Source organism: Shimia litoralis (genome assembly GCF_005518135.1).
GTDB lineage: Bacteria > Pseudomonadota > Alphaproteobacteria > Rhodobacterales > Rhodobacteraceae > Shimia_E > Shimia_E litoralis.
Map to the genome: position 1 here is coordinate 57,672 of NZ_SULI01000006.1, position 104,724 is coordinate 162,395.

Sequence of the window (104,724 nt, forward strand, 5' to 3'; positions counted from 1 at the left end):
CATAATACTTGAGCTCGATCAACACCCCTGCACGGCCTTTGGCCGCCAAGAGCACTTCGGATAACAACGGTGCTCGTTGATCTGCATATTCAGGATCAAACCAGCTCCCAATATCGATCTGCGCGACATCTTGCAGGGTGGCATCCCAAATCTTGAGGTTCACGCCAGCAATTTTCATGAAATCACTGTCGTGCAGGACGACGACTTCACCATCGGCTGTTTCCTGCACATCAATTTCGACCCAATCCGTTTGGTCATCTAGGGCTTTCTCAATCGACGCCATGGTGTTTTCAGGACGTGCCCCCGCAGCGCCTCGGTGTGCAATCACCTCGATCTGGTCGGTTGTCTTCAACGATTTCAAACCAAGCACGCCACTCACGCCGAATCCTGCACACACCAGCACCCCGACCACAAGAACGGGTTTCACCCACGTCAATGGACTTGTGGAACCTTCGCGGGCTTGCGCAGACATCGGCCATCCAGATTGATCCACCAAGAGTGCCGCCATCGCCCCCGTCGACAAAGTCGAGAACAGCAAATTCAGCAGCCCCCACACACCCGCATAAACAATAAGAACCCGCGATAAGCTCTTGAGATCATGCGCAAAGCGATCAATTGACATATCTGCAAGCATACCGACAAACCCCATCGCACCGCCAAACAGCCCCACGGTCACGACACCAATCCCCAACATCTTGAGACATAGCGCCAAGCGTTGATCCTGCATCGCGTCTTTGCTGGCTGCAAAGCTCTGTTTGGGAGACATGCCTTGGAACATGACCAAAGGCAGCGCGACAGCCCACCCCAAAAGGTACCAAGCCAATATGACACCCATCACGAGCAAAATGGCGCCAATGCATATGGCCGCCATGATGAACTCTGGCGGGTGCTCCTTGAGGTAATAGTTGATATCAAATTCGGTCAAGAGCCAGAGATAGATCGCGCCTGCGGCCAGCAAGAACGGCACTGCGATAGCCAATACACGCACCGCAAGTCTTCCCCCGAACTCGACCAATTGCGGCGCCCGTGGCATCACCATGGCAACCCCGTCCTGAAAACTGTGCGCCCCAGTGTGGCGATCCTTTAGTGCAATCGCCATCATGAACCCCGAGTTCATCACATAGAGCGCCAGCAAGAACCCAGCAGCCAGCAACATGGCCACGAATCCCAAAGGCGACAGCAAGAAGAACGCGATATCAAAATCCGACAACGCAGGTTTGCCAGATAACGCAATTGCACTACGCATGACAAATGCCACGAATGGGGCCAAGAATGCGGTGACAATGACATTAAATGCCAAATGAGACAGTAAAAACGGGCGTTTTAAAGTCCAGGCCAAAATAAAGGCGTCGAGAACACCAAGTGCCGCTTTTGAAATCATGCTATGCTCCTAATTGCGCACAGACTAGCGGCATTCCCCAGACCCGTCGACCACTCAGATTGTGAAGTTTCATATTTTGGTATACAATTGCATACAAAGGTTTCCACACGCCCAAAACTCCGCTATGCAGATCCTAGAACCGACTCAAGTTGGAGAGCACACGCTATGACCAAGATCAAAGTAGACAACCCCATCGTAGAGATGGATGGGGATGAAATGACCCGGATTATCTGGCAGTTTATCAAGGACAAATTGATCCTGCCTTATCTCGACCTCGACCTATTGTATTATGATTTGGGCATAGAAGAACGCGACAGAACCGAAGACCAGATTACCATTGATGCCGCCGAAAAAACCAAAGAGGTGGGCGTTGCCGTCAAATGTGCAACCATCACCCCAGACGAGGCGCGCGTCGAGGAATTTGGCCTCAAGAAAATGTGGCGCAGCCCGAACGGCACAATCCGCAATATTTTGGGCGGCGTTGTGTTTCGCCAACCCATTATCTGTAAGAACGTTCCACGTCTGGTGCCCGGATGGACCCAACCCATTGTGATTGGTCGCCACGCATTTGGCGATCAATACAAAGCCACGGACATGAAATTCCCCGGCCCCGGCCAGTTGACGATGAAATTTGTGGGCGAAGATGGCACCGAAATCGAACATGTTGTCTATGATGCGCCCTCGGCTGGGGTGTTTATGTCTATGTACAATCTGGATGACTCCATTCGTGACTTTGCACGCGCCTCGCTGAACTATGGCCTGAATTTGGGATGGCCCGTGTATCTTTCCACGAAAAACACCATTCTCAAGCAATACGACGGGCGCTTTCTCGAGCTGTTTCAAGAGATCTATGAGGCCGAGTTCAAAGAGCGCTTTGAAGAGGCGGGAATTTGGTACGAGCATCGCTTGATCGACGATATGGTTGCCTGCTGTATGAAATGGAACGGCAAGTTCGTCTGGGCCTGCAAAAACTATGATGGTGATGTGCAATCTGACACTGTCGCCCAAGGTTTTGGATCGTTGGGGCTGATGACGTCGCAACTGATGACGCCCGATGGAAAAATCGTCGAGGCCGAAGCCGCACACGGGACTGTGACACGCCATTATCGCCAGCACCAGAAAGGCGAACAGACGTCGACCAACTCGATTGCCTCGATTTACGCATGGACTGGCGGTCTCAAGCACCGCGCGACACTGGACAACAACGATGCGTTGATGACCTTTGCCGAGACGTTGGAACGCGTGATCGTCGACACGGTCGAAAGTGGTTTTATGACCAAAGACCTCGCGCTGTTGGTCGGTCCAGACCAAGGATGGCTGACCACTATGGGGTTCTTGGAGAAGATCGAAGAGAACCTGAACGCCGCTTTGGCGGGATAGGTACCTCAAGCTCTACGCGGCCTTGCGCTGCGTAGAGACACCTTTGCCACTGCCTTGTGTTGCGGCCTGCCCCTGATGGGCATGTCTATGCTTGGCTGACGATTTAGATTGCACCATCCTCGAATTTCTGGTCCGCATACTCCGAGACACAGGAGTACATCATGCCAACGGCCTATATCTATCTCATTGTCGCGGTGTTTGCCGAAACCATCGGCACTTCGGCCATGCAAGCCAGCCAACAGTTCACGCGACTGGGGCCAACGCTTGTGATGATTGCAGCATATGCAGTCTCGTTCTACTTACTGGGTCATACTCTCAAGTACCTGCCTGTCGGGATCACCTATGCCATCTGGTCGGGACTGGGCATCGTGTTTATTGCGGCGATCGGATATTTTGCCTTCAATCAACGGCTGGATTTGCCCGCAGTGCTTGGAATGGGGCTTATTCTTGTAGGGATTCTTGTGATCCACCTGTTTTCCAAGACCTCAACGCATTAAGGGGCTGGCCTTTTGGCTGTGCGCGCGATAGGGCGGGCGCGAACAGGAAAGGCTACTCCTCATGGACCTTCGCAATATCGCGATCATCGCACACGTTGACCACGGCAAAACGACTCTGGTCGATGAGCTGCTCAAGCAATCCGGCGCATTCCGGGAAAACCAAGATGTGGCCGAACGGGCCATGGATTCCAACGATCTGGAACGGGAACGCGGCATCACCATTTTTGCCAAACCCACGTCGGTCGAATGGAAAGGCACACGGATCAATATCGTGGACACGCCCGGCCACGCCGACTTTGGCGGCGAAGTTGAGCGGATTCTCAGCATGGTCGACGGTGTGGTTCTGTTGGTTGATGCGGCCGAAGGCCCGATGCCCCAGACAAAGTTTGTGACATCCAAGGCGCTGGCTCTGGGCCTGCGTCCGATTGTGGTGCTCAACAAAGTCGATAAACAAGACGCCGAACCTGACCGCGCTCTGGATGAATGCTTTGATTTGTTTGCATCCCTAGACGCCACCGAAGATCAGCTTGATTTCCCGCACATGTATGCGTCAGGTCGGTCCGGATGGGCAGATGCAGAGCTTGACGGCCCACGCAAAGATTTGCATGCGCTGTTCAACCTGATTGTGAACCACGTGCCAGAGCCAAAACAGCTCAAGCATCAAGCCGAAGACTTTCGCATGCTGGCCACGACCCTCGGCTCGGACCCTTTTGTGGGCCGTATCCTGACAGGTCGTGTTGAATCCGGCACCTTGCGTGTGGGGGCAACCGTTCAGGCGTTGACCCGCGTTGGCCAAAAGATTGAACAATTCCGCGTCACAAAAATTCAAGCGTTCCGCGGATTGGCCCAACAAGACATCGAAGAAGCCCAAGCTGGCGACATCGTTTCGCTCGCTGGTATGTCCAAAGCCACAGTTGCCGATACTATCTGTGCCTTGGCCGTTGACACGCCTCTTGAAGCTCAACCGATTGACCCGCCGACAATCACTGTGACCTTTGGCATCAACGACAGCCCGCTGGCTGGTCGCGATGGCAAAAAGGTGCAGTCACGTGTGATCCGTGACCGTTTGATGAAAGAAGCCGAGTCAAACGTTGCGATCAAAATCTCTGACACCCCTGGCGGCGAAGCCTTTGAAGTTGCCGGTCGTGGCGAACTTCAGATGGGTGTTCTTATCGAGAACATGCGCCGCGAAGGGTTCGAATTGTCGATCTCTCGCCCACAGGTTCTGATGCGCGAAGACGACGGGCAACGCATGGAGCCCATCGAAGAAGCCACCATCGACGTGGATGATGAATACTCTGGCGCGGTCATCGAAAAAATCACCGGTACCCGCAAAGGTGAATTGATCGAGATGCGCCCAGCAGGTGCTGGCAAAACCCGTATTATTGCACATGTCCCGTCTCGCGGATTGATCGGCTATCACGGTGAATTCCTGACAGACACGCGCGGCACTGGTGTTTTGAACCGTGTGTTCCACGGCTGGGCCCCTTACAAAGGTGCGATTCCTGGGCGTCGTTCGGGTGTTCTGATCTCTATGGAAGACGGTGTATCCGTCGCCTATGCGCTTTGGAACCTCGAAGATCGCGGAAAAATGATGATCGGGGCACAGGCCCAAGTCTATCAAGGGATGATCATCGGTGAACACAGCCGTGAAAATGACCTTGAAGTTAACCCGCTCAAAGGCAAAAAACTGACCAACGTACGGGCCTCGGGCACGGATGATGCGGTGCGTTTGACAACCCCGATGACGTTGTCGTTGGAAGAAGCCATCGCGTATATCAACGACGATGAACTGGTCGAAGTCACGCCCAACAATATTCGTCTGCGCAAGCGGTATCTTGATCCGCATGAACGCAAGCGCATGTCGCGCTCTAGCTAAGATAAGAACGGGCAGCTTTCGAGCTGCCCTTTTTCTTTACTGGCACAAGCTTGGTCTTGTTTCAGGCCCAATTCTGCATGATGGTGTGTCATAAGACCCGTTTGCAGAATGAACCTATATCTATGTCCCGATTATTCCACTTTTTTCTGATTCATCTCGGTATTCTCATACTCGGGTGTTTGGCTCTTTCGCAATCTGGCGTTGCCGAAGGGTTCGGCGATGAAACAATCGGCGAATTTCAGTCGCGCACCGACGTGCCACTTGAGGTCGGCGTTGGCATTCAGATCGAACAAATCACCTTTGTCGATCAGCAAGCCGAAAATTTCGGGGTTGTGGCGTCGATTGTGATGAAGATGCACATTCCCGAACTTGCCTTTGATGCCGAGGCCTATGGCAAACCATACCAAGTGCACTCTCCTGAAGACTTCATCAAACTGGCCCGCGAAAAGCTGGTCGTGTTGCCCGCCTTCATTATCGCCAACCAACAGGGACGCCGCTTTACACAACAGCATTTGGTTCTGCTCGAAGCGTCAGGAGACATAAAATACGTCGAGCGTTTTTCAACGACACTTCAAGCGCCTTACTTTAACTTCCGAAAGTATCCCTTTGATTCCCAAATATTTTATCTAGAGGTTTCTTCACTTTTCTCGGAATCATTTATCAAATTCACCCCCATAGATGATCTGTCAGGCTTGGGGGACTTATTGGGCGAAGAAGAATGGGTGCTTCACAGCCCAAAGATGGTCACCAAGACAATCGAAGGCATCACCGGTGAACCGACGTCGCAAGTTGCGCTTTCGTTTCAAGCACATCGCCATCTTCAATTCTATCTGCTCAGATTGCTGTTGCCGCTGCTGATGATCCTGTTTGTGTCATGGGCGACGTTTTTTCTTGAGGAATATCGCCGGCGCATCGATATGGCGAATGCCAACCTGCTTGTCTTTGTGGCCTTTAACTTCGCGATTTCAAGCACCCTGCCCCGACTTGGATATCTGACGTTTCTCGATTCCCTGTTGGCGGGTATGTTCGTCATCACCGGATCAATGGTCTTGGTAAACATTGCCCTGCGCCGCCTCAAAATCAAAGATCGTGAAGATTTGGCGCGCAAGATAGACCGCTATCTGGTCATCTGGGTGTACCCGTTGATGTATGTCGGATTTCTGCTCTGGGCAGCGCGCTATTTCTTGATCTGAACCCAGTTCAAATCAAAACGACCCCAAGCAATGCGATTGCGAGGGGCCGTCAAAGATGTAACGACTTTGCTTTGTCGGTTTGGTCAGATTGAAACCTTAGTCAGTGGTTTCGACGACCATCAATTCGCGTTCTGATGCGCCACGCGCATGGTTCAGGGCTTCTTGATATTCCGGGCTGTGATAACAGTCGACGGCGGCATCGACGCTTGGAAACTTGGCCACAACATTGCGTGGGCGCTCTTTGCCCTCAAGCTGTACAAATCGTCCACCACGGGCAATGAACGTGCCCCCGTGTTTGGCAATGGCAGGGCCAGCCAATTCTGCGTATTTTCCATAGGCATCTGCGTCAGTGACGGTCACATGGGCAATCCATAAGGCGGGCATGGGCTTCTCCGATTAATGTGTCTGTTCGACAGTTTAGACAAATTGCCGAACAGTCCAAGTGTTATATTTGACCATATGGTCAATAGGGTTCTAACCCTTGATCACGGCCTCTGCTGCCGAAATCGCTGCATCCGAGTTTGCAGCATCCTTGGCACCCCCTTGGGCCATATCAGGACGACCACCGCCGCCTTTACCCCCCAATTCGACCACGGCCGCCCGCACCAGATCAACCGCAGACACATTTTCAGTAAGGTCTTTGGTGACCCCAGCGGCAACAGCGACCTTGCCGTCAGCTTCGGCAATCAACAACACGGCGCCACTTTCAAGGCGGGCCTTATGTTCATCAATCAACGCCGGAAGATCGCGCCCGGACACACCGTTTACCACCTGCGCCAAGAATTTGATGCCTGCGACGTCTTTGGCTTCGGGGGCGTCCCCTTGTCCTGCTCCACCAGCCAAGGCCAGCTCGCGGCGCAGCTGCGCAACCTCGTTTTGCAGGGCTTTGCGATCATCCATCAATGCCTTAAGACGATCTGGCACATCAGCGGGTTGAGATTTAAGAGCCGCCGCCACATTCGCCATACGATTGGCTTCGCGTTCCAAATGCAAAAATGCATCATGCCCGGTCAGAGCCTCGATCCGGCGCACGCCCGAGGACGACGCGCTGTCGCCAAGCAATACAAACACACCGATATCACCGGTTTGTTTGACATGGGTGCCACCGCAAAGCTCTAGCGAATAGGTGTTCCCATCCTGACCTTTGCCGGTGCGCGCACGCCCCATCGAAACAACACGGACCTCGTCGCCGTATTTTTCCCCAAACAAGGCCTGTGCGCCCAGATCGCGCGCATCATCCGGCGTCATAATCCGTGTCTCTACGGTGGAGTTCTGGCGAATATAGGCGTTCACATCTGTCGCCACCTTGTGCAGCTCGTCCGCGCTTAGGGCCTTGCCGTGGCTAAAATCGAACCGCAACCGATCATGCGCATTCAACGATCCGCGCTGTGCAACATGATCACCAAGCGTTTCGCGCAACGCCTCGTGCAACAAATGCGTCGCAGAGTGATTTGCACGCACAGCCGTGCGTCGATCATGATCCACCTCCATCAAGACAGGGTCGCCAACCGACACAGTGCCACGATCAGATGTGAATTTGTGAGCGAACAACTTGCCATCCGCGAACTTCTGCACGTCCGTGACCGATCCAGTTTCATCGCGGTTTTCCAAACGGCTGATGTACCCATGGTCGGCCACCTGACCACCAGATTCCCCATAAAATGGGGTCTGGTTCAACACCAACCACCCACTTGTACCTTGCTCCAGGGTTGGCACCGATGCGCCATCGACAACGATGGCCAGCACTTGCCCTTCGGCGGATTCAGTATCATAGCCAAGAAAGTCCGTGGCACCGTGTTCTTCGACAATATCAAACCAGATTGCGTTGTCGGCTGCTTCGCCTGTACCTGACCACGCCGCACGCGCCTTGGCCTTTTGCTCTGCCATGGCCGCGTCAAACCCTTCTGTATCAACAGTGCGACCTTTTTCGCGCAAGGCGTCCTGTGTCAGATCAAGCGGAAACCCGAAGGTGTCATACAGTTTAAACGCCGCAGCACCTTCCAAAGGCGCGCCCTCGGCTAGACCGTCCAGCTCGTCATCCAACAGCTTGAGACCGCGTTCAAGCGTCTGCTTGAAACGGGTTTCCTCGAGGCGCAAGGTTTCCTCGATCAAGGCTTGGGCTTGGCCCAACTCAGGATAGGCGGCACCCATTTTGTTCACCAATGCAGGAACAAGGCGGTGCATCACCGGATCTTTTGCCCCCAACAAATGCGCATGACGCATCGCGCGGCGCATAATCCGGCGCAACACATATCCACGCCCATCATTCGACGGCATAACGCCATCAGCGATCAGGAATGATGTCGACCGCAGATGATCAGCGATCACACGATGATGGACGTTTTTATCCCCATACGGGTCAACCGATGTTTCGTTGGCAGAGGCCTCGATCAGCGATTTAAACAGATCAGTATCATAGTTGTCATGGCTGCCCTGAAGAAGCGCGCCGATCCGCTCGAGCCCCATGCCGGTATCAATGGACTGCATGTCCAATGCCTTCATCGAGCCATCTTCGAACTGTTCATTTTGCATGAACACGATGTTCCAGATTTCGATGAACCGATCGCCGTCCTCTTCGGGTGATCCCGGAGGGCCACCCCAAATGTGTTCGCCGTGGTCATAGAATATCTCGGTGCACGGACCACAGGGGCCTGTCGGACCCATTTGCCAGAAGTTGTCTGATGTCGCGATCCGGATGATATGATCTTCTGGAACACCGATTTTTTTCCAGATATAATAGGCTTCGTCATCCGTGTGATACACGGTCACGTACAAACGTTTGGCATCGATTCCGAAACCCTGCGTGATCAACTCCCACGCAAAGACGATGGCTTCGTCTTTGAAATAGTCCCCAAAACTAAAATTCCCGAGCATCTCAAAAAACGTGTGGTGGCGTGCGGTATATCCCACATTGTCCAGATCATTGTGTTTGCCGCCTGCGCGCACACATTTTTGCGCCGTGGTTGCACGCTGGTAATCACGGTGTTCAACACCTGTAAAAAGGTTTTTGAACTGTACCATTCCAGAATTCGCGAACATCAACGTCGGATCGTTGCGCGGCACCAAAGGGCTCGAGGCCACAATCTCGTGCCCCTGCTTGGAGAAGTAATTCAAAAATGTCGACCGGATGTCATTCAGGCTTTGCATGAGACAGGCTCTCTCGCGGCTATTTATAGGTTCCAAGCGGGTTTATCCGCCCTGCCCCTGCCTGTCCACATGTCAAAGCAACCAAGCGCGATCTGGACTCATTTTGCAGCGATTTTCGTAAGGAAATCTCCGGCTTTCAAGAGACCTGCGCGCTCCACACTGCACAGAACACCCCGCAACCGAAGTTTTGGATGGTCATCTGCCACAATCCAATCCTTGGCTGCAGCACCATAGCGGGCTTTCCACTTGACGCATCCGTCATTGAAGACATCCGAAACCTTTAAGATGGCGGTCCCCACCGATAGTAGCTGACCCACAGGGAGGTTGTCGTGGGACAAATCCATATCGACAACAAACGTATCACCTGGATGAGGCGTGTTTTCCCGATCTTGCCACACCAAATCCAATACGCGCTGTTGCAGGATACTAATTTGAATGCCGGGATGCGGGGCACCTTCTGGCGTTGTCAGCCAAGGCGACTCGAGCCACCTTTCTCCTGCGATACCCTTTTCTGGAGACACCTCAATCTGATCAACAAACTTGCGTTGATTGCGTTCTGGCCGCAGGCACAACATGCCAATGGCCGCCCTGTCTTTTGGGGCGGCCATCACATCAGGCAATGCCTGGTCCAGTTGTATTCTGGAAATTTCTGTCACGCATTATCCTTCGACAAGTGAATCGTCTTGATCAGGGTTGGGCGGCATATCGAAATCTAGTCCGTGGGCTGCGCGAATTTTATCTTCGATCTCGTATGAAATACGAGAGTTTTCTCGCAGGAAGGTTTTGGCATTTTCACGTCCCTGACCGATACGCTCATCTCCATAACTGAACCAACTGCCCGACTTAGCCACGACCCCGGCCTTAACACCCAGATCAAGCAGCTCTCCCATTTTTGAGATGCCTTCGCCATACATGATGTCAAATTCAACCTGCTTAAAGGGGGGTGCGACTTTGTTTTTGACAACTTTGACGCGGGTTGCGTTTCCAACAACCTCGTCACGATCTTTGATCGCGCCAATTCGGCGGATATCCAGACGCACAGAACTATAGAACTTCAGCGCATTACCACCTGTGGTGGTTTCTGGTGATCCAAACATGACGCCGATTTTCATCCGGATCTGGTTGATAAAGATGACCATACAGTTGCTGCGTGCAATCGATCCGGTCAGTTTGCGCATGGCTTGGCTCATCAGGCGGGCCTGAACACCCACACTGCTATCGCCCATCTCACCTTCAAGTTCTGATTTTGGAGTCAACGCGGCGACGGAATCCACCACAACCATATTCACAGCACCTGACCGCACCAATGTATCAACAATTTCAAGCGCCTGTTCACCAGTGTCGGGTTGTGAAATCAGCAGCTCGTCAAGGTCCACGCCAAGCTTCTTGGCATATTGTGGATCCAATGCATGCTCAGCATCCACAAACGCGCAAACACCACCCTTTTTTTGGGCTTCAGCCACACAGTGAAGCGTCAACGTTGTCTTGCCGGAACTCTCGGGTCCATAAATTTCTATGATACGCCCTTTTGGCAGACCACCGATGCCCAAGGCGATATCCAGCCCCAACGACCCTGTCGACACCGCTTCGATTTCCTGGATGGCGTTGCCATCACCCAGCTTCATAATCGATCCCTTGCCGAACTGACGTTCGATTTGGGCCAAAGCGCTATCGAGCGCCTTTTGTTTATCCGAGGATTTTTTGCTGCTCATTTCCAAAAGATCTGCCGTTGCCATTGTTCGGCTCCTTATTCCACACACCGTTACCGGCGGCAATGATTGCCTGTGTTCACCGCTTGTTCTCACCCCTTATGAGATCAAAACAAGAACATTTCAACATAAATTTCTCGTAACAAGTTTTTCCCAAAAGCGTTAAAGAGTAGTTTACAAAGATTTGACACGTATGACTAAAGTCACCTGAGGCCTCTAAATGCTTGTTTTCTGGAAACAAAGACTTGTCTTCCTCTCGGTTCCCAAAACAGGAACGACCGCAATCGAAACAGCGTTGGCACCGCATGCGGGCATTGTTATTTCCGATCCGCCAGAGCTTAAGCACGCCCCGCTATATAGGTATAATCGTTTTTTTCGCCCGATGTTCGAACGCGCGTGCAAAGAAGACAACATGGAAACACTGGCGGTCATGCGTGAACCCATAAGCTGGCTGGGCAGTTGGTATCGCTATCGCCAACGCGATTTCATCAAGGGACGACCAACTTCAACAAAGGGCATCACGTTTGACGAATTTGTCGATGCCTATACCCGCGGCGATCGTCCGGCCTATGCCAATGTCGGAAGCCAAGCCAAGTTTCTTGAACCACGCCCGAATGGCACGCAGATTACGCATCTCTTTCGATATGAAGACCAACCACCACTTTTGCAGTTTCTCAAGTCAAGACTGGGTGTCGACTTTGAACTCGAGCGCAAGAACGTGTCACCAACTGTGGCACTGTCTCTTTCACCAGATATCGAGGCAAAGCTCCGCCGAAAATGTGCCGCAGAGTTTGAGCTTTACGACACCATTTCGTGATCCAAAGTAAGTTGCGTTCTTACCGTTTCGGTCAAATCGACCAATGAAAATGGCTTGGGCAGGAAGACAGAGTTCGGGATACGGGCCTGTCGATCAGAAAAACTGTCTTCAGCGTACCCCGAAACAAATACGACCCGTACATCTGGCCGCTTTATACGCGCTTTGTTTACCCATGTGGGGCCATCCATGCCAGGCATCACAACATCAGTGACAAACAAGTCAATGGCCAAGCTTTCGTCCTCCAACAAATCAAGTGCTTCTTCGCCTGTGCTTGCTTCGTGCACGGTAAATCCACGCAACCGTAAAGCACGCGATGCAAATGATCTTACGGGCGCTTCGTCCTCGACCAAAAGAACGATACCAGACACGGAATCGGCGATTGCGAGAGGTTTCTCTACGACATCAACTGCCACCGGGCGTTCATCTTGTTCGTGCACGGGGAACATAAGTGTAAAACAGGTGCCCTGCCCGATTTTACTATCGACAAAGATATAGCCCCCAGTCTGCTTCACGATTCCATAGGCTGTCGATAACCCTAGGCCTGTGCCTTCTCCCAGGCGTTTTGTCGTATAAAACGGCTCGAACACTTTTTGCAGTTTATCGGCAGGAATACCTGTCCCTTGATCCAGAACGCGCACACACACATAGTGTCCAATTGGGACAATCACGCGGTCACGTGTCAAATTCTGCTTAAGATGGAGACTCTCTGTATGGATGGAAATTTCGCCTCCGTCCGGCATCGCATCGCGCGCATTGACCACCAAGTTCATAATCACCTGCTCAAGCTGGCGCTTGTCCGCGCGAACTGAGCGCAAAATAGGATCATGATTCAGCGAGAGCCTCACCTTTTCGCCGACAAGTCGATTCAACAGATGGGTCAAATCGGCCAGCGTATTGCGCAAATCCAGGACTTCTGGGCGCAGGTTTTGTTTGCGAGAGAAGGCCAGTAACTGCCCGACAAGAGCAGCGGCGCGATTGGCGTTCTGGTTGATTTGCACCAAATCTCCAAAATCGGGATCACCTTGATCATGGCGCAACAACAACAGATCGCAATGTCCTGAAATTGCAGTCAATAGATTGTTAAAATCATGCGCGATTCCACCCGCCAATTGACCGATAGCTTGCATCTTCTGACTTTGAACAAATTGTGCCTCAAGCGTTTTCAGCTCTGTGGCATCGCTCAAGACAGCGATCAAAGACACCTCATCGCCCTCAATGACCCGATTCAAGCTCACTTGCACAAAAACTTCGCGATCTTCTCTTTTTAACAGAAGGAACTCAGAATGTTTTGCGCATCTGCCCGCAGATGCCTCGGACAACCAGTCTTCGATAGAACGCCCCAAGCCTTCCATCAGATGTGTCATCTCGGTGTTGGCTGTCACCTCCAGTTTTACCAACTTTCGTGCGGCTTGATTGGCCATCAGCACCCGCCCCGTCGGAGACACTTTCAAAAGCGCGACTGGCAACCCTTCAAACTGGATCACGCCGCCTTGTGTACGGTTGGCTGAATCGTTGGCAGAAAATAGATCTCGCGACGTCCGCCGGCCACATCTACCTGCGCGACCATACATTGCTGCTGTCCAACTGCCGTTTCAATCGTGTTTGTTTGTCCAAGCTTGAAGCCCTGGTCACCAAAAATATCATCAAGCGAGGTTTTACGCTCGCCCAGCAGATCTCTGGCGGCGGCATTCATAAACAGCACTGTATTCGTGCGCCCCACAGTCAGCATCGGCAACCGTGGCATTCCACCTTGTGCCCCTCCTGCCGATGGCGCCAGACTGGGTTCTTGCTGCCACACATAGACAGACTCGCGCATACGACGGACTGTCAAGCGCACGCCGCCAGTGCGTGCAGGGAAGCTTTCTTGGACAAATCCATCAGTAAATGCACAAGCGAGCAATGACGCAATTTTGTCCTCGTGCTCTGCCTCGAACCTTCGGATCAGCTTCTCAACACCATCCCCGGAAATCGCGCGTGCGGCCGCATTTTGGGCAAGAACACGACCATGCCCATCAGTCGCCACTTCTGGAAATCCGGACGCGTCTAAATAGCTTTTCAGAGTATCTTGCTCAGAGCGTGACTTGCGTCGATGCCAAGTCGCATCCGCCACAACCACAAGCAATCCCAATCCGATAACACTTCCACAGATTGCAAAGAACAGCTTCGCCAATCCCGCTGGCGAAAGAACCGCCATGCCCCCAAAGCACACTGCCGCAAGAGACAAGATCAGCGTACGGCGACGCAGACCTGTTTCGACAGAGCCTTCATCTCTCGGTGAAAATGTTGCTGCGATCATGAAATTTTCGGCCTTTTGTGCAACCCAAAGAACAGTCCTTTGTCACACACCAACCATTAATTTCTGTTTAACCGCAAAAGACAACCTATAAGGGTAATAGCACTCAACTAAACTCGGGTAAATTGTGCAAAGAAAAATCCGTCTGATCCATCAGCCAGTGTTTTCTGCTGCCTATGCACCACCGACCACTCGGGGTTTTCTTGGACAAATTTGTCGACCTGATCCCCATTTTCCGCAGCCAAGAGGGAACAGGTTGCGTAAACCAGCATTCCGCCCTGAGCCACCAAGCCCGAGGCCTCTTGCAAAATTTGCGCCTGAACCGCGTTCAGATCATCCAACATCTCTGCGGTAAAGCGCCATTTCGCATCAGGTGTTCGGCGCCACGTGCCGGATCCAGAACAGGGTACATCGCAAAACACCACATCAAACGGTGCGTGTTGGCTGATACTGTCGGGCGCGACGATTTCAACGTCGACACCCGCGCGTGCAGCGCGCGCAGGTAAATCCTGCATTCGGTCAGGGTTCGCATCATGGGCAAAAAACGCACCCTCCATACGCCCGGCAATCGCCAGCAATTTGCCGCCGCCTCCCGCACAATAATCCAACACACGCTGTCCATCCGACCAAGGCAAAGCCGCGATCGCGGCTTGGCTGGACACATCTTGAAGCTCGACCAATCCCGTTTGATAGGCCTGACCCACGGCGACCTTGCGCGGCCCTTCCAGCACTTGCAAAGCGGTGTCAGCCTGTGACATCGGTGCGGTTGTGACACCATCGTCTTGCAAAACCAGTTGCGCAGCGTCGCGCGTTGTTTTCTTAAGGTTAACCCGCAAGCAGACGGGGGCCCGTTGCCGCAACGCATCTGCGTTTTCAGGAAACGCCGTGCCCAGATCAGTGCGCAACATGGGCACAATCCAGTCGGGCAAATCGACAGGCTCTGCCACCTTTGCCGCAACAGCCGCGACTTCGGCCTCGGTCATCGGAGCAGCGCCATAGCCATCCCCCGAGAAAAGCCGCTCAAGATCGGCCTCGTCTTGCGCCAGAACGCCAAGCATAATGCCGCGCCCATCGTCTGAACCGCCCTGAAGAGCCGCTGACGCCCGCCGACGCAGAGCATCAAACACATGATCGCGCACAGCCGCACGATCTTTGGACCCCGCAAAACGGGATTTTCGCGCCCATCCAGTGAGTGCTTTTTCCGCAGGGGTTCCAGACAAAATATCGTCTAGAATTTCAATTGCGGTCTGAATGCGCGCGCTGGGTGTCATTAACCAATCCTATAGTTCGGGCTTTCGCGGGTGATCTGAACGTCATGCACATGACTTTCTTTCAGGCCCGCACCAGTAATCTTGACGAAATTGCAGTTTTTGCGCATCTCATCCACGGTCGCACATCCGGTATAGCCCATCGCAGCCCGCAGACCACCCACAAGCTGGTGGATGACCGCGCCAGCGGAGCCTTTGTAAGGCACCTGACCTTCGATCCCTTCGGGAACAAGTTTGTCGCTGGCGGCATCTTTTTGGAAATACCGATCCGCAGAGCCACGTGCCATCGCACCCAAAGACCCCATGCCACGATAGCTCTTGAAGCTCCGGCCTTGATACAAAATCACTTCTCCGGGGCTTTCATCGGTGCCAGCAATCATCGACCCGACCATAGCACAGCTCGCGCCTGCTGCGATCGCCTTGGCAAAGTCACCCGAAAACTTGATGCCCCCATCCGCAATCACAGGAATCCCGTTGGCGCCATTGGCGCAATCCATAATCGCGGTCAACTGAGGGACGCCAACACCGGCAACCATACGTGTTGTACAAATTGAGCCCGGACCAATTCCGACTTTGACAGCGTCCGCGCCTGCATCAATCAAGGCCCGTGTGGCCGCAGCCGTGGCAACGTTGCCAGCGATCACCTGTACCGAGCTGGACAAGGCTTTGACGCGCTTGACGGCTTCGATCACCCCCTCGGAGTGGCCATGCGCAGTATCCACAACCACAATGTCGACGCCGGCGTCGATCAAGGCCTCGGAACGTTCAAACCCTGAATCACCAACCGAGCTGGCCGCTGCGACACGCAGTCTGCCAAGGTCGTCCTTACAGGCTGTTGGATTCAAAACTGCTTGTTCGGTGTCTTTCAGCGTCAACAACCCCGTGAGCTTGCCCTGACCGTCCGTCACCAAAAGCTTTTCGATCCGGCGCGCCTTCATCAAAGATTTGGCTTCTTCAAGTTCAGCCGGTTCTTGCAACATCGCCAGATTGTCAGAGGTCATCATCACTGACACTGGTGTTTTGTCATCCGAGGCGAACCGCATGTCGCGGTTTGTCACGATACCGACAACACGGCCATCGCCATCAACTACAGGAAACCCTGTGACGCGATACCGCTCCTGAAGCGCCTTGGCATCCGCCAGCGTTTGATCTGCGGTTAGTGTAATCGGATTATAAACAATCCCGGACTCAAAGCGCTTTACCCGCCGCACCTGAAGGGCTTGTTCTTGCAAATCGAGGTTCTTGTGAATGACTCCCATGCCGCCGGCTTGGGCGATGGCAATCGCCATGCGCGCCTCGGTCACGGTGTCCATTGCAGAACTCATCAGGGGAATATTCAACGCGATTGAGTTGGTCACATGTGTCCGCGTATCCGCAGTACTCGGCAGCACGCTGGACGCGGCTGGAACCAATAAAACATCGTCGAAAGTGAGCGCCTCACGAATCTCCATCACACATCTCCTTGAGTGGGGTCGTTTGACGCCTCCCTATTGCATGCCCGCCTCGCTCATTAAACCCCCATTTTCATCATACCACCGTCCCTAGGATCAAAATCTCGGCTTTTGCGAAGCATACCGACCCCACCGAACCAACACGATTCATCGAAATTTGTGCAGCGGCGCGTATATGCACGCCCCAATTCCCATCATAATTCCTGCCACATGACGCAGCTTTGCCATTTGATGCCGCTCCTTGCCTTTCACATGACTTATGGCCACATATGCTGAACGTGCGCGAACAAGACAACAGGACCAACTTTGATGAGCAACGACCCCCTCGTGATCTTTACGCCTTCGGGCAAACGCGGCCACTTTGCGGCAGGCACTCCTATTCTGACCGCCGCACGCCAATTGGGCGTCGATTTGGACTCGGTGTGTGGCGGACGTGGCATTTGTTCAAAATGTCAGATTACCCCATCTTATGGCGAGTTCTCGAAACATGGTGTGACCGTTGCCGAAGATGCGTTGTCAGAGTGGAACAGCGTCGAGCAGAGATACAAAGACAAACGCGGCCTGATCGACGGACGCCGCTTGGGATGTCAGGCCACCATACAAGGCGACATCGTTGTGGATGTGCCGCCAGAATCGCAAGTGCACCGACAAGTGGTGCGCAAGGCGGCGTCGAACCGCACAATTGTGATGGATCCAGCCACACATCTGTATTTTGTCGAGGTCGATGAACCCGATATGCACGAACCCACAGGCGATCTTGAACGTCTGGCGCGTGCGCTCAAGGATCAATGGGACATCGAGCACATCACCGCCGACCTGTCCATTATGACACGCCTGCAACCCGTGTTGCGCAAAGGAAAATGGCAAGTCACCGTTGCCTTGCACAAATCGCACACGGCAACCGCCCACAAAGTGCTCGAGATTTGGCCCGGCCTGACAGAAGACCGGATTTACGGGCTTGCAATTGATCTGGGGTCGACCACCATCGCCGCGCATCTCTGTGATCTGCGCAATGGCGAGGTCAAAGCGTCATCTGGTGTGATGAACCCGCAAATTCGTTTTGGCGAAGACCTTATGAGCCGCGTATCGTATTCCATGATGAATCCGGGCGGCGACAAGGAAATGACAAATGCCGTGCGCACAGCCATTAACGGCCTGACCGAAGCCATCGCCACCGAAGCCGACATCAGGCCGTTTCAAATTCTCGAAACCGTGTTTGTATGTAATCCAGTGATGCATCACCTCTTGCTCGGCATCGATCCTGTTGAACTGGGACAGGCTCCATTTGCGCTGGCAACCTCAGACTCCATGTCGCTGAATGCGCGTGACCTTGATCTGAGTGTGATGAATGAAAATGCACAGGTCTATATTTTGCCCTGTATTGCGGGTCACGTGGGTGCTGATGCTGCTGCGGTGGCCCTCTCAGAAGCGCCGAACACATCAGAAGACCTTGTTCTGGTGGTCGATGTCGGCACCAACGCCGAACTCTTGCTGGGCAACAAAGATCGGGTTCTGGCCTGTTCGTCGCCAACCGGCCCCGCATTTGAGGGCGCGCAGATTTCAAGTGGACAGCGCGCCGCCCCAGGTGCCATTGAACGCATCGAAATCAATCCCGACACCAAAGAACCTCGGTTTCGCGTGATCGGCTCTGATATCTGGTCTGACGAAGACGGATTTGACGTGGCCATTGCAACCACAGGCATTACCGGCATTTGCGGGTCTGGGATCATCGAAGCAGTCGCCGAGATGCGCATGGCCGGTCTTGTAGACTCGAAGGGGCTCATTGGCTCAAGCGCGCAAACCGGCACCGAGCGGTCTGTGGCCGAGGGCCGCACACACTCCTATCTTATTCATGATGCCTCTGACCAAGGTGGCCCCCGTATTAGTGTGACCCAAGGCGACATTCGGGCCATCCAGTTGGCCAAATCTGCCCTGTATGCAGGCGCCCGCTTGTTGATGGACGAAATGGGCGTCGACAAGGTGGATCGCGTCGTTCTTGCAGGCGCATTTGGGGCATATATTTCAACCAAACATGCGATGGTATTGGGCATGATCCCCGATGCACCTTTGGACAAGGTCAGCTCTGCGGGGAACGCCGCCGGCACAGGGGCCCGCATTGCACTGTCCAATCTTGCGGCACGTCGCGAGATTGAAAAAGTCGTGCGCGAAATTGTCAAAGTGGAAACAGCCATCGAACCCAAATTTCAGGAACATTTTGTCAATGCAAATGCGATCCCGCATGCCACTGATCCGTTCCTTGAACTGGCCAAAGTCACCAACCTGCCGGACAACAACTTTAATACAAAAAGCAACGACTCGGGTGACACAGGCGGTCGCCGCCGACGCCGTCGCAGCTAACCCGCGTACATGGCGGCATCTTTACCCGTTTGGATGCCGTCTTTTTCTTGTCGAAACTATTGCACGGGTTGTTGACCCCTGACGTGAGCTCAAGTACCTGTGCGTGGCGCGAAGCGGGTATGGTGAAATGGTATCATGCGAGCTTCCCAAGCTTAAGGTGCGGGTTCGATTCCCGCTACCCGCTCCAGCCTTCTAGTCGGCGGATTCGCGCGTCTCTTCACACTTCAAAACATACTCGAGAAGATGTGCGGTCGACGGATTTGCATCCTCAGGAAGCGCCCCACCTTCGAAAGCTGGCGCAAAAGCTCGTGCCAGCTCTTTGCCAAATTCGACACCCCATTGGTCAAAAGAGTTGATCCCAAGCGCCACCCCTTCGACAAACACACGATGTTCATACAACGCAATGATCTGACCCAGCACAAATGGTGTGAGTTTGGGATACACCAACGTCGTGGACGGGCGGTTGCCCGAAAATGTCTTTTGGCTGGCCAACAGACGCGCGTCTTCGGGCTCAATTCCTTGATCCAACAATTCGCGATAGGCAACTTCCAAGGTTTTGCCCCGCATCAGGGCTTCGGATTGCGCCAAGCAATTCCCAACCAACACTTTGTGATGGTGCCTCAAGTCAGGCTCGTGGCCATTCGCTCCAACCAGAAACTCACACGGGACAACTTGCTGACCCTGATGGATCAGTTGAAAGAATGCGTGTTGCCCATTTGTGCCGGGTTCACCCCAAACAACGGGACCGCCGCCATGCTCCAAGGGGTTGCCCTGCATGTCGACACCCTTGCCGTTGCTCTCCATTTCAAGCTGTTGAAGATACGCAGGCAAGCGCGCGAGCCGCTGTTCATATGGGATCACTGCACGGGTGCCATATCCACAAATTTGATGATGCCACAGGCCCACCAAGGCCAGCAAAACGGGCATATTCTCCAACGCAGGCGTGGTCAGGAAATGCTGATCCATATCGAGCCCGCCCTTCAGGAACTCCGAGAATGCCTCGGGGCCGATTGACACCATCAGCGACAGTCCGATCGGGCTCCAGACGGAGTACCTACCCCCAATATAGCTTCCGAACCCGAATACCTGTGAATCTGGGATTCCAATGGCGCTGGTCAGGCCCACTGCAGATGAAATTGCCACAAATCGCGATGGCGCATCCGGCACTGATTGTGACATCCATGCCAGTGCGGATCGCGCATTTTGCATAGTTTCTAAGGTCGTAAAGCTTTTTGACGCCACGATCACCATCGTTGTATGCGGATCAAGGTCAAACAATGTGTCATGCAAATCAGCACCATCTGCATTGGCAACAAAATGGCATTTCGGCCCATCGCCGTAAGGAGACAAGGCTTGGACCGCCATTGCAGGCCCGAGATCTGATCCACCAATTCCGATATTCACAACATCAGTGATTGTCACACCATCGCCCGGCCACGCACCGGAACGCACGTCATGCGCAAAAGACTCGAGCCGTGCGTGACCTGCGCGTGTATCCGCGAGGACATGCTCTCCGTCGACAACTATCTCAGGCCAATCCGCTGACTGGGCCACGCGCGGCGCGATATGCAAAACCGAACGCCCTTCGGTTTCGTTGATCGCAGCCCCCGAAAACATTGCCTCACGCTTGGCTTCAAAATCAACGTCATCAAGGAGTGCTTTGAAATCGTTCAGAATATCAAAATCAAGATTGGTTTTAGAGTAGTCAAACAGCAAGCCGTTGTGAGACATAGAAAAGCGAGACGCGCGCGCGCCCGAAGAGAACAGCGATGCTATTGATCTCGTTGCCACATCTTGGTGGCGGGTTTTAAGTGTTTCCCACATCGCTCAAACTGCCCAGTGAATCGTTGCGTCAGATAATACACTTTGTATCGGCGCTTCGATGTCAGGAAGGTGACGCGATTGTGTTAACGCTTCTTTTTTGGCCGCGCCTCTAAATACGACATGCTTGCAGGTCGCAGCCCGTAGCACGCGCGCAGACAAGGTTACTCTGGATTCGGGCAGATCTGGGCGGCGGATCGGCACCAAAATCGGCGCATGCGGATCAAGCGCTGCAGCAAGCCCATCGGAATCGGGAAATAGCGAGGCGGTATGCATATCTTCTCCCATTCCAATCAACGCCACATCAATTGGCAATGCAGGAGCAATCATGCTTTCCAGTTCGGGCAAGACATCTTCGGGACGCGTAGCGGGCATGAACAGCGGCAGAAAGCGCGCGGCACTGGCGCGATCAACCAACAATCGCTGCTTGATCAGCCCAGCATTCGAGCGCGCGTGATCTTCGGGCACCCAGCGCTCGTCGGTTGGCATGACATCGACACGCGTCCAATCCAGATCCGCAGCACAGAGCGCGTCAAATATCGGGCCGGGTGTCGTGCCTCCGGCAACGGCCAAACACACACGATCATTCTGGTGTAGAGCTTCTGTTAGTTCCGCGGCCACAATATTGGCCAGATCAATTGCCATCATTTCTGAATCGGCATACTCGACAAATTTCAACTTAAAAGTCCTCTCCACTCGCGACCGTCGCGACGCAGTAATTGCGCCGCCCCATCCGGACCGGTGGTAAATGAATCATAGGGTTTCGGGACATCGCCGCGCGACTCCCAGCCGCGAATAAGCGGGTCCGTCCATGCCCAAGCGGCTTCTACTTCGTCATTGCGCATGAACAGCGTTTGGTTGCCGCGAATAACATCCATAATCAAACGTTCATACGCGTCTGGGGCATGCGATCCCTCGCCCAGTGCCTCTGCAAAACTCATATCAAGCGGGACATCCATCAGGCGCATTCCACCCTGCCCCGGTTCTTTGATCGTCACGTCCAAGGTGATACCTTCGTTGGGCTGAAGCACAATTGTCAGTTCGTTATTATGCCGCCCGGCTTCGGGACCAAAAATGGAATGCGGGGCGTCTTTGAAAACCACAGTGATCTTTGAATTGCGCACTTCCATGCGCTTGCCCGTTCTCAGATAAAACGGTGTTCCGGCCCATCTCCAATTGCTCAGGTGGCACTTGAGCGCCATAAAGCTCTCGGTTTTAGAGCGATCATTCCCCACGTCTTCGCGGTAACTCGCCACGCCGTCCGCTGACGTATATTGCCCGCGAACGATATGGTGTGGCTCGACCGGATCCAATGCCCTGATGACTTTCAGTTTTTCATCGCGCACTGCATCCGGTTCGAACTTTGCTGGGGGTTCCATCGCGATCAGGCACAACAGCTGCATCAAATGGTTTTGCACCATGTCCCGCATGGCACCCGCACGTTCATAATAGACATCACGCCCGGCCACACCGACGGTTTCGGCCACCGTAATTTGAATATGGTCAATGTACTGCGAGTTCCACAGAGGTTCGAACAGCATATTGCCAAACCGTACCGCCATAAGGTTCTGAACAGTTTCTTTTCCAAGATAGTGATCGATCCGGTAAATCTGGCTTTCATGAAAGTGCGCCGCCAGAATCGCATTCAGCTCCTGAGCTGTTTCCAGATCACGCCCAAAGGGTTTTTCGACCACAATTCTGCTGTCATCCTCGGTCAGGTTCCATTGATGAAGTTTGCAGGCAAGGTCTTCAAAAAGCCCCGGACCAACTGAAAAGTAAAACGCGCGGACCCGATCCGGTGCCATCATGCCTTGCAGCGTCGCCCAGCCGGTGTCGCCACGCGCATCCAGCACCACGTATTCGAGTTGCGCCAAAAATGCCTCTAGCGCGGCATCGTCTCCGTCGGGAATATCCACAAATTCCTTGATCGCAATCCGAACAAACGCGCGATACGCCTCAGTATCCATATCGGTTCGCGCAGCACCAATCAGCCGCGACGGTTTTGGCATTTGCCCTGCACAAAACCGTTTGAACAGCGCAGGCAAAATTTTGCGCCGCGCCAGATCCCCAGTTCCGCCAAAGACCACAAGATCAAATATGCCCACCAAACCAATGCGGGACCCGAATGTTTCCCGCCTCCATGTTGTTACCACACCCCTAATATCAGGGCCGCTGTACGTTTCCCTAGTCTTACCACCCTCAGCGCGCTTCACAACTGTGTCAGATGCCACAATACGGGTTTTCTGTGTCAGCGCGGTAAGATAGCAATAGACAAACAAGGAATGCGCCCGTGAAAGACCAGCTTAGCACAGAAAAATTTGTCGATCCGCAGATCACCGCAACAGGTGAACCTCGGGCGCATGTGGCGCTGCGAAATGTCCAAACCCTTTGGTTCAACACCGGCACCTTATGCAATATTGAATGCGAAAACTGCTATATTCTAAGTTCGCCCACCAATGATGCGCTTGTATATTTGACCGCTGAGGACGTCACGACCTATCTGGATCAACTTGAGGATCGAAATTGGGGCGCGCAGGAAATCGGGTTCACAGGTGGTGAGCCGTTCATGAATCCACACATGATCGACATGACAAGGTGCGCACTTGAACGCGGATATGACGTGCTCATCTTGACCAACGCGATGCAGCCCATGATGCGAAAACGCGTGCAAGCCGGGTTGCTGGATCTTCACGCCACCTATGGCGACAAACTGACGTTACGCATTTCAGTCGATCATTGGGACAAAGGTCTTCATGATAAAGAACGCGGCGCTGGCAGCTTTCAACGCACGCTGGATGGAATGAACTGGCTGCGTGATCACAATATCCACATGACCGTTGCCGGACGGACTGTGTGGGGGGAAACAGACCCCCAAGCGCGCCAAGGATATGCCAAACTGTATGCTGCTCATGGGTTCGCCATTGATGCAGACAACCCCGCCGCAACGGTGCTGTTCCCCGAAATGGACGAAACCGTGGATGTGCCGGAAATCACCACTGCCTGCTGGGGCATTTTGAACAAGTCACCCGATGACGTGATGTGTGCCAGCTCGCGCATGGTGGTCAAACACAAAGGCGCGGCGTCACCTTCGGTGATTGCCTGTACCCTCTTGCCCTACAGTCCGGAATTCGATCTGGGCACAACATTGGAACAGGCCGAGCGCGACGTGCACCTGAACCATCCACATTGCGCCAAGTTCTGCGTCCTCGGCGGTGCAAGCTGTTCAGCATAGCAGGCGGCGTGTTTTGAATTGTGACCCCCAAAAAGCATTCGGCGCATATGTCGCCGGATATGTCATCTCGGGTCGCATAAAATCGTTGGTAATTTCTGAATTGAATCCCCTTGGAATTGGCCTCATTTTTCAATGACCATTGCGCCTTATGGACCGCCTCTGTTATAAAAGCTTCAATAAGATATAGACCGCCAGACAGAAGCGAGCCAACACGTGAGCGACACCCCAGAAACGCCTGAAAACGAAGAACAAAACGTCCCTGAACGTATGGTTCATGACGGGCCCTCTGTGTCCATCGAAGACGAGATGCGCACCTCATACCTTGATTATGCCATGAGCGTGATCGTCAGCCGTGCGATTCCCGACCTGCGAGATGGCCTGAAACCGGTGCACAGACGTATTCTTTACGCCATGCACGAGACTGGAAATACCCACGATAAATCTTATCGAAAGTCTGCCCGTCCGGTCGGCGATGTGATGGGTAAATATCACCCACATGGCGACAGCGCGATCTATGATGCGTTGGTGCGTATGGCCCAAGATTTCTCCATGTCGCTGCCTTTGTTGGATGGTCAGGGCAACTTTGGCTCCATGGATGGCGATAACCCCGCCGCGATGCGCTATACCGAAGTACGGATGGACAAACCTGCGGCTTTTGTTCTGGCCGACATCGAAAAAGACACTGTTGATTTCCAAGATAACTATGACGGCAAAGATCGCGAACCCACCGTTCTGCCGGCACGGTTTCCGAACATGCTGGTCAATGGGGCTGGCGGTATCGCGGTCGGTATGGCGACAAATATCCCGCCACATAACCTTGGCGAAGTTGTGGATGCCACGCTTGCCTTGATCGAAGATCCCGATTTGACCAGCGAGCAATTGATCGACTATGTGCCTGGCCCCGATTTCCCGACGGGTGGCATAATGCTGGGCCGGACTGGCGCACGCAAAGCCTATCTTGAAGGACGCGGCAGCGTCATTATTCGTTCGAAAACGCGCGTCGAAGAAATCCGCAAGGATCGCTATGCGATCGTCATTGATGAAATCCCCTATCAGGTGAACAAAGCATCGATGATCGAGAAAATCGCCGAACAGGTGCGCGACAAAAAGGTCGAAGGCGTCGCCCACGTTCAGGATGAATCTGATCGGAATGGTGTCCGTGTTGTTGTTGAACTCAAGCGAGATGCGACCGCAGAAGTCGTGCTGAACCAATTGTTCCGCTTCACCCCGATGCAGACCTATTTCGGGTGTAATATGCTTGCGCTGAACGGTGGGCGTCCGGAGCAATTGACTCTGCGCCGGTTCCTGACCTCGTTCATCGATTTCCGCGAAGACGTGGTGGCACGTCGTACGGCGTATGAACTGCGCAAGGCGCGGGAACGCAGCCATATCTTGTGCGGCCTTGCGGTGGCTGTGACAAACATTGATGAAATCGTCACAACAATCCGTCAATCGCAAGACGCGGCAGAAGCCCGCCAAAAGCTGATGACACGGCGCTGGCCTGCCCAGCCAATCTTGCAATACATCGCCTTGATCGATGATCCGACCCATACGGCAAACGACGATGGCACCTATAACCTGTCCGAAACTCAGGCCCGTGCAATTCTCGAACTGCGCCTTCAGCGTCTGACACAAATCGGTGTCAAAGAGGTCACCGACGAACTTGAAGAACTGGCAGGTAAGATCAAGGAATACCTCGAAATTTTGGGATCACGTGATCGCATTATGGGGATCATCACCGACGAATTGAACGAAGTCCGCGAAAAATTTGCTGTGCCACGGCGCACCGAAATCGTCGACTGGTCCGGTGATATGGACGACGAAGACCTGATCGAACGTGAAGACATGGTCGTGACCGTGACATCCGGTGGATATATCAAGCGCACGCCGCTTGCCGATTTCCGCGCGCAAAAGCGTGGCGGCAAAGGCATCAGCGGCATGCAGACCAAAGAAGAAGACGTCGTGACCACTTTGTTTGTGGCCAATACCCACACGCAACTGTTGTTCTTTACGACCGAAGGCATGGTCTACAAACTCAAGACATGGCGTTTGCCACTTGGGGGGCGCACAGCCAAAGGCAAGGCCATTGTTAATATCCTGCCTATTCCGACGGGTGTGTCGATTGCGGCCATCATGCCTGTGGATCGGGACGAAAAAGAGTGGAATGATCTTCAGGTTGTCTTTGCAACATCCGCAGGAACTGTGCGACGTAACCGTCTGTCAGACTTCACAAATGTGAAATCCAACGGCAAGATCGCCATGAAGTTCGAAGACGAGCACGCCAACACCACATTGATCAATGCACGGATTTGTTCGGAGGACGAAGACGTCATGCTTGTGACCAATTCCGGTCGTGCGATCCGCTTCCCAACGACCGAGGTGCGGGTCTTTAACAGCCGCTCTTCGGTTGGTGTTCGCGGTGTGAAGCTGTCCGGTGACGATCACGTGGTGTCTATGTCTGTGATCCGGCACTTTGATGCCTCGTCCGATGAACGTGCCGCATATCTTAAAATGCGCCGCGCAGTTGCTGGTGCCACCGACGACGATGTCGTGGCAGACGAAGACGCCGATGCCAACGCAACAATCAGCCAAGAGCGGTATGCCGAAATGTCCGCCGCCGAAAACCTGATCCTGACAATTACATCGGGCGGTGCTGGCAAGCTAAGTTCGAGCCATGATTACCCTGTGCGTGGTCGCGGTGGCATGGGTGTCGCCGCAATGGACAAGGCGATGCGTGGCGGACCGCTTGTGGCGTCATTCCCCGTCGAGATGGATGACCAAATCATGTTGGCCACCTCCAAAGGACAATCCATCCGGGTACCTGTGGATGGCATTTCCTTCCGCTCGCGCAGTGCGGGTGGCGTGAAAGTGTTCAACACCGGCAAAAACGAAGAGGTTGTGTCGGTGGCGTGGATTGCAGAACAGTCCGATGAGGAAGACGGCGAAGAATAAGATCGCCATCCGCCTTACAGCCAAATAATTGAAAACGCCGCCCATATTGAGGCGGCGTTTTTTATGGCTGGGTGATGAAAAAATATGGCGCCCACCACAGACATGGAAGGCGCCAAATCATGCAAAAATCGATGGCTTACAAATCGTAAAGCGCGCCGAACTTCTGCTCCAGATAGTCCAACAACGGGTCAGGCGACGGCTGCATGCGGCTGGCATGGGCAATCGTCGCCTGCGGGGCTCGCAAGCCTCCGTATTGTTGCAGATTTTCCTTGAGCCATGTTGTGGCAGACGATGTGTCTCCTTTGCCCAAATCATCATCAAGGTTTGGGATATCTTCGCGCAGTGTCTGATGCAGACAACCCGCATAGACATTCCCCAACGCATACGTCGGGAAATATCCAAACAGACCAACAGACCAATGCACGTCTTGCAAAACGCCATTCGACGGCTTGTCGACGGCATATCCGAAATCTGCCAGAAACCGGTCATTCCACGCGGCTTCCAAATCCCCAACCGCGAGATCCCCCGACATCAGGGCGCGTTCCAGATCAAAGCGCAGCATAATGTGCAGATTGTATTGCACTTCGTCGGCTTCGGTCCGGATATATCCGTTTTGCATACGATTCACGGTGCCATAAAACGCGTCCGCGCTTTCCGATCCAAAGTCGCCAAACATGTCGTTCATTTGGTCAAAAAGCCATCCGGTGAACGCCTTGGAACGGCCAAGCTGGTTTTCATAAATCCGGCTTTGGCTTTCGTGAACCCCCATGGAAACGCCTTGGCCAAGAGGTGTCAGCAAATACTCTGGGTTGATATTTTGCTCATAACACCCGTGGCCCACCTCGTGGATGGTCGAATAAAAACAGTTGAACGGATCGAAATCACTGGTGCGCGTGGTGATCCGTACATCTTGGCCCGACCCAGAGCTAAATGGATGAACCGCCTTGTCCACACGTCCACTGGCCATGTCATACCCAAATGTGCGGGCCAACTGTCGCGTTAGTTTCATCTGCTTGTCGGCAGGAAACTGACCCGTCAGCGCCGCCGGCGCTGTTGCCTCAAGAACGGCAGCACGCAATGCCACAAGCCGGGGTCTCATGGCTTGGAACATGTCCTGTAATTCGCCTGCGGTCATTTCCGGTTCATAGTCGTCAATCATGGCGTCATAGACATCGGCCCCTTGCGCAAGCGCCTGACCTTCTTGACGTTTTAGATCCACGACCTCTTGCAACACAGGCAAAAAAGACTCGACGTCTTCGTCTTCTCGCGCTTGTGCCCAAAGCCCTTGCGAACGGCTTGTCACTTTGGCAATTTGTGCGGCCAAATCTGACGGAACCTTGAGGCTGCGCGCATAACTCTTGCGGATATGACGCATCTGCGCCTGCCCGACCTCGTCCAAGGTCGTATCTTTGATTTGATCCAGCCAGTCTGCGATCTTTGGATCGGTGCGGCGCGCGTGTAAAACCGTTTCCATCGCGGCCATTTCTTCGGCGCGCTGGCTCGCGGCCCCGCGTGGCATCATGGTTTCCTGATCCCAGCCCAAACGGCCAGCCACCTGCCCCAACGCCTCAGTGGTATGCTGAAACGCCATAAGCTCTTTATAGGCTGTCATGTCTTATCCTTCTCGTATGGAACGGGTCACAGGGAACTGTGACAAAAAACGGGCCCGCAAGATCAACACCCAAACGACGATCGCGGCGAACTGATGTACAATCGCAATATGCACCGGCGCAGCATACAAAACTGTGACAATCCCTAACACGAGTTGTACGGCCACAATGGCCATTACGGAATTAAAGGCAAATTGTGTGCCTGTGTTGGCTGCCGCGCGCCCACGACGCCAGACGACCACGGCGAAAATCACAAACAAATATCCCCAAATCCGGTGCACAAACTGAACCAGCCCGGGGTTTTCAAAAAAGTTCCGCCAAACAGGTTCGATCATAAAGGCATCCGGTGGAAATATCTGCCCCGCCATCAACGGCCAATCGGTATAGGAACGCCCCGCATCTATGCCCGCCACCAAAGCGCCTAGCAAAATCTGGATAAAGGCCACATGCAAAAGCCCTGTGGAAAGCGAAAACAGCTTGGTGTCTTTACTACGACGGGCCTGCATCAGGTCACGTTCGGTACGGCCCAGCATAAAGATATACCAAGCAATAAAGCCCAAAATCACAAAGGCCAGCCCCAGATGGATGGCCAAACGATAAGACGCAACAGCCACCATACCTTCGCCAGATGTGACCCCCGAGGCCACCATCCACCAGCCGACAGCCCCTTGCACACCGCCAAGCGCGCCGATCCAAAGCAAACGCCCTGTCCAGCCCGTCGGAATTTGGCGTGCAGCCAGAAAGCCGAAAAACCCAAGCGCCCACACCAGACCAATCACGCGCCCGATTTGACGATGTCCCCATTCCCACCAGTAAATCTGTTTGAAGTCGGCCAGCGTCATCCAGCGATTTTCGATCTGCCACTGGTCAATCTGTTTGTATTTGTCGAACTCAGAGACCCAGTCCGCTTGGGACATCGGGGGGATTGCACCAGTAACCGGGCGCCATTCCGTGATGGACAACCCGCTGTCGGTCAGGCGCGTCAGCCCCCCCACGGCAATCATCACCACAACCATTGCAAACAGGACCATCAACCACAGAAGCACCCCGCGACGGGCGCCGCGCGTGCCTTTGTCAATCATTCCGGCGGTTGGCGCTGGCGCAGCGCTCTGTTCGCTCACGTCCTCAAAAATACTGCGCTTTTGGCTCATAGGACACCTTTTGCTGTTGATGAAAGATTAGGCCGCAGCGGCGGGCCCTTCAAGGACATGATGTCAAATTAGTCGTCGCGTTCTTTCCAACGCACCATCTGCCGCATCATTCCGTGCAACATTTGCACATCCGCGCGCGTAAAGGTCATACGTGACCACATATTGCGCAGGTTGATCTTCATGCTTTCGGCTTTGGCCTCGGGGAAAAAGAAACCCGCCGTTTCCAGACGTTGTTCGTAATGATCCGCAAGCTTTTCAACCTCAAGGTTGCTTGCCCATTCTGCTTTGGCCATTTCCACACGTTCTGGCACGACATCTGCGGCCCCGCGACGCCACTCATAGGCCGTCAGCAGCACACATTGCGCCAAATTGAGTGACGCATATTCCGGATTGACCGGCACATTGATAATCGCATTTGCCTTGGAAATATCGTCGTTTTCTAGTCCTGCACGTTCAGGGCCAAACATCACGGCGACTTTTTCCCCAGCGGCAATCTTTTCCCGCGCGACCTGCATCGCGCGCTCTGGTGTCATGACCGGCTTGGTCAGATCACGCGCCCGCGCCGTCGTGGCAAACACATAGGTGCAGTCGCTGAGCGCATCCGCCACAGAGCCACTGAGCTGTGCTTCATCCAAAAGCCGTCCCGCCCCAGAGGCCATCGCAACGGCCTTTTGGCTGGGCCACCCATCGCGGGGGCTGACAATCCGCATGCGATCCAACCCAAAGTTCCACATGGCACGGGCAGCCCCGCCAATGTTTTCCCCCATTTGCGGACGCACCAACACAAAAGACGGCTGTGGCATATGACTTGGCATGCGTGGCTCCTGTAAAATCTGATTGCTGATATCGTCGCAGGCGCTGTGAAACAACCCGCCCGCCACTGTCATTCTTCAAAAACTGACTGTTCCAGCCTAGAGTGGGTCAACATGATACGAAAGGACAGCACATTGGCCTATGATGAAGGGCTTGCGACCTTGATGCGCGACGACTTGGCCCAAACCCAAGGGATCATCGAAAAGAAGATGTTTGGCGGACTGTGTTTTATGCACTTTGGCAATATGTTGTGTGGGGTGCACAAGGGCGGCGGCATGTACCGCGTCGGCAAAGCCAACGAGACCGCGGCCCTTGCCGTTGACGGGGTCAGCCCCTTGGCATTCACCGGAAAGCGCATGGGTGGCATGCTGGATGTCGATGATGATCTGATGGGTGATGATGACAGACGCGCACAATTGTTGGAATTGGCGCTGGATTTTGTTGGCAGTCTGCCTGCAAAGTAGCCAAGCCCGTCAAACCACGTTATAGCGGCGCAAACCCTGAATCACGGAGCCCGAAGATGGCCGACACCGAGCACCCGCAAATCTATCTGATCACCCCGCCCGAGATCGAACTTAGCCGTTTTCCCGATCAATTGGCGGCCGTGCTGGATAGCACTGAAATTTCGTGTATCCGGCTTGCGCTGGCCACCCGCGACGAGGACCGGATTTCGCGCGCTGCAGATGCATTACGCGATGTGGCCCACACCCGCGATGTCGCGCTGGTGATTTCCGAACATCTTGTGCTGGCAGAACGTTTGGGGCTGGACGGCGTGCATTTGTTGGATGGATCGCGATCTGTGCGCAAAACCCGCAAAGATCTTGGGGATGACGCCATTGTCGGCGCCTTTTGCAATGCCTCGCGCCATGATGGTATTTCTGCTGGCGAAGCCGGTGCAGATTATGTCAGCTTTGGTCCGGTCGGCAGCACCCCTTTGGGGGATGGTACCCTTGCCGACGCAGAGTTGTTTCAGTGGTGGTCCGAGATGATCGAAGTGCCGGTTGTCGCCGAAGGCGCGCTTGATCTGGATATCGTGCGCAAACTGGCGCCAATCACCGACTTTTTCGGCATCGGCGATGAAATCTGGAATACCGAAGATCCAGTAGCCAAGTTGGCCGACTTTATGGCCGCCTCGCGCTAAAAAAACACACGCTCAAAAAACCAGTACGCGCCGACCATCGCAATCCCGGCTGACATCGGGATCGCGATACGCGCGCGATACCACGGCTTGGCCCCAAACCAGTATCCCACGGTGGCAAACGCCAGCACAATGACGGTGAGTTGACCCAACTCTACCCCAACATTGAACCCAATCAGGGCAGGTATGAACTGATCAGCAGGCAGACCAAACTCGCCCAGCACCGACGCAAATCCAAGACCGTGCAACAAGCCGAATCCAAACACGACAAACGGGCGCCAGCGGCTAAGCCCCTCGCCCAAAATATTTTCGACGGCGATATACACGATGGACGCCGCAATCAGAGGTTCCACAATGCTTGCGGGCACCGACACCCAGCCCAACGCCCCCATCGCCAGTGTCACCGTATGGGCCAAGGTAAAGGCCGAGACTTGCCACAACAACGTCCGCAGCTTGAGCGACAAAAAGAACAACCCCAACACGAACAGGATATGATCCAGTCCCTTGGGCAAGATATGGTCAAACCCCACAGGAACATAGCTTGCAAAGCTGGCCCAGGGCCCCAGCGCATCGCCGCCCTGTACGGTGATCGCAGGGCTTGAGTCCCCTCCGGCAAGATATCCGGTATACGGATCGTCAACACCTTGCTGGCGCAAAATCAGAGCACCAAAGCCCTTGGGCCAAGACACCATGATATCTCTTGAACCAGAAGGTATCTGCGACATCAGAGTGATCCGCGACAAACGGGGCAATTCAACATCCCCGGTCTCTGAAACAAGAATATCGCTGATTTCAAGCGCAAGCCTGCCGGATTGCGTCGAGATCACAATGCCATCTTCGAAAATCTGCCGCGCATCCCATAGTTGGCTTTTCAGCGCATCTTGGGACAAGGTACGCAATGTCACATAATCTGACGTGTCCGCCACCAGATCGGTATCGCTGACCTTATCCAGATCAATACCCGCCAAGAACACTTCGGCATTCACCCGAAGCTGGAGCGTGACCTGCCCGTCCACAACTGTCAGGTCCCCAATTGTCGGGTTGATCTCGTGGGCATTCGCGGGCACCGTGATCGCCATGCTCAGGCACGCAATCCAAAGCGCCAAACACCGCCTCAGCATAGTCCAAAAAGTGAGATGTGACATGACATTGCTCCGCCTGATGACCGTTTTGATAGCAGGCGCCTTTGCCGCGCCAGGTCTTGCGCACGAGTTTTGGATTGAACCACAAAATTTTCAAGTCGAAACCGGCGACCAGATCGTCGCAGACCTAAAAAACGGCCAGAATTTCAATGGATCGGCCTTTGCCTGGTTCGACAGTCGTAATCTGAGGTTTGACCAAATTCAGGCCGAGACAATCCGCCCCGTTAAGGGACGCGCAGGTGATATGCCCGCCGTTAAAATTGCGACTGACACGGCTGGATTGATGATTTTGGTGCATGAAACAACCTTGCGCAAAGTGACCTATCGCAGCTGGGACACATTCGCCAGCTTTGCGCATCACAAGGGATATCGTGACATCGCAGCCCGCCATGCCGCCCGCAACCTGCCTGATGCGCCTTTTGACGAAGGGTATCGTCGATTGGTAAAATCCCTGATTGGCGTTGGCCACAGCCGCGGTCAGGATCGCAATACCGGACTGGAGGTCGAGTTGATCGCGCTTGGCAATCCGTACACCGACTCCCTGCCCGACGGCTTGGACGTTCAGTTGCTGTATCAAAACAGCCCTCGCAGTGGCGCCCAGATCGAAATCTTTGACCAAGCTCCTGACGACACTGTTCAGACCAAAACCCTTATCACCAACTCGGATGGCATCGCCCGTATTCCCCTAAAACGCGGACATCGGTATCTGGTGGATTCGGTGGTTTTGCGTCCTCCATCTGCGGCATTGGCCCAAGAGCACGACATTGTGTGGGAATCTTTGTGGGCTGCGCTCACGTTTCAACGACCATAACGCGTCATTGTCTTGCCAAGGTGCACGAGAACGGTCAGAACTCGGCTATGACACACCATCCAGATATCTTGTGCATCGGGTCCGTTTTGTGGGACATCATCGGCCGCGCGCCAGTCCATATGCGCCATGGCTCCGACGTTCCGGGGCGCATTACGCGTTTGCCCGGTGGCGTTGCGTTGAATATTGCCATGACGCTCGCGCGCTTTGGAGTCCGCCCAGCATTGCTGAGTGCTGTGGGCCGAGATCCAGAGGGTGATGAACTGATCGGGGCATGTCAAAGCCTTGGGATGATCACCGACCATATCTATCGCTCAGAAGACTTGCCGACCGATCGCTATATGGCTGTTGAAGGCGCCAACGGCTTGATTGCAGCCATCGCTGACGCGCATTCGCTTGAAGCCGCAGACGAAAAAATTCTCCGCCCCATGGAAAACGGCACCTTGGGCGACCGTCTGGCCCCCTATCAGGGCCCCATCGCGCTGGATGGCAATCTGACCCAGAGATTGCTGGAAAAGATTGCCCATAGCCCGCTCTTTGAAAATGCCGACCTGCGTGTGGCCCCCGCGTCCCCCGGTAAGGCAGAACGCCTTGCTCCTTTTATGGCCCATGAGCGCGCCACGCTTTATGTGAACCTTGAAGAGGCCGGATTGCTGTGTCAGCGCACATTCGACACCTCGGCACAGGCGGCTGCAGGGTTGCTTGAACGCGGCGCACGCCGTGCCCTTGTGACGGACGGAGGGCAATCTGCTTCTGATGCCTCGCCCAAGGGCATCTTGACCCAAACCCCGCCGAATGTGCTGGTGACACGTGTCACGGGTGCGGGCGATACATTTATGGCCGCTCATATCGCGTCCGAGATTTCCGGTGCATCGCGAGACGACGCCTTATCTCGCGCGCTTCAGGCCGCGGCAAACTATGTCTCCGGAGGAGATGCGAAATGACAATGATTACCCTGTCCCCTGACGTAAAGTCCGCCCTCGAGTCCGGCGCGCCCGTCGTGGCCTTGGAAAGCACCATCATCACCCACGGGATGCCATATCCGCAAAACCTAGAGGTTGCGCGACAGGTCGAAGACACCATTCGGGCGCATGGGGCAACGCCAGCCACAATCGCTGTTATTGACGGCATCCTATACGCGGGCCTGACCGATCCTCAGTTGTCGGCACTCGCACAGGCCAAAGACGTAGCCAAGCTGTCGCGTGCCGATCTTGCGGTGTGCATGGCCCAAGGCCGCACCGGGGCCACAACCGTTGCCGCCACCATGATCGCCGCACATCTTGCCGGCATTCATGTGTTTGCAACAGGTGGGATCGGCGGTGTTCACAAAGGTGCAGAGACATCTTTTGACATCTCGGCTGATCTGACTGAATTGGCTGCAACACCTGTGACTGTCGTGGCCGCAGGCGCCAAGGCCATTCTGGATATTCCCAAAACCCTTGAGGTGTTGGAAACCAACGGTGTGCCCGTAATTGCCTATCAACAAGACAGCTTTCCGGCCTTCTGGTCAGCCAGATCTGATCTGGATGCCCCATTGCGTATGGACACCCCGACCCGCATTGCCCGCGCGCATATCATGCGCGGCCAACTGGGATTACCCGGAGGCCAATTGGTCGCCAACCCGATTCCGGTTCATGATGAAATCCCTGCTGACACGCTGGCGCCGATTATTGCCCAAGCCACGCAGGAGGCCGCAGACCAAGGCGTCTCTGGCAAAGGGGTCACACCATTCTTATTGGCACGCATTTTCGAGCTGACGCAGGGCCGGTCTTTGGAGGCCAATATCGCACTTGTGCTCAACAATGCGCGGCTCGCAGCACAGATCGCGACCGAAATCGGCACATTGCGTGTCTCAGGGCCCTAATATTCGACGTGAAACGTTGAACCCCGTTAGGGAAACGCTTACCTCTTTTTCAACCAGAATGCAGGATCACGATGACCACGCCATTTGATGAAGATCACACACCCTCTGCACGAAAGCCGCGCAAGCTTTCAGGACTGCGGGCGTCGTTTCTGACCGGTATCGTCGTGATAGCCCCAGTCAGCATGACCATTTGGCTGATCTGGACGCTGATCGGCTGGGTGGATGGTGTTGTGTTGCCGCTGGTCCCTGCCACGATTCAGCCCGAGAAATACATCGGCATCAACCTGCGTGGTGTCGGGGTGATCATTTTCCTGATTTTCACGATTCTTGTTGGCTGGGTTGCCAAAGGCTTGATTGGTCGCTCGATGATCAATTTTGCAGAAAGCCTTGTGGATCGGATGCCGGTTGTGCGGTCGATCTATTCCGGCGTCAAACAGATTGCCGAAACCGTCTTTGCCCAAGCTGACCGCAACTTTGAAAAAGCCTGCCTGATTGAATATCCACGACGCGGTATCTGGGCGGTGGGCTTTATTTCCACCGAAGCCAAAGGCGAAGTCGCAAAAGCCGCCCACACAGGCGACACCTTGATGAGCGTGTTTGTCCCGACAACACCAAACCCAACATCGGGCTTTCTGCTGTTTTTCCCGAAACAAGACATCATCGAGCTGGATATGAGCGTAGAAGACGCCGCAAAATTGGTGATTTCGGCAGGTCTTGTGTATCCAAATACAAAAGACCCCACAAAACCCGCAGCCTGATATTGTACTGTATCAGAACGCAAAAGACCCCCGTGGGGGTCTTTTCTCATTTTGAAGGCCTAAGCCCCTAAAGAGCGGTCCAGCCGCCGTCCACGCTGATGGTGGTTCCGGTGATCTGTGCCGCCGCATCCGAACACAAGAATACGGTTGTGCCGCCCAATTGCTCGACCGTTGCGAATTCTTTCGAGGGTTGGCGGGTCAACATGACGTTTTTCACCACATCTTCGCGGCTCATATTGTATTCGTGCATTGTGTCGGGGATTTGGGCCTCGACCAGCGGCGTCAACACATATCCGGGGCAAATCGCGTTACACGTGATGGGCTCTTGAGCCGTTTCAAGCGCAACCGTTTTGGACATGCCGACAACGCCATGCTTGGCGGCAATATAGGCGGCCTTGAAGGGCGATGCCGTCAGACCATGCGCCGATGCAATATTCACAATGCGACCCCAGCCCCGCTCGCGCATCCCTGGCAAGGCTGCCGCCATTGTGTGAAACGCTGAATTCATATTGATCGCGATGATCGCATCCCATTTTTCGACGGGGAACTCGTCGATCGGGGCAACGTGCTGAATCCCAGCGTTGTTCACCAAAATGTCACAGCCGCCAGCCTTGGAGATCAGGGCGCGGCATTCATCCCCCTTGGACATGTCGGCTTGGATGTATTTTGCATCCACATCAAACTCTTGGGCGATCGAGGCCGCCAGCGCATGATCATCATCGCTATCGGTGAAAGAGTTAAGCACCACATTCGCGCCAGAGCGCGCCAGTTCGCGGGCGATTCCCAGACCGATTCCCGAATTTGAGCCAGTGATGATGGCCGTTTTGCCTGACAACGTCATTGAAGATCCCTTCGTCCTAAGTTTGCAGCATCATATCATGCTGCACTCGCAAAATAAGGGGGTTTTGGTCGCACCACGTATTCTTACGTAAGACAAAACGCCAAAAAAAAACGCCCGCGCAAGGCGGGCGTAAAGTTATTGAGGCAGGTTTCATACAGGCAAGAAACCTATCGAGCAGTAAGTTCTTTATAAGCAATCCCACGCCGAGAGTCCAAGCTAAAAGTTTGATAAGGCCGCGAACCCGATGTACCTTTGTGTCAACAAAAACAAGGCAGAGCAGGATTGTTCCGATAATGCGACCAGTATGTTTCCGGCAATTTTGGCGGCCAATCGTCATTGCAGGCCTAATTTCTATGGGCACATTTGCGCAGTCCGACCCAAGCCATGGCATAGCTATGTATGGGCCCCCTGCTCTTCCACATGATTTTGTGTCCCTCCCCTATGCCAACCCCAACGCCCCCAAAGGTGGACGGCTGGTGACCGGCAACTCTGGTGGATTCGATTCGCTTAATCCGTTTTTGCGAAAAGGCACCGTCTCTTGGCAGCTTAGATTCTTTACCCACGAATCCCTGATGGGGCGAAATTGGGACGAACCGTTCTCACTTTATGGCCTTTTGGCCGAATCGGTTGAGACAGATCCAGACCGCACATGGGTCGAATTTGTGTTGCGCCCCGAGGCGAAATTTTCAGATGGCACCCCCGTGACGGTCCAAGATGTGATCTGGTCTTTTGAAACATTGGGCACCAAAGGCCACCCGAGGTACCTAGGGCTGTGGTCAAAAATCCAAAGCATTCAGGCAACGGGGCCGCGCAGCGTGCGCATCACGTTCAACACACCGGACCGCGAATTGGCCCTGATCGCCGGATTGCGCCCGATTTTACAAAAAGCCCAGTGGCAGGACGTCGAATTCTCGGATGCCACACTTGCCGATATACCGATCGGATCAGCTCCCTATCAGGTATCGTCGTTTGAACCGGGCCGTCACGTTACGCTGACCCGCAATGAGGATTACTGGGGCAAGAACTTGCCGCTTCGGCGCGGTGTTGGCAACTTTGACGAGGTCCGCATCGACTTTTATGGCGATGCAGACGTGATGTTCGAAGCCTTCAAAGCCGGCGAGCTGGACTTTGTGCGCGAATTTAACGCCGAAAACTGGGCCAGCCGCTATGGTTTTCCGGCCGTCGTTGCTGGGGATGTCGTGCAATCCGAAATTCCACATCAAAAACCATCCGGGATGACCGGCTTGGTCATGAATTCCAGACGCGCCCCGTTTGATGACATTCGGGTGCGCGATGCGATGCTGCATGCGTTTAACTTTGAATTCATCAATGACACCATGACTGGTGGACGACAGCCGCGCATTTCATCGTATTTCTCTGGGTCATATCTGGCAATGCAAGATGGCCCCGCAAAGGGTTCGGTCGCTGACATTCTAGAGCCGTATGTCGCAGATATCCCCACAGAGGCCCTCACCGGATACACACTGCCTGCCTCAAACGGAACTGCGCGCAATCGCAAAAACCTGCGCAAAGCGATGGCGTTGCTAACCGACGCCGGTTGGGTTGTGGAAAATGGCCAGCTCCAAGACCAGAATGGTGTGCCCTTTGCCTTTGAAATTTTGCTGCGCCAAGGCGACAGTCAGAACAAAGCCATCATAGACATATATCGTAAGTCTTTGGAAAAGCTTGGCATTCAAGTAACGGTCGCCGCAGTAGACAATGCCCAATATACCCAGCGCATTGCAGGTTTTGATTTTGACATGACCGACTATCGGCGTGCGTTGTCCCTGAGTCCAGGTAACGAACAATCCCTGTATTGGGGCAGCGAAAGCGCCGCACAAGATGGTTCACGCAACGTGATGGGCATACAATCCCCTGCTGTGGACGCTCTTATCCAAGCATTGCTGACATCTACATCTCAAGACCAGTTCCAATCGACCGCGCGGGCGCTGGATCGGGTTTTGACAACGGGTCGATACGTCATCCCGATCTGGACCTATTCGGTTGGCCGTATTGCACATATCAAACAGCTTAAGTATCCATCGAATTTGCCGATATACGGCGACGGAGTCGAATGGATGCCCGCCGTGTGGTGGTACGAGGAGACAGATAAATGAAAAACCTAATTGTTGTGACGCTGATCTGTAGCGCCCTTGCCGGATGCAACACAGTGGCCGGCGTTGGCGAAGACATCACGGATGGGGCCACCGCCGTTCAGGGCTGGTTCTAGGGCACCTAAAAGCTCCATCACTCTTAGGCTGAGGGATGCGCGCCCTGTTGTCGTGGCTCCAATCGAAGCCAGATGCCATCGCGTGACCGCACAGTCAGGTGCGCGACGGGCACCGGCGCCGCCCCTACCGCAGTCACCCGAAACGACTTGAGGATCATCGACAAGATCAGCGGGCCTTCGATCATCGCAAATCCAGCCCCTGTACACACGCGGCTTCCGGCGGAAAATGGCAGATACGCCTCTCGCTGACAGGTTTTGCCATTTTCGGTGCCCCATCGGTCAGGATCAAACCCGTCGGGGTTATCCCACAGGCGCTCGTGGCGATGCAGATGCCATGGCGACAGAACGATTTGGCTTTTCAGCGGAATATCACGATCCCGAAAATGCTCGGGGCACGTATTCTGACGTACCATCATCGGCACGGGCGGATACAGGCGCAACGACTCTCGAAAGACATCGCGGCTGGTGCGTAATTTGCTCATGACTGTGAAGTCACACGCAGACAGCACCTGCGCTTCTTCGGCGACCTTGTCCTGCCATTCGGGATAAAGCGCCATCAAATACAATGTCCATGCCAAGGCCGACGCGCTGGTTTCATGGCCCGCCAGAAAAAAGATCGCCACATGGTCCACCATCTCTTGGGTGGAAAAGGTGCGTCCGGTTTCCGGGTCTTGTGTCGACATGATCTTGGTCGCCAAATCGTCGGGCGCTGTGCCTGCCCGAATGTCGTGCATGCGCGCCTCGGTCAGTTGAGTGATCAGCGCCCGAATGGACTTGGCGGTTTGTTTGGTCCGTTTGTTAAAAAACCGCGGCATCCATTTGGGCAATGGCACCAAGGCCGCCAAATTCAAAATGGGCTGACTGCGCTGATAATCACGGAATTGGGCAAACACCTGTTGTGCGATCCCGTGTTCAATTGGAATGGAAAACAGGGTTCTGAAAATGACGTCTGCCGCAACATGGCTGGTTTCCGCCTCGATCTCGATTGGTATTCCGGTCTTGTCGTGCAAGCGTTGCGTCGCAGCCTCGGCGGCTTGCCACATCGCAGGAAATGTATCGCGAAGTCGCCCGCCCTCAAAGGCCGGATCAATGATCCGGCGCTGTTGCTTCCAGACCTCGCCATTTGTCAGAAACACGCAGTCGCCCAACAATGGGCGCAGGCCCTCGCTGATCCGGCTGGATTTTGGGAAATCATCGGGCCGATCCTTGAGCACGGTTTTCACAAGGTCCGGTTGGTTCACCATATAAGAGCGGAAAAACGGCGTGCGAAACTCGGCCATCCACGCCCGATACAAGCGCGCAGGCTGGGCCGACAGAATATCTTGTCGAAACAGCTTCACATATCGCAGCAAGGACACCTTGTCTGGGCGGGCTGCTGGTTTCGGGGGCACACGAGTCATACAGCAGTATCCGTAAATTTATTCACCGGCGTTTCGATCCGTGACTTGGATGGAGCCCGATTTTCATAACGATCCCCCAATGTCAGTGATCCCGCAGTGATGCGAAAGTAATCATACTCCCCAACCTGATCAAAGGCACACAGGTATTGAAAATGCAGTCTAAAGAACCGCCAGCGCAGCTCTTTCCACCGTTCTGGGCTTAGGGTTTGGGTAAACGCCGCAGACAGAACCAATGGCCATTTTTTCTGTGCCGGAGCGACACCGGACACACACACCGGATCACAAAGCGCAAAGGCACAGCCGTCTCCCGGGGCGGTCACATCCACCCATGTCAGATCATCACACGCGCTGAGAAACTTCAAATCTGCACGAAGCCGTTGCGCATCCGGCAAAAACGACACCATGGGCACGACTTGACCAAGCGATAGGAAGCTTAGGCGTGGTCCGTCGCTGGCGACCTGCCCCGACCGGATCAGATCGGCAAGAATAGACACCGCCAAATGGGCACCCGATGAATGCCCGACAACCAGAACTTCGTCTGTATCGTCCTGTAAGGCTTGGGAAATGCTGCTGGCAAATTCGGTCATGCGGGCTTCTAATGACGGTGGGTTTGCACCGCGCGACGCCGCAGAATACGCGTAATCATGCATCAGGTAATAGGCGAAAAATTTGCCGTCGTGTTTGCGAAACCATCCCAACAAGAACGGCACAATGCCCAGCCCCGCAATTGCTGTCCACGCGGGCAACACCATCGCGAGCAATGCTCCCAACCCATATGCGGCAAGTAATGAAACCACCAATTGCAGCAGCAGGAATAACACCGGATACAGCGCGGCAATCACGGGACCTTTGCGCAGCTTCATCAACCGCCACAACGCGCCAGTGCTGATATAGACCCACGCCGTGCGCACAAGTTGGCCATAGGTTGCAAATATCCGCTGATCCATGCTGTCGCGCACAATATCCGACCACACCAAAACCTCGAAATCGGCATGGGTTTCGACACCATCAATTCGTCCAGCAACGTGCCAACCATAGGCCCCGCCTGAGGGTTTTGCCGACAGATCAATGTCGTAGCCCGAAATCTTGGCCTGTGTACGGGATTCCTTGCGATACAGTTCTCGGTATCGACGTGGATGAATGGGATCATACCCGGGAATATAGAAAACCCGACGGCGGGTGACCAAGTTGTCCACGCTCTGGCTCATGCTTTGACCTCAATTCGAGATCAGACTATCCGGCTTTTTTGCGTGACGTAAGACCAAAGCGGTCTGCTGGTTGGCCGCACCTCAAAATTTCCCGCAAAGGTCGCAGGCTTAGCCCAACTCTGCCAACGCAGGGAAGGTTTCCAACAGCCACCAGCTTAGGGTGCTAAAGGCGCCGGTCACCAAGGCCACGCCGACAACCACCAACAAGATACCCATAATTTTCTCAATCATAGACATATGGCGTTTCAAACGGTTCATGACCCCCATGGCCCGTGACAAGAACATCGCCGACAACAAAAATGGAATACCAAGGCCCAACGCGTACACACCAAGCAAGAGTGTGCCACGTGCGATTGACGCCTCGCCCGCTGCCAGCGACAGGATCGCACCCAATTGAGGCCCAATGCAGGGCGTCCAACCAAAGGCAAACGCCAAGCCCAGCACATAAGCCCCAAACGCGGATCCGCCCGCATCACCCGTGTCCAGTCGCGCCTCGCGATCCAGAAACGGGATCCGGAATACATTCAGGAAATGAAGACCAAAAATGATCACCACCACGCCCGAAATTTTCGAGAAAAGATCCTGATTTTTCAGAAAAAATGCCCCAAACGCAGAGGCTGTGAACCCAAGGAACAAAAAGACCGTCGACAACCCCATCACAAAGAACAAGGCGGCCACTGTCGCCCGACGCCGCCCAGCGGCCTGGTCCGACATATCAGACATCGACACCCCGCTCATATATGCAAGATATGGCGGTACAATCGGAAGCACACAGGGGCTGAGGAAAGAGACAATCCCAGCCACGAGCGCGACGAGCATGGCAGGCAACAAACCTGCGTCGATGATTTCGATTCCAAACATGAGTCCCACATAATCCATCCATGCAGCAAGGTCACGCGCTGCAAAGTCACATCTCTGTGGACAGGTCCATAAATCGCGCATATTTGAACAATATGACTTTGGAAATTGATGCCATCGGCCTGTTGTGCCCCCTGCCCGTGTTGCGCTTGCGTAAACGACTGCAACCGCTTGCGTCAGGCGAGCGCATTCGCCTGTTGGCAGATGACCCGGCCGCCGTGATTGATGTGCCGCATTTTTGCAATGAATCCGGTCATATCCTGATCGATACGCAGGACAACAACGGAGTTCTGGTTTTCGAGGTTGAAAAGTCCGGCTGATATTCGAAGCAATTAAGTCGTGCGCTCCAGACAGCAAACCAGACGCCACCCCAACATGTGAAAAACGCCACAGATTTCTCTGCGGCGTTTTCTATTTTTCACATATCGCGGATACGGCGTTATCCGCCCATCGACCACCAGCCCTTGCGTTTGGGCTTGGCTGGGGCGGCAGGGGCTGTGGATGCAACGGGCGCAGGGGCTGGATCAGGTTGCACAACCTCGGCCTCGACTGGTGCTGCGACAACGTCCTCGACCGGAGCCGGCTCGTCTACAACAACCGGTTTCGCATCGGTTTTTTCAACCGGAGCATCACTCACTTCTGGTGCGGTTTCAACGGCTTGCGGCGCGGCGCTCACAGTTTCAGCACCATTGACCACAGGTGTTGCATCCTCCGACACATCGCGCACTTCAGTGGCAGCTTGCGGTGCCTCGGTCTCTACCGGTTTCGCATCTGACGTCGGCTCTGACGCATCAGAAGTAGCAGAAACATCCGCATCTTGCGTGTCTTCCGATTTCTTCGCCCGCGACCGATTGCGATTGCGAGAGCGTGAACGACGCGGCTTTTTCTCGGCCTCACCCTCAGAAGCTTGCTCTGGGGCCGCCTCATCGGTTGCGGCATTTTCCGACGCGTCGGCTGTGCCCGACTCGGCGGATGCGCCATCTTCAGTGGCAACAACATCCGAATTCTCGCCGCCTGATTTCCGACGACGACGACGACGACGGCGTTTTTTCGGCTTATCGTCCTGTTCTTCTTCAGATACAGCGGCCACTGGTGCGGTCTGATCCTGTGCCACATCTTCATCGATCTCATCCATTAGGGATGTATCAACAGACACGACCGGCGCGGCAACCTCTGCAACAATGCGTGTCGCGGTTTTAAGTTTTTCAATCGAAAAATCAGGCGAAACCAACATCGGATCACCTTCAACCCGTACCGAAAGACCATACCGGCCTTCGATCTGGGCAATGTGCTCGCGCTTTTGGTTCATCAAATAGTTGGCAATCGCAACCGGCGCTTTGACCAGAACTTCGCGCGACCGACGGCGGGTGCCTTCTTCTTCGATCTGACGCAAAATCGATAGCGCCAGATTGTCGTCCGACCGGATCAAACCTGTGCCATGGCAATGTGGGCATGGCTGGGTTGTGGCCTCGATCATACCGGGGCGCAACCGCTGGCGGCTCATTTCCATAAGACCAAAGCCCGAAATCCGGCCCACTTGAATGCGAGCACGATCTGTCTTGAGCTTGTCTTTCATCCGTTTTTCAACGGCGGTGTTGTTCTTGCGTTCATCCATGTCGATGAAATCGATCACGATCAAACCAGCCAAGTCACGCAGACGCAATTGGCGCGCAACCTCTTCTGCCGCTTCAAGGTTGGTCTTGAGCGCGGTTTCTTCGATCGAGTTCTCTTTGGTCGCACGACCAGAGTTCACATCGATGGCCACAAGCGCTTCGGTCACACCAATCACGATATAGCCGCCCGACTTGAGCTGAACAGTCGGGTTGAACATCGAAGACAAATAGCTTTCGACCTGATAGCGCGCGAACAGAGGCAAAGACTCTTCGTATTTCTTCACGTTCTTTGCGTGTGACGGCATAATCATCTTCATAAAGTCTTTGGCAATGCGGTATCCCCGCTCGCCTTCCACAAAGACTTCGTCGATTTCGCGGTTGTACAAATCGCGGATCGAGCGTTTGATCAGATCGCCTTCTTCATAGATCTTAGAAGGGGCAATTGACTTTAGTGTCAACTCGCGGATTTGCTCCCAAAGGCGCTGCAGATATTCATAGTCGCGCTTGATTTCAGCTTTGGTCCGTTTTGCTCCGGCGGTGCGCACGATCAGACCTGCGCCTTGTGGCACATCAATCTCGGCAGCAATTTCCTTGAGCTTTTTGCGGTCAACTGCGTTGGTGATTTTGCGAGAAATCCCACCACCGCGCGCGGTGTTCGGCATCAACACGCAATACCGTCCCGCCAACGACAGATAGGTCGTAAGGGCGGCGCCTTTGTTGCCACGTTCTTCTTTGACAACCTGAACCAAAAGAATTTGGCGGACCTTAATCACTTCTTGAATTTTGTAGCGACGTGGGCGCGGCTTGCGTGGCGGGCGAATGTCTTCGCTGTCATCTTCATCCGCTACGGACTCAATGCTGGCGTCCTTGGCGGTTGCGTCCGAGCCTTTGGCGGGCGCGTCGTCGTCATCCGCATCTGCAGCATCGGCTTGAACGCCCGCATCCTCGTCGGAATCAACAGTGTCTTCTTTAGCGTCGCTCGCAGGCGTGGCCGTCTCGACAGGTTCTGCGGCAACGATCTCGGGTGCCACAACAGGTTCAGCGGTGACTGCATCTTCCTGCACGGCAGCATCAGACGCTTTGGTCTCGGTGTCTTCACCTGTTTTGGGGTCGCGTGACACAACGGCGTCTTCACCGTCGGTGTCGGCAGCCATGTATTTGTCGCCGCCGTCTTTTGGTGTCTCGTCAGACGTGTCTTGCGATGTTGCAGCATCAGCGTCACCTGCATCAACCGCCACAACGGCCTCATCGACTTCCGCCTGCGCTTCAACAGCGTCTACGGGCGCGTCTGCCTCTGCGACATCTGCCGCAACGGGCTCTTCGTCTGCGACGACGTCAACCGCTTTGACCTCTTCTGCAACATCCTTGTCGATATCGGACGCTTCAGATTTCGGGCTTTCTTCGGGCTCTTGAACTGGTGTCTCATGCACCAATTCCATCGGCGACAAGCCTTCGGTGGTGTCATCCCCAAGATCAATTGTTTCCATACCATCGATCTGGGTCACATCTGTTGCTGTGTCAGTAGATGGAGCTTGATCAGCGGCGGCCTCTTCAACAACAGGCGCCTCTTTGGCTTTGCCACGCGAGCGAGAGCGTGCACGACGTGGCTTGGATTTGGGTTTTTCCTCGTCTTCGTCACGCGCTTTCAGGCTTTCGGCATAAGCGCGCTCTTCCTCAAGCAGCGCCTCACGGTCAGCCACTGGAATCTGGTAATAATCCGGATGAATCTCGGAAAATGCGAGAAACCCATGACGATTTCCACCATAGTCGACAAACGCCGCCTGAAGTGAGGGTTCAACCCGTGTGACCTTAGCAAGGTATATATTGCCAGCAAGCTGGCGTTTGTTTTCGGATTCAAAGTCGAATTCCTCAACTTTGTTTCCGTCGACCACTACGACGCGGGTTTCTTCCGCGTGGGTGGCATCGATAAGCATTTTCTTAGGCATGTTGTCCGTTTGCACCCGCGCAATCGCCTCCGTCCTGGCGGACCGTGGCGAAGGGGTTGCGGGGGGTGTCTTGTCAAGGCGAAGCTAGGCGCGCGACCAAGGGGGCCGCATGCGGCCTCTGCTCGGTGTCTCAATACGTACGCGCGCGTCATCGCGGTTTTTCTCCGACGCTGTGGGCGTTTTCACATCCCTGCGCCTGTTACAGGCCCGTCGCAGTAGCGGTCCGGGCGTCTCTCTGACCCATTTTCGGGGTCCAATCGGTCTGAAAGGAAGGTCGGGCTTTGGGCCATCGTACCTCGCCCTTCAGCGAAACTCATTATGATGGTCCAATACGGACCACCGCAGAACTACATAAGACCAGCGTCAGGCAAATTACAATGACAAAAGCAATCGTGACGACAAACCCTTTGCGTAAAATACACTTTTAGGTGCTTAACAGGTCAAATAGGCCTTAGAACTCTCTCTTATAGCTCACGCCAAATTGATCGCGCTGCCCATACGAGTTGTCGATATAAGAGCCAAAAATCCCCAAGCTGTCTCGATCTGTTAATGCATAGGTCAATCCGGCACCAATACTATATCCGGAATAGTTATTTGATCCGCGCGAGCCCACAAAACCCGTCTTGAATATCCAGTTATCGCTAAGAGACTTCAGGACCAGCGCGCCAATATACCCACCTTTGCTGGATGTAGAGGCCAACAGGCTGTCGTCCAAGTTCAGGTCGATATCCGCAAGCTGGCCATCGGTATAATTCACCCCGAACGCAGGAAAAATCTGCCAACCTGCGGGCTGAATGCCAAACGCGCCGAGCGGGACGAAGCTTCCGATCGAATATTGAGTCTGGCGAATGCCACTGGACAGTTCCTTGCGAGAGGCCGCGACATTTACGATCCCGAAGCCAAACAAATATGATCCGCCAAGCGACCATTCTTTGTTTTCAGTGATCGAGGCGTTGACCTTGGTCACAGGCCCAAAGGCCACCGATCCAGACAGAGTCGCAAAATCGGAATACCTCACTCCGAGCTTTGTAATCACTTTCGTTGGATCTTCAGACAGCTTTTGGGGGGACTCTGCTGACACCGATGCCGGTGCACATAGCAATAGCACCACCGCACTATACGCAAATTTCATAGAGTCCCCTTGCCGTTAGGTAAGATAGTCTGAACGTTGCAGACTATATTTCGCCATCTTTTCATTCAACGTGCGACGCGGCAAGCACAGTTCCTCCATCACGCTGGCAATTGATCCCCGATGACGGCGCATGGTATTGTCGATCAACATCCGCTCAAAGGCTTCGACGTATTCTTTCAACGGCTTACCTTCTGTGGTCATCACAGGTTGCATTTCGTCGTGGTCATTCATCAATAATGAGGCAATGGTCCCTTCCCCACGGCGCGATTGCAACACGGCCCGTTCCACAAGATTGATCAACTGACGCACATTGCCGGGCCAAGGGGCCTGCAGCAATTGCGCCGCCTCTTGGGCGCTGACTTTGGGGGCATCACAGCCGTATTCATCGGCGAACTGATCACTGAGACGCGTGAACAACGTCAGGATATCTTCGCCACGTTGACGCAACGGTGGCACCGTCAGTTTGAGCGCCGCCAGGCGGTAGAACAAATCCGAACGCAAGGCATCTTCGCAGGTCCGATCCTGTTCCTGCATGTTGGAGATCGCAATAATCCGCGTCTCGGCCGGCGTGCCCTGCTCGTTGATCACATTCAACAGGCGCGCCTGAAGCGTATCGCTCAGCGCTTCGATATCTTCGAGCACCAAAGTCCCGCCGCGCGCTTCTTCGATGGCAGGCAACTGGCTGTCTTCCGGCTGCATCGGCCCAAACAACCGCTTGGCCAAAGCGTCCTCTTCAAAGGCGGCACAGCTGACCAGAACAAACTTCTTGCCTGCACGGCTGCCGACAGCATGCAACGCATGGGCCACCAATGTTTTGCCGGTTCCGGTTTCACCATCGATCAGAACATGGCCATCCGCCTGCCCCAAATCCAAAATGTCTTCCTTAAGGCGCTCCATCACCGGACTTGAGCCAATCAATTTCTTGATCAACTGTCCACCGTCGCTCAGTTCACGCCGCAAGGCGCGGCTGTCCAATGTCAAACGCCGCGCTGACGTTGCCTTTTTGGCAAGCTGGCTCATGCGGTCAGGATTGAACGGTTTTTCAAGAAAGTCGAACGCACCAACGCGCATGGCCTCAACCGCCATCGGCACATCGCCATGGCCGGTGATCATAATAACAGGCAGGGCACTGTCCGCCCCCATCAGTTTCTTAAGGAACTGCATGCCATCCATGCCGGGCATTTTGATGTCGGAAATGACAATTCCCGGATATTCTGCGCCCAACGCCTTAAGCGCGTCTTCGGCGCTGGCAAAGGTTTCCGTGTCATAGCCGGACAACGCGAGCCATTGGCTGATTGATTGACGCATATCCTGTTCGTCATCAACAATCGCGATTTTCATACCTTGGGCCATTCGTTACTCCGCCGCTTCTATATCTTCACTTAAAATAGGAAGCTGAACTTCAAATACAGCCCCCCGTCCCTGTCCGTTTCGTGCCGTGAGACGCCCACCAAGATCGCTTACGATCCCCGATGAGATGGCAAGGCCCAGCCCAACCCCATCCCCGGGTTGTTTCGTGGTGAAAAACGGCTCGAACAAATTGTCCAAATCTTCGATACCCGGACCATTGTCACGCACCGTCAACGTCGCGGTTTCACCTGCAGCGAGCAACACCTCGATTTCGGGATCGACTTCGGCCTCGGTGGCATCAAGCGCGTTGCGCAGCAGATTGATAATCACCTGTTCAATCCGAACACGATCCGCCATCACCCGCACAGGAACATCCGGCACAATCCGGCTGATCCGTACGTGACGCTGGCGCAGTTGGGGTTCCATCATGGACAACGCCGAATTCAAGGCCGCACTCAGATCAACCGCAGCGAAATCATCGCCGCCTTTTCGGGCATACGATTTCAATTGTTTGGTGATGGACCCCATCCGCTCGATCAAATCATCAATGCGCTGAAAACTTGACAATGCCTCTTCGGGGCGATTGCGGCGCACCAAGAGACGCGCGCCCGCAAGATACGTCCGCATAGCGGCAAGGGGTTGATTCAATTCGTGACTAACGGCAGCTGACATTTCGCCCAATGCCGCAAGCTTAGAGCTTTGGGCCAGAGATTGTTCTGCGACCGCAAGACTTTCCTGCATGCGCTCGCGTTCGGCAATCTCGCGTTGCAACCGCAAATTCAACGCCCGCAGTCCCGCGGATTCCCGCTGAAACAGGGCCATCTGCAGGGTATTTTTCCGATTGAGAAAGTAAAACGCCAAAGCCAAAAGGATCGCAAAACCCATAATTTCAAGCGCGAGTACGGCGTTCACCCGCTCTCGTACGCTGTTGTACGTTGTAAATGACGTCATGCGCCAACCGCGAAACGGAATACGCACATCTTCGCGCATCACGCCCTCGCCTTGAAAATAGGCATCTGCGGGCACGGCGGTCCAATCTGAGGTGGCTTGAATGGCGCGCTCGATCGCCCCTTCGGCAGGTTGTCGCGCAAGGGCCGCCCCCTCGGTCAATCCACGCCAGCGCGGTTCTGACGTCAAGATAACGACGCCTTCGCTATCCGTCACGAAAACAGCGTCTGAAATTCCGGCCCACGCGCGTTCAAACTTTTGAAGATCCACTTCAACCGCGATCACGCCGATCACCTGACCTTGGCTGTCTAGGCGCCGTGCATAGGTGAAATGATACGCGCCGCTTTCCTGCTTCTCTACGGAAAACACCGTAGCATTAGAGTTCAGAGCGTTGATGAAATAGGGTTTTTCGAAATGGTTGGCCCCAATTCGTGTACGCTCTGTCGCCGCAACAGTGCGCCCCTCGGCATCAAGCATCATCAGTGAGGCTGCGCCAATTTCATCCACAAATGAAATCAAACGAGAGGTGGATTGCGAAAAATCGCTCGAGACCAAAGCCGCGATAAGCGCTGGATCTTTAGACAACAGTTGAGGAACAATCGCATTGCGCCGCAATTCGGATTGCAGGTTACCAGAATAGAGCGCCATGCGCAGCTCGGCCCGATTGCGGGTGTTCTGTGTAAAGCGGTCTGTCAGATAACTGTGCGTGACCCAGATCGTGGCACACGCGATGACACTCAGCCCCACAAGCGCAAGACGCACGCGCCAATTGGTTGGCGCGGCTTTGGTGGTGTCTTGATCCCGAAAAGGTAACTCTGTCATAAATGTCAGAGTACGCCGCGCGCGCGGCGTGCTCAAGTCATGCAGTCGCCAACTGGTCCATCAGCGAGCGGAACATTGCCACCCCGTCGGTCCCGCCGTGGCCTTCGTCGGCGGCGCGCTCTGGATGCGGCATCATTCCCAACACGCGACGGTTCTTGGACACAACGCCAGCGATGTCAGCAACAGATCCGTTCGGATTGTCGGCATATTTGAAAGCGATACGCCCTTCGTCCTGAAGCTGCGCCAGTTTGGCATCATCCACAAAATAATTGCCATCATGGTGCGCGATCGGAATGTGGATCGATTGCCCAACCGAATATCCTGACGTGAACGCGGTATCAGCAGTTTCGACAGTTAATTCAACCGTGCGGCAGATATACTTGAGACCTGCATTGCGGCGCAATGCACCGGGCAAAAGACCTGTTTCCGTCAAGATTTGAAATCCGTTGCAAATCCCCAGAACATAGCCGCCGCGCTCGGCATGGCTGACGACGGATTGGCAAATTGGAGAATTCGCAGCAATCGCGCCACAGCGCAGGTAATCGCCAAACGAAAAGCCGCCCGGCACGCCAACAATATCGACGTCCTGTGGCAAGGCCGTGTCTTTGTGCCAAACCATCGTGACATCCGCACCCGCACGTTCGAATGCAACGGCCATATCCCGATCACAGTTCGAACCGGGGAAAACAATGACGGCCGCCTTCATCCCATCAGCTCCACGCGATAGCTTTCGATCACCGTATTGGCCAAAAGTTTTTCACACATCTCGGTCACGGTGGACTCGGTCGACCCTTCGGCCAGATCCAGCTCGATCACTTTGCCTTGACGAACACCTTCTACGCCATCAAATCCGAGCGATCCCAATGCGTGGCGCACGGCCTCGCCTTGTGGATCCAGAACCCCGTTTTTCAGCATCACATAGACACGCGCTTTCATCTGCTTATTTCTCCGGTCTTGGCCTTAAGAAGCAAGTTCTGCTTCTTTCTTGCAAAAATACTCTGATCTATGCCGAACACGGCGATAGGATTAGTTGACGAGGGTCGGTTTTGGACCTGTGCCTTTGGGCAATACACCCAAACGGCGCGCGACTTCGGAATATGCATCGGTCAGGCTTCCTAGATCGCGACGGAACACATCTTTGTCCAGCTTCTGACCGGTTTCCAGATCCCACAGGCGACAACTGTCTGGGCTGATTTCATCCGCGACCACAAGACGCTGGAAATCACCATCATACACACGGCCAATTTCGATTTTGAAATCAATCAACTTGATTCCGACACCGAACATGACACCCGACAGGAAATCATTTACCCGAAGCGCGAGCCCAAGGATATCATCCATATCTTGCTGACCGGCCCATCCAAAGGCGGCGATATGCTCTTCGCTGACCAAAGGATCGCCCAGCGAGTCATCTTTATAGCAATATTCAACGATCGGGCGCGGCAATTGCGTACCTTCTTCGATCCCAAGGCGTTTGCTCATGGTGCCTGCGGCGAAATTGCGCACGATCACTTCCAACGGAATAATCTCGCAAGACCGCACGAGCTGTTCGCGCATATTCAAACGCTTGAGAAAATGCGTCGGAACACCAATCTGATTCAACCCAGTCATAAAATACTCGGAAAGACGGTTGTTGAGGGCACCCTTGCCATCGATCACGTCTTTCTTTTCCGCGTTAAACGCGGTCGCATCGTCTTTAAAATACTGGATAATTGTTCCCGGCTCTGGGCCTTCAAACAAAATCTTGGCTTTGCCTTCGTAAATCTTCTTGCCACGCGCCATGGAATCTCTTTCCTGTCCGGCGGGGATGAATCCCCAGTTCTTTGCGCCCTCTTAATCTATGGGCAGCATTGTCGCAAGCTCGCGCGCCCCCCTTGCGGCTTTGCGACCCAAAGGGCATAACAAGGTCAACACCAACGTATGCAGGGGAATCTCTAGATGACCACCTTTGACGACCGCGAAAACGCCTTTGAAGCCAAGTTTGCTCATGACGAAGAAATGAACTTCAAAGCAGAAGCACGCTGCAACAAGCTGCTTGGCCTTTGGGCAGCAGAGAAACTTGGCAAATCCGGTGATGACGCCGACACATATGCCAAAACCGTTGTGATTGCCGACTTTGAAGAAGCTGGCCACGAAGACGTGGTCCGCAAAGTTGTGGCCGACCTTGAAGGGCATACAACAGCCGAAGAAATTCGCGCAAAACGGTCCGAGCTTTTGGCTGTTGCCAGAAAACAGATCATGACCGAAACCTGATTATTCAGGGTTTACGGCGATAAGATTGTGAAACGCGTGTTGTGAGAACAACGCGCGTTTTTTACTTTGCACAGATGAGTTTACCGCTTGGGCGGTCCTCCGCCTCATGATTTGCATGAGAATTTTGCAATTGCCCCGCCCCCGACGGCATGACAAATGTGCGCCAAACGCCTTTTGCGAGTATAAGGAGAGACCGATGACCAATGCCCTATCCAAAATGCTGGAAACGCGGGACTGGATCATGGCTGACGGAGCGACCGGAACAAATCTGTTCAATATGGGTCTCAGCTCTGGCGATGCGCCTGAAATGTGGAACGAAGAACATCCGGATCGGATCAAGAAACTGTATAGCCTTGCCGTCGACAACGGCAGCGATCTGTTTTTGACCAACTCGTTTGGCGGGAATGCCTCGCGTCTTAAACTGCACAATGCAGGCCATCGGGCGCGCGAACTGTCGCGCATGTCGGCAGAAATTGGGCGTGAAGTCGCTGATGCCGCAGGTCGCCCCATCGTTGTGGCCGGATCTGTCGGCCCCACAGGCGATATCATGCAACCGGTTGGCACCCTAAGCCACGCCGACGCCGTCGAGATTTTCCACGAGCAGGCCGAAGGCCTCAAGGAAGGGGGCGCGGACGTTCTGTGGCTTGAAACCATTTCCGCCCCAGAGGAATATCGCGCTGCGGCCGAAGCCTTTGGATTGGCCGGAATGCCTTGGTGTGGCACCATGAGCTTTGACACCGCTGGGCGCACAATGATGGGCCTGACCAGTCAGGACATGGTGCAAATGGTGGAAACGCTGGACAACCCGCCCATCGGCTTTGGCGCGAACTGCGGCACAGGCGCATCAGATTTGTTGCGCACCGTGCTCGGCTTTGCGGCCCAAGGCAGCGAGCGGCCGATCATTGCCAAAGGCAACGCAGGTATTCCTAAGTATGTGGACGGCCACATTCATTACGATGGCACACCGGAATTGATGGGCGAATATGCCGTCATGGCGCGTAATTGTGGGGCGACGATTATTGGCGGCTGCTGTGGCACCATGCCAGAGCACCTTGCGGCCATGCGCAAAGCGCTTGAGGCTAACGACAAAGGGCCGCGTCCCACACTTGAGCAGATCACCGATGTGCTGGGTCCATTTTCGTCAGCCGGTGATGGCACAGGCGACGACGAAGCGCAGGCCCCTGCCCGTCGCAGATCGCGCCGCCGCACATAATTGCACATTTTTTATGCACCCATCAGGCCGGACCCCAGTTTCTGGCCTGATGCATGACAGAATGCCCCTCACTTTGACTTAGATCAGAGTGGCTCTGCGAAATGCTCTCTCAGACTGTGAGTGTCGGAATGGTTCCGGCTCTGCTGCTCTGTGTTTGGCAGGGCGCATTGATCCTGCAAAGGAGAAATTTATGAGCATTCTATTCACCAAGATGACCCCCACCGCTCGCGAAATCGCTGAAGCTGCGCTGAGGTCCCAAGGAATTCTGGCACCGGACGCGCCGCTTGAATATGCGTTCGAAGTTCACAGCAACGAGCGTGATGCGCTTGAAAAAGCGCGTGTGGCCTATGATCACAAAATTGATGCCTGTCCGCCCAATGATCACGACTGCATTGCCCGAATGGCCATTGCCAAGGCAAAATTCATCCGCAGCACGTTAGACGCGGCGCCGTCCTAAAACAGCGACAGCTGATCCCCGGCTTTTGGCGGCAGAGCAAACAAATCCGAGCGCAACGCCTTTTGCGCCCAGTTCAGCCCGTTGCGCTTCATGGCAAGCGCCATGCGGGCGGAAATGATTTTTGCGTAAGGCCCTGTGCCATGCATGCGTCGGCCCCAATCCGCGTCATAAGGTTTGCCGCCGTGCATATCGCGCACATGCCCCATCACGCGCGTCGCCCGATCCGGCACATGGGCCACAAGCCATTCCTGAAACAGGTCCGAGACCTCTCTGGGCAGGCGCAACATGATCCAACTGGCCGACGTCGCGCCTGCCTCGGCCCCAAGTTCCAAAATGCGCTCGGCCTCGTGATCGGTCAGACCCGGCACAACTGGCGACACCATAACCCGCGTCGGAATACCCTGACTTGCGAGGGTTTTGATAACTTTGAGCCGTCTTGCGGGTGACGGCACGCGCGGCTCCATCGCCCGGGCCAGCTTGTGATCCAAAGTGGTGATCGAAACCCCCACCTCAACCAGCCCCTTTTGCGCCATGTCACCCAAAATATCCGCGTCTCGCTCAATCAGCGTGCCCTTGGTCACAATCGTCACCGGATGATGAAACGCGTTCAGAACTTCGAGGCACTGACGCATGATGGTTTGGGCACCTTCAACAGGTTGATACGGGTCGGTGTTGGTGCCAATCGCAAGCGGTGCCACCCGATACGACGGGCGGCGCAACTCGGACTCGAGCACCTGCGCGGCGTTCGGGCGCGCGATCAACTGGGTTTCGAAATCCAATCCCGGTGACAACCCCAAATAGGCATGGGTCGGTCTGGCAAAACAATAGATGCACCCGTGTTCACACCCACGATACGGGTTAATCGATCGGTCAAACGGAATATCAGGCGAGGTATTGCGCACAATCATGCCGCGGGCATCTTGCAGATGCAGCACCGTTTCAAACGGCGTGCGCTCTTCTGGGATGTCCCACCCATCAGAAATGTCGACTCGTGCCACATCAAAACGCCCGGTCTGATTACTTTGCGCGCCGCGCGCTTTGCGGCGCCGGTCATCAATCATAAGTTGGTCCGTATCTGACATTGCTAGCTTTTAGAACATAAAGGGAACATTTGCAATCTACCCCATGATTCTCATGAATGTTTTTCACACCAAATGCGCAAAATCGTCGTTATAAGTCGGAAGCAGTGCAACCGATGTCGCAAATTTGACAGTCGAAAACGCAGAAAAAGAAGAACTCTGTTTGAAACACAACCTGGCGCGCGCGCCGATTATCAAGGATACGCCCATGTCTGAAGAAGACGATATCATTCTGGCGGAGCTGGATGACGAAGAATTAGTCCAGCAAATGTTTGACGATCTTTACGACGGTCTGAAAGAAGAGATCGAAGAAGGCGTCAACATTCTGATCGGTCGTGGCTGGATGCCATACTGCGTCCTGACCGAAGCGCTCGTGGGTGGCATGACCATTGTGGGTGCTGACTTCCGTGACGGTATCCTGTTTGTGCCAGAGGTTCTTTTGGCCGCCAACGCGATGAAAGGTGGCATGGCCATCCTCAAGCCGCTGTTGGCTGAAACCGGTGCCCCTCAGGTCGGTAAAATGGTGATTGGAACCGTCAAAGGTGACATTCACGACATTGGCAAAAACCTTGTGTCCATGATGATGGAAGGCGCTGGTTTCGAAGTTGTCGACCTTGGCATCAATAACGCCGTAGAGAGCTATCTTGAGGCGCTGGAAGCCGAAAAGCCGGACATTCTTGGCATGTCTGCACTTTTGACCACAACCATGCCTTACATGAAGGTGGTGATTGATACGCTGGTCGAGCAAGGCATTCGCGATGATTATACCGTTCTCGTGGGTGGTGCGCCGCTCAACGAAGAATTTGGCAAAGCCATCGGTGCAGACGCCTATTGCCGTGATGCTGCCGTTGCTGTGGAAACAGCCAAAGAATACATGTCGCGCAAGCACAACCGCATGAGCGCCTAAGGATCAACGATCTTTCCAATGAGATCCTTGTGGCCCCGCCTTCTCACCGGGGCCACATTTTTTCGCGCGGTCGCATGACGTCTGCATGGAAAACATGATGATGTCGCGTACGGGGCTTTGTGTATCTCGATTTTGCCCCTAGGCTTGGACAGATTGATTTGCAAAGGTACATGACATGACCCATCCCTCTGCACCGCCAGATGACGCCACGCTGTCCGACATCGGATTGCCCGTGACCCCATCCGAAAACCGGATTTTGCTGATTGCCTGCGGGGCTTTGGCGCGTGAAATTCTTGATATCACCAAACGCAACAATTGGTCTCACATGGACCTGACATGTTTGCCCGCAAATCTGCATTTGTATCCGGAAAAAATTGTACAGGCGGTGCGCGATGCGGTTGCCAAACACCGTGCGGCTTATGACAAGATATTTATTGTGTATGCGGATTGCGGCACTGGCGGGTTGCTAGAACAAGCCTGTGACGAGATGGGAGTGGACATGGTAAAAGGGCCACATTGTTACAGCTTTTTTGAGGGAAATCAAAAGTTTGAAGAGATAAGCGAAAGTGAATTCACGGCATTTTATCTCACGGATTTTCTTGTACGCCAATTTGATGCGTTCATTTGGAAACCCATGGGGCTGGATCGTCATCCAGACCTGAAAGACATGTATTTCGGGAACTATGAGAAACTGGTGTACCAAGCGCAAACCGATGATCCCGAGTTGACGCAAAAGGCAAAAGCCTGTGCAGACCGGTTAGGGCTGGCGTTCGAGCGGCGCTTTACCGGTTATGGTGATCTGCCTGCAACCTTGGGACAACTTTAGCAGGCCCAGCGGATTAGGTCAGCGACGTCACCCACAGGATCAAGGCATCTTCGTCTGACACCGATACCACATTGTGGCCCATGGTTCCGTCATAATACGCGCTGTCACCGCGACGCATTTCGACCGGTTCATAGAATTCGGTGTACAGACGCACGACACCTGTCAGGACATAGAGAAACTCTTCTCCGTCGTGGCGCACCCATCCGTCAAATTCGTCAATGGAACGCGCCCGTACGCGCGCACGATACGGCAACATGGCCTTTTTGCTCAGGGTTTCGGCCAAGAGCTCGTGCTCATAGGTGGTGGTCGCCTGATGAACACCTTCGCCGGATTTCACCACAGCCATACGACCGTTCACCTGATCTTGTTGCGGGGGTGTAAACAGCTGTGGCACCGATATCTCGAGCCCGACCGCCAGTTTCTTGAGCGCATCATAGGTCGGTGACATCTGACCATTTTCGATCTTGGACAATGTCGAGCGCGCAAGCCCCGCCTGCCCCGCAGCCTGTTCCAATGTCCAGCTTCGGGCTTTGCGCAATTCTCGCACCCGAAGACCCAAATCCAACGGCTCTACGTGGTGGTGTTCACCGTTTTCTCGGGCCACTTTGATCAGTGATTTGGGGTCTTTGTCTGTCATGAAACAGCTTCTACCCTGTCCACCTAGGCACTTGCAACTGCTGGCCCCTGAACATACCAAAGACCCATGCATTCCTTATTTGATCTTGGCGCATTCCCCTGTGCCCCCGCATCCTTCAATATGGCGGCTCATGTGTTGGCTCATGCCGACAAAACGCCAGATAAAGTTGCCCTATCGGTGATTTCGCTGACGGATGTTGACGACTGGACATATGGCGCACTTAAGTCTGCGGTTCTTGGCACGGGCGCGGGTTTGCTCAAGCACGGGCTGAAACCCGGTGACCGAGTGATTATGCGGCTGGGAAACACCGTTGAATTCCCAATTGCCTATCTGGCCTGTATCGCCGTTGGCCTGATCCCTGTGCCAACCTCGTCCCAGCTCACGGCTAGCGATGTGGAAAAGATGGTGGCAGAGCTGGCACCATCTGCCATTCTGCGCGCCCCGACGGTGGCTTGCCCCGAGACGCCGGGAATTGTGCAGATTGATCTTGAGGCCCTTGAAGACATGCGCGAATACCCCCCCGCGTCCTATGACATGGGGAATCCGGATCGGTTGGCGTATATTATTTACACGTCAGGCACGTCAGGCGTACCACGGGCAGTATGTCATGCGCATCGGGCCATTTGGGCACGCCAAATGATGCATGACGGGTGGTACGGGCTCCAGAGCAATGACCGTCTCATGCATGCCGGCGCATTTAACTGGACCTATACATTGGGCACCGGATTGATGGACCCTTGGTCGGTGGGGGCAACAGCGCTTATTCCCGCAAGTGCGGTTTCGATCACCGAATTGCCGACGTTGCTGGCCCAGCACAAAGCCAGTATTTTTGCCGCGGCCCCCGGCGTTTATCGAAAGATGCTATCGGATCATCCGGATTTGCATTTGCCAGATTTGCGCCACGGGCTTTCGGCTGGCGAAAAACTGTCCGAAACCATCCGCGAGGAATGGCTGAACGACACGGGGACCGCGCTCTATGAAGCGTACGGAATGTCAGAGTGTTCGACCTTTATCTCGGCCAGCCCAAGCGCCCCGGCTCATCCCGATACATTGGGCAAACCGCAAAATGGTCGCCGTATCGCAATCGTAGATTCCGCAGGCCCCGTGCCTGTTGGGTCCGAAGGCACCATTGCCATTGATCGGCGCGACCCCGGATTGATGTTGGGGTATTGGAATGCGCCAGAGGATACGGCCGCGCGTTTTCAAAACGATTGGTTTCTTACCGGGGATCAGGGGATCATGGATCGTGACGGCTATATCACCTATGCAGGCCGCGCAGACGACATGATGAACGCAGGTGGATATCGCGTGTCCCCCCTTGAGGTCGAAGCCGCCCTAAGCCGATACCCTGGTCTGCTTGCCGTAGGGGTGATCGACGTCGAGATCAAACAAGACGTCCGCGTAATCGCAGCGTTTTTCACAGCCTCCAAGGCAGTCGACATTGCGGATCTTGAGACATTTGCGACCCGCACACTTGCCCGTTATAAACAGCCCAGATTGTTCAAACAGCTGGACGCTCTTCCAACCAATCCCAACGGCAAACTAAGCCGACGCGCATTGCGTGAAAACTTTGAGGCACCAAAATGATCAAGCTCGACATCCTGTCCGACCCAATCTGTCCTTGGTGTCTTATTGGCAAAACCCAGCTGGAAACCGCTCTGGCGGCCGAGCCAGATCACCCGTTCACCGTAGAGTGGCACCCGTTCCAATTGAACCCCGACATGCCCAAAGACGGGATGGATCGCCGCCTGTATTTGGAAACAAAATTCGGCGGAAAAGACCAAGCGATCAAAGTCTATGCGCAAATCGCCCAGCACGCCGAAAAGATCGGACTTGAGATTGATTTCGGCGCCATCAAGCGCACGCCCAACACGGTTGATGCCCATCGCCTGATTCACTGGGCTGGCATAGAAGGCAAACAGAACGACGTTGTTGACGCCTTGTTCGCGGCCTATTTCAAAGAAGGTCGTGACATTGGCAATATCGAAGTCCTTGCGGATATCGCAGACAGTGCCGGATTGGACGCAGCAGTTGTGATCAAACTTTTGCAGTCTGATGCGGATATCGACAATATCCAGAAACGCGACACACATAGCCGCGAAATGGGTGTCACATCAGTGCCCACATTTATTGTGGATGGCAAGCATGCCGTCCCCGGTGCACAGGCCCCCGAACTTTGGCAAAAGGTGATCGCAGAACTGCGGGAAAGGGAAAACGCAACATGACACCTGGTGAACGTATTATCGCACTGTTGCTTTTGATTGCGCCGACCATCGGCAGCGGCACGGTATTTTTCCACTTTGTCGAAGGCTGGAGCTGGATCGACAGCTATTTCTTTTCGGTTGTCACCTTGTCCACCGTCGGCTACGGAAGCCTTGTGCCTGCCACAGCTCTTGGCAAGATCGGCACCACCGTATTTATTTTCACAGGCATCGGCATTTTCGCCTTTGTGATCCAGCAATTCTCGAAAATCACCGCAGAAAAACACGCGGCGCATTCTGAATGGCTTGTCGCACGGCTGGGACATCACAAGGCTCCAATCGAACCGCATGCCGACAATCAGGACGATCGACCCGTAGCATGACACAAAAACTCGCGATCTCGCGCACCGAGTTCGTTGCATTATGTGCGATGATGTTTGCCACCATTGCATTTTCGATAGATGCCATGTTGCCAGCTCTGCCCACAATTGGGCAGGAACTTAGCCCAAACGATTTGAACAAAGCCCAACTGATTGTCACAAGCTTTGTGCTTGGGATGGGACTTGGAACCTTTTTCACAGGCCCCCTGTCCGATCACTTTGGCCGGAAACCAGTGCTGATGGGCGGCGCGCTGGTGTATTCGATTTGTGCCTTTGTTGGATGGTTTAGCCAGTCGCTGGAAATGGTCCTATTGGCGCGATTTTTCCAAGGTGTTGGCGCGGCGGGCCCCCGTATTGTCACCATGGCCATGATCCGGGATTTGTTTTCTGGGCGCGAAATGGCGCGCATTGTGTCGTTTGCCATGATGATCTTTACCATCGTGCCAGCGATTGCCCCTTCGTTGGGGGCGGTGATCATTGCTTTTGCAGGATGGCGTGGGGTGTTTATTTCATTCATCGTGTTTTCGGTCATTTCAGTGCTGTGGATTGGTCTGCGCTTGCCCGAACCCTTGCCTGAAACGCAACGGCGCCGCTTTGGTCTGACCCAACTGACGGACGGGATCATCGAGATGTGGAGAATGCCCACGGTGCGCGTCACAGTGATCGTGCAAGCCCTTTGCTTTGCTGGGCTGTTCGGCATGATTTCGTCGGTTCAACAGGTCTATGACACAACATTCGGACGTGCGGAGACTTTCCCGCTTTGGTTTGGTGCGATTGCATTGGTATCTGGCAGCGCCAGTTTGCTGAATGCCAGCCTTGTCATGCGATTGGGCATGCGGTTCCTGATCACGTTTTCATTGGGCATGCAGATTGTATTCTGTGCGCTCATGTTGCTGTGCGCCCTGATCTTGCCGATGGGAAATCTGTTGTTTGCAGCTTTTGTCATCTGGCAGACATCCGTATTTTTTATGGTCGGGATGACCCTAGGCAACTTGAATTCAATCGCAATGGAACCCCTTGGGCATATGGCAGGCACCGCAGCCAGCGTGATGGGCGCATTCGCAACCATCCTTGGGGGCGCAATGGCAATCCCAATCGGGCTGGCCTTTGATGGCACTGTTGTACCATTGGCCTTTGGCATTGGCGCGGCGTGCACCATTGCGTTTGGGTTGATGCTCTACATGAAGCGCATTGAAGAGTTCGAGGGCCGCCCCTAGCACGGCTTTTGGGGTGCGAAATCTCGCATACCCGCCGCACACACGGATAAGCGCGCCGCCTATTTGGCCTTGGCGCGCTTTTTCTCAGCGACGACCTTGGTCGCCAAATCCCGTGCGATCGCAAAGGCCCCTTTGATTTTGTCGCTTTCTTTTTTCCAATCGCGACGCACAACGATTTTGTTGTCTTTGACCTTGGCCAGTCCGCGCTGATCCTGAATGAACTCGACCAGCCCCTGAGGGGAAGCGAATTTGTCGTTGTGGAACTGCAACGTGGCCCCTTTTGGACCTCCGTCCAGCTTGGCAATACCGGCCTTTTTGCACATTTCCTTGATCCGCACGATGAGCAAAAGCGTGTTCACTTCTTTGGGCAGTTTGCCAAAGCGGTCAATAAGTTCCGCTGCGAACCCTTCGAGTTCGACCTTGCTGTGCAATCCGCTTAGGCGGCGGTACAGTCCAAGACGCACATCCAGATCAGGTACATAATCCTCTGGGATCAGAACCGGCACGCCCAGATTGATCTGTGGCGCCCATTGATCATCCGCATCACTCAGCCCTTCAAGCTCGCCCGCCTTGATCTTGGCGATCGCCTCTTCAAGCATCGATTGATAGAGCTCATATCCCACATCCCGCATCTGGCCGGATTGCTCTTCGCCCAACAGGTTCCCTGCCCCGCGAATATCCAAATCCTGAGATGCCAGCGTAAAGCCCGCCCCCAATGTGTCCAGAGACCCCAAAACCCGGAGCCGCTTTTCCGCCGCAGCCGTGAGTTTCATGCGGGGCTTGGTGGTCAAATATGCGTATGCGCGGGTTTTTGAACGCCCAACCCGTCCACGAATTTGATACAGCTGTGACAGGCCAAACATATCTGCACGATGCACAACCATCGTGTTCGCCGTTGGGATATCCAACCCGGATTCCACAATCGTCGTCGCCAGAAGCACATCGAACTTGCCATCATAAAAGGCATTCATCCGGTCATCCAGCTCTCCGGCGGCCATCTGGCCATGGGCCGTCACCACACGCAATTCGGGCAGTTGCTCGCGCAGGAAGCTTTCGATATCCGGCAAATCACTGACGCGTGGCACCACGTAAAAGCTTTGCCCACCACGATAGTGTTCACGCAACAGGGCCTCGCGGATGGTGACCGCGTCAAATTCACTGACATAGGTCCGGATTGACAACCGATCGACTGGCGGCGTGCCGATAATCGACAGATCCCGGACACCCGACAATGACAACTGGAGCGTACGCGGAATTGGCGTCGCCGTCAGCGTCAGCACATGCACGTCAGAGCGCATTTGTTTGAGCCGTTCCTTGTGACTCACGCCAAAGTGCTGTTCTTCATCGATAATCAATAACCCAAGGTTCTTGAACCGCACAGATTTCGCCAACAACGCATGCGTACCGATGACGATATCAACCGTGCCGCGCGCCATGCCATCACGGGTTTTTTCGGCGTCTTTGGCAGACACAAACCGCGACAGACTTTGGACCTCAAGAGCAAAGCCGCGAAAACGCTCGGCAAACCCTTTGTAGTGCTGGCGCGCCAACAATGTGGTTGGAGCAATGATGGCCACCTGAACCCCAGACATCGCAGCCACAAACGCGGCGCGCATGGCGACTTCGGTTTTCCCGAATCCAACATCTCCACAGACCAGCCGATCCATGGGCTGGCCCGACGACATATCCGCCAACACATCTTCGATGGCACGCAGCTGGTCGTCGGTTTCCTGATACGGGAACCGTGCGCTAAAGGCCTCCCATGCATGATGTTCGGCTTCCATCACAGGGGCTGTGCGCAATGCCCGCTCTGCGGCGACACGGATCAAACGATCCGCCATCTCGCGGATACGCTCTTTGAGTTTTGCCTTTTTGGCCTGCCATGCCCCGCCGCCCAAACGATCAAGGATGGCCTCGTCATGGCCATATTTTGACAGCAGTTCAATATTTTCAACCGGCAGGTAAAGCCTTGAATTCTCGGCATACTCTAGGCTGATGCATTCATGCGCCGCCCCAGCCGCAGTGATCACCTCGAGACCGTGGTATCGCCCGATCCCGTGATCGACATGCACCACCAGATCTTTGGGAGATAGCGACTGTGTTTCGGTCAGAAAGTTCTCGGCGCGGCGACGTTTACGCGGAGCCCTGATCAAACGATCTCCGAGCACGTCTTGTTCTGAAATCACCGTCATGCCCGGCATTTCAAAACCGTGCTCTAGCGCCCAAACAGCCAGATACAATCCGGATTTGCCAATTCTCGAGGCGTCCGTGATCTGAATGGTTTCGGCCAGACCTTCGTCTTCGATCAATCCGCTCAGGCGTTCTCTTGCGCCCTCGGAATAGCTGGCGACAAGCACCGGACCGTTGGCCTGCTTTGATCTGATGTGCGCGGCCAGCGCGCCAAACAAACTAACGCTTTCTTGCTGACGCTCGGGGGCAAAATTGCGCCCGATGCGACCGCCCGCATCAATCGATCCCGGACCGCTGGCTTGCGGCAGTGGCTTGAAATGCAATACGCGGCGGCCAGAAACCGCCTCGGCCCATGCTGCATCATCCATATACAACAGCTCTGGCGGGACCGGCTTATATACCGTATCCAGCCGCGCTTTTTGGCTTAGGGCATGATGGCGTGTTTCATATTGATCTGCCACGGAATCCCAACGTGCAAGTCGGGTTGCATCCGATTGATCATCCAAGGAAATTGTTGCCTGAGGCAGATAGTCAAACAAGGTTTCCAAACGTTCATGAAAAAATGGAAGCCAGTGCTCGATGCCCTGATGTTTGCGCCCTGCACTGATGGCCTCATAGAGCGGATCATCGGTTCCGGCGGCGCCAAATTCGATCCGGTAAGACTGGCGAAACCGTGTGACGGCAGCCTCGTCCAGAATGACCTCTGACACAGGTGCCAGTTCGATCAAGTCAAGTTTTTCTGTCGTGCGCTGGGTCGCCGGATCAAAGCGGCGCGCCCCATCCAGCACATCCCCGAACAAATCAAGCCGCACCGGTCCGCTATCACCCGGAGGATAGATATCAATGATCCCTCCCCGCACGGCATAATCACCCGGCTCCATCACTGTTGGCGCTTGGCTAAATCCCATACGCACCAAAAATGCGCGCAGCGCCTTTTCGTCGATCTGATATCCCACTTGGGCCTTAAACGCCGCCTCGCGCAAAATTTCGCGCGCTGGCAGGCGTTGTGTGGCCGCGTTCAGCGTGGTCAACAACACAAACCGCTCGGGCATCCCATGCACAAGCCCAGCCAAGGCCGCCATACGCGCCGCAGAGATGTCTGCGTTCGGCGACACGCGATCATACGGCAAACAATCCCAGCCTGGAAACGTAATAACAGGCATATCCGGTTGAAAGAACGCCAGCCCCGCCTGCAGCGCCGCCAGCCGTTTGTCATCGCGCGCAATATGCAGCACCGGCCCCGATGATTTGGCAACCTCGTCAAGGATCAAGCGCGCATCAAGCCCTTCGGGTGCGCCACCTACGGTGATGTGTTTGGTATTTCCCATGGGTGTACTCTGCTTAGCCGATTGGCGAGCTGTTGAAATTCTGGAACATGCCCCAGAGCGAGGTCACAAAAATCGAGATCATCCCAATCACCTGTGTCCAAATGCGATGCCGGATCAAACGTTTGCACAACAGTTCGCCGCGCGCATCCTCTTCCTGAATACGGGCCGCTGTTGACAGGCTCATGAGACCAATCAAAGACATCGGAAACAACAACATGAACACCGCTTGGGCAAATTCAATGCCATAGACAAATCCGACAATGGCCAAGCCGGTCAAAACAAAGCACGCCAATGCCAAAAGCCAGAGACCAGACACACGCCCGATATATAGCAAACGGTTGGTATTGATCCGCATAAGATCCTCAAGGTCGATCTCGCTTTGGCCACCCACGCGCCGCGCGCGCAATATGGTATCAAACGGCACCCCGATCACCCAGTGGCTGGCCGACGACCACATTACCGCAAGCGCAATCCAAAACCAAAGGTTCGAGAAGCTTCGCATGTCGATGAGTTCAAAAACTGTTTGGTACCAATTCACGACAATGACCCTTGTAGAATAGAAATTCCACATAGCGCGCACAGAGGGCAATTCCTAGTCTTGTGATGCGGGAAAATCCGTGGCACCCCAAGGAAGCTGAAAAATGAGGACCGTCATGAGCCATTCTCCCGCTGCCTTTCCTGCCGCACGCTTGCGCCGCACCCGTCAATCACCGTCTGTGCGCAATCTTGTGCGCGAGCACACGTTGACGGTGGATGACCTGATTTGGCCCGTATTTGTGCGCGACGGCGAAGGTGTCGAGGAACCCATTGCGTCTATGCCGGGCGTCATGCGTCAATCCGTCGACAAGATCGTCGAAGCCGCGCGCGAGGCCGCTGATCTGGGCATTCCGGCAATCTGCCTGTTTCCCTATACCGATCCGGCGTTGAAATCCGAAGATTGCGCCGAGGCGTGGAATCCCGACAACCTGTCCAACCGTGCAACCCGTGCGATCCGATCCGCCGTGCCGGACATGACGATCATGACAGATGTTGCGTTGGACCCCTATAGCAGCAGCGGGCACGACGGGTTTGTTCAAGACGGCAAAATCCTAAACGATGAAACGATCGAAGCCTTGGTCAAACAGGCCCTTAGCCAAGCCGAGGCAGGATCAGACATTATCGGGCCATCCGATATGATGGACGGCCGCATTGGTGCCATCCGCACAGGACTGGAAAATACGGGCCACTCGGACGTAATGATCATGTCTTATGCGGCGAAATATGCCAGCGCCTTTTACGGACCGTTTCGTGATGCGGTGGGTGCCTCTGGCGCCCTGAAGGGTGACAAAAGCACCTATCAGATGGACCCCGGAAATACGCGCGAGGCCTTGCGTCTTGTGGCGCGCGATCTGGACGAAGGGGCCGACATGGTCATGGTCAAACCGGGCATGCCCTATCTGGACATCTGCAAACAGGTCAAAGACAAATTCGGCGCACCCACGTTTGCCTATCAGGTGTCGGGCGAATACGCGATGATCATGGGGGCTGCGCAAAACGGCTGGATTGATGGCGACAAAGCGATGATGGAAAGCCTGCTTGGGTTCAAGCGCGCCGGATGTGATGGCATATTGACGTATTTCGCGCCCGCTGTCGCGCGCAGGCTTGCGAAACCCTAAGAACAACAAAGCGGTGTGTGAATTGTCGTTGTTTCTAGTGACAGTGCATTGTGCTGTCTCTATAATCGCGCGCAACGACCGGTCAAAGCCGGCGGTATGAGCACAACAAAAATACAGGCATGTAAAAATGAACACTTTTTCCAGAAGAAGCTTTGCCCTGACAGGGCTGGCCTCGCTCGGGGTGACCGCCGCGTGCGGAAACGGCGTCGGCAGCAACGGTGCACAAGAGATTGATGCACGCGTCGACAACACTTTGGATTACCTCTATTCCAACCATCCCAATTCGGTTGATCTTGCAAATAAGGCCACAGGTATTCTGGTGATGCCCGTCGTCACCGAGGCCGGGTTTGGTTTTGGCGCTGGGTACGGTCGTGGCGCATTGCGCGTCAACGATGTCACTGTCGACTATTACTCTGCAACCAAAGGCAGCTTTGGTCTTCAGATCGGCGCCTCACAATATGCCCACGTTCTATTCTTTATGACACAGGGCGCACTGGAAGAATTCCGTCGCTCGCGCGGCTGGGCCGCCGGAGCCGACTTGAAATATGCTGTGATCGACGAGGGCCAAACGCTCGCCGCGGGCACAACAACCGTTTTGGCACCGGTAATTGCCGTGATCTTTGGGCAGGCTGGCCTGCAGGTCGGCGCGACCTTGGAAGGCGTGAAATACTCGCGCATCATCCCCTAACGGTCGGGCACTTGTTAGAAAACAACAAAGGCGTTCTGAGATATCTCAGAACGCCTTTTTACATTTATAACAGAACCTTATGAGATCAGCCTAAAGCACGAAGCCTTTTGAGCAAGCTGGATGTATCCCAGCGTCCGCCATCCATTTTCTGAACGTCTTTATAGAACTGATCCACAAGAGCCGTCACCGGCAGGCTGGCACCGGTTTCATCTGCAGTCGACAAGCAGATACCCAGATCTTTGCGCATCCAATCCACGGCGAACCCGTGCTCGAAATGATCGTCCAGCATCGTTTCGTAGCGGTTGGACATTTGCCAGCTGCCCGCAGCGCCCTGACTGATCACCTCAATCACGGCACGGCCATCAAGCCCCGCCTTTTCCGCAAAATGCACTGCTTCTGACAACCCTTGAACCAGACCGGCAATCGCAATTTGATTGCACATTTTGGTCATCTGACCGGCGCCACTTGCCCCGATGCGTCTGCAAATGCGCGCATAGGCATCCATCACAGGTTCTGCCGCGTCATAGGCCGCTTGGTCGCCACCGCACATAATGGACAGCACGCCGTTTTCAGCGCCCGCCTGACCACCCGATATCGGGGCGTCGACAAATGCCAGACCTGACGCCTTGGCAATCTCATAGAGTTCGGCAGTGACCTTGGCAGACACGGTCGTGTGATCCACAAAAATCGCGCCTTCTTTCATGGTCGAGAATGCGCCGTCAGCCCCTGTACAGACCTGACGCAAATCATCGTCATTGCCCACACATGCCATCACAAAGTCTGCATCTTGAACGGCATCGGCAGGAGTCCGCTTGCTTGTCCCGCCAAATTCCACAGCCCATTTTTCGGCTTTCTCTGTGGTCCGGTTGTACACCGTGACGTCATGCCCCGCATTTTGCAGGTGTCCCGCCATCGGATACCCCATGACTCCCAATCCTAGAAAGGCAATTTTTGCCATCTGCTTTCCCCTGTTTCTCTTTCGTCGTAATGTTTGTCCTGCCCCGCGCGGCAGATGGCAAGAGTTAATCCGGGATTCGGTATGCAGGTGTTTTTCCAATGGTTGTTCCGTCTCACAGGCGGGCTTGTTGTGCTGGCCGTTTTGACGGTGCTTGGCGTCTATTATCTCGCCTCTCGGTCTTTGCCCGAATATGACAAGCGCCTTGAAACAAACGGCGTGCACGCTCCTGTCGAAATCATTCGCGACAACGCCAATGTCCCGCATATTTTGGGTGACACTGATCAGGATGTATTTTTTGCCTTGGGATACGCCCATGCGCAGGACCGCCTTTGGCAAATGGTGATGTTGCGCCGCACGGTACAGGGGCGTCTTTCCGAAGTCTTCGGGACGTCGACCTTGGATATCGACACATTGATCCGGCGGTTGGATTTATATCCGCTGGCGGTGCAGTCGGTGCAATCTCAGGACCAGCGCACCGCATCGGCGCTGCGTGCCTATGCCAATGGGATCAACACGCGCATTGACGAAATCAATCGCGACTCGCTTGGCCGCGGTGCGCCAGAGATGTTCTTGTTTCCAAATGCCGTCGCCCCTTGGCAACCAGCAGATTCAATTGCCATTCAAAAGCTGATGGCGCTGCAAATGTCTGGTCATATACAGGCTGAAGTGCTGCGCGCACGCGTGTCGCTTTTGTTGCCGGACGCACGCCGGTTGCGCGACATCTTACCAGATGCGCCAGGCAGTGGTGTCGCCGCCCTGCCCGAATATGCGTCTCTTGTGCCAAACACACCAAGGTTTGCTGCCAGTACCGCCCGATCACAGCACCCGCTGTCACCGGTTCCGAAACGCAATCTCGCCGGAGCATCAAATGCTTGGGCCGCCGCGCCGAACCGCTCTGCATCGGGCGGCACATTGCTGGCAAATGACCCGCATCTCGGTCTCACGGCCCCCTCAGTCTGGTATCTCGCACGCCTCGAGTTGCAAGCAGGCGGCGTCATCGGTGGCACCATTCCGGGGATGCCATTGGTTTTGACAGGGCGCAGCGATGACTTGGGCTGGGGGCTGACCACGGCATACCTTGATGATCAAGACATCTATATCGAAGAGTTGAACCCTGAAAACGCGCAAGAATACCGCACGTCCGACGGATACAAACCATTTGTGACGCGCAAATCCATTATCGATATCAAAGATCAAGCCCCCGTGACGCTGACCCTGCGCTGGACAGAGAACGGCCCCGTGCTTCCACCCGGCCAGTTCGATCTGGGAACAATTACCCCGCCCGGACATGTTGCCGCGCTTGGCTGGACCGCCCTAAGTGCGCATGACACGTCCATGTCCGCAGCCATGGGTGTGATGCACGCCAAAACAGTGCAACAGGCCGTCGCCGCCGCCGAAGCGTATATCGCACCCGCACAAAATCTCATCTTGGCGGATAAAGACACTGTCGCGCTTAAGCTTATCGGGGCAATGCCCAAGCGCGCCGGGACCCATCAAAGTCGCGGCCGCTTGCCAAGTCTTGGCTGGAGACCCGAAAACCGCTGGCAAGGCCGCCTGTCCTATCAGGCCAATCCGGAATTCATGTCCCCCGTGGGGGGAATCGTCGGCAATACAAACAACAAGTCGGTTGAACGCCCCTTCCCGTTGCACGTGTCGTATGAATGGGGCGACAGCCAACGCATCCGCCGTTGGCAACGGTTGATGCAGGGACGTCAGGTGCATACACGCGACAGCTTTGTCGAAACCCAACTTGATACGGTGAGCTTTACCGCCCGATCCTTATTGCCCTTGATTGGTGCCGATCTCTGGTTCACCGGAAGCGCCGCCCCCGAAGGTAGCCAGTTACGCCAACGCCAACGTGCGTTGACTCTTTTGGCCGAATGGAACGGCGAAATGAGCGAGCATTTGCCAGAACCTCTGATTTATTCTGCGTGGTTGCGGGCGTTGCAAGCGCGGCTGATTCAAGACGAATTGGGGCCGTTGGCCACCGAATTCACCCATATTGAACCCCTCTTTATCGAACGGGTGTTTCGCGATGTCGAAGGCGCCGCAGTATGGTGTGATATTTTACAAAGCGCCCCAAAAGAAACCTGTACAGACATGGCAAGTTTGGCGCTGGATGATGCCTTGATCTGGATCGACGAACACTATGGCACGCAACTGGAATCGCTGCGCTGGGGCGATGCCCACCAAGCCACGCAAGACCATCAGGTTCTGGGGGATATCCCGCTGCTCCGGCATTTTGTGAATATTCGCCAATCCACCAGCGGCGGCGACAATACCCTCCAGCGTGGACAAACAAGCGGCACGGGAGACCGCCCGTTCGAAAATGTGCACGCGGCGGGCTTTCGTGGGGTCTATGATTTCGCCGACCCGGATAGTTCGATCTTCATCATCTCAACCGGCCAATCCGGGCACTTTTTGTCGCGCTTTTATGATGACATGTCCCAGCTTTGGCGCCGAGGTGAATATGTGCCGATGTCTTTGGATGTCAATTTGGCACGCGCCGCAGCCGTGGGCATCACATGGATTGTGCCCAAATAAGCGACGCGTGAAATTTAGAGAGACGTGAACTGTTTCGCTTGACGTTGGGTCCAGCGCACGGTGACATGGAACCCGGTTTCGTCCTGCTGTTCATCCTCGACCAGCCCTTCCTTGAAGAGCCAAGCGCGCTGTTTTCCTTGCGAAAACGCCAAATCCAGAACCTCGGTGGTTCTCTCGGATTCCAGCGCCACTGCGATGGCTGAAAACAAATCCTCGAGCCCTTCGCCCGTCACAGAAGAAATGGCATAGATATCATCATCCCGATTGGCACCAGCGCGCATCGCGTCCTGACGCTCGGGGTCTAACAAATCAACTTTGTTCCAGACTTCGATCTGTTTGGTGTTTTCGCCGACGCCAAGTGTTGTCAGGATATCTTGGACATCTTGCGCCTGAATATCGGTATCCGGATGCGCAATATCGCGCACGTGCAAGATCAAATCCGCGGCCAGCACCTCTTCCAGCGTGGCACGAAACGCCGCCACAAGTTCGGTTGGCAAATCGGAAATAAACCCAACCGTATCCGACAAGATAATCTCTGGTCCGTCCGGAAGTTCGACCGATCGCATCGTCGGGTCTAGCGTGGCAAACAGCATATCTTTGGCCATCACATCCGCACCGGTCACCCGGTTAAACAATGTGGATTTGCCAGCATTGGTGTACCCGACCAAAGCCACAATCGGGAACGGCACTTTGGCACGCGCTTTGCGGTGCAATTCGCGCGTTTTGACGACCTTGGTCAATTGCCGGCGCAGGCGCACCAGCTGTTCATCAATGGCGCGGCGATCCGATTCAATTTGTGTTTCGCCGGGACCACCCACAAATCCAAGCCCGCCGCGCTGACGCTCTAGGTGGGTCCATGCCCGCACCAATCGCGTGCGCTGATAGCTCAGGGCAGCCATTTCGACCTGAAGCACGCCTTCGCGCGTGCGCGCGCGATCCGAGAAAATCTCGAGGATCAGGCCTGTGCGATCCAAAAGCTTAACGCCCCATTCTTTTTCAAGGTTGCGCTGCTGAACCGGAGTCACCGACCCGTCAATTAACACCAGCTCAACCTCATGGGATTTGAACAGCTGCTTTAGCTCTTGGATCTTGCCTTTGCCGAATAACATACCCGCATGCGGTTTGGGCAACTTGACGATGGTTGATCCCACGACCTCAAGTTCAGGCAGAGCTGCTGCCAGAGAAATAGCCTCTTCCAATGCGAAAGAGGCCTCGCGCCGCTGATTGGCGCCATAAATGTCGGGATGCAGGACCCACGCAGAGGTCACATGCGTGTCATGCTCCATCAAGAGGCGTCTTCACCCTCATACAGGCTAATGGGTTGAGCAGGCATGATCGTCGAAATAGCGTGTTTATACACCAACTGACTTTGGCCGTCGCGGCGCAACAAGACACAGAAGTTGTCAAACCACGTAATCACGCCCTGAAGTTTGACGCCGTTGATCAAAAAGATCGTAACCGGAACCTTGGTTTTTCGTACATGGTTAAGAAATGCATCTTGAAGATTTTGTCGATCCGAAGCCATTGCGCGCGTGCCTTTTTTTGTTGTTGGTGCCACGGGAAAATATGTTTGTCGGCAAGAGTATGGAACGCACGCAACCGAGTTTCCACCCCAAAAAGCAATTTATAGACGTCGTGGCATGGCCAAGCGCATCATTTGTGCCACAACTCGGGGGATAACAGAGCGATAATTGCGAGTATTTCCAGGCGTCCCAGCACCATGGACACACACAACACCAACTTGACCCCGTCCCCCAAAGACACTAGATTAATTGGCACTTCGGACGCCACGGGGATCAATGGACCTGTTGTTGTCAGCGTGGCAATTGCCATCACAAGCGCCTGTTCAAATTCCACGCCAAGGCCCGCCAGAAGAACACAGATCAACGCAATCGACATCGCAAACAGCATGAAAAACACCCATGCAATCTGTGCGCCCTTGCGCCGTATCCTACGAGACTTGGCCCCACTCCCGACAATAATCGACGGGTGCACCAGCCGCTCCATTTCGCCCAAACCTTGAAGATACAGCACATAGACACGCAGCAATTTTACACCGCCAGCCGTTGTGGCCACACCGCCCCCGATGATCGCCAAGCCCATCAAGATCATGCCGGGTGTTCCCAATCCCGACCAACTCTGGGCCGTGTCCCAATCTGCGCTCTCAAAACCGGTGGTGGTCAAAAAGCTAAGCACCGTAAACATCGAGCCCCAGATGGCCTTGAACACATCCACAAATGTCTGCGTTTCGCTGAATTCATATGAGCCGATCCAGTGACGTAAAAACAAGATCAAAGGAACAACCGCGACGACCATAAGGCCCAAACGGAACTCAGGGTCTTCCCAAAGGCTGTCGCGGCGTACCGCCCCTGTGTCCGCCGAAAACGTCAACCGAGACAGAGCAAACAGCATAAACAGAAACAACACCATTTCCCCGCCAAGCCCGGCTTGGGCATTCGGCACCCCCCCGACTGGCGAAATCCCACTTGTCGACAGGACAGACATCGCATGCATCAGCCCTGTTAAAGAGGTCTCGCCAAGGATCATCAGCATAATCCACAGCGCCAGCGTCAACCCGCTATAGATCGGAACAAGCACAGCTGCACTGCGCTGCCAGCGTTTCATGGCATCCGCCTGTTGAATTTGCCCGCGCGAAGCATCAAGCCCGCCGCCCGTTTCCGACCGCGTCGTCACTTCGAAACCACCAAGACTTAGCGGTGCAAACACGGCTGTGGCGGCAATCCACATCATCAGGCCTCCCAACCACGCAACCAGCCCACGCCAAAGATGCAACGACGGTGACAACCGCCCCGGCGTGTCGAACAAGGTGGCCCCCGTCGTGGTGAACGACGACAGCATCTCAAAGTATGCATTGACATAGCTCGTGGTAATCAGGCCTTCGGCAAAGGGCACCGCCAAAATCAACGGCAACACCATAAACGCCAAAAACAGCGTAATCAGGTGATCAACCGTCCGTGCAGGGCGCCCCGTGTCGGAGATTGCCAACGCAATCAAACCGCTCACAAACAGCGTTAAAATCCCGCTGTACATAAAACTGCGTGCCTCGTGCAGGTCATGCAAGACGCCCGCATAGATCGCAGGAATGAACATAGCCAGACCAGACAATCCGACCAAGATCAGGAAAAGTGGTAACTTAGAGAGACGCGCTGCCATATCTTAGAAGAAATCAATCGAGACCTGGAACAGGCGCTCGACTTCGGGCACGTCCTTGGCCAGTGAAAACAGGGCGATTACATCCCCTTCTTCGATCCGAGTGCCCCCTTTGGGCTTCAGAACTTCTTCGCCTTTCATGATCGAGCCAATCAATACACCTTCTGGGAAATCGATGTCCCGGACCTGTTGACCGGCGATCGGTGACGTCGAAAGCACTTCGGCCTCGATAATTTCCGCCTCGGCATCCCCAATGGAATACACATTGCGCACGCGCCCATGCCGAATGTGACGCAAAATCGAACTCACGGTCGTGGCACGCGGATTGATATAGGCGTCGATCCCCAAGGGCCCCATCAACGGCACCAGTGTTGGGTCGTTCACCAGAGCGATCGCCATCGGGCAGCCTTTGGATTTAGCACGCACGGCCGCCAACAAGTTGACCTTGTCGTCATCCGTCACCGCCAACACCGCATCCGCGCGATCAATACCTGCTTCGTTCAACAATGCGGCATCAAGACCGTCGCCATGCAGAACAATTGTACGCTCCAGCGCGTCCGCAGATTTTTCTGCCACGGCACGGCTGTTTTCAATGATCTTGGTGCGCACGCGATCAGCACGTTTTTCCAGTTGCTGTGCAACCATCAAACCGACATTCCCGCCCCCGATCAGGATGACGCGATCTTGCTTTTGGTATTTCTTTCCAAACACTTCCATTGTGCGTTTAATGTCTTCTGTAAAGGTAAAGACATAAATTTCATCACCAATAAACAGCTGATCATTGGGTTCCGGCGCAAACAACGCACCTTCGCGACGCACGCCGACGACCACTGCGCTTAGCGTGGAAAACAGATCCGTCAACTGCCGAAGCGGCGTATTGATGACAGGGCATTCGTCATCAAGCGTCAGACCGACCATTTGAACGCGCCCATCCAGAAAATTCTCTGTGTCAAACGCATCAGGCGCTGACAGACGCTTGAGGGCTGCCTCGGCAACCTCGAGTTCTGGACTGATGACCACGTCAATTGGCATGTGATCGCGCCGATAAAGGTCAGAGTAGATGGCATCTAGATAGGACTGACCGCGCAAGCGCGCAATTTTGCGCGGAATCGCAAAGACCGAATGCGCCACCTGACAGGTGACCATGTTCACTTCGTCGGAATACGTCGCGGCAATAATCATGTCCGCATCTCTGGCCCCGGCTTTATCAAGCACATCCGGATAGCTGGCGAACCCTGCGATGCCTTGCACATCAAGTGTATCCGTTGCGCGGCGCACCAAATCGGGGTTGTTATCCACCACAGTTACATCGTTCTTTTCGCCGGACAAATGACGGGCAATTTGCCAACCGACCTGTCCAGCACCGCAGATAATAACCTTCATGACATACCTCTATGGGTTTCGATCTATTGGATGCCAGAACGCAGGAACAACGTCAAATACTACCATTGACCTTGGCGCTGCTCCTGAGGTTTGATGCGGTATCTGTTCAGAGTTGGTGACATGTTGAAAACACACGGTATTGTAGGTCTTTTGATTTCGGCAACCCTTGGCCTGAGCGGGTGTATGTCCAATAGTTATCAGGCATTTATCAAACCCGGCGCCAGTGTGGACCGCACAAACCAAGATCAGGTCGCCTGCAGCGTCGAAGCCAACAAGTTGTTTCCAGCAGCAAATTTCCCGCAGACCACGCCTTATGGGAATGTCGGGTATTATGGCGGCGGTTGGGGGTGGGGCGTTGGAATTGTCCACACGACTGACGTAAATTCCGGCATGCGCAACCAGCACCGCGCGCAATGTATGCAGCTCAAGGGCTATAAACCGGTCTCATTTCCAATTTGCACTCAACAACAGCTGGCTGGACGGTCATACGCCCCTCTGACACGCGCACCTGCGCAATCTGACAACATCTGTGCAATCAAGATCGACGGGGGCGGACGGGCTCTGGTGGATATCACCAAGCCGCTGTAATCTGACGGCACCTGCCCCTGCTTGTACTCAGCCCAGCCCAAGGACACAAAGATGAAACAAATTCTGATTGCCTGTTGCGCGCTGGTCGGGCTGAGCGGATGTCTTGAGTACACGCCTATGTACAAAGTCGGTGCGTCGACTCAGGAAAGCAACGTCACGCGGGCACAATGCAATACGTATGCCGCCCAAACCGTGCCGCCAATGATTATTCAGGATTGGATTCCAGTCTTTGGCGCCAACGGGCGCGTTGTTGGCCACCGCATTGAAACCTATGATGCAAATGAAGGCCGCCGAAACACCGCTGTCAAAACCTGCATGTCCCAGCAAGGCTTTGACCGGGTCTCGATCCCCTATTGCACCGAAGATCAGCTGGCTGGTAAATCCTATGCTCCGCTGAAAAACTCGCCGCCATTGACCGGATCGATATGTGCCATCCGCCAAAAAGATGGCGGACGGGTCCTGATTGATCTGTCAAAACCCAAATCGTGAGTTAAGTGTCCTCGGGCTCGGTTTCGGTCCCATCAAGATACGCCACACGGGCACCCGTCTTGTTTGATGTGACCACACCCAGTGACTTGAGCTTGCGGTGCAACGCACTGCGCTCCATGCCGACAAAGTTGGCGGTGCGGCTGATATTCCCGCCAAATCTGTTGATCTGGGTCAGCAGGTACTCACGCTCGAATGCTTCGCGGGCTTCGCGCAAAGGCAAGGTCGCCAATGCGCCAGACAACACCACCCGTCCCTCTTCATCTGGGGCGGCCGTATCGCCGGGTAGCTCACGCGCGCTGATTGGGCCTGTGTCATCGCCAAGAATAAGAACCCGCTCGATCAGATTCTTAAGCTGCCGCACGTTGCCGGGCCAGATCATCGTCTGCATCAAGGCCACTGCATCCTCGGACAATTCGCGCTGCGGCAATCCCTGCGACGCATTGAATTCTTCGATAAAGTGACCGGCCAGCATTGGAATATCTTCGCGCCGCTCTTCCAACGACGGCACCGCGATAGGCACCACATTCAGGCGGTGATACAGTTCTTGGCGAAACCGCTCTTCTGCAATTTCAATCTCAAGATTTTTGCTTGTTGATGAAATCACGCGCAAATCCACACGCACTTTGTCGGCGCCCCCTATCCGCTGGAACTGTTGATCGATCAGTACCCGCAGGACTTTGGATTGCGCCGCCAAAGGAAGATCCGCAACCTCGTCAAAATACACAACACCGCCGTTGGCCTGTTCCAGCAATCCCGGTTCAATTCCGCGCTCTGAACTTTCGCGCCCCAACAGCATCTCTTCAACGCGATCCATCTCCATGCCCGCACAACTGATGGTCACAAAAGGTAAATCCGCCCGATTGGAGTTGGCATGGATATAGCGCGCAGCAACTTCTTTCCCGACACCCGCAGGGCCGCTCAGCAACACCCGTCCATTGGACTTGGTCACCTTGTCCAGCTGGCTTTGAAGGGTGCGGAATGACGCGCTTTCTCCGACCATTTCGGCAAGATTGGTATCGCGGCGTTTTAATTCCTGATTTTCACGCCGAAGACGCGACGTTTCCATGGCACGGCGGATTACCACCAGAAGCTGGTCGATATTGAACGGTTTTTCGATGAAATCATATGCGCCCTGCTTGATCGCGGCCACAGAAATTTCAATATTCCCGTGGCCCGAGATGATCACAACCGGCACTTCAGGGTGGCTTCGCTTGACCTCTTTGAGGATATCAATGCCGTCCATCTGGCTGTCCTTGAGCCAGATATCTAGAATGAGCAACGCAGGCTGTTCCCCATTCACCTCGGCCATGGCCTCGTCAGAGGTTCCGGCCTTGCGCGTGGTATATCCCTCGTCCTCGAGAATATCCGATATCAGCTCTCTGATATCACGTTCGTCATCTACGATCAGAATATCACTCATGTGTGTCGTTCCACCCCCGTGTCACTTGTTACTGTGCCTGCATCCCGCTCGTCCTGCAGCGGGAGCCGAATAACAGCCATTGCGCCAAAGTGATGATTTCCATCAAATATTGGCGCATCTTCTAAAACAAGGCTACCGCCATGTTCTTCAATGATTTTTTTGACAATTGGCAAGCCAAGTCCAGTCCCTTTTTCACGTGTCGTAACGTAAGGTTCGAACAATCTGGCCCGATCAACGGGTAAACCGATCCCGTTGTCGCAAATGCGAATTTCCGCGCGTCGCTCGACTTTGGCGCAATAGATTTCGATCCTCGGGACAAACCCTTCGGGCGCACCTTTTTGCTGCAAGCTTTCTATGGCTTCACCGGCATTTTTGATAAGATTGGTCAGAGCTTGTGCAATCATGGCTTCGTCAAGCTCCGCCCACAAGGGATCATCCGTGATCTCGCCACCAAAGTCGACATCAGGTTGTCCCGTCTCTTGCAACAGAACACATCTCTTAAGGGTTGGAACCACATCAATCTCTCGGCGGTCCGGTTCTGGCATGCGCGCGAATTTTGAAAACTCGTCGACAATGCGCCGCAGATCATTGGTCTGGCGCACAATCACTTCGGTCATTTGCTCAAGCGCTTCACTGTCGTCCCCAACCTTGGAACTAAACTTGCGTTTGATGCGTTCGGCAGACAATTGAATAGGCGTCAGCGGGTTTTTGATTTCATGGGCAATGCGGCGCGCCACATCCCCCCACGCGGCCATCCGCTGAGCTGTGACAAGATCGGTGACATCGTCAAAAGCAACCACATATCCCTCGAGCCGTCCATCTTCGTTCCGGCGCGTCGACATGCGCACCAAGAGATTTTCCAGCCGTCCCGACCGGGTCACCTTGATTTCTTGCTTGGAAACCTCGTTTTCATTCTGGGCCATCTCATCAAACATCTGGCCAAATTCCGGTACGGCCACAGAAATCGCGACGTCTTGATGATCTTCTGACCAATCCAGCAACCGCTCGGCAGACCGGTTCACAAATGCGATTTTGCCTTCTGGGTCCAGCCCCACCACACCCGACGTGACGGAGCTGAGCACAGAATCAAACATGCGCCGACGGCGTTCGATCTGGCGCGTGTTATCAAGTAACGTCTGGCGCTGTCCCTTAAGTTGGCGCGTCATCTGGTTGAAATAGCGCCCCAACATCGCAATCTCGTCATCACCGTCTTCTTCGATGACTTGCACGTCAAGATCCCCTGCCCCAACACGTTGTGCAGCCCCCGTGAGACGTCCGACAGGACGCGACAAACGTTCAGCAAACCACATTCCCATCCAGATCGCAGCCAGGATCAGAATGACTGCAAATCCCAAATAAATCAGACTGAACTCGAACACGACTTTGCCGCGATCGCTTTCAAGTTGGTTATAAAGCTTGGCAGTTTCGCGCGTTTCATCCAGCAACGCAAAAATCTTTCCGTCGACTTCGCGACTGACAAAAAGAAATCTATCGGTAAACGCCTGCAACGGGACAATGGCGCGCAATTCACTGGCGTCCCAATCATGGATGATCAACGTCCCGTCGATACGGGACTCGTTGATTTCTTCAAGGCTGGGCCGCTCATAATCAAACATATATGAATGTTCACCACGCGCGCGGATGTCACCCGTGCCATCAATGATGAATGCTTCTTTCAGGCCGCGCTGGATTTGATTTTGCCCACTTGCCAGACGCACCCGCAATTCACCTTCGGAAATAAAGAAGGACGTCCGGCGGCTCGCATCCAAAAATTGGCCCAGAGCTTCTGCATCCGACATCAACGCATTGACGTGCTCGGCTTCATAGGCTTGCGCAGCCGAGACAGAGTTCCCGATAACCCTTTGAACACGTTCTGAAAACCAGCCTTCTAACCCGATATTCAGCGTCAAACCGGCAAAGATCGCCACCGAGACCGTCGGGATAAGCGCCAAAGCCGCAAACGCCCCAGTGAGGCGCATGTGCAGTCGTGACCCAGCCGAATGCGCCCGACGTGATGCTATCAGACGCGCAATCCGTTGAAGCACCAACGCCGCCACCGAAAGCACGTACACCAGATCGGCCAACAATACAGCGCGCAGCGCACTGGAAGAGACCCCTTGATCCAGCGGTCCCATGACCAAATATGTGGCAATCGCCAAAACTGGACCCAGGAACACCAACGCCCAGGTGGCCAAATTTTGAACACGCCGCTGCCTGCGCAACCGCTGAATTTTCGTCCAGTGACTCGTTTTGATCCGGGTGCTCACCCGATGACCTCAATTCTATTCGCCCTGAAATTCAGGGCGTACCGCCAGATTATTGGACAACCACACCGCTAAACTGCGACATGTTCGCCACGCTATTGTGGCAGTTTTACATCAATTTGCGACGCCGTGTCACCTGAATATCGAGGTCCGTGATTTTTTTCCGCAACGTATTTCTGTTGATCCCCAAAAGATCCGCACATTTCGCCTGATTTCCGCCCGTCGCATCCAACGCAATTTCAATGAGCGGCAGCTCTATCTCGCGCAAAATACGGTTATACAGGCCGTTCGGTGGCAACATATTTCCATGCAAATCAAAGTATCGCCGAAGGTGGCGCGCGACTGTCGCCGACAACTTTTCTGTGTCGGCACCCGAAATCAATGGACCGGCCTGAGGTTGAGCACCCAATACCGACTCGGCCTCGGGCAAAGAAATCTCTTCTGTCCGCGCAGTAAGAACAAGACGTTTGACCGCATTCTCCAACTGCCGCACATTCCCCGGCCAGGAGTAGGCTCGGAACAACTCTGTGGCCTCCTTAGAGAACACGCGCATTGGCGCGCCTTCCCGCTCGGATTTCGCCAAAAAGTGCTCCACAAGCAATGGGATATCATCCACCCGTTCGCGCAGTGACGGCACATGCAACGTTGCCCCGTTCAACCGATAGAACAAGTCTTGACGTATCTCGCCTTTTTCCATCGCGGCCGACAAATTGATCTGAGAAGTCGCCATAAACCGCGGTGCGTGGTCTCCTGGATTGTCGATCATGCGCACAATGCGGGCCTGACTTTCATCGTCAATATCGCCTATTTCATCGAATAAGACCGTGCCGCCTTTGGCTTTTGACAGCACCCGGATGGGACCTTCCAGATCGTTTAAATCAGACGCATTGACCACAATAAATGGCAACGCACGACGATCAGAAAAATCGTGCAACTCTTTGGCAATAAGAGACTTTCCTGTTCCGCTTTCACCAGAAATCAAAACGGGCAAATCGGTGTTCATGACTCGCGCGACCAAACGATACAAGGTTTGCATCGCCGGTGTGCGTCCGATTAGAGGCAACTCGTCGGGGCGTTCCGTGTCGGATTGAGAGGGCATCGGGGCACGACGCTTGAGTTCAAGCGCTTTGCCGGTACGCTTCATCAGATCCGGGAGATCAAACGGCTTGGGCAGGTAATCATACGCCTCGGCCTCGGCCGCTTGAATTGCGGTCATGATGGTATTTTGCGCAGAAATCACAATCACAGGCAGCCCCGGGCGGTCTTCGGCGATTTTCGGAAGCATCTCGAGCCCATTGCCATCCGGCATCATCACATCTGTGATCACCACATCGCCTTTGCCTTCACCGACCCATCGCATCAACGTGGTCAGCGACGATGTCGCATGCACTTTGCACCCCGCCCGCGTCAGCGCCTGCGTCAGAACAGTTCGGATTGTACGGTCGTCATCAGCAACAAGAACGGTTCCATCCATCACTTGGTCTCCTTTTGGGGTGAACGGGCAATTTTGGGGACACGCGGAAGCGAGACGCGAAACACGGTCCGCCCCGGCACGCTATCAACAGTGATCAATCCGTCGTGGTCTGAAATGATTTTGCTCACAAGGGCCAGCCCAAGGCCTGTGCCGTTTTCACGGCCTGACACAAACGGGTCAAACACATCCCCCTTAATGTCATTCGGCAAACCCGGCCCGTCGTCGGAAATTTCGAACTGAAGTGGCAGGGGCTGTCCTGATCCATCAGACCTCCGAAGACGGAACGAATGATCATAATAGGTCCGCAACCTGATAGTTCCTTTTTTATCAGCCGCTTCTGACGCATTCTTAAGTAAATTCAGAACCACTTGAAGAAGTTGGTCCGCATCCCCCAGAGCTAACGGAAGAGACGGGTCATATTCTTCGACAAAGGCCATATGCGCCCCAAATCCAACCTGCGCAGATCGGCGTGCACGGTCCAAGACGTCATGCAAATTGACGGGGGTGCTCTGAGGGGGGGACAGATTTCCAAACTGCTCGACCTGCTCCAAAAGCTTCACAATGCGGCGGCTTTCTTCAACGATCAAATCCGTGAGCTCCAGATCTTCAGGGGCAAGATTCATCGACAACAGCTGGGCGGCTCCGGTGATGCCTGCCAACGGGTTCTTGATTTCGTGCGCCAGCATTTCTGCCATCCCGATGGCCGATTTAACCGATGATTTTACGCCGTTTGGTCGTGTCATGCGTCCGGAAAGTTCACGCGGCGAAATCAGAAAAAGCATCTGCCCTGCGACGTTCGCCATGGGCGCAATCTGGAGATTGCATTGAACCGGGGGCATGTCACCTGTGCCCACATCAACATCGTTCACGAATAACGGTGTGCCATGATTTCTCGCCCGCAAAAAGGCATCTTCCAATGGGGCATCGACCATAATCTTGTCCCACACAGGCACCCCGCGCATGGATTTGGATGATGCATTCAGAAACCCTTCGGCAGCAGGATTAAGGCCCACAATTTCATCGTTGGCACCCACAAGCAGGGCCGGAACAGGCAGTGACGCCCAAATAGCTGGCTCAGTCGTCATGCGGCGTCTTTCTTTGTCGGGGTATCAAAGGCCTCGGGCAACAAGGCCAGCACTTGTTTTGGATCATGTGATGTCTGAATTTGACGGCGCAGGGCCGGATCTGTCTGGGCCACATCCATGTACCAGCCCAGATGTTTACGAGAGACTCTGACGCCAAGGTCGGCACCATAAAAATCAAGCATGGCCTCATAGTGCGCCCCAACCATATCCGCCATGGCCTTGTTCACAGGAATATCGGGCTCCGAAGAGCCATAAATATCCGCCGCAATTTGGGCCAACATCCATGGGCGTCCTTGCGCCCCGCGTCCAACCATCACACCGTCCGCACCGGATTGGCCCAAGGCTTGTCGGGCGTCTTGTGAATTCAGGATGTCACCATTCGCGATCACCGGAATGCCCACCGTCTCCTTGACGCTGGAAATCGCCTGCCAGTTGGCGTGCCCTTTATAAAACTGGCAGCGGGTTCTGCCATGGATTGTCACCATTTGTACCCCCGCATTTTCGGCGCGCTTGGCAAGCTCGGCGGCGTTCAACATGTTGTCGTCCCATCCAAGACGGGTCTTCAATGTGACGGGAATGGACACTGCGCCGACGACAGCCTCGATCAAAGTCAGCGCGTGATCCAGATCTTTCATCAATGCCGAGCCCGAAGCCCCTGCTCCACTCGAACTTGTGACTTTTTTGGCAGGGCACCCCATGTTGATATCAATCAAAACCGCCCCGTTTGCTTCGACGTGACGGGCGGCCTCGGCCATCCAATATGCGTCGCGCCCTGCAATCTGGACAGCCGTATTTTCGCGGCCAAACCCAAGTTCGGCCTTTTCCCGCACGCCCGGCTTGGACTGGACCATTTCTTGGCTCGCGATCATCTCGCTGACAACAAGGCCCGCGCCAAAGGACGACACAAGATTTCGGAACGGCAAATCCGTGATTCCAGCCAGCGGAGCCAAAAACACCGGAGGGGTCAACGAGAGATGTGCAACTTGAATGGTCACATGCTTAATCCTTGTGCAGCCCCCCTTGGCTAGCGCGGCATCACAACAATCTCAATGAAACAGCCTACAAATTTCGGGCAAAAATGTGCATGTGCCTATTTTTTAATCACCTACACAGGGTCGATTGCCAGTCTTGCTCGCAAGTTCTAGACAGGTGCCATGACAAATACACCTCATACACCGCCGCGTGGCACTGCTGCTCTGATTGTGGCGGCTGGGCGTGGAACCCGTGCTGGTGCGGGCCTGCCCAAACAATGGCGTCCATTGGCCGGACAGCGCGTCGCTGACTGGACCATTGCTGCATTTGTGGCGCACCCAGACATCGACCACGTTCTTGTGGTGACCCATCCAGAGGACGACGCCTTTGCCCAGAGCTTGGATGTACCCACTGTGCACGGCGGTGACACACGTGACGCATCTGTGCGCGCAGGTCTTGAAGCGTTGGCGCTGTCAGGATTCGATAAGGTGCTGATCCACGATGTGGCGCGCGCAGGCGTTTCCAAGCAAGTGATTTCCGATGTCATTGCGGCGCTGGATCACACCGACGGGGCGGCTCCGGCCCTCGCCGTCACCGATGCGCTTTGGCATGGCGCGGACCAACGCGTTACAGGCACGCAAGATCGCGAAGGTCTGTATCGGGCACAAACTCCTCAAGGGTTTTGTTTTGAGGCCATTCTGGTGGCACATCGCGCACACAAGGGCGGCGCTGCTGATGACGTGGCCGTGGCACGTGCGGCAAACCTTGCAGTTGCCATCGTTGACGGTCATGAAGACAACTTTAAAATTACCACTCCGGACGATTTCGCACGGATGGAGAAAGTGTTGAGACATCATATGGATATCAGATTGGGAAACGGGTTTGACGTACATGCATTCGAAGATGGTGACCACGTCACATTGTGCGGCGTCGACATCGCGCACACGCACGCACTAAAAGGCCATTCAGATGCAGACGTCGGGATGCATGCCGTGACTGATGCCATTTACGGGGCTTTGGCTGAGGGCGACATTGGCCGCCATTTTCCGCCATCCGAAATGGAATGGAAAGACGCGGACAGCGCAATTTTCTTGGAACATGCCGTGACGCTTGCGACCCAAAAGGGGTATCGCATTGGAAATGTCGATTGCACGCTGATTTGCGAACGCCCTAAAATCGGGCCACACGCCAGCGCGATGATGACCCGTATGTCCGAAATCATGGGACTTGAGACCAATCAGGTCTCGATCAAGGCGACAACAAGCGAACGCCTTGGCTTTACCGGACGCGAAGAAGGCATCGCAGCCCTGGCAACCGCAACACTCATTAAGGCATGAACATGGGAAATTTGATCGCGACAGTCTTTGGCGTTGGGTATATGCGCCCTGCCCCCGGAACATGGGGCTCTGCTGTGGGCACATTGGCGGCCTTGGGCCTGCATTATCTTGGCGGGTTTCCGCTTCTTGCTGCGGCAACGATTATTGTCTTTTTCGTGGGCTGGTGGGCCACAGCCGAGGCCACGCGCGGCAAAACCGATCACGACCCCAGCGAGATTGTCATCGACGAGGTCGCGGGTGTCTGGCTGACACTTTGGGTGGTGAGCTATGGCGCATGGCATGCGGGTCTTGATCCTCTGCGGCTTTACCCTGGTTGGATTGCCGGATTTGTCTTCTTTCGGGTGTTTGACATTCTCAAGCCCGGACCTGTGGGCTGGGCTGATCGGCGCGGCGATGCACTTGGCGTGATGCTGGATGATATGATCGCTGGCGTGTTTGCAGCCATCGCCGTCGGCGCCTCTGCGTATATTTTTCACGCGGTGCTGAGCTGATGACGTCGGCGCGCACTCTGCTTGCGACCTGTATCGCCAAAGGATTGCGCGTGACCGCCGCCGAGAGTTGTACAGGTGGCATGGTGATGGCGGCACTCACAGACATCGCCGGATCATCTGCAGTGGTGGATCGCGGATATGTGACCTATAGCAATCAAGCCAAAATAGAGATGCTTGGCGTGCAGCCGAGCACACTTGAGGCCGTAGGTGCCGTATCAGAAGAAGTCGCCCAAGAGATGGCACAGGGGGCACTGGATCACAGCGGGGCTGATCTGGCTGTTTCGGTAACAGGCATCGCAGGCCCCGGTGGGTCAGACTTCAAACCCGAAGGTCGCGTGTGTTTTGCCATCGCAACCCACCAAGGCTGCACAGCCGAAACCGTAGAGTTTGGGCCGTTGGGTCGAGAAAACGTACGTGAAGCGGCGCGGAATCATGGTTTGGCGCTTCTCAACAAGGCCGCATCCGCACATTGACGTCTTTTTAGACACATCGCGAAAATACCGCCCAATTATTAGACAAACTACAAATCGCCTATGATTGGGGCGCTTTGCGTTCATTTGCCTCTTTGTTTTGCAGGTGACTTCCGGTTTCTGACCGGAAACCACAAACAATACGGAAAGGAAGGACAATGAACGGAGCGGATACCGCCTGGATCATCGTGGCAACTGCCTTGGTCCTGTTCATGACACTGCCGGGCCTTGCCCTGTTTTACGGGGGCCTTGTACGCGCCCGCAACGTTCTCAGCGTCTTTATGCAAGTTTACTCAATCGCCTGTCTCATGAGCGTGCTTTGGCTGGCTTTTGGATATTCCATCGCGTTTGGCGACGGTGACAGCGGGTATTGGGGCGGCTTGGGCAAATCCTTTCTGTCTGGTGTGACCACAGACAGCCTGTCAGGCACAATTCCCGAAGTTCTGTTCTTTGCCTTTCAAATGACGTTCGCGATCATCACGCCTGCTCTAATTGTCGGGGCCTATGTCGAACGCATCGGGTATGGGTTTGTCTTGGTGTTCTCAGGCCTGTGGATGTTGCTGTGCTATGCCCCCGTGGTGCACTGGATTTGGGGCGGCGGATTTTTGGCGGATGGCGGCCTGTTTGGCGACATCGGTGTCAAAGACTTTGCCGGCGGTATTGTCGTGCACGAGACGGCGGGGATTGCTGCGCTGGTGATTGCTGTTGCTTTGGGGCCTCGCAGACACCGCACCACGCCACCGCACTCTCCGGGGTTTGTGATGATCGGCGCAGGAATGCTCTGGGTCGGCTGGTTCGGCTTTAACGGCGGCTCGCAATTGGCGGCCGACGGCGGCGCGGCAATGGCGCTGACAGTGACACATATTTCAGCCGCAACGGCATCTTTGACCTGGGCGCTTTGGGAAAAAATCAAATACGGCAAAGCCTCGTTGGTGGGCATCGTGACCGGCACGATTGCAGGGCTTGCATCCATTACGCCCGCCTCTGGGTTTGTCGGGCCAATCGAGGCACTGGTGATCGGCGCCATCGCCGGCATTTTGTGTCAAGAAATGGTCAATGTCATACGCAACACACTGAAAATCGACGATACGCTCGATGTCTTTGCAGTGCACGGTGTGGGCGGCATTTTCGGAATTATCATGATCGCGGTCTTTGGCGAGGGTACATGGCTCGCACAGTTGGGCGGTCTGGTTGTGGTCGGCGCCTTTACGTTTGTCGTATCTGTTGTGTTGCTCAAGGTGACTGCCTTGATCACGCCGCTGCGCGTCGATGCCGAAACCGAAGTCAACGGCCTGGACCTCAGTGTGCACGGGGAACGTGCGTATGACATGAATTCGTAAGACACAGTCCCACTCACGGACATGTCGAGATGGGCGGGCCGCATGGTCCGCCCGTTTCAATTTCTTACACTATATATGCGCACGGCGCTGCTCTGGCTAAGTATTCAGCGCCGCACCGAGGTCAGATGCAGAGGCATCATGCGTTAAGAGCGCCCAATTTCGATCCGTCGCCGATTGACTGATAAGCCCAACCGATTTTTGCGTCACGCGCACGGTGCGCGCACTTTGGGACATCGGCGCATCCAGATCATGAAAGACCGTATGGACGGTTCCATTCGTCAACGTGATCTCCAACTGTGCCTGCATTTCGGTCAGGGTCGGGGCAGTCACCACAGACACGCGGTCGCGCAGCGCCACAATCTCTGGGTCACGACACAGGGCATCCGCATAGCTGTCCAGCGCTGCAGTCGCATGCCCCATAAGCGCCATGGCCACCACCATGCGATATGAAAACTTGGCCTCAAGTCCCGTATCTGGCGCCTGTTGATTACACACGGTCATCCAACGCGGGTGCGTCTGAACCACGATGCTATCAATATTTTCGGGTGACATGTCGGGCACTTTGGCCAACGCTTCGAGCGTGGCATGCAGCCCATGACAACACGCATGAAACTTGTGGCTAATGCCATCAAACAACCAATCGGCCCCCAAACCATCCAGAGCCGACATATCGGCTTGACCAAAATGGGTGTCCCCAAACCCCTGAGCCGTATCAAGACCCAGTGCATTTGCCTGAAAACCACCCTGAACAAGCAACGCAGCTTCAACCCCGTTGGCCGCTGCAATTCCGGCGTTATACGGCTTACCCATAGTGCCAAATTGCGACTTCAGACCCGAGGCACGCGTGGCGACCAACCCCAAAGCCATGGCGGTGTGTTGCGTATCAAATCCCAAAATACGCGCCGCCGCTGCCGCCGCACCAAAGGCACCAGCTGTGCCTGTTTGGTGAAACCCTGCCTGATAATGGTCGCGCCCCAACCACATCCCGATGCGGATAGATGTCTCCATTCCGATCAGCGCCGCCACCTGAAGGTCACAGCCCGACGTGCTCTGGCGCTCTGCCATGGCGAGCGCCGCAGAGATCACAGCGACACTTGGATGACCTATATGGGCGAAATGCGTGTCGTCATAGTCAAGCGCGTGCGACGTCGCCCCGTTGACCAAAGCTGCGGCCCGCGCTGGCACACAGATATTGTCCCCAAACACATGCGACTGAGGGGTGCCCTGCTCTTGCAAGGCCAAGCCACGCGTGATTTGCGCCACGGGTTCTTGGGCGCCAGCCGTGCCAACAGCCATCCAATCCAGAAATGACAGGCGCAGCATATGTAGAGTCGCGCTTGGGATCGTCTCGGGCGGTGTTGTGGCCACAAATCCGGCGAGTGTCTGGGTGATCATGCCAAGCCTCCTATCAAGAGCCAATGGCCCTGTTTATGAACCGTAGAGCGCCTCTGCACGGGTTTCAAAGGCGCGGACAATGCGCTGCATGGCTTCGTTAAAGACAACGCCAATGATGCCCTGCAAGATCGCACTTTTGAATTCAAAGTCCACATAGAATGACACATCGCACCCACCGTCCACATCTTTGAAGTCCCACGTGGATTTCAAAAACTTAAACGGGCCATCAAGATATTCGGTGTTGATGCTTTTGGTCTCGGGATACAGCACAACGCGACTGCCAAAGCGCTCGCGGAAGACTTTGAAAGAAATCACAAGATCCGCCAGCATGACCAAGGATTGATCTTGGGGCGTGACAGATCGCACCCTCGCTGCCGAACACCAAGGCAGAAACTTGGGATAGTCAGCAACATCCGCCACCAGATCATACATCTGTTGGGCAGAATACGGCAGCGTGCGGGTTTCAGAATGGGTTGGCATTTTTTGGCGATTTCACATGACACTGGTGGCCCATTTCGTATGATGTGCACAGAAAATCAAGGGGGTCTTATGCCTGAGCGTCCATATGTCATCGATCAGATGATTTCTGCCAAGTCAATTGCAGCCCGTATCGAAGAGTTGAGCCGAGAGATTTCGAGCGAGTTTTCCGGTACGGACAAGCTTGTCGTCGTGGGGCTGTTGCGCGGCTCGTTTGTGTTCATCGCCGATCTGGTGCGAGAGCTTGACCTGCCTGTCGAGGTGGATTTCCTCGAGGCTTCGTCCTATGGAAATTCGACCGAAAGCAGCAGAGAAGTACGTATTCTCAAAGACTTACGCGGCGAAATTGAAGGGCGTGATGTGTTGATCGTCGAAGACATCGTCGACACGGGCCACACGCTGAGCCACGTGCTCCATCTCTTGGAATCGCGTCATCCTGCAAAGATGCGCACCATTGCATTGCTCGACAAGCCATCACGACGCGAAGCAGATATCCGGGCGGATTGGATCGGCTTTCAAATTCCCGATGAATTTGTCGTGGGGTACGGAATTGATTTCGCACAACGCAACCGGAACCTGCCGTTCATTGGTAAGGTTCGCTTTGCGGAATGAATATTCGGCACTATTTGCGGATGGCACGATGGGCACGCAACCCGCCATCCGCGGGCCGCGTCAAAATGATCTTCGCCATTCTTATTGTCTGTATCGTGGTCTGGATGCTTGAGCGTTGGTTGGGCTGGCCGGATGCCCTAACGCCGAACTATGCCCCAAAAGGGCGTGTTCTGCGCTAGAGATCGGACATAACTTTAGGCCTGTCCAAGTTTTTCGTTGCGTGCCAACCGCAATTTTTCAAAATCATCCCCCGCGTGATACGACGAGCGCGTCAATGGTGTGGCTGACACCATGAGAAAACCCTTGCCGTATGCAGAGGTTTCATATGCCTTGAACTCTTCAGGCGTGACAAACCGGTCCACACCGTGGTGTTTCGGGGTCGGCTGCAGGTATTGCCCAATTGTCAAAAAGTCGATGTCCGCTGCACGCATATCGTCCATGACCTGTTGTACGGCTTGCTTGTCTTCGCCAAGGCCCACCATGATTCCGGATTTCGTGAAAATCGACGGATCCATTTGTTTGACGCGCTCTAAAAGACGCAACGAATGGAAATATCGCGCACCCGGCCGCACCGTTGGATACAGCCCGGGAACCGTTTCGAGGTTATGGTTAAACACATCCGGTTTGGCCGCCACAACGGTCTCGAGCACAGACGGATCACATTTCAAAAAGTCCGGTGTCAAAATTTCGATCGTGGTTTTAGGGGACCGATGTCGCACGGCGCGAATTGTTTGGGCGAAATGTTCGGCACCGCCATCCTCAAGATCATCCCGATCCACCGAGGTAATCACCACGTGATTCAACCCCAATTTCTGCACGGCATCCGCCACACGCCCCGGTTCAAAGGTATCCAGCGCATTGGGTTTACCCGTCGCAATATTACAGAATGTACACCCACGCGTACAAATCTCACCCATGATCATCATGGTCGCGTGCCCCTGACTCCAGCACTCTCCCGCATTCGGACACCCAGCTTCTTCGCAGACTGTCACCAGCTTGTTGTCACGCATGATCTTTTTTGTGGCGTTATACCCTTCGCCTGTGGGGGCTTTCACCCTAATCCAGCTGGGTTTGCGCGGTTGCACATTGTCAGGTCGGTGGGCCTTTTCAGGGTGGCGTTGTTCGGGGACTTTGAGATCGCGCACGGATAGCTTCCCTTGGGTCAAATACTGATTGAGTTGTCTTAGCATACCGTGATGTTCAAAGAAGGGCCAGACCTGCATAACAGCCATGCATTTGGTACGAACACCCATAGCGACGAGATGCACATTGCACCAAGATTAGAATCGTTTTAAATGCACCCAAATTCAACTTTCTCTCGAGGAACATTCCCATGCATTCAGGCGTAAAAGTCCCCGCAGTGACCTTTAAAACCCGCGTTCGTGACGAAGCCATTGGCGGACCAAACCCGTTTCGTTGGCAAGACATGACCTCGGATGACTATTTCGCAGGCAAGCGCGTCATTCTTTTCTCGCTTCCTGGTGCGTTCACTCCGACCTGCTCGACCTATCAGCTTCCTGGTTTTGAAAAGATGGCGGCCGAATTCAAAGAGCACGGAATCGATGCAATTTATTGTATGTCCGTGAACGACAGCTTTGTGATGAACAAATGGGCCGAATCGCAAAACCTTGAAAATGTTTCGGTCATTCCGGACGGTTCGGGCGAATTCACTCGGAAAATTGGTATGCTGGTTGCCAAAGATAACTTGGGATTTGGTGCACGCTCATGGCGGTATGCCGCGATCGTCAACGACGGCACTGTCGAAGCATGGTTTGAAGAGCCAGGCCTCAGCGACAACCACGGCGAAGACCCTTATGGCGTTTCTTCCCCTGAAACACTGATGGAGCACCTTAAGTCAGCGAAATCTGCTGCTGCTTAAGACGCTTAACAGCATTGAACGGCCTGTCCCAACCGGAGAGGCCGTTTTTTTGTGCCCAAATTGCAGTGAGAAACAAAAAGAGACGGCGCACCATCTCGGCGCGCCGTCATTTCGCTCGCTGTTGGCTCAAAACTTCAAGCGAAACCCCTGGAGGGTCTATCCAATCATACGCCCTGCACCCCCTGCTTGTGAACGATAATATTCACTCAACCGAATTAGAGCGATTCTCAGCACAATTTTTCCGGATCGCGCCGACCAGCCCAAACGCTTTTCCGCGGTTTCCAACCCTTCAAGCATACAGCAGCATCGCAACGCGACATCGGACAACCCCTCACCCAGCTCTTGTAATGCCTCGGCAACGCGCCCCTGAGCAGCTTTGGCCCCATCATTCAATCCAGGGTCTGGCCGATAGGTGTCACGATCATGCCCTGCCAAGAACTTATCCCAACTTTTGTTGGCGCGTCCGCCCATCTGGGCCAATTCAAAGTCCTCGCGCAGCCGTTCACCGGCTGACACGAGGTCAGGTGCCAGAAACGGATTCCCAGAGCGATCCCGCCGGCGTGCCAAAGCAGATAACGGGGAATCTGCCATATTGAACCGCATCGGACGTCGCGACGGGCCTGCCTCAAGGCCTTCACCAAGATGCGCATCGGCAAAGACAGCCTGCGTTTCGGCAAAACCCTGCGCCTTGTTTTCGTCTTCGGCCATCAATCGGTTCAGTGCCGTACGGCCCGTGGCGGTAATGCAGTATCGCGAAATCCGCCCTTCGGTTTTACAGGCAATCCAATCCTGAAGCGCCATCGCCTGAGCGATCGGTCGATCCACGACGGCTGTACGTGTCGATCCCCCATCCGGTAAGTCCCGCACCACAACCGCTTTTTCCATATCTGCAGCAATCGCAAGCACGGCCCCGTTTTCACATAGCCGCCGTAATATGCGGCGTCCTTCGTTCGCAAGCGTTTGTGTGTCCGGCAAATCATCCTGAACTTGTTTCTCGGCCATCTGGCGGGTCTCCTTGTAGCGGATATTGGATTTATGTTGGGAAATCTGGATAGAAAGCCGGATCAAAGCCTGATCCACCAGAAGATCATCCCGGCGCGTTTCCAATTTGCGAACCTGACGTAAGACAGTAGAGGCGTGACATTCACCCGCGCGGGCGATTTGTCGAATGGAAACTCCCATTTCGGTATGCACCAAATATCGAGACACAGCCGCATCCACCCACTCTGGCAGGCGGCGCATTGTTTCCAAATTTACTCCAATCTTCATACGCGTATCCTCGGCTTTAGAAACTCCCCCACCAGCAGGCAGGAAAACTCTAAAATTGTTCACAAATTAGGCCAAGTTCGTTACCTAGCTGTTAACGTTCGGCTTATTGGATTTAGATTGTTTCCAAATCATGAACAGTTACAAAAACACCCGCTCGGCACTTTTCGAGCTCGCGCAACACCCTTATAAGTTGTGCAATGATGTTCTCGCCAACCAACGAGGACAAGATCATGAAAGATATCCTAGGAATTCTCAACGACTTGCGACGCCCACGTTTGTTGCTGCGCGCAGCGCGGCTTGGGGCAGACGAATATAGTCGAAATCAACACCTCAAACGCCATCTTGGATATGGTGCGTTTCCGCGAAGCGGCCCTGCCTTGATGCGATTGCTCGAGCTAGAATCAGACATAAATGACAAGCGACGCACAAGCGACGCAAGCTATTCACTGGTCAAACATGTTGATGTTTTGATTGCCGTGTTGGGCGAGGCACGCCTATTGCGCGCCTCGCGACCTGTGTCTTAGAGGAAAGAATCCGGCATGTTTTCTTTCTTTTGAGCAACATATGCGTCCAACGCCTCTTTGATGGATGGATCCATCGCAGGCTGTTCATATGTATCAAGCAGCTTGGTGACACGGTTCGCAGCCAACGTACGCGTGTCGCGTGCGCCCTCTTCTTCCCATGTCTCAAATGGTTTGTAGTCCAGCAAATCCGACTTCCAGAAGGCCGACTTGAAGTTCGCTTGAGTATGCGCGCATCCAAGATAGTGCCCACCCGGCCCTACTTCGCGAATAGCATCCATCGCCAGATTATCGCCATCAATCGGAACACCTTTGGCCAAACCATGCAGCGTGCCAAGCTGATCTGCATCCATGACAAATTTCTCAAAATCTGCCACCAGGCCACCTTCGAGCCAACCGCAAGAGTGCAACATAAAGTTCACACCTGACATCAACCCCATGTTCAGCGAGTTCGCAGTCTCGTATGCCGCTTGCGCATCCGGCAACTTGGACCCACAGAATGATCCAGCAGATCGGAACGGCAGGTTCAAACGGCGTGCCAATTGGCCAGCACCATAGGTCACAAGAGACGCTTCGGGCGTTCCGAACGTCGGCGCGCCCGAGTTCATATCAATCGAACTGACAAAGGCGCCAAAGATCGCCGGAGCGCCAGGGTGCACGATCTGGCTATAGGCAACACCGGCCAAGACTTCGGCCAGAACTTGGGTCAGCGTACCAGCCACCGACACAGGTGCCATCGCGCCACCCACAATGAATGGCGAAATAATGCAGGCCTGATTGTTCTTGGCATAGACTTCAAGCGAACCCATCATGACATCATCAAATGTCATAGGCGAGTTAATGTTCGTCAAAGACGTCATCACGGTATTTTGCTGAACAAAATCTTTGCCAAACAAAATTTCGCACATCTCAACGGAATCTTGTGCGCGGCTGGGTTCGGTCACAGAACCCATAAAAGGTTTGTCGGACAACGTCATATGCGCCATCAACATGTCTAGGTGGCGCTTGTTGACAGGTACATCTGTTGGTTCACAGACCGTGCCACCCGAATGATGCAACCACTTGGACATATACGCCAGTTTCACGAACTTGCTAAAATCGTCCATCGTGGCATAGCGGCGCCCGCCATTGATGTCGCGCACAAAGGGCGGGCCGTATACAGGGGCCAGAACCAAGTTTTTGCCACCAATCACCACAGATTTTTCAGGATTTCGGGCATGCTGGGTGAATTCGGACGGGGCCGTCGCACAGAGCTTGCGCGCCAACCCACGAGGAATGCGCACGCGCTCACCTGATACGTCCGCTCCGGCCTCGCGCCAGCGATCTAGTGCCGCAGGATTGTCGACAAAGTTCACGCCAATCTCTTCGAGCACGGTCTCGGCGTTATACTCGATCACTTCCAACGCTTCTTCGTTCAGAACTTCAAAGTTCGGGATATTGCGCTGAATATATTTGGCTGTCTCAAAAGAGACGGCTCCGCGTTCTGCACGGCGGGCGGCCCCTCCGCCTCCACGGGTACGACGGCGCGGTGTTGCTTCTGACATGTCGGTTCCTCACCTCAAAGGCGTTGCGTTTCACAGTATATCTAGCCCGACTCGAGGGTGTCCCGTCGAAGGATTGCGGCCATTAAGGTTTAAAAGCGACATTCCGCACGCTTCCTGCGTTACGTCATCAAAAATACATGCTCATCCAGACACAGCCAAATCGGCGCAAAAATTCTTCTTTTGGGCAATCAAATATCAATCCCACTTGCGAAAATGTCTTGAAAACCTTATGCGGCTGACATGAGTGATACATCCCACGCCCGCCTTCTTATCATCGACTTTGGCAGTCAGGTAACGCAGCTGATTGCGCGCCGCCTGCGCGAGCTCAATGTCTATTGCGAAATTCACCCCTATCAGAATGTGTCGATGGACATGGTGCGCGAAATGGCGCCCAAGGCCATTATCTTTTCCGGTGGCCCAGACTCTGTCACCCGTGACGGCAGCCCGCGCGTCCCGCAAGAGATCTTCGACTATGGGGTTCCAATCTTGGGCATTTGCTATGGCCAACAGGTGATGATGCACCAGTTGGGCGGCAAAGTCGAAAGTGGCCACGGCACTGCCGAATTCGGCCGCGCCTATGTCACGCCCAAGAACTCCGTCGACCTTCTTGATGGCTGGTTCGCGGACGGCGACGAACAGGTCTGGATGTCACACGGCGACCACGTCAGCGAAATTGCACCAGGTTTTGAGGTCTATGGCACCTCGCCCAATGCTCCTTTTGCAATCACCGCGGACCCTGCCCGCCATTTCTATGCCGTTCAGTTCCACCCAGAAGTGCATCATACCCCGAATGGTGCCAAATTGTACGAGAACTTTGTCAAATTGGCTGGATTCACAGGCGACTGGACAATGGGGGCTTATCGCGAGCAAGCCATCGAAGCGATCCGCGCACAAGTCGGGGACAAGAATGTCATCTGTGGCCTGTCGGGCGGCGTCGACTCTTCTGTTGCGGCCGTCTTGATCCACGAAGCCATCGGCGATCAGCTCACGTGTGTATTTGTAGACCACGGTCTCTTGCGCCAAGGCGAAGCCGAAGAAGTGATCACCATGTTCCGTGATCACTATAATATGCAATTGATCCACGCCGACGAACAAGAATTGTTCCTTGGCGAGCTTGACGGCCAGTCCGATCCGGAAACCAAGCGCAAGATCATCGGGCGGCTGTTTATCGATGTGTTCCAAAAACATGCCGATACAATCGATGGCGCCGAATTCTTGGCACAGGGCACCCTGTATCCTGACGTGATCGAATCTGTGTCCTTTAGTGGCGGCCCGTCCGTCACCATCAAATCGCACCACAATGTCGGCGGTTTGCCTGAAAAGATGGGCCTCAAGCTTGTTGAGCCGCTGCGTGAATTGTTCAAGGACGAGGTCCGCGCTTTGGGGCGCGAGCTTGGGTTACCGGCATCGTTTATTGGCCGTCACCCCTTCCCTGGGCCCGGCCTTGCGATCCGTTGTCCTGGCGAGATCACCCGCGAGAAGCTTGAGATTTTGCGCAAGGCCGATGCGGTCTATATCGATCAAATTCGCAAGCACGGCCTGTATGACGAAATTTGGCAGGCTTTTGTAGCGATTCTGCCGGTTCGAACCGTTGGCGTTATGGGGGACGGGCGTACATATGATTATGCCTGTGCCTTGCGTGCGGTGAATTCCGTGGATGGCATGACGGCAGATTATTACCCCTTCTCGCATGAATTCCTTGGCGAAACCGCCACGCGGATCATTAACGAAGTCAAAGGCATCAACCGGGTGACCTATGACATCACCTCGAAACCTCCGGGAACAATCGAGTGGGAATAACCCAGATTAAAGGCGCCTATGGCGCCTTTTTTATTGCCCTCAGCAGACAACGATCAAAGCATTCAAAAAACTGGTTTCCCTTATCCAAAGGCTGACGCACAGTGCAGTATCCGCGCCAGCCGATCGCTGGTGAATATCCGTTGACCACCTCCGAGGAACAGTATGGGACCCAAAACACGCGCACTGATGGCCAGCCTACTATTATGTGGCGCATCTTCAGCTTGGGCGCTTCCACCTTTGGCATGTGAAGGACGTGACCCGAACTGGGTCATGACCCTTGCCGGGCCCATCGCGCAATTGCGCCACCCGGACCAAACAACCGTCAATTTTCAGGTGACTCACACCGAAATCGCCCAAGGTCGACACATCTGGCCACAGATTCAGACACTGCATTCAGAACACACTTCGGGCCATGTGTTGATCAACGAAACGTCTTGTGCACTTGGCCTCTCGCGTTGGCCCATCATGGTGCACGCGATGTTTCCCCAAGGTGTATCGGGCAATGACACACAGGCCTTGTTGACCGGATGCTGTACGGTGGCAGAATGAACACCATCACCCAAGCGGCCCTGTGGATGAGCGGCGCAATCCTGTCGTTCTCATCAATGGCCATCGCGGGGCGCGCGGTCTCTTTGGAGCTCGATACATTTGAAATCATGATGTACCGAAGTTTTGTCGGCGTGGTCATTGTCTTGATCGTGTCAGGCGTATCCGGCACATGGAATCAGATCACAACGCGCTCGATGGGGACACATCTGGCGCGCAACGCTGCACATTTTACAGGGCAGAACCTATGGTTTTACGCCCTGACCATGATCCCTTTGGCGCAGGTCTTCGCGCTTGAATTCACCTCGCCCCTGTGGGTTTTGATCCTTTCTCCCCTAATTTTGGGTGAAAAGCTTACCAAAACACGCGTACAAGCAGCTATTTTGGGATTTGGGGGCATCCTGATTGTCACCCGCCCCGGCGCAACACCGATAAGCCCGGGACTTGTGGCTGCAGCAGCCTCGGCAATCGGATTTGCATTTTCAATCATGTTAACCAAGCGACTGACACGCACCGAAACGATCACGTGCATTTTGTTTTACCTGACGGTCATGCAAGCCATATTCGGGATCATCTGTGCCGGTTGGGACATGGACATTACCTTGCCGTCTGCAAAAGCGGCCCCTTGGCTGGTTCTTATCGGGTGCGCAGGACTATTGGCGCATTTTTGCCTGACAACCGCATTGCGGATCGCGCCAGCAACCGTGGTGATTCCAATTGATTTCTTCCGGCTGCCCCTGATCGCGGTCATTGGCATGGTGCTCTACGGAGAACCTTTGGAAATGGCAGTGTTTCTTGGAGCGCTAGCCATATTTAGCGGAAATTATCTGAATATCCTAAGCGAAACCCGCAAAGCGCAAGAAACGGGTCGCGCGCCTTGATAGCGACCTATAGCAAGCTGGCATGACCAAAGTTTCACAAAAATCAATGTCGACGCAAGCTTGGGCAGAGTTGCTGGTTCTGGGATGCATCTGGGGCGGCGTGTTCCTTGCCGCGCGCCTTGCGCTGAACGAGGTTGGTGTGATCACCGCCGTCGCTCACCGGACCTTTTGGGCTGCGTTGGTCTTATGGACAGTCGTCATTGCCAAGGGACTAACGCTGCCACGCAGTTGGCGCCTTTGGGGGGTATTTATGGTCATGGGACTATTGAATAATCTCATTCCATTTGCTCTCCTGAACTGGAGCCAACTGTATATTGAAAGCGGCCTGACCTCGATCTTTAATGCCACCACGGCCATCTTTGGCGTCATCGCAGCGGCGATATTTTTTGCCGACGAAAAACTGTCACCGCGCAAAATCATAGGGGTCGGCTTTGGATTTCTAGGCGTTGCGACAGCTATTGGTTTGGAAAATCTGACCCAATTTGACCTGCGCAGCATTGCCCAGCTGGCCGCGATCACCGCCACGATATCCTATGCCTTTGCCGCCGTATGGGCACGTAAACATCTTAGCGATCAGCACCCAGAGATTGCTGCTGCAGGAATGCTCACCTGTTCTGCCGTGATCGCCATCCCGGCCGCGATACTTGTGGATGGCCCAATTTCGTTCGATCTTGCGCCCGTCACAATTGGCGCGCTCACGTATATTTCAGTGGTCGCTACGGCTGGCGCTTACTTGTTGTATTATCGGGTCATGCGCATGGCCGGCATCGGCAATCTGTCACTGGTCACCTTGTTGATCCCGCCTTTTGCAATTGGGCTTGGGGCACTGGTGCTTGGCGAAACCATTTCCTCGAATGCCTATGCCGGATTTGCCCTTTTGGCGTTGGGATTGTTGATATTGGATGGCCGTATCATGACATGGTTGCGCCGCAGCTAAGGCCAGAACCCCCTCAAACACGCACCCTTTGCACAGGACCAAGACCTGATTTTGGTTTGACCCCCTGTATCAGGAAGGCTACGACATCTTTCCAAGCCAGAGGGTCGAGCCATGATCTATACATCCGCACAACAATGGCGCGACGCGCCCGAGAAAAAAGTCATGCTGTTTGGCATGTCTGGACTGGGTAAAACCCATGTCTCGAACCTCTTGCGCGCTCAGGGTGACTGGTTTCACTATTCCATCGATTACCGGATCGGCACGCGCTATATGGGCGAACATATTGCCGATAATGCCAAAGCCGAAGCGATGAAAGTGCCGTTTCTGCGCGAACTTTTGATGACTGACTCCATCTATATTGGCTCGAACATCACATTTGATAATTTGGCACCGCTGTCGGCCTATTTGGGAAAACCGGGCGCGCCAGAAAAAGGTGGCGTGCCCTTTTGCGAATACATGCGCCGCCAAGAGCAGCACCGTGTCGCCGAAATTGCCGCGCTGCAGGACACGCCGCATTTCGTGCACCGCGCCCATGACCTTTATGGCTATGACCACTTTGTCTGCGACACAGGCGGGTCAATTTGCGAAGTTGTGGACCCGTGGGACAAGGCTGATCCTGTGCTGTCTGCATTGGCGCAAACAACGCTTATGGTTTGGATCAAGGGGTCGGATGCGCATACAGATGAATTGGTGCGCCGGTTCGATCGCGCCCCAAAGCCCATGTATTATCAGCCTGAGTTCCTCCATGCGCAATGGGACGCGTATTGCGCGCACACAGGACAGCCAGAGGCCCAGATTGATCCCGACGCATTTGTGCGCTGGACCTATGCCCGCGCGCTTGAACACCGTCAGCCGCGCTATGCGGAAATGGCCAAATGGGGTGTGACAGTTGTTGCCGAAGACGTCGCCAACGTGCGATCCGCTGCAGATTTCGAAAATTTGATCGCAGAGGCCCTTTCCCACCCAGCATAATCTGCCTAGTTTCAGCCCCTTAACCTATCTTCAGGAAAGACAATACAATGCCCATCAAGATCCCCTCAGACCTGCCTGCCTTTGACGTGCTAACGCGCGAAGGCGTGATGGTGATGACAGAGGATCAGGCCGCACGGCAGGATATCCGGCCCATTCGCATCGCATTGTTGAACCTGATGCCCAAGAAAATTCAGACCGAAAACCAGTTTGCCCGCCTGATCGGTGCGACCGCGCTTCAGATCGAATTGACCCTACTGCGGATGACGGAACACAAAACCCGCAACACCGCTGCCGAGCACATGGCAGAATTTTACCGTCCGATCTCTGAAGTGATGGAGTCCGGTGAGAAATTCGATGGCCTGATCATCACCGGAGCGCCGATCGAGCACCTTCCGTTTCCTGACGTGACCTATTGGGCAGAACTGGAAAAGGTCTTTGACTGGACCCAAACCCATGTGCATTCGACCTTTGGCGTGTGTTGGGGCGGCATGGCCATGATCAACTATTTTCACGGTGTGAAAAAACACATCCTTGATCACAAGGCGTTTGGGTGTTTTCGACATATCAATAAAGATTCCGCATCGCATTATTTGCGCGGATTCTCGGATGATTGCGTCATTCCGGTCAGCCGCTGGACCGAAATGAAGCAAGATGAAATTGACGCCGTCCCTGCCCTGCACACGTTGCTCAGCAGTGACGACGTCGGCCCTTGCCTTGTCGAAGACAAAGCCCGGCGCGCGCTCTATATCTTTAATCATTTCGAATACGACAGTGACACGCTGAAGCAGGAATATGATCGCGACGTCGCCGAAGGCACCCCAATCAACGTTCCTGCCAATTACTATCCGAACGACGACCCAAGCCTGCCGCCTTTGAACCGTTGGCGCAGTCATGCACATTTGTTGTACGGCAACTGGATTACCGAGCTGTACGAGACGACGCCTTTCGACATGGATCAGATCGGCAGCTGATATGTGGCTGGGTCTGGCAGGAATTCTGGGCCTTTTCGTGCTGTTTGTACACTGGAAGGCGCGCCGCCATGAACGGCGTGCCCAAGCAAGCCACCCGCCAGAAGGCACATTTTTGACCGTCGACGGCCACCGTGTGCATGTGGTTATCAAAGGCTCGGGGCCTGATCTGGTGTTGATCCATGGCGCCAGCGGCAGCACGCGCGACATGACGTTTGAACTGGTCCACCATCTGAGTGACAGGTATCGTGTCATCGTGTTTGACCGGCCTGGTCTGGGATATACCGACAGGATATCGAACACCGGAGCCACTCTTGTGCAGCAAGCGGATATTTTGTCAAAGGCCTGCCTACAACTTGGCGCCGCCCGCCCAATCGTGATGGGTCAAAGCTATGGCGGATCTCTGGCGCTGGCGTGGGCCGTGCATTTCCCCGACCGGATTGCGGCCTTGGTGCCTGTCGCAGCGCCCTCAAGCGTCTGGGCACGGCCTCTTGATACCTATTATACGATCACATCCCATCCGGTCCTTGGCCCGCTGGTGATTCCGCTGCTGACGGCCTTTGTCAGCGACAGCTATGTCGATACCGTGCTTGCCAGCATCTTTGTTCCGCAAGACGAACCCGCAGGATACGGGGCCTATTTCGGGCCGGGCTTAACCCTGCGGCGCGCCAGCTTGCGTGCCAATGCCTTGCAACGCGCCAATCTTTTGTCCGAGATCACAACGCTGTATCCGCGCTATGGCGACATTGCGGTGCCAACCGAAATTCTGCACGGTGACGCCGACGTTATTGTTCCGGCTTGGAACCACTCGGAACGCCTTGTGGCGCGTATTCCCGATGCCAAACTCACCCTGCTCTCAGGCATTGGGCATATGCCGCATACCGTTGCGCCAAAGGCCGTCAGCGACGCAATTGACCGCGCCGCAAGACGTGCCGGATTGCACTAAGCCCCGCGCATCGCCATATTAAAAAGAAAACGGAGAAATTCCATGGAGCTGCCCTTTGATGGCGCAATCAGCGCCTACTACAAAAGCGATGCACCAGAAGACATTCGCAACGCCATTCGGCGCGCAGACAAGAATGACATTTTGGATCTGGACTTTCCATATTCCGAGCGCCTGAACCGCAAGTCATACGAGTCTGATCTGGCCAAACTTCAGATCGAACTGGTGAAAATGCACCATTGGGTGAAACAGTCCGGTGCGCGGGTATCCCTGGTGTTTGAAGGACGCGATGCAGCCGGAAAAGGCGGAACAATCAAAAGGATACGGGAAAACCTTAATCCACGTGGCGCGCGTGTGGTTGCGCTGTCCAAGCCGACAGAAACCGAACAATCCCAATGGTATTTTCAGCGCTATATTGACCACCTGCCCGCTGGTGGTGAGATCACGTTTTACGATCGGTCTTGGTATAATCGCGGGGTGGTTGAAAAGGTCTTTGGGTTTTGCACCGAAGAGCAGCGCGCGCATTTTTTCAATCAAGTGCCCGATTTTGAACGCATGCTGGCCGATGAAGGCATTTATCAAATCAAGTTCTGGCTGAATGTCGGTCGTGCCGAGCAATTGCGGCGGTTTTTACGCCGTGAATCCGACCCGCTCAAACAATGGAAACTGAGCTGGATTGATGTCGAAGGACTTAAGAAATGGGATGCCTACTCCGAGGCCATCCAGCAAACCCTGAGCCGCACACACACACCCGAGGCCCCATGGACTGTGATCCGCTCTGATGACAAACGCCGCGCACGTCTTGCTGCGATCAGAACAATTTTGCACGCCCTGCCCTATGATCACAAAGACACGCGCGCCTTGGGCGAGATAGACACAACGATCTGCGGTGGACCGGACATCTGGCATGTCTAAACGTGGATACCATCACGGCAATTTGCGCCAAGCCCTCGTCGAAGCGGCGCTGAAGCTGATCGAATCCAAAGGGCCAACCGGCTTTACGCTGTCCGAAGCCGCCAAACAGGCCGGCGTTACACCGGCGGCCGTGTATCGACATTTTGAAGGTCGCGAGGATCTCATTGCCGAGGCCGCGCGCCAAGGATATGAGATTTTCGCCGACCTCATGCAATACGCCTATGACAAAGGCCAGCCATCGGCTTTGGCGTCATTCGAGGCCACAGGGCGCGCATACCTTGCATTTGCGCGCAAATACCCTGGACATTATATCGCGATGTTCGAAAGCGGGATTTCCGTCAACCGCACGCCGGAACTTGCCTCGGTGGCCACGCGCGCACGCGGCGTTATGGAGCATGCAGCTGTCGAGCTTAGCCAACATATTCCACCGGAAAAGCGGCCCCCAGCCAGTATGTTTAGTGCACATATTTGGGCGATGAGCCACGGGGTTGTCGAATTGTTTGCCAGAAACTCTCCGGGCACCCAAAGCCCCTTTTCACCCGAAGATCTATTGGAAAGCGGTATTGGCGTCTATTTGCGCGGATTGGGTTTGATCACGCCCGATCAATAGATCATTGCCAAAAACCATCCCATGCAAAAAGGGCCACCCAATTGGGCGGCCCTTTTCTATGTGTCGTAAAGCAACGATTAACGCTTGGCTATTCGGTAATTTTAAAAAATAATAAATTTCAATTACTTATAGAGCACCATTATTAACTGCTAATAAGATGCTACTTTGGCATTGGCTTCGCTGGATTTCCAATTACAACTGTATTTGGAGGCACATCTTTAGTCACAACAGCACCCATTCCAACAGTAGCACCCTTCCCAATTACAAGAGGCTTTGACTGCGAGCCTTGCTTCAAAACAGCACCTGTACCTATGTAAGCGTAGTCCTCTATCACAACATTTCCGTTACAAGATACGCGAGGAGTGAAGTGGTCCTGCTTTTTAGGACAGGTTTGCGGCTTGGCTAAGATGCATCTGGTTTATGTTCAT

94 protein-coding genes and 1 tRNA gene (1 of these 95 cut by a window edge) are annotated in these 104,724 nt (G+C 54.5%); 49 read left to right on the top strand and 46 right to left on the bottom strand.

Going from position 1 to position 104,724, the window contains the following annotated elements; translation table 11 throughout:
• On the bottom strand, positions 1-1,381 hold the 5' portion of the coding sequence (locus FAP39_RS07125) for a glycerophosphodiester phosphodiesterase family protein (RefSeq protein WP_138015709.1). Its footprint begins 464 nt before the window's first position; the window shows 1,381 of its 1,845 coding nt (coding positions 1-1,381); it begins with the start codon at positions 1,379-1,381; the stop codon falls past the left edge of the window.
• A 165-nt stretch (positions 1,382-1,546) separates the two neighbouring features.
• On the opposite strand from FAP39_RS07125, the gene FAP39_RS07130 reads away from it, so the two are divergent.
• The 4 genes from FAP39_RS07130 (at position 1,547) to FAP39_RS07145 (ending at position 6,330) form a co-directional block, all read left to right on the top strand.
• Complete coding sequence (locus FAP39_RS07130; RefSeq protein WP_138015710.1) at positions 1,547-2,761, top strand: NADP-dependent isocitrate dehydrogenase; 1,215 nt, start codon at positions 1,547-1,549, stop codon at positions 2,759-2,761.
• A gap of 161 nt (positions 2,762-2,922) precedes the next feature.
• Positions 2,923-3,258 carry a DMT family transporter gene (locus FAP39_RS07135; protein WP_138015711.1) on the top strand — a complete coding sequence of 112 codons (336 nt, stop codon included), beginning with the start codon at positions 2,923-2,925 and terminating at the stop codon, positions 3,256-3,258.
• Positions 3,259-3,319: 61 nt separating this feature from the next.
• Positions 3,320-5,137 (top strand): translational GTPase TypA, encoded by a 1,818-nt coding sequence (gene typA, locus FAP39_RS07140; RefSeq protein WP_138015712.1) that lies wholly within the window; start codon positions 3,320-3,322, stop codon positions 5,135-5,137.
• Between the two features lie 122 nt (positions 5,138-5,259).
• A complete protein-coding gene (locus tag FAP39_RS07145) occupies positions 5,260-6,330 on the top strand; it encodes a ligand-gated ion channel (RefSeq protein ID WP_171006800.1) in 1,071 nt (356 codons plus the stop codon).
• A gap of 96 nt (positions 6,331-6,426) precedes the next feature.
• Here FAP39_RS07145 and FAP39_RS07150 read toward each other — a convergent pair whose 3' ends face one another.
• From FAP39_RS07150 to recA, 4 genes are all read right to left on the bottom strand, one after another.
• Entirely contained in the window at positions 6,427-6,714 is a 288-nt protein-coding gene (locus FAP39_RS07150; protein WP_138015714.1) for a DUF1330 domain-containing protein, read from the bottom strand.
• 90 nt (positions 6,715-6,804) lie between these two features.
• Positions 6,805-9,477, bottom strand: coding sequence for an alanine--tRNA ligase (gene alaS / locus FAP39_RS07155; protein WP_138015715.1), 2,673 nt, complete (start codon positions 9,475-9,477; stop codon positions 6,805-6,807).
• Positions 9,478-9,575: 98 nt separating this feature from the next.
• Positions 9,576-10,085, bottom strand: a complete 510-nt coding sequence (locus tag FAP39_RS07160; protein WP_138015798.1) for a hypothetical protein — start codon at positions 10,083-10,085, stop codon at positions 9,576-9,578.
• Between the two features lie 51 nt (positions 10,086-10,136).
• Complete coding sequence (recA, locus tag FAP39_RS07165) at positions 10,137-11,213, bottom strand: recombinase RecA (RefSeq protein WP_138015716.1); 1,077 nt, start codon at positions 11,211-11,213, stop codon at positions 10,137-10,139.
• Positions 11,214-11,406: 193 nt separating this feature from the next.
• Here recA and FAP39_RS07170 point away from each other — a divergent pair, with 193 nt between their 5' ends.
• Positions 11,407-12,003, top strand: a complete 597-nt coding sequence (locus tag FAP39_RS07170; protein WP_138015717.1) for a gamma-glutamyl kinase — start codon at positions 11,407-11,409, stop codon at positions 12,001-12,003.
• Here the strand turns inward: FAP39_RS07170 and FAP39_RS07175 are convergent.
• The 4 genes from FAP39_RS07175 to guaB all read right to left on the bottom strand — a co-directional run bounded on the left by FAP39_RS07175 (position 11,985) and on the right by guaB (position 17,015).
• Positions 11,985-13,487, bottom strand: coding sequence for an ATP-binding protein (locus FAP39_RS07175; RefSeq protein WP_342777178.1), 1,503 nt, complete (start codon positions 13,485-13,487; stop codon positions 11,985-11,987). The genes FAP39_RS07170 and FAP39_RS07175 overlap by 19 nt on opposite strands.
• Positions 13,484-14,299: a hypothetical protein gene (locus FAP39_RS17965; RefSeq protein WP_342777179.1), complete on the bottom strand. Its 816-nt coding sequence runs from the start codon at positions 14,297-14,299 to the stop codon at positions 13,484-13,486. The genes FAP39_RS07175 and FAP39_RS17965 overlap by 4 nt, the downstream gene beginning before the upstream one ends.
• Positions 14,300-14,406: 107 nt before the next feature.
• Positions 14,407-15,567: an RsmB/NOP family class I SAM-dependent RNA methyltransferase gene (locus FAP39_RS07180; RefSeq protein WP_138015718.1), complete on the bottom strand. Its 1,161-nt coding sequence runs from the start codon at positions 15,565-15,567 to the stop codon at positions 14,407-14,409.
• A complete protein-coding gene (gene guaB, locus FAP39_RS07185; protein ID WP_138015719.1) occupies positions 15,567-17,015 on the bottom strand; it encodes an IMP dehydrogenase in 1,449 nt (482 codons plus the stop codon). The genes FAP39_RS07180 and guaB overlap by 1 nt, the downstream gene beginning before the upstream one ends.
• Before the next feature lie 309 nt (positions 17,016-17,324).
• Here guaB and FAP39_RS07190 point away from each other — a divergent pair, with 309 nt between their 5' ends.
• Both FAP39_RS07190 and FAP39_RS07195 read left to right on the top strand, forming a co-directional pair.
• Positions 17,325-19,373: an ASKHA domain-containing protein gene (locus tag FAP39_RS07190; RefSeq protein WP_138015720.1), complete on the top strand. Its 2,049-nt coding sequence runs from the start codon at positions 17,325-17,327 to the stop codon at positions 19,371-19,373.
• Between the two features lie 113 nt (positions 19,374-19,486).
• Positions 19,487-19,560, top strand: a tRNA-Gly gene (locus tag FAP39_RS07195).
• A 5-nt stretch (positions 19,561-19,565) separates the two neighbouring features.
• Here FAP39_RS07195 and pgi read toward each other — a convergent pair.
• From pgi to zwf, 3 genes are read right to left on the bottom strand one after another with little or no spacing between them, the layout of a single operon-like run.
• Positions 19,566-21,197, bottom strand: a complete 1,632-nt coding sequence (gene pgi, locus FAP39_RS07200; RefSeq protein WP_138015721.1) for a glucose-6-phosphate isomerase — start codon at positions 21,195-21,197, stop codon at positions 19,566-19,568.
• 3 nt (positions 21,198-21,200) lie between these two features.
• Positions 21,201-21,872 (bottom strand): 6-phosphogluconolactonase, encoded by a 672-nt coding sequence (pgl, locus tag FAP39_RS17655; RefSeq protein ID WP_138015722.1) that lies wholly within the window; start codon positions 21,870-21,872, stop codon positions 21,201-21,203.
• Positions 21,869-23,299, bottom strand: a complete 1,431-nt coding sequence (gene zwf, locus FAP39_RS07210) for a glucose-6-phosphate dehydrogenase (protein WP_246058991.1) — start codon at positions 23,297-23,299, stop codon at positions 21,869-21,871. The genes pgl and zwf overlap by 4 nt, the downstream gene beginning before the upstream one ends.
• Before the next feature lie 185 nt (positions 23,300-23,484).
• Between zwf and FAP39_RS07215 the strand changes: the two genes are divergently transcribed.
• Positions 23,485-24,426 carry a radical SAM protein gene (locus tag FAP39_RS07215; protein ID WP_138015724.1) on the top strand — a complete coding sequence of 314 codons (942 nt, stop codon included), beginning with the start codon at positions 23,485-23,487 and terminating at the stop codon, positions 24,424-24,426.
• 267 nt (positions 24,427-24,693) lie between these two features.
• Positions 24,694-27,378, top strand: a complete 2,685-nt coding sequence (gene gyrA / locus FAP39_RS07220) for a DNA gyrase subunit A (protein ID WP_425471408.1) — start codon at positions 24,694-24,696, stop codon at positions 27,376-27,378.
• A 136-nt stretch (positions 27,379-27,514) separates the two neighbouring features.
• Here gyrA and FAP39_RS07225 read toward each other — a convergent pair whose 3' ends face one another.
• From FAP39_RS07225 to FAP39_RS07235, 3 genes are all read right to left on the bottom strand, one after another.
• Positions 27,515-28,990 (bottom strand): carboxypeptidase M32, encoded by a 1,476-nt coding sequence (locus FAP39_RS07225; protein ID WP_138015726.1) that lies wholly within the window; start codon positions 28,988-28,990, stop codon positions 27,515-27,517.
• A gap of 3 nt (positions 28,991-28,993) precedes the next feature.
• Positions 28,994-30,139, bottom strand: a complete 1,146-nt coding sequence (gene ctaA / locus FAP39_RS07230; protein ID WP_138015727.1) for a heme A synthase — start codon at positions 30,137-30,139, stop codon at positions 28,994-28,996.
• A gap of 68 nt (positions 30,140-30,207) precedes the next feature.
• Entirely contained in the window at positions 30,208-30,954 is a 747-nt protein-coding gene (locus FAP39_RS07235) for an RNA methyltransferase (protein ID WP_138015728.1), read from the bottom strand.
• 111 nt (positions 30,955-31,065) lie between these two features.
• On the opposite strand from FAP39_RS07235, the gene FAP39_RS07240 reads away from it, so the two are divergent.
• Both FAP39_RS07240 and FAP39_RS07245 read left to right on the top strand, forming a co-directional pair.
• Positions 31,066-31,416: a TfoX/Sxy family protein gene (locus FAP39_RS07240; RefSeq protein WP_246058992.1), complete on the top strand. Its 351-nt coding sequence runs from the start codon at positions 31,066-31,068 to the stop codon at positions 31,414-31,416.
• Between the two features lie 56 nt (positions 31,417-31,472).
• Positions 31,473-32,093: a thiamine phosphate synthase gene (locus FAP39_RS07245; protein ID WP_138015730.1), complete on the top strand. Its 621-nt coding sequence runs from the start codon at positions 31,473-31,475 to the stop codon at positions 32,091-32,093.
• Here the strand turns inward: FAP39_RS07245 and FAP39_RS07250 are convergent.
• Complete coding sequence (locus tag FAP39_RS07250; RefSeq protein WP_246058994.1) at positions 32,090-33,235, bottom strand: HupE/UreJ family protein; 1,146 nt, start codon at positions 33,233-33,235, stop codon at positions 32,090-32,092. The two genes, FAP39_RS07245 and FAP39_RS07250, sit on opposite strands and share 4 nt — an antisense overlap.
• Here FAP39_RS07250 and FAP39_RS07255 point away from each other — a divergent pair.
• The 4 genes from FAP39_RS07255 to FAP39_RS07270 all read left to right on the top strand — a co-directional run bounded on the left by FAP39_RS07255 (position 33,234) and on the right by FAP39_RS07270 (position 36,662).
• Positions 33,234-34,043, top strand: a complete 810-nt coding sequence (locus tag FAP39_RS07255; RefSeq protein WP_246058996.1) for a DUF4198 domain-containing protein — start codon at positions 33,234-33,236, stop codon at positions 34,041-34,043. The genes FAP39_RS07250 and FAP39_RS07255 overlap by 2 nt on opposite strands.
• 47 nt (positions 34,044-34,090) lie before the next feature.
• A complete protein-coding gene (locus FAP39_RS07260) occupies positions 34,091-34,984 on the top strand; it encodes a PfkB family carbohydrate kinase (protein WP_138015731.1) in 894 nt (297 codons plus the stop codon).
• Positions 34,981-35,904 (top strand): pseudouridine-5'-phosphate glycosidase, encoded by a 924-nt coding sequence (locus FAP39_RS07265; RefSeq protein ID WP_138015732.1) that lies wholly within the window; start codon positions 34,981-34,983, stop codon positions 35,902-35,904. The genes FAP39_RS07260 and FAP39_RS07265 overlap by 4 nt, the downstream gene beginning before the upstream one ends.
• Before the next feature lie 71 nt (positions 35,905-35,975).
• Positions 35,976-36,662, top strand: coding sequence for a DUF502 domain-containing protein (locus FAP39_RS07270; RefSeq protein WP_138015733.1), 687 nt, complete (start codon positions 35,976-35,978; stop codon positions 36,660-36,662).
• Between the two features lie 67 nt (positions 36,663-36,729).
• On the opposite strand, the gene FAP39_RS07275 is transcribed toward FAP39_RS07270, so the two are convergent.
• Entirely contained in the window at positions 36,730-37,503 is a 774-nt protein-coding gene (locus tag FAP39_RS07275) for a 3-hydroxybutyrate dehydrogenase (RefSeq protein WP_138015734.1), read from the bottom strand.
• A gap of 293 nt (positions 37,504-37,796) precedes the next feature.
• Here FAP39_RS07275 and FAP39_RS07280 point away from each other — a divergent pair, with 293 nt between their 5' ends.
• Positions 37,797-39,620, top strand: coding sequence for an extracellular solute-binding protein (locus FAP39_RS07280; RefSeq protein WP_425471407.1), 1,824 nt, complete (start codon positions 37,797-37,799; stop codon positions 39,618-39,620).
• Positions 39,617-39,733, top strand: a complete 117-nt coding sequence (locus FAP39_RS07285) for an entericidin (protein ID WP_138015735.1) — start codon at positions 39,617-39,619, stop codon at positions 39,731-39,733. Before FAP39_RS07280 ends, FAP39_RS07285 begins: the two co-directional genes overlap by 4 nt.
• A 23-nt stretch (positions 39,734-39,756) precedes the next feature.
• Here FAP39_RS07285 and FAP39_RS07290 read toward each other — a convergent pair whose 3' ends face one another.
• From FAP39_RS07290 to FAP39_RS07300, 3 genes are all read right to left on the bottom strand, one after another.
• A complete protein-coding gene (locus FAP39_RS07290) occupies positions 39,757-41,133 on the bottom strand; it encodes a cytochrome P450 (protein WP_138015736.1) in 1,377 nt (458 codons plus the stop codon).
• Positions 41,130-42,341, bottom strand: coding sequence for a hypothetical protein (locus FAP39_RS07295; RefSeq protein WP_138015737.1), 1,212 nt, complete (start codon positions 42,339-42,341; stop codon positions 41,130-41,132). The genes FAP39_RS07290 and FAP39_RS07295 overlap by 4 nt, the downstream gene beginning before the upstream one ends.
• Before the next feature lie 108 nt (positions 42,342-42,449).
• Complete coding sequence (locus FAP39_RS07300) at positions 42,450-43,202, bottom strand: cytochrome c biogenesis CcdA family protein (RefSeq protein WP_138015738.1); 753 nt, start codon at positions 43,200-43,202, stop codon at positions 42,450-42,452.
• Positions 43,203-43,294: 92 nt separating this feature from the next.
• Here FAP39_RS07300 and FAP39_RS07305 point away from each other — a divergent pair, with 92 nt between their 5' ends.
• A complete protein-coding gene (locus tag FAP39_RS07305) occupies positions 43,295-43,519 on the top strand; it encodes a sulfurtransferase TusA family protein (protein WP_138015802.1) in 225 nt (74 codons plus the stop codon).
• Positions 43,520-43,638: 119 nt separating this feature from the next.
• Here the strand turns inward: FAP39_RS07305 and FAP39_RS07310 are convergent, their stop codons facing one another.
• From FAP39_RS07310 to purC, 7 genes are all read right to left on the bottom strand, one after another.
• Positions 43,639-46,758, bottom strand: a complete 3,120-nt coding sequence (locus FAP39_RS07310) for an Rne/Rng family ribonuclease (protein WP_138015739.1) — start codon at positions 46,756-46,758, stop codon at positions 43,639-43,641.
• A 451-nt stretch (positions 46,759-47,209) separates the two neighbouring features.
• Complete coding sequence (locus tag FAP39_RS07315; RefSeq protein WP_138015740.1) at positions 47,210-47,890, bottom strand: hypothetical protein; 681 nt, start codon at positions 47,888-47,890, stop codon at positions 47,210-47,212.
• 15 nt (positions 47,891-47,905) lie between these two features.
• Positions 47,906-49,243, bottom strand: a complete 1,338-nt coding sequence (locus FAP39_RS07320; RefSeq protein ID WP_138015741.1) for a sigma-54-dependent transcriptional regulator — start codon at positions 49,241-49,243, stop codon at positions 47,906-47,908.
• Positions 49,244-49,246: 3 nt separating this feature from the next.
• Positions 49,247-51,010, bottom strand: a complete 1,764-nt coding sequence (locus tag FAP39_RS07325; RefSeq protein WP_138015742.1) for a sensor histidine kinase — start codon at positions 51,008-51,010, stop codon at positions 49,247-49,249.
• Between the two features lie 37 nt (positions 51,011-51,047).
• Entirely contained in the window at positions 51,048-51,716 is a 669-nt protein-coding gene (gene purQ / locus FAP39_RS07330) for a phosphoribosylformylglycinamidine synthase subunit PurQ (RefSeq protein WP_138015743.1), read from the bottom strand.
• The gene (gene purS, locus FAP39_RS07335; RefSeq protein ID WP_138015744.1) at positions 51,713-51,946 is read right to left on the bottom strand and encodes a phosphoribosylformylglycinamidine synthase subunit PurS; all 234 of its coding nucleotides are present in this window, start codon (positions 51,944-51,946) and stop codon (positions 51,713-51,715) included. The genes purQ and purS overlap by 4 nt, the downstream gene beginning before the upstream one ends.
• Before the next feature lie 90 nt (positions 51,947-52,036).
• Entirely contained in the window at positions 52,037-52,792 is a 756-nt protein-coding gene (gene purC, locus FAP39_RS07340) for a phosphoribosylaminoimidazolesuccinocarboxamide synthase (protein ID WP_138015745.1), read from the bottom strand.
• A 156-nt stretch (positions 52,793-52,948) separates the two neighbouring features.
• Here purC and FAP39_RS07345 point away from each other — a divergent pair, with 156 nt between their 5' ends.
• From FAP39_RS07345 to FAP39_RS07355, 3 genes are all read left to right on the top strand, one after another.
• Positions 52,949-53,263, top strand: coding sequence for a DUF1476 domain-containing protein (locus FAP39_RS07345; RefSeq protein ID WP_138015746.1), 315 nt, complete (start codon positions 52,949-52,951; stop codon positions 53,261-53,263).
• Positions 53,264-53,459: 196 nt separating this feature from the next.
• A complete protein-coding gene (bmt, locus tag FAP39_RS07350) occupies positions 53,460-54,476 on the top strand; it encodes a betaine--homocysteine S-methyltransferase (protein ID WP_138015747.1) in 1,017 nt (338 codons plus the stop codon).
• A 190-nt stretch (positions 54,477-54,666) separates the two neighbouring features.
• Complete coding sequence (locus FAP39_RS07355) at positions 54,667-54,933, top strand: ubiquitin family protein (RefSeq protein ID WP_138015748.1); 267 nt, start codon at positions 54,667-54,669, stop codon at positions 54,931-54,933.
• Here the strand turns inward: FAP39_RS07355 and FAP39_RS07360 are convergent.
• Positions 54,930-56,015 carry a PA0069 family radical SAM protein gene (locus FAP39_RS07360; RefSeq protein ID WP_138015749.1) on the bottom strand — a complete coding sequence of 362 codons (1,086 nt, stop codon included), beginning with the start codon at positions 56,013-56,015 and terminating at the stop codon, positions 54,930-54,932. The two genes, FAP39_RS07355 and FAP39_RS07360, sit on opposite strands and share 4 nt — an antisense overlap.
• Positions 56,016-56,220: 205 nt before the next feature.
• Here FAP39_RS07360 and FAP39_RS07365 point away from each other — a divergent pair, with 205 nt between their 5' ends.
• Positions 56,221-56,919 carry a corrinoid protein gene (locus FAP39_RS07365; protein WP_138015750.1) on the top strand — a complete coding sequence of 233 codons (699 nt, stop codon included), beginning with the start codon at positions 56,221-56,223 and terminating at the stop codon, positions 56,917-56,919.
• Positions 56,920-57,094: 175 nt separating this feature from the next.
• Positions 57,095-57,745 (top strand): DUF1638 domain-containing protein, encoded by a 651-nt coding sequence (locus FAP39_RS07370; RefSeq protein ID WP_138015751.1) that lies wholly within the window; start codon positions 57,095-57,097, stop codon positions 57,743-57,745.
• 13 nt (positions 57,746-57,758) lie between these two features.
• Here the strand turns inward: FAP39_RS07370 and FAP39_RS07375 are convergent, their stop codons facing one another.
• Positions 57,759-58,382 (bottom strand): helix-turn-helix domain-containing protein, encoded by a 624-nt coding sequence (locus FAP39_RS07375; RefSeq protein WP_138015752.1) that lies wholly within the window; start codon positions 58,380-58,382, stop codon positions 57,759-57,761.
• Positions 58,383-58,448: 66 nt separating this feature from the next.
• Here FAP39_RS07375 and FAP39_RS07380 point away from each other — a divergent pair, with 66 nt between their 5' ends.
• From FAP39_RS07380 to FAP39_RS07395, 4 genes are read left to right on the top strand one after another with little or no spacing between them, the layout of a single operon-like run.
• The gene (locus FAP39_RS07380) at positions 58,449-59,969 is read left to right on the top strand and encodes a class I adenylate-forming enzyme family protein (RefSeq protein ID WP_138015753.1); all 1,521 of its coding nucleotides are present in this window, start codon (positions 58,449-58,451) and stop codon (positions 59,967-59,969) included.
• Positions 59,966-60,607 (top strand): DsbA family oxidoreductase, encoded by a 642-nt coding sequence (locus FAP39_RS07385; protein WP_138015754.1) that lies wholly within the window; start codon positions 59,966-59,968, stop codon positions 60,605-60,607. The genes FAP39_RS07380 and FAP39_RS07385 overlap by 4 nt, the downstream gene beginning before the upstream one ends.
• Positions 60,604-60,966: a potassium channel family protein gene (locus tag FAP39_RS07390; RefSeq protein WP_138015755.1), complete on the top strand. Its 363-nt coding sequence runs from the start codon at positions 60,604-60,606 to the stop codon at positions 60,964-60,966. The genes FAP39_RS07385 and FAP39_RS07390 overlap by 4 nt, the downstream gene beginning before the upstream one ends.
• Positions 60,963-62,180 (top strand): multidrug effflux MFS transporter, encoded by a 1,218-nt coding sequence (locus tag FAP39_RS07395; RefSeq protein WP_138015756.1) that lies wholly within the window; start codon positions 60,963-60,965, stop codon positions 62,178-62,180. The genes FAP39_RS07390 and FAP39_RS07395 overlap by 4 nt, the downstream gene beginning before the upstream one ends.
• Positions 62,181-62,239: 59 nt before the next feature.
• Here FAP39_RS07395 and mfd read toward each other — a convergent pair whose 3' ends face one another.
• Together mfd and FAP39_RS07405 are read right to left on the bottom strand one after the other, a co-directional pair.
• On the bottom strand, positions 62,240-65,698 hold the full coding sequence (gene mfd / locus FAP39_RS07400; protein WP_138015757.1) for a transcription-repair coupling factor: 3,459 nt from the start codon (positions 65,696-65,698) through the stop codon (positions 62,240-62,242).
• 13 nt (positions 65,699-65,711) lie between these two features.
• Entirely contained in the window at positions 65,712-66,236 is a 525-nt protein-coding gene (locus tag FAP39_RS07405; protein ID WP_138015758.1) for a component of SufBCD complex, read from the bottom strand.
• Between the two features lie 115 nt (positions 66,237-66,351).
• On the opposite strand from FAP39_RS07405, the gene hemB reads away from it, so the two are divergent.
• Together hemB and FAP39_RS07415 are read left to right on the top strand one after the other, a co-directional pair.
• Positions 66,352-67,353, top strand: a complete 1,002-nt coding sequence (gene hemB, locus FAP39_RS07410) for a porphobilinogen synthase (RefSeq protein WP_138015759.1) — start codon at positions 66,352-66,354, stop codon at positions 67,351-67,353.
• 127 nt (positions 67,354-67,480) lie between these two features.
• Positions 67,481-68,041, top strand: coding sequence for a lipid-binding SYLF domain-containing protein (locus FAP39_RS07415; protein WP_138015760.1), 561 nt, complete (start codon positions 67,481-67,483; stop codon positions 68,039-68,041).
• 85 nt (positions 68,042-68,126) lie between these two features.
• Here the strand turns inward: FAP39_RS07415 and FAP39_RS07420 are convergent, their stop codons facing one another.
• On the bottom strand, positions 68,127-68,999 hold the full coding sequence (locus FAP39_RS07420; protein ID WP_138015761.1) for an NAD(P)-dependent oxidoreductase: 873 nt from the start codon (positions 68,997-68,999) through the stop codon (positions 68,127-68,129).
• 81 nt (positions 69,000-69,080) lie between these two features.
• Between FAP39_RS07420 and FAP39_RS07425 the strand changes: the two genes are divergently transcribed.
• Positions 69,081-71,543: a penicillin acylase family protein gene (locus FAP39_RS07425; RefSeq protein ID WP_138015762.1), complete on the top strand. Its 2,463-nt coding sequence runs from the start codon at positions 69,081-69,083 to the stop codon at positions 71,541-71,543.
• A 14-nt stretch (positions 71,544-71,557) separates the two neighbouring features.
• On the opposite strand, the gene hflX is transcribed toward FAP39_RS07425, so the two are convergent.
• From hflX to trkA, 4 genes are all read right to left on the bottom strand, one after another.
• The gene (hflX, locus tag FAP39_RS07430; protein ID WP_138015763.1) at positions 71,558-72,829 is read right to left on the bottom strand and encodes a GTPase HflX; all 1,272 of its coding nucleotides are present in this window, start codon (positions 72,827-72,829) and stop codon (positions 71,558-71,560) included.
• Entirely contained in the window at positions 72,829-73,068 is a 240-nt protein-coding gene (hfq, locus tag FAP39_RS07435) for an RNA chaperone Hfq (protein ID WP_008204623.1), read from the bottom strand. Before hfq ends, hflX begins: the two co-directional genes overlap by 1 nt.
• A gap of 128 nt (positions 73,069-73,196) precedes the next feature.
• Complete coding sequence (locus FAP39_RS07440) at positions 73,197-74,717, bottom strand: TrkH family potassium uptake protein (RefSeq protein ID WP_138015764.1); 1,521 nt, start codon at positions 74,715-74,717, stop codon at positions 73,197-73,199.
• A gap of 3 nt (positions 74,718-74,720) precedes the next feature.
• Positions 74,721-76,097, bottom strand: a complete 1,377-nt coding sequence (trkA, locus tag FAP39_RS07445) for a Trk system potassium transporter TrkA (protein WP_138015765.1) — start codon at positions 76,095-76,097, stop codon at positions 74,721-74,723.
• Between the two features lie 120 nt (positions 76,098-76,217).
• Between trkA and FAP39_RS07450 the strand changes: the two genes are divergently transcribed.
• Both FAP39_RS07450 and FAP39_RS07455 read left to right on the top strand, forming a co-directional pair.
• Positions 76,218-76,685, top strand: coding sequence for a hypothetical protein (locus FAP39_RS07450; RefSeq protein WP_138015766.1), 468 nt, complete (start codon positions 76,218-76,220; stop codon positions 76,683-76,685).
• A 51-nt stretch (positions 76,686-76,736) separates the two neighbouring features.
• Positions 76,737-77,174, top strand: coding sequence for a hypothetical protein (locus FAP39_RS07455; protein WP_138015767.1), 438 nt, complete (start codon positions 76,737-76,739; stop codon positions 77,172-77,174).
• A gap of 1 nt (position 77,175) precedes the next feature.
• On the opposite strand, the gene ntrX is transcribed toward FAP39_RS07455, so the two are convergent.
• The 5 genes from ntrX to dusB form a co-directional block, all read right to left on the bottom strand.
• Complete coding sequence (gene ntrX, locus FAP39_RS07460; protein ID WP_138015768.1) at positions 77,176-78,594, bottom strand: nitrogen assimilation response regulator NtrX; 1,419 nt, start codon at positions 78,592-78,594, stop codon at positions 77,176-77,178.
• Positions 78,591-80,861 carry a sensor histidine kinase NtrY-like gene (locus tag FAP39_RS07465; RefSeq protein ID WP_138015769.1) on the bottom strand — a complete coding sequence of 757 codons (2,271 nt, stop codon included), beginning with the start codon at positions 80,859-80,861 and terminating at the stop codon, positions 78,591-78,593. Before FAP39_RS07465 ends, ntrX begins: the two co-directional genes overlap by 4 nt.
• Before the next feature lie 106 nt (positions 80,862-80,967).
• Positions 80,968-82,332 (bottom strand): response regulator, encoded by a 1,365-nt coding sequence (locus FAP39_RS07470; protein ID WP_138015770.1) that lies wholly within the window; start codon positions 82,330-82,332, stop codon positions 80,968-80,970.
• Complete coding sequence (locus FAP39_RS07475) at positions 82,332-83,417, bottom strand: two-component system sensor histidine kinase NtrB (protein ID WP_138015771.1); 1,086 nt, start codon at positions 83,415-83,417, stop codon at positions 82,332-82,334. Before FAP39_RS07475 ends, FAP39_RS07470 begins: the two co-directional genes overlap by 1 nt.
• Positions 83,414-84,412 (bottom strand): tRNA dihydrouridine synthase DusB, encoded by a 999-nt coding sequence (gene dusB, locus FAP39_RS07480; RefSeq protein WP_246059001.1) that lies wholly within the window; start codon positions 84,410-84,412, stop codon positions 83,414-83,416. The genes FAP39_RS07475 and dusB overlap by 4 nt, the downstream gene beginning before the upstream one ends.
• A 159-nt stretch (positions 84,413-84,571) precedes the next feature.
• Between dusB and FAP39_RS07485 the strand changes: the two genes are divergently transcribed.
• The 4 genes from FAP39_RS07485 (at position 84,572) to FAP39_RS07500 (ending at position 88,027) form a co-directional block, all read left to right on the top strand.
• A complete protein-coding gene (locus tag FAP39_RS07485; protein ID WP_138015772.1) occupies positions 84,572-85,726 on the top strand; it encodes a bifunctional 2-C-methyl-D-erythritol 4-phosphate cytidylyltransferase/2-C-methyl-D-erythritol 2,4-cyclodiphosphate synthase in 1,155 nt (384 codons plus the stop codon).
• The gene (locus FAP39_RS07490) at positions 85,723-86,217 is read left to right on the top strand and encodes a phosphatidylglycerophosphatase A family protein (protein ID WP_138015773.1); all 495 of its coding nucleotides are present in this window, start codon (positions 85,723-85,725) and stop codon (positions 86,215-86,217) included. The genes FAP39_RS07485 and FAP39_RS07490 overlap by 4 nt, the downstream gene beginning before the upstream one ends.
• Positions 86,217-86,690, top strand: a complete 474-nt coding sequence (locus tag FAP39_RS07495; protein ID WP_138015774.1) for a CinA family protein — start codon at positions 86,217-86,219, stop codon at positions 86,688-86,690. Before FAP39_RS07490 ends, FAP39_RS07495 begins: the two co-directional genes overlap by 1 nt.
• Positions 86,691-86,845: 155 nt before the next feature.
• Positions 86,846-88,027 carry an ammonium transporter gene (locus tag FAP39_RS07500; protein WP_138015775.1) on the top strand — a complete coding sequence of 394 codons (1,182 nt, stop codon included), beginning with the start codon at positions 86,846-86,848 and terminating at the stop codon, positions 88,025-88,027.
• A 96-nt stretch (positions 88,028-88,123) separates the two neighbouring features.
• Here FAP39_RS07500 and FAP39_RS07505 read toward each other — a convergent pair whose 3' ends face one another.
• Together FAP39_RS07505 and FAP39_RS07510 are read right to left on the bottom strand one after the other, a co-directional pair.
• A complete protein-coding gene (locus FAP39_RS07505; protein ID WP_138015776.1) occupies positions 88,124-89,422 on the bottom strand; it encodes an MmgE/PrpD family protein in 1,299 nt (432 codons plus the stop codon).
• Positions 89,423-89,455: 33 nt separating this feature from the next.
• The gene (locus FAP39_RS07510; RefSeq protein ID WP_138015777.1) at positions 89,456-89,902 is read right to left on the bottom strand and encodes a type II toxin-antitoxin system RatA family toxin; all 447 of its coding nucleotides are present in this window, start codon (positions 89,900-89,902) and stop codon (positions 89,456-89,458) included.
• A gap of 69 nt (positions 89,903-89,971) precedes the next feature.
• Between FAP39_RS07510 and hpt the strand changes: the two genes are divergently transcribed.
• Complete coding sequence (gene hpt / locus FAP39_RS07515; protein ID WP_138015778.1) at positions 89,972-90,511, top strand: hypoxanthine phosphoribosyltransferase; 540 nt, start codon at positions 89,972-89,974, stop codon at positions 90,509-90,511.
• Positions 90,508-90,690: a hypothetical protein gene (locus FAP39_RS07520; protein WP_138015779.1), complete on the top strand. Its 183-nt coding sequence runs from the start codon at positions 90,508-90,510 to the stop codon at positions 90,688-90,690. Before hpt ends, FAP39_RS07520 begins: the two co-directional genes overlap by 4 nt.
• A 15-nt stretch (positions 90,691-90,705) precedes the next feature.
• On the opposite strand, the gene lipA is transcribed toward FAP39_RS07520, so the two are convergent.
• A complete protein-coding gene (lipA, locus tag FAP39_RS07525; protein ID WP_138015780.1) occupies positions 90,706-91,656 on the bottom strand; it encodes a lipoyl synthase in 951 nt (316 codons plus the stop codon).
• 188 nt (positions 91,657-91,844) lie between these two features.
• Here lipA and FAP39_RS07530 point away from each other — a divergent pair, with 188 nt between their 5' ends.
• On the top strand, positions 91,845-92,390 hold the full coding sequence (locus FAP39_RS07530; protein ID WP_138015781.1) for a peroxiredoxin: 546 nt from the start codon (positions 91,845-91,847) through the stop codon (positions 92,388-92,390).
• Between the two features lie 156 nt (positions 92,391-92,546).
• On the opposite strand, the gene FAP39_RS07535 is transcribed toward FAP39_RS07530, so the two are convergent.
• Complete coding sequence (locus FAP39_RS07535) at positions 92,547-93,659, bottom strand: DUF6456 domain-containing protein (protein WP_246059003.1); 1,113 nt, start codon at positions 93,657-93,659, stop codon at positions 92,547-92,549.
• A 230-nt stretch (positions 93,660-93,889) separates the two neighbouring features.
• On the opposite strand from FAP39_RS07535, the gene FAP39_RS07540 reads away from it, so the two are divergent.
• Positions 93,890-94,183 carry a DUF6477 family protein gene (locus FAP39_RS07540; RefSeq protein ID WP_138015782.1) on the top strand — a complete coding sequence of 98 codons (294 nt, stop codon included), beginning with the start codon at positions 93,890-93,892 and terminating at the stop codon, positions 94,181-94,183.
• On the opposite strand, the gene FAP39_RS07545 is transcribed toward FAP39_RS07540, so the two are convergent.
• Positions 94,180-95,724, bottom strand: coding sequence for a trimethylamine methyltransferase family protein (locus FAP39_RS07545; protein WP_138015783.1), 1,545 nt, complete (start codon positions 95,722-95,724; stop codon positions 94,180-94,182). The genes FAP39_RS07540 and FAP39_RS07545 overlap by 4 nt on opposite strands.
• 240 nt (positions 95,725-95,964) lie before the next feature.
• On the opposite strand from FAP39_RS07545, the gene guaA reads away from it, so the two are divergent.
• From guaA to FAP39_RS07590, 9 genes are all read left to right on the top strand, one after another.
• Positions 95,965-97,524 carry a glutamine-hydrolyzing GMP synthase gene (gene guaA, locus FAP39_RS07550; RefSeq protein ID WP_138015784.1) on the top strand — a complete coding sequence of 520 codons (1,560 nt, stop codon included), beginning with the start codon at positions 95,965-95,967 and terminating at the stop codon, positions 97,522-97,524.
• Positions 97,525-97,686: 162 nt separating this feature from the next.
• Positions 97,687-98,073, top strand: coding sequence for a hypothetical protein (locus FAP39_RS07555; RefSeq protein ID WP_138015785.1), 387 nt, complete (start codon positions 97,687-97,689; stop codon positions 98,071-98,073).
• Positions 98,070-98,951: a DMT family transporter gene (locus FAP39_RS07560; RefSeq protein ID WP_138015786.1), complete on the top strand. Its 882-nt coding sequence runs from the start codon at positions 98,070-98,072 to the stop codon at positions 98,949-98,951. Before FAP39_RS07555 ends, FAP39_RS07560 begins: the two co-directional genes overlap by 4 nt.
• A gap of 22 nt (positions 98,952-98,973) precedes the next feature.
• A complete protein-coding gene (locus FAP39_RS07565; RefSeq protein ID WP_138015787.1) occupies positions 98,974-99,888 on the top strand; it encodes a DMT family transporter in 915 nt (304 codons plus the stop codon).
• Positions 99,889-99,999: 111 nt separating this feature from the next.
• Positions 100,000-100,860 carry an ATPase gene (locus FAP39_RS07570; protein ID WP_138015788.1) on the top strand — a complete coding sequence of 287 codons (861 nt, stop codon included), beginning with the start codon at positions 100,000-100,002 and terminating at the stop codon, positions 100,858-100,860.
• A gap of 47 nt (positions 100,861-100,907) precedes the next feature.
• The gene (locus tag FAP39_RS07575; protein WP_138015789.1) at positions 100,908-101,831 is read left to right on the top strand and encodes a homoserine O-succinyltransferase; all 924 of its coding nucleotides are present in this window, start codon (positions 100,908-100,910) and stop codon (positions 101,829-101,831) included.
• Between the two features lies 1 nt (position 101,832).
• Complete coding sequence (locus FAP39_RS07580) at positions 101,833-102,774, top strand: alpha/beta fold hydrolase (protein ID WP_138015790.1); 942 nt, start codon at positions 101,833-101,835, stop codon at positions 102,772-102,774.
• A gap of 42 nt (positions 102,775-102,816) precedes the next feature.
• Positions 102,817-103,686, top strand: coding sequence for a polyphosphate kinase 2 (gene ppk2 / locus FAP39_RS07585; RefSeq protein ID WP_138015791.1), 870 nt, complete (start codon positions 102,817-102,819; stop codon positions 103,684-103,686).
• Positions 103,679-104,296: a TetR/AcrR family transcriptional regulator gene (locus FAP39_RS07590; RefSeq protein WP_138015792.1), complete on the top strand. Its 618-nt coding sequence runs from the start codon at positions 103,679-103,681 to the stop codon at positions 104,294-104,296. Before ppk2 ends, FAP39_RS07590 begins: the two co-directional genes overlap by 8 nt.
• Positions 104,297-104,724 lie beyond the last annotated feature (428 nt).

Coding starts and splice junctions, on each gene's coding strand:
- FAP39_RS07490 (WP_138015773.1), top strand. CDS start 85,723: ATGAACATGGGAAATTTGATCGCGACAGTCTTTGGCGTTGGGTATATG.
- FAP39_RS07440 (WP_138015764.1), bottom strand. CDS start 74,717: ATGGCAGCGCGTCTCTCTAAGTTACCACTTTTCCTGATCTTGGTCGGA.
- gyrA (WP_425471408.1), top strand. CDS start 24,694: ATGGTTCATGACGGGCCCTCTGTGTCCATCGAAGACGAGATGCGCACC.
- alaS (WP_138015715.1), bottom strand. CDS start 9,477: ATGCAAAGCCTGAATGACATCCGGTCGACATTTTTGAATTACTTCTCC.
- mfd (WP_138015757.1), bottom strand. CDS start 65,698: ATGGGAAATACCAAACACATCACCGTAGGTGGCGCACCCGAAGGGCTT.
- FAP39_RS07265 (WP_138015732.1), top strand. CDS start 34,981: ATGACAATGATTACCCTGTCCCCTGACGTAAAGTCCGCCCTCGAGTCC.
- ntrX (WP_138015768.1), bottom strand. CDS start 78,594: ATGAGTGATATTCTGATCGTAGATGACGAACGTGATATCAGAGAGCTG.
- FAP39_RS07310 (WP_138015739.1), bottom strand. CDS start 46,758: ATGCCTAAGAAAATGCTTATCGATGCCACCCACGCGGAAGAAACCCGC.
- ppk2 (WP_138015791.1), top strand. CDS start 102,817: ATGGAGCTGCCCTTTGATGGCGCAATCAGCGCCTACTACAAAAGCGAT.
- pgi (WP_138015721.1), bottom strand. CDS start 21,197: ATGTGGGAAACACTTAAAACCCGCCACCAAGATGTGGCAACGAGATCA.
- FAP39_RS07450 (WP_138015766.1), top strand. CDS start 76,218: ATGTTGAAAACACACGGTATTGTAGGTCTTTTGATTTCGGCAACCCTT.
- bmt (WP_138015747.1), top strand. CDS start 53,460: ATGACCAATGCCCTATCCAAAATGCTGGAAACGCGGGACTGGATCATG.
- FAP39_RS07325 (WP_138015742.1), bottom strand. CDS start 51,010: ATGACAGAGTTACCTTTTCGGGATCAAGACACCACCAAAGCCGCGCCA.
- FAP39_RS07390 (WP_138015755.1), top strand. CDS start 60,604: ATGACACCTGGTGAACGTATTATCGCACTGTTGCTTTTGATTGCGCCG.
- FAP39_RS07305 (WP_138015802.1), top strand. CDS start 43,295: ATGACTTTGGAAATTGATGCCATCGGCCTGTTGTGCCCCCTGCCCGTG.
- FAP39_RS07260 (WP_138015731.1), top strand. CDS start 34,091: ATGACACACCATCCAGATATCTTGTGCATCGGGTCCGTTTTGTGGGAC.
- FAP39_RS07505 (WP_138015776.1), bottom strand. CDS start 89,422: ATGATCACCCAGACACTCGCCGGATTTGTGGCCACAACACCGCCCGAG.
- FAP39_RS07580 (WP_138015790.1), top strand. CDS start 101,833: ATGTGGCTGGGTCTGGCAGGAATTCTGGGCCTTTTCGTGCTGTTTGTA.
- FAP39_RS07315 (WP_138015740.1), bottom strand. CDS start 47,890: ATGAAATTTGCGTATAGTGCGGTGGTGCTATTGCTATGTGCACCGGCA.
- purC (WP_138015745.1), bottom strand. CDS start 52,792: ATGGCGCGTGGCAAGAAGATTTACGAAGGCAAAGCCAAGATTTTGTTT.
- FAP39_RS07530 (WP_138015781.1), top strand. CDS start 91,845: ATGCATTCAGGCGTAAAAGTCCCCGCAGTGACCTTTAAAACCCGCGTT.
- ctaA (WP_138015727.1), bottom strand. CDS start 30,139: ATGAGCCAAAAGCGCAGTATTTTTGAGGACGTGAGCGAACAGAGCGCT.
- hemB (WP_138015759.1), top strand. CDS start 66,352: ATGAGCCATTCTCCCGCTGCCTTTCCTGCCGCACGCTTGCGCCGCACC.
- FAP39_RS07475 (WP_138015771.1), bottom strand. CDS start 83,417: ATGACGACTGAGCCAGCTATTTGGGCGTCACTGCCTGTTCCGGCCCTG.
- FAP39_RS07540 (WP_138015782.1), top strand. CDS start 93,890: ATGAAAGATATCCTAGGAATTCTCAACGACTTGCGACGCCCACGTTTG.
- FAP39_RS07500 (WP_138015775.1), top strand. CDS start 86,846: ATGAACGGAGCGGATACCGCCTGGATCATCGTGGCAACTGCCTTGGTC.
- FAP39_RS07420 (WP_138015761.1), bottom strand. CDS start 68,999: ATGGCAAAAATTGCCTTTCTAGGATTGGGAGTCATGGGGTATCCGATG.
- guaA (WP_138015784.1), top strand. CDS start 95,965: ATGAGTGATACATCCCACGCCCGCCTTCTTATCATCGACTTTGGCAGT.
- FAP39_RS07240 (WP_246058992.1), top strand. CDS start 31,066: ATGATACGAAAGGACAGCACATTGGCCTATGATGAAGGGCTTGCGACC.
- trkA (WP_138015765.1), bottom strand. CDS start 76,097: ATGAAGGTTATTATCTGCGGTGCTGGACAGGTCGGTTGGCAAATTGCC.
- FAP39_RS07300 (WP_138015738.1), bottom strand. CDS start 43,202: ATGTTTGGAATCGAAATCATCGACGCAGGTTTGTTGCCTGCCATGCTC.
- FAP39_RS07250 (WP_246058994.1), bottom strand. CDS start 33,235: ATGTCACATCTCACTTTTTGGACTATGCTGAGGCGGTGTTTGGCGCTT.
- hpt (WP_138015778.1), top strand. CDS start 89,972: ATGCCTGAGCGTCCATATGTCATCGATCAGATGATTTCTGCCAAGTCA.
- FAP39_RS07380 (WP_138015753.1), top strand. CDS start 58,449: ATGCATTCCTTATTTGATCTTGGCGCATTCCCCTGTGCCCCCGCATCC.
- FAP39_RS07395 (WP_138015756.1), top strand. CDS start 60,963: ATGACACAAAAACTCGCGATCTCGCGCACCGAGTTCGTTGCATTATGT.
- FAP39_RS07545 (WP_138015783.1), bottom strand. CDS start 95,724: ATGTCAGAAGCAACACCGCGCCGTCGTACCCGTGGAGGCGGAGGGGCC.
- FAP39_RS07365 (WP_138015750.1), top strand. CDS start 56,221: ATGTCTGAAGAAGACGATATCATTCTGGCGGAGCTGGATGACGAAGAA.
- FAP39_RS07245 (WP_138015730.1), top strand. CDS start 31,473: ATGGCCGACACCGAGCACCCGCAAATCTATCTGATCACCCCGCCCGAG.
- FAP39_RS07565 (WP_138015787.1), top strand. CDS start 98,974: ATGACCAAAGTTTCACAAAAATCAATGTCGACGCAAGCTTGGGCAGAG.
- FAP39_RS07135 (WP_138015711.1), top strand. CDS start 2,923: ATGCCAACGGCCTATATCTATCTCATTGTCGCGGTGTTTGCCGAAACC.
- FAP39_RS07560 (WP_138015786.1), top strand. CDS start 98,070: ATGAACACCATCACCCAAGCGGCCCTGTGGATGAGCGGCGCAATCCTG.
- hfq (WP_008204623.1), bottom strand. CDS start 73,068: ATGGCTTCGGATCGACAAAATCTTCAAGATGCATTTCTTAACCATGTA.
- FAP39_RS07415 (WP_138015760.1), top strand. CDS start 67,481: ATGAACACTTTTTCCAGAAGAAGCTTTGCCCTGACAGGGCTGGCCTCG.
- FAP39_RS07485 (WP_138015772.1), top strand. CDS start 84,572: ATGACAAATACACCTCATACACCGCCGCGTGGCACTGCTGCTCTGATT.
- FAP39_RS07225 (WP_138015726.1), bottom strand. CDS start 28,990: ATGACAGCCTATAAAGAGCTTATGGCGTTTCAGCATACCACTGAGGCG.
- FAP39_RS07370 (WP_138015751.1), top strand. CDS start 57,095: ATGACCCATCCCTCTGCACCGCCAGATGACGCCACGCTGTCCGACATC.
- FAP39_RS07255 (WP_246058996.1), top strand. CDS start 33,234: ATGACATTGCTCCGCCTGATGACCGTTTTGATAGCAGGCGCCTTTGCC.
- typA (WP_138015712.1), top strand. CDS start 3,320: ATGGACCTTCGCAATATCGCGATCATCGCACACGTTGACCACGGCAAA.
- FAP39_RS07425 (WP_138015762.1), top strand. CDS start 69,081: ATGCAGGTGTTTTTCCAATGGTTGTTCCGTCTCACAGGCGGGCTTGTT.
- FAP39_RS07235 (WP_138015728.1), bottom strand. CDS start 30,954: ATGCCAAGTCATATGCCACAGCCGTCTTTTGTGTTGGTGCGTCCGCAA.
- FAP39_RS07275 (WP_138015734.1), bottom strand. CDS start 37,503: ATGACGTTGTCAGGCAAAACGGCCATCATCACTGGCTCAAATTCGGGA.
- purS (WP_138015744.1), bottom strand. CDS start 51,946: ATGAAAGCGCGTGTCTATGTGATGCTGAAAAACGGGGTTCTGGATCCA.
- FAP39_RS07290 (WP_138015736.1), bottom strand. CDS start 41,133: ATGACTCGTGTGCCCCCGAAACCAGCAGCCCGCCCAGACAAGGTGTCC.
- FAP39_RS07150 (WP_138015714.1), bottom strand. CDS start 6,714: ATGCCCGCCTTATGGATTGCCCATGTGACCGTCACTGACGCAGATGCC.
- FAP39_RS07145 (WP_171006800.1), top strand. CDS start 5,260: ATGTCCCGATTATTCCACTTTTTTCTGATTCATCTCGGTATTCTCATA.
- FAP39_RS07570 (WP_138015788.1), top strand. CDS start 100,000: ATGATCTATACATCCGCACAACAATGGCGCGACGCGCCCGAGAAAAAA.
- purQ (WP_138015743.1), bottom strand. CDS start 51,716: ATGAAGGCGGCCGTCATTGTTTTCCCCGGTTCGAACTGTGATCGGGAT.
- FAP39_RS07470 (WP_138015770.1), bottom strand. CDS start 82,332: ATGGATGGAACCGTTCTTGTTGCTGATGACGACCGTACAATCCGAACT.
- FAP39_RS07285 (WP_138015735.1), top strand. CDS start 39,617: ATGAAAAACCTAATTGTTGTGACGCTGATCTGTAGCGCCCTTGCCGGA.
- FAP39_RS07495 (WP_138015774.1), top strand. CDS start 86,217: ATGACGTCGGCGCGCACTCTGCTTGCGACCTGTATCGCCAAAGGATTG.
- FAP39_RS07130 (WP_138015710.1), top strand. CDS start 1,547: ATGACCAAGATCAAAGTAGACAACCCCATCGTAGAGATGGATGGGGAT.
- hflX (WP_138015763.1), bottom strand. CDS start 72,829: ATGGAGCATGACACGCATGTGACCTCTGCGTGGGTCCTGCATCCCGAC.
- FAP39_RS17965 (WP_342777179.1), bottom strand. CDS start 14,299: ATGATCGCAGCAACATTTTCACCGAGAGATGAAGGCTCTGTCGAAACA.
- FAP39_RS07455 (WP_138015767.1), top strand. CDS start 76,737: ATGAAACAAATTCTGATTGCCTGTTGCGCGCTGGTCGGGCTGAGCGGA.
- guaB (WP_138015719.1), bottom strand. CDS start 17,015: ATGGAGATTCGTGAGGCGCTCACTTTCGACGATGTTTTATTGGTTCCA.
- FAP39_RS07180 (WP_138015718.1), bottom strand. CDS start 15,567: ATGACACCCAGCGCGCGCATTCAGACCGCAATTGAAATTCTAGACGAT.
- FAP39_RS07190 (WP_138015720.1), top strand. CDS start 17,325: ATGAGCAACGACCCCCTCGTGATCTTTACGCCTTCGGGCAAACGCGGC.
- FAP39_RS07360 (WP_138015749.1), bottom strand. CDS start 56,015: ATGTCAGATACGGACCAACTTATGATTGATGACCGGCGCCGCAAAGCG.
- FAP39_RS07555 (WP_138015785.1), top strand. CDS start 97,687: ATGGGACCCAAAACACGCGCACTGATGGCCAGCCTACTATTATGTGGC.
- FAP39_RS07270 (WP_138015733.1), top strand. CDS start 35,976: ATGACCACGCCATTTGATGAAGATCACACACCCTCTGCACGAAAGCCG.
- recA (WP_138015716.1), bottom strand. CDS start 11,213: ATGGCAACGGCAGATCTTTTGGAAATGAGCAGCAAAAAATCCTCGGAT.
- FAP39_RS07510 (WP_138015777.1), bottom strand. CDS start 89,902: ATGCCAACCCATTCTGAAACCCGCACGCTGCCGTATTCTGCCCAACAG.
- FAP39_RS07375 (WP_138015752.1), bottom strand. CDS start 58,382: ATGACAGACAAAGACCCCAAATCACTGATCAAAGTGGCCCGAGAAAAC.
- FAP39_RS07535 (WP_246059003.1), bottom strand. CDS start 93,659: ATGAAGATTGGAGTAAATTTGGAAACAATGCGCCGCCTGCCAGAGTGG.
- FAP39_RS07575 (WP_138015789.1), top strand. CDS start 100,908: ATGCCCATCAAGATCCCCTCAGACCTGCCTGCCTTTGACGTGCTAACG.
- FAP39_RS07355 (WP_138015748.1), top strand. CDS start 54,667: ATGAGCATTCTATTCACCAAGATGACCCCCACCGCTCGCGAAATCGCT.
- FAP39_RS07385 (WP_138015754.1), top strand. CDS start 59,966: ATGATCAAGCTCGACATCCTGTCCGACCCAATCTGTCCTTGGTGTCTT.
- FAP39_RS07590 (WP_138015792.1), top strand. CDS start 103,679: ATGTCTAAACGTGGATACCATCACGGCAATTTGCGCCAAGCCCTCGTC.
- FAP39_RS07320 (WP_138015741.1), bottom strand. CDS start 49,243: ATGGCCCAAGGTATGAAAATCGCGATTGTTGATGACGAACAGGATATG.
- FAP39_RS07520 (WP_138015779.1), top strand. CDS start 90,508: ATGAATATTCGGCACTATTTGCGGATGGCACGATGGGCACGCAACCCG.
- FAP39_RS07280 (WP_425471407.1), top strand. CDS start 37,797: ATGCGACCAGTATGTTTCCGGCAATTTTGGCGGCCAATCGTCATTGCA.
- FAP39_RS07170 (WP_138015717.1), top strand. CDS start 11,407: ATGCTTGTTTTCTGGAAACAAAGACTTGTCTTCCTCTCGGTTCCCAAA.
- FAP39_RS07160 (WP_138015798.1), bottom strand. CDS start 10,085: ATGGCCGCCCCAAAAGACAGGGCGGCCATTGGCATGTTGTGCCTGCGG.
- FAP39_RS07295 (WP_138015737.1), bottom strand. CDS start 42,341: ATGAGCCAGAGCGTGGACAACTTGGTCACCCGCCGTCGGGTTTTCTAT.
- FAP39_RS07345 (WP_138015746.1), top strand. CDS start 52,949: ATGACCACCTTTGACGACCGCGAAAACGCCTTTGAAGCCAAGTTTGCT.